This window comes from Actinopolyspora alba (assembly GCF_900112765.1).
GTDB lineage: Bacteria > Actinomycetota > Actinomycetes > Mycobacteriales > Pseudonocardiaceae > Actinopolyspora > Actinopolyspora alba.
This window is the reverse complement of the sequence record NZ_FOMZ01000007.1, coordinates 1-115,343: the sequence shown is the minus strand read 5'-3', so window position 1 is coordinate 115,343 and position 115,343 is coordinate 1. Positions and strand designations below refer to the sequence as shown.

The 115,343-nt window shown below is 67.9% G+C and carries 101 protein-coding genes and 1 rRNA gene (1 of these 102 running past the window's edge); 42 read left to right on the top strand and 60 right to left on the bottom strand.

Features of this window, described 5'->3' with window-relative positions; translation table 11 throughout:
- From BM150_RS11935 to nrdR, 3 genes are all read right to left on the bottom strand, one after another.
- Positions 1–895, bottom strand: the beginning of a protein-coding gene (locus BM150_RS11935) for a Xaa-Pro dipeptidyl-peptidase (protein ID WP_092927137.1). 908 nt of this gene lie to the left of the window's left edge; the window shows 895 of its 1,803 coding nt (coding positions 1–895); its start codon is at positions 893–895; the stop codon falls past the left edge of the window.
- 514 nt (positions 896–1,409) lie between these two features.
- Positions 1,410–4,253 (bottom strand): vitamin B12-dependent ribonucleotide reductase, encoded by a 2,844-nt coding sequence (locus tag BM150_RS11930; RefSeq protein WP_092927135.1) that lies wholly within the window; start codon positions 4,251–4,253, stop codon positions 1,410–1,412.
- 157 nt (positions 4,254–4,410) lie between these two features.
- Entirely contained in the window at positions 4,411–4,953 is a 543-nt protein-coding gene (nrdR, locus tag BM150_RS11925) for a transcriptional regulator NrdR (RefSeq protein WP_092927133.1), read from the bottom strand.
- A 1,122-nt stretch (positions 4,954–6,075) separates the two neighbouring features.
- Here nrdR and lexA point away from each other — a divergent pair.
- Both lexA and BM150_RS11915 read left to right on the top strand, forming a co-directional pair.
- Positions 6,076–6,807, top strand: a complete 732-nt coding sequence (gene lexA / locus BM150_RS11920; protein ID WP_092927508.1) for a transcriptional repressor LexA — start codon at positions 6,076–6,078, stop codon at positions 6,805–6,807.
- A gap of 648 nt (positions 6,808–7,455) precedes the next feature.
- The gene (locus tag BM150_RS11915) at positions 7,456–8,661 is read left to right on the top strand and encodes an MFS transporter (protein WP_092927131.1); all 1,206 of its coding nucleotides are present in this window, start codon (positions 7,456–7,458) and stop codon (positions 8,659–8,661) included.
- Between the two features lie 122 nt (positions 8,662–8,783).
- Here BM150_RS11915 and BM150_RS11910 read toward each other — a convergent pair whose 3' ends face one another.
- The 4 genes from BM150_RS11910 to miaA form a co-directional block, all read right to left on the bottom strand.
- Positions 8,784–9,836, bottom strand: a complete 1,053-nt coding sequence (locus tag BM150_RS11910; protein WP_217641600.1) for a hypothetical protein — start codon at positions 9,834–9,836, stop codon at positions 8,784–8,786.
- Entirely contained in the window at positions 9,833–11,203 is a 1,371-nt protein-coding gene (gene hflX / locus BM150_RS11905) for a GTPase HflX (protein WP_092927504.1), read from the bottom strand. Before hflX ends, BM150_RS11910 begins: the two co-directional genes overlap by 4 nt.
- A 323-nt stretch (positions 11,204–11,526) precedes the next feature.
- A complete protein-coding gene (dapF, locus tag BM150_RS11900; RefSeq protein WP_092927502.1) occupies positions 11,527–12,405 on the bottom strand; it encodes a diaminopimelate epimerase in 879 nt (292 codons plus the stop codon).
- A gap of 92 nt (positions 12,406–12,497) precedes the next feature.
- Positions 12,498–13,424 carry a tRNA (adenosine(37)-N6)-dimethylallyltransferase MiaA gene (gene miaA / locus BM150_RS11895; protein WP_092927129.1) on the bottom strand — a complete coding sequence of 309 codons (927 nt, stop codon included), beginning with the start codon at positions 13,422–13,424 and terminating at the stop codon, positions 12,498–12,500.
- Between the two features lie 418 nt (positions 13,425–13,842).
- Between miaA and BM150_RS11890 the strand changes: the two genes are divergently transcribed.
- Positions 13,843–15,165, top strand: a complete 1,323-nt coding sequence (locus BM150_RS11890) for a DUF349 domain-containing protein (RefSeq protein WP_092927127.1) — start codon at positions 13,843–13,845, stop codon at positions 15,163–15,165.
- A gap of 128 nt (positions 15,166–15,293) precedes the next feature.
- Here the strand turns inward: BM150_RS11890 and BM150_RS11885 are convergent, their stop codons facing one another.
- Positions 15,294–15,764 carry an Rv2732c family membrane protein gene (locus tag BM150_RS11885; RefSeq protein WP_245755445.1) on the bottom strand — a complete coding sequence of 157 codons (471 nt, stop codon included), beginning with the start codon at positions 15,762–15,764 and terminating at the stop codon, positions 15,294–15,296.
- A 47-nt stretch (positions 15,765–15,811) separates the two neighbouring features.
- Positions 15,812–17,296: a tRNA (N6-isopentenyl adenosine(37)-C2)-methylthiotransferase MiaB gene (gene miaB / locus BM150_RS11880; RefSeq protein WP_092927500.1), complete on the bottom strand. Its 1,485-nt coding sequence runs from the start codon at positions 17,294–17,296 to the stop codon at positions 15,812–15,814.
- A 526-nt stretch (positions 17,297–17,822) separates the two neighbouring features.
- Between miaB and BM150_RS11870 the strand changes: the two genes are divergently transcribed.
- The 4 genes from BM150_RS11870 to BM150_RS11855 all read left to right on the top strand — a co-directional run bounded on the left by BM150_RS11870 (position 17,823) and on the right by BM150_RS11855 (position 21,078).
- Positions 17,823–18,551 (top strand): amino acid ABC transporter ATP-binding protein, encoded by a 729-nt coding sequence (locus BM150_RS11870; protein WP_175496803.1) that lies wholly within the window; start codon positions 17,823–17,825, stop codon positions 18,549–18,551.
- A gap of 57 nt (positions 18,552–18,608) precedes the next feature.
- Positions 18,609–19,496 (top strand): glutamate ABC transporter substrate-binding protein, encoded by an 888-nt coding sequence (locus BM150_RS11865; protein WP_092927119.1) that lies wholly within the window; start codon positions 18,609–18,611, stop codon positions 19,494–19,496.
- Between the two features lie 68 nt (positions 19,497–19,564).
- Positions 19,565–20,215 (top strand): amino acid ABC transporter permease, encoded by a 651-nt coding sequence (locus BM150_RS11860; protein WP_092927117.1) that lies wholly within the window; start codon positions 19,565–19,567, stop codon positions 20,213–20,215.
- Positions 20,212–21,078, top strand: a complete 867-nt coding sequence (locus BM150_RS11855; RefSeq protein WP_092927115.1) for an amino acid ABC transporter permease — start codon at positions 20,212–20,214, stop codon at positions 21,076–21,078. The genes BM150_RS11860 and BM150_RS11855 overlap by 4 nt, the downstream gene beginning before the upstream one ends.
- 140 nt (positions 21,079–21,218) lie before the next feature.
- On the opposite strand, the gene BM150_RS11850 is transcribed toward BM150_RS11855, so the two are convergent.
- Entirely contained in the window at positions 21,219–21,875 is a 657-nt protein-coding gene (locus BM150_RS11850) for a transporter substrate-binding domain-containing protein (RefSeq protein ID WP_092927113.1), read from the bottom strand.
- Between the two features lie 194 nt (positions 21,876–22,069).
- Between BM150_RS11850 and edd the strand changes: the two genes are divergently transcribed.
- Complete coding sequence (gene edd, locus BM150_RS11845; protein WP_092927111.1) at positions 22,070–23,941, top strand: phosphogluconate dehydratase; 1,872 nt, start codon at positions 22,070–22,072, stop codon at positions 23,939–23,941.
- Positions 23,942–23,963: 22 nt separating this feature from the next.
- Positions 23,964–24,587 (top strand): bifunctional 4-hydroxy-2-oxoglutarate aldolase/2-dehydro-3-deoxy-phosphogluconate aldolase, encoded by a 624-nt coding sequence (eda, locus tag BM150_RS11840; protein ID WP_092927109.1) that lies wholly within the window; start codon positions 23,964–23,966, stop codon positions 24,585–24,587.
- 240 nt (positions 24,588–24,827) lie between these two features.
- Here the strand turns inward: eda and BM150_RS11835 are convergent, their stop codons facing one another.
- The 5 genes from BM150_RS11835 to recA form a co-directional block, all read right to left on the bottom strand.
- Positions 24,828–25,883, bottom strand: a complete 1,056-nt coding sequence (locus tag BM150_RS11835; protein ID WP_092927107.1) for an ABC transporter substrate-binding protein — start codon at positions 25,881–25,883, stop codon at positions 24,828–24,830.
- 89 nt (positions 25,884–25,972) lie between these two features.
- Positions 25,973–26,653, bottom strand: a complete 681-nt coding sequence (locus tag BM150_RS11830) for an HAD family hydrolase (protein ID WP_092927105.1) — start codon at positions 26,651–26,653, stop codon at positions 25,973–25,975.
- 208 nt (positions 26,654–26,861) lie between these two features.
- Positions 26,862–27,008, bottom strand: coding sequence for a hypothetical protein (locus tag BM150_RS24130; protein ID WP_175496793.1), 147 nt, complete (start codon positions 27,006–27,008; stop codon positions 26,862–26,864).
- 815 nt (positions 27,009–27,823) lie between these two features.
- Positions 27,824–28,489, bottom strand: coding sequence for a regulatory protein RecX (locus BM150_RS11820; protein WP_245755444.1), 666 nt, complete (start codon positions 28,487–28,489; stop codon positions 27,824–27,826).
- Between the two features lie 7 nt (positions 28,490–28,496).
- Complete coding sequence (gene recA, locus BM150_RS11815; RefSeq protein ID WP_092927101.1) at positions 28,497–29,573, bottom strand: recombinase RecA; 1,077 nt, start codon at positions 29,571–29,573, stop codon at positions 28,497–28,499.
- A gap of 373 nt (positions 29,574–29,946) precedes the next feature.
- On the opposite strand from recA, the gene BM150_RS11810 reads away from it, so the two are divergent.
- Entirely contained in the window at positions 29,947–30,669 is a 723-nt protein-coding gene (locus tag BM150_RS11810; RefSeq protein WP_092927099.1) for a DUF4383 domain-containing protein, read from the top strand.
- A 49-nt stretch (positions 30,670–30,718) separates the two neighbouring features.
- Here BM150_RS11810 and BM150_RS11805 read toward each other — a convergent pair whose 3' ends face one another.
- Complete coding sequence (locus BM150_RS11805) at positions 30,719–30,913, bottom strand: DUF3046 domain-containing protein (protein WP_092927097.1); 195 nt, start codon at positions 30,911–30,913, stop codon at positions 30,719–30,721.
- Between the two features lie 263 nt (positions 30,914–31,176).
- Here BM150_RS11805 and BM150_RS11800 point away from each other — a divergent pair, with 263 nt between their 5' ends.
- Both BM150_RS11800 and BM150_RS11795 read left to right on the top strand, forming a co-directional pair.
- Positions 31,177–35,796, top strand: coding sequence for an ATP-dependent helicase (locus tag BM150_RS11800; protein ID WP_092927095.1), 4,620 nt, complete (start codon positions 31,177–31,179; stop codon positions 35,794–35,796).
- Between the two features lie 97 nt (positions 35,797–35,893).
- Positions 35,894–36,466, top strand: coding sequence for a GNAT family N-acetyltransferase (locus BM150_RS11795; protein ID WP_092927093.1), 573 nt, complete (start codon positions 35,894–35,896; stop codon positions 36,464–36,466).
- A gap of 54 nt (positions 36,467–36,520) precedes the next feature.
- On the opposite strand, the gene BM150_RS11790 is transcribed toward BM150_RS11795, so the two are convergent.
- On the bottom strand, positions 36,521–38,203 hold the full coding sequence (locus BM150_RS11790) for a DUF885 domain-containing protein (protein WP_092927091.1): 1,683 nt from the start codon (positions 38,201–38,203) through the stop codon (positions 36,521–36,523).
- A 169-nt stretch (positions 38,204–38,372) separates the two neighbouring features.
- Here BM150_RS11790 and BM150_RS11785 point away from each other — a divergent pair, with 169 nt between their 5' ends.
- Together BM150_RS11785 and BM150_RS11780 are read left to right on the top strand one after the other, a co-directional pair.
- Positions 38,373–38,999, top strand: a complete 627-nt coding sequence (locus BM150_RS11785; protein ID WP_092927089.1) for a DUF3153 domain-containing protein — start codon at positions 38,373–38,375, stop codon at positions 38,997–38,999.
- Between the two features lie 164 nt (positions 39,000–39,163).
- Positions 39,164–40,285 carry a polyprenyl synthetase family protein gene (locus tag BM150_RS11780; protein WP_092927087.1) on the top strand — a complete coding sequence of 374 codons (1,122 nt, stop codon included), beginning with the start codon at positions 39,164–39,166 and terminating at the stop codon, positions 40,283–40,285.
- 157 nt (positions 40,286–40,442) lie between these two features.
- On the opposite strand, the gene BM150_RS11775 is transcribed toward BM150_RS11780, so the two are convergent.
- The gene (locus tag BM150_RS11775) at positions 40,443–40,808 is read right to left on the bottom strand and encodes an Rv2175c family DNA-binding protein (RefSeq protein WP_217641598.1); all 366 of its coding nucleotides are present in this window, start codon (positions 40,806–40,808) and stop codon (positions 40,443–40,445) included.
- 200 nt (positions 40,809–41,008) lie between these two features.
- Between BM150_RS11775 and pknB the strand changes: the two genes are divergently transcribed.
- Positions 41,009–43,051, top strand: a complete 2,043-nt coding sequence (pknB, locus tag BM150_RS11770; RefSeq protein WP_092927085.1) for a Stk1 family PASTA domain-containing Ser/Thr kinase — start codon at positions 41,009–41,011, stop codon at positions 43,049–43,051.
- A gap of 134 nt (positions 43,052–43,185) precedes the next feature.
- On the opposite strand, the gene BM150_RS11765 is transcribed toward pknB, so the two are convergent.
- The 4 genes from BM150_RS11765 to BM150_RS11750 form a co-directional block, all read right to left on the bottom strand.
- Complete coding sequence (locus tag BM150_RS11765) at positions 43,186–44,625, bottom strand: class II 3-deoxy-7-phosphoheptulonate synthase (protein WP_092927494.1); 1,440 nt, start codon at positions 44,623–44,625, stop codon at positions 43,186–43,188.
- 256 nt (positions 44,626–44,881) lie between these two features.
- The gene (locus tag BM150_RS11760; RefSeq protein ID WP_092927083.1) at positions 44,882–45,919 is read right to left on the bottom strand and encodes a 6-phosphofructokinase; all 1,038 of its coding nucleotides are present in this window, start codon (positions 45,917–45,919) and stop codon (positions 44,882–44,884) included.
- 252 nt (positions 45,920–46,171) lie between these two features.
- Positions 46,172–46,675, bottom strand: a complete 504-nt coding sequence (locus BM150_RS11755) for a polyadenylate-specific 3'-exoribonuclease AS (RefSeq protein WP_092927081.1) — start codon at positions 46,673–46,675, stop codon at positions 46,172–46,174.
- Positions 46,676–46,734: 59 nt separating this feature from the next.
- Complete coding sequence (locus BM150_RS11750) at positions 46,735–47,502, bottom strand: lysophospholipid acyltransferase family protein (protein ID WP_092927079.1); 768 nt, start codon at positions 47,500–47,502, stop codon at positions 46,735–46,737.
- Positions 47,503–47,929: 427 nt separating this feature from the next.
- Here BM150_RS11750 and BM150_RS11745 point away from each other — a divergent pair, with 427 nt between their 5' ends.
- Entirely contained in the window at positions 47,930–48,421 is a 492-nt protein-coding gene (locus BM150_RS11745; RefSeq protein ID WP_092927077.1) for a DUF308 domain-containing protein, read from the top strand.
- Between the two features lie 96 nt (positions 48,422–48,517).
- Here BM150_RS11745 and BM150_RS11740 read toward each other — a convergent pair whose 3' ends face one another.
- Genes BM150_RS11740 through BM150_RS11725 form a run of 4 tightly spaced genes read right to left on the bottom strand, consistent with a single transcriptional unit; the run spans position 48,518 to position 51,663 of the window.
- The gene (locus BM150_RS11740; RefSeq protein WP_092927075.1) at positions 48,518–49,087 is read right to left on the bottom strand and encodes a hypothetical protein; all 570 of its coding nucleotides are present in this window, start codon (positions 49,085–49,087) and stop codon (positions 48,518–48,520) included.
- Between the two features lie 6 nt (positions 49,088–49,093).
- Positions 49,094–50,320, bottom strand: coding sequence for an ArsA family ATPase (locus BM150_RS11735; protein ID WP_092927073.1), 1,227 nt, complete (start codon positions 50,318–50,320; stop codon positions 49,094–49,096).
- Between the two features lie 51 nt (positions 50,321–50,371).
- Positions 50,372–50,815 carry an SRPBCC family protein gene (locus BM150_RS11730; RefSeq protein ID WP_092927071.1) on the bottom strand — a complete coding sequence of 148 codons (444 nt, stop codon included), beginning with the start codon at positions 50,813–50,815 and terminating at the stop codon, positions 50,372–50,374.
- A gap of 59 nt (positions 50,816–50,874) precedes the next feature.
- A complete protein-coding gene (locus BM150_RS11725) occupies positions 50,875–51,663 on the bottom strand; it encodes a metallophosphoesterase family protein (protein WP_175496791.1) in 789 nt (262 codons plus the stop codon).
- Positions 51,664–51,899: 236 nt separating this feature from the next.
- Here BM150_RS11725 and BM150_RS11720 point away from each other — a divergent pair, with 236 nt between their 5' ends.
- Entirely contained in the window at positions 51,900–53,714 is a 1,815-nt protein-coding gene (locus BM150_RS11720; RefSeq protein ID WP_092927067.1) for an AMP-dependent synthetase/ligase, read from the top strand.
- A gap of 148 nt (positions 53,715–53,862) precedes the next feature.
- Here the strand turns inward: BM150_RS11720 and BM150_RS11715 are convergent, their stop codons facing one another.
- Both BM150_RS11715 and BM150_RS11710 read right to left on the bottom strand, forming a co-directional pair.
- On the bottom strand, positions 53,863–54,930 hold the full coding sequence (locus BM150_RS11715) for a C40 family peptidase (RefSeq protein WP_245755442.1): 1,068 nt from the start codon (positions 54,928–54,930) through the stop codon (positions 53,863–53,865).
- Positions 54,931–55,357: 427 nt separating this feature from the next.
- Entirely contained in the window at positions 55,358–56,752 is a 1,395-nt protein-coding gene (locus tag BM150_RS11710) for an NYN domain-containing protein (protein WP_175496790.1), read from the bottom strand.
- Positions 56,753–56,982: 230 nt separating this feature from the next.
- On the opposite strand from BM150_RS11710, the gene BM150_RS11705 reads away from it, so the two are divergent.
- Positions 56,983–58,698, top strand: coding sequence for a DEDD exonuclease domain-containing protein (locus tag BM150_RS11705; protein ID WP_092927063.1), 1,716 nt, complete (start codon positions 56,983–56,985; stop codon positions 58,696–58,698).
- Between the two features lie 7 nt (positions 58,699–58,705).
- Here BM150_RS11705 and BM150_RS11700 read toward each other — a convergent pair whose 3' ends face one another.
- From BM150_RS11700 to ctaE, 5 genes are all read right to left on the bottom strand, one after another.
- On the bottom strand, positions 58,706–59,137 hold the full coding sequence (locus tag BM150_RS11700; RefSeq protein ID WP_092927061.1) for a PPOX class F420-dependent oxidoreductase: 432 nt from the start codon (positions 59,135–59,137) through the stop codon (positions 58,706–58,708).
- Between the two features lie 139 nt (positions 59,138–59,276).
- Positions 59,277–60,971: a cytochrome bc1 complex cytochrome b subunit gene (gene qcrB, locus BM150_RS11695; protein ID WP_092927059.1), complete on the bottom strand. Its 1,695-nt coding sequence runs from the start codon at positions 60,969–60,971 to the stop codon at positions 59,277–59,279.
- Positions 60,968–62,152 carry a cytochrome bc1 complex Rieske iron-sulfur subunit gene (gene qcrA, locus BM150_RS11690; protein WP_092927057.1) on the bottom strand — a complete coding sequence of 395 codons (1,185 nt, stop codon included), beginning with the start codon at positions 62,150–62,152 and terminating at the stop codon, positions 60,968–60,970. The genes qcrB and qcrA overlap by 4 nt, the downstream gene beginning before the upstream one ends.
- 11 nt (positions 62,153–62,163) lie before the next feature.
- On the bottom strand, positions 62,164–62,970 hold the full coding sequence (gene qcrC, locus BM150_RS11685; protein ID WP_092927055.1) for a cytochrome bc1 complex diheme cytochrome c subunit: 807 nt from the start codon (positions 62,968–62,970) through the stop codon (positions 62,164–62,166).
- 115 nt (positions 62,971–63,085) lie between these two features.
- A complete protein-coding gene (ctaE, locus tag BM150_RS11680; protein WP_092927053.1) occupies positions 63,086–63,697 on the bottom strand; it encodes an aa3-type cytochrome oxidase subunit III in 612 nt (203 codons plus the stop codon).
- 85 nt (positions 63,698–63,782) lie between these two features.
- Here ctaE and BM150_RS11675 point away from each other — a divergent pair, with 85 nt between their 5' ends.
- The 4 genes from BM150_RS11675 to BM150_RS24125 all read left to right on the top strand — a co-directional run bounded on the left by BM150_RS11675 (position 63,783) and on the right by BM150_RS24125 (position 66,020).
- Positions 63,783–64,247, top strand: coding sequence for a hypothetical protein (locus BM150_RS11675; RefSeq protein WP_217641597.1), 465 nt, complete (start codon positions 63,783–63,785; stop codon positions 64,245–64,247).
- 108 nt (positions 64,248–64,355) lie between these two features.
- The gene (locus tag BM150_RS11670) at positions 64,356–64,766 is read left to right on the top strand and encodes a hypothetical protein (RefSeq protein WP_092927050.1); all 411 of its coding nucleotides are present in this window, start codon (positions 64,356–64,358) and stop codon (positions 64,764–64,766) included.
- A gap of 22 nt (positions 64,767–64,788) precedes the next feature.
- The gene (gene trpD / locus BM150_RS11665) at positions 64,789–65,841 is read left to right on the top strand and encodes an anthranilate phosphoribosyltransferase (protein ID WP_092927048.1); all 1,053 of its coding nucleotides are present in this window, start codon (positions 64,789–64,791) and stop codon (positions 65,839–65,841) included.
- Entirely contained in the window at positions 65,838–66,020 is a 183-nt protein-coding gene (locus BM150_RS24125; protein WP_092927046.1) for a hypothetical protein, read from the top strand. The genes trpD and BM150_RS24125 overlap by 4 nt, the downstream gene beginning before the upstream one ends.
- A gap of 610 nt (positions 66,021–66,630) precedes the next feature.
- Here the strand turns inward: BM150_RS24125 and BM150_RS11655 are convergent.
- The 3 genes from BM150_RS11655 to ctaC form a co-directional block, all read right to left on the bottom strand.
- Positions 66,631–66,912, bottom strand: coding sequence for an Lrp/AsnC family transcriptional regulator (locus BM150_RS11655; RefSeq protein ID WP_092927044.1), 282 nt, complete (start codon positions 66,910–66,912; stop codon positions 66,631–66,633).
- Positions 66,913–66,982: 70 nt separating this feature from the next.
- Positions 66,983–67,381, bottom strand: coding sequence for a cytochrome c oxidase subunit 4 (locus BM150_RS11650; protein WP_092628695.1), 399 nt, complete (start codon positions 67,379–67,381; stop codon positions 66,983–66,985).
- A 69-nt stretch (positions 67,382–67,450) separates the two neighbouring features.
- Complete coding sequence (ctaC, locus tag BM150_RS11645; RefSeq protein ID WP_092927042.1) at positions 67,451–68,392, bottom strand: aa3-type cytochrome oxidase subunit II; 942 nt, start codon at positions 68,390–68,392, stop codon at positions 67,451–67,453.
- Positions 68,393–68,757: 365 nt separating this feature from the next.
- On the opposite strand from ctaC, the gene asnB reads away from it, so the two are divergent.
- Entirely contained in the window at positions 68,758–70,686 is a 1,929-nt protein-coding gene (gene asnB / locus BM150_RS11640) for an asparagine synthase (glutamine-hydrolyzing) (RefSeq protein WP_092927040.1), read from the top strand.
- A gap of 318 nt (positions 70,687–71,004) precedes the next feature.
- Here the strand turns inward: asnB and BM150_RS11635 are convergent, their stop codons facing one another.
- Both BM150_RS11635 and BM150_RS11630 read right to left on the bottom strand, forming a co-directional pair.
- Complete coding sequence (locus tag BM150_RS11635; protein ID WP_092927038.1) at positions 71,005–72,432, bottom strand: FAD-binding oxidoreductase; 1,428 nt, start codon at positions 72,430–72,432, stop codon at positions 71,005–71,007.
- Between the two features lie 213 nt (positions 72,433–72,645).
- Positions 72,646–74,802, bottom strand: coding sequence for a glucan 1,4-alpha-glucosidase (locus BM150_RS11630; RefSeq protein ID WP_092927036.1), 2,157 nt, complete (start codon positions 74,800–74,802; stop codon positions 72,646–72,648).
- A 368-nt stretch (positions 74,803–75,170) separates the two neighbouring features.
- Here BM150_RS11630 and BM150_RS11625 point away from each other — a divergent pair, with 368 nt between their 5' ends.
- Positions 75,171–76,475, top strand: a complete 1,305-nt coding sequence (locus BM150_RS11625; protein ID WP_092927034.1) for a glutamate-5-semialdehyde dehydrogenase — start codon at positions 75,171–75,173, stop codon at positions 76,473–76,475.
- Between the two features lie 86 nt (positions 76,476–76,561).
- Here BM150_RS11625 and BM150_RS11620 read toward each other — a convergent pair whose 3' ends face one another.
- The gene (locus BM150_RS11620) at positions 76,562–76,927 is read right to left on the bottom strand and encodes a HesB/IscA family protein (protein ID WP_092927032.1); all 366 of its coding nucleotides are present in this window, start codon (positions 76,925–76,927) and stop codon (positions 76,562–76,564) included.
- Between the two features lie 298 nt (positions 76,928–77,225).
- Here BM150_RS11620 and BM150_RS11615 point away from each other — a divergent pair, with 298 nt between their 5' ends.
- From BM150_RS11615 to BM150_RS11600, 5 genes are all read left to right on the top strand, one after another.
- Entirely contained in the window at positions 77,226–77,864 is a 639-nt protein-coding gene (locus tag BM150_RS11615; protein ID WP_092927030.1) for a DUF3043 domain-containing protein, read from the top strand.
- Positions 77,865–77,921: 57 nt separating this feature from the next.
- Positions 77,922–78,908: an aldo/keto reductase family protein gene (locus BM150_RS11610; protein ID WP_092927028.1), complete on the top strand. Its 987-nt coding sequence runs from the start codon at positions 77,922–77,924 to the stop codon at positions 78,906–78,908.
- Positions 78,905–79,462, top strand: coding sequence for a bifunctional adenosylcobinamide kinase/adenosylcobinamide-phosphate guanylyltransferase (gene cobU, locus BM150_RS24495; RefSeq protein ID WP_217641596.1), 558 nt, complete (start codon positions 78,905–78,907; stop codon positions 79,460–79,462). Before BM150_RS11610 ends, cobU begins: the two co-directional genes overlap by 4 nt.
- 159 nt (positions 79,463–79,621) lie before the next feature.
- A complete protein-coding gene (gene cobT, locus BM150_RS24490; protein ID WP_217641595.1) occupies positions 79,622–80,749 on the top strand; it encodes a nicotinate-nucleotide--dimethylbenzimidazole phosphoribosyltransferase in 1,128 nt (375 codons plus the stop codon).
- A 5-nt stretch (positions 80,750–80,754) separates the two neighbouring features.
- Positions 80,755–81,498, top strand: coding sequence for an adenosylcobinamide-GDP ribazoletransferase (locus tag BM150_RS11600; protein ID WP_092927026.1), 744 nt, complete (start codon positions 80,755–80,757; stop codon positions 81,496–81,498).
- A gap of 284 nt (positions 81,499–81,782) precedes the next feature.
- On the opposite strand, the gene BM150_RS11595 is transcribed toward BM150_RS11600, so the two are convergent.
- The 4 genes from BM150_RS11595 to BM150_RS11580 form a co-directional block, all read right to left on the bottom strand.
- Positions 81,783–82,067 carry a MoaD/ThiS family protein gene (locus BM150_RS11595; RefSeq protein ID WP_092927024.1) on the bottom strand — a complete coding sequence of 95 codons (285 nt, stop codon included), beginning with the start codon at positions 82,065–82,067 and terminating at the stop codon, positions 81,783–81,785.
- Between the two features lie 47 nt (positions 82,068–82,114).
- Positions 82,115–83,200, bottom strand: coding sequence for a WD40/YVTN/BNR-like repeat-containing protein (locus tag BM150_RS11590; RefSeq protein WP_092927022.1), 1,086 nt, complete (start codon positions 83,198–83,200; stop codon positions 82,115–82,117).
- A gap of 96 nt (positions 83,201–83,296) precedes the next feature.
- Positions 83,297–84,400, bottom strand: coding sequence for a branched-chain amino acid aminotransferase (locus BM150_RS11585; RefSeq protein WP_092927020.1), 1,104 nt, complete (start codon positions 84,398–84,400; stop codon positions 83,297–83,299).
- 156 nt (positions 84,401–84,556) lie between these two features.
- A complete protein-coding gene (locus BM150_RS11580; protein ID WP_217641594.1) occupies positions 84,557–85,804 on the bottom strand; it encodes an APC family permease in 1,248 nt (415 codons plus the stop codon).
- 413 nt (positions 85,805–86,217) lie between these two features.
- Here BM150_RS11580 and BM150_RS11575 point away from each other — a divergent pair, with 413 nt between their 5' ends.
- Positions 86,218–87,711: a leucyl aminopeptidase gene (locus tag BM150_RS11575; RefSeq protein ID WP_092927016.1), complete on the top strand. Its 1,494-nt coding sequence runs from the start codon at positions 86,218–86,220 to the stop codon at positions 87,709–87,711.
- Between the two features lie 109 nt (positions 87,712–87,820).
- On the opposite strand, the gene BM150_RS11570 is transcribed toward BM150_RS11575, so the two are convergent.
- A complete protein-coding gene (locus BM150_RS11570) occupies positions 87,821–88,171 on the bottom strand; it encodes an oxidoreductase (RefSeq protein ID WP_092927014.1) in 351 nt (116 codons plus the stop codon).
- Positions 88,172–88,402: 231 nt separating this feature from the next.
- Between BM150_RS11570 and lpdA the strand changes: the two genes are divergently transcribed.
- From lpdA to lipB, 4 genes are all read left to right on the top strand, one after another.
- Positions 88,403–89,773 (top strand): dihydrolipoyl dehydrogenase, encoded by a 1,371-nt coding sequence (lpdA, locus tag BM150_RS11565; protein WP_092927488.1) that lies wholly within the window; start codon positions 88,403–88,405, stop codon positions 89,771–89,773.
- Between the two features lie 66 nt (positions 89,774–89,839).
- Positions 89,840–91,621, top strand: coding sequence for a 2-oxoglutarate dehydrogenase, E2 component, dihydrolipoamide succinyltransferase (gene sucB, locus BM150_RS11560; RefSeq protein ID WP_092927012.1), 1,782 nt, complete (start codon positions 89,840–89,842; stop codon positions 91,619–91,621).
- Positions 91,622–91,894: 273 nt separating this feature from the next.
- On the top strand, positions 91,895–92,779 hold the full coding sequence (locus BM150_RS11555; RefSeq protein ID WP_092927010.1) for a TIGR01777 family oxidoreductase: 885 nt from the start codon (positions 91,895–91,897) through the stop codon (positions 92,777–92,779).
- 110 nt (positions 92,780–92,889) lie between these two features.
- On the top strand, positions 92,890–93,636 hold the full coding sequence (lipB, locus tag BM150_RS11550; protein WP_092927008.1) for a lipoyl(octanoyl) transferase LipB: 747 nt from the start codon (positions 92,890–92,892) through the stop codon (positions 93,634–93,636).
- Positions 93,637–93,739: 103 nt separating this feature from the next.
- Here the strand turns inward: lipB and BM150_RS11545 are convergent, their stop codons facing one another.
- A complete protein-coding gene (locus BM150_RS11545) occupies positions 93,740–94,687 on the bottom strand; it encodes an LLM class F420-dependent oxidoreductase (RefSeq protein WP_092927006.1) in 948 nt (315 codons plus the stop codon).
- Between the two features lie 56 nt (positions 94,688–94,743).
- Positions 94,744–95,352 (bottom strand): TetR/AcrR family transcriptional regulator, encoded by a 609-nt coding sequence (locus BM150_RS11540; protein ID WP_092927004.1) that lies wholly within the window; start codon positions 95,350–95,352, stop codon positions 94,744–94,746.
- A 105-nt stretch (positions 95,353–95,457) separates the two neighbouring features.
- On the opposite strand from BM150_RS11540, the gene BM150_RS11535 reads away from it, so the two are divergent.
- The 3 genes from BM150_RS11535 (at position 95,458) to lipA (ending at position 98,070) form a co-directional block, all read left to right on the top strand.
- Entirely contained in the window at positions 95,458–95,949 is a 492-nt protein-coding gene (locus BM150_RS11535; RefSeq protein ID WP_092927002.1) for a hypothetical protein, read from the top strand.
- A 53-nt stretch (positions 95,950–96,002) separates the two neighbouring features.
- The gene (locus BM150_RS11530; RefSeq protein WP_092927000.1) at positions 96,003–96,938 is read left to right on the top strand and encodes an oxidoreductase; all 936 of its coding nucleotides are present in this window, start codon (positions 96,003–96,005) and stop codon (positions 96,936–96,938) included.
- A 130-nt stretch (positions 96,939–97,068) separates the two neighbouring features.
- Positions 97,069–98,070: a lipoyl synthase gene (gene lipA / locus BM150_RS11525; protein WP_092628812.1), complete on the top strand. Its 1,002-nt coding sequence runs from the start codon at positions 97,069–97,071 to the stop codon at positions 98,068–98,070.
- Positions 98,071–98,142: 72 nt separating this feature from the next.
- Here lipA and BM150_RS11520 read toward each other — a convergent pair whose 3' ends face one another.
- Positions 98,143–98,628 (bottom strand): hypothetical protein, encoded by a 486-nt coding sequence (locus BM150_RS11520; protein ID WP_092926998.1) that lies wholly within the window; start codon positions 98,626–98,628, stop codon positions 98,143–98,145.
- A 1-nt stretch (position 98,629) separates the two neighbouring features.
- Positions 98,630–99,856, bottom strand: coding sequence for a molybdopterin-dependent oxidoreductase (locus BM150_RS11515; RefSeq protein WP_092927486.1), 1,227 nt, complete (start codon positions 99,854–99,856; stop codon positions 98,630–98,632).
- 333 nt (positions 99,857–100,189) lie between these two features.
- Between BM150_RS11515 and BM150_RS11510 the strand changes: the two genes are divergently transcribed.
- Positions 100,190–100,915 (top strand): DUF4191 domain-containing protein, encoded by a 726-nt coding sequence (locus BM150_RS11510; protein ID WP_092926996.1) that lies wholly within the window; start codon positions 100,190–100,192, stop codon positions 100,913–100,915.
- Between the two features lie 239 nt (positions 100,916–101,154).
- Here BM150_RS11510 and BM150_RS11505 read toward each other — a convergent pair whose 3' ends face one another.
- Positions 101,155–101,610 carry an RDD family protein gene (locus tag BM150_RS11505; RefSeq protein WP_175496789.1) on the bottom strand — a complete coding sequence of 152 codons (456 nt, stop codon included), beginning with the start codon at positions 101,608–101,610 and terminating at the stop codon, positions 101,155–101,157.
- A gap of 193 nt (positions 101,611–101,803) precedes the next feature.
- On the opposite strand from BM150_RS11505, the gene glnA reads away from it, so the two are divergent.
- The gene (gene glnA / locus BM150_RS11500; protein ID WP_092926994.1) at positions 101,804–103,228 is read left to right on the top strand and encodes a type I glutamate--ammonia ligase; all 1,425 of its coding nucleotides are present in this window, start codon (positions 101,804–101,806) and stop codon (positions 103,226–103,228) included.
- Between the two features lie 36 nt (positions 103,229–103,264).
- Here the strand turns inward: glnA and BM150_RS11495 are convergent, their stop codons facing one another.
- Positions 103,265–103,702 carry a tyrosine-type recombinase/integrase gene (locus BM150_RS11495; protein WP_092926992.1) on the bottom strand — a complete coding sequence of 146 codons (438 nt, stop codon included), beginning with the start codon at positions 103,700–103,702 and terminating at the stop codon, positions 103,265–103,267.
- Between the two features lie 351 nt (positions 103,703–104,053).
- Here BM150_RS11495 and BM150_RS11490 point away from each other — a divergent pair, with 351 nt between their 5' ends.
- Complete coding sequence (locus BM150_RS11490) at positions 104,054–104,533, top strand: hypothetical protein (protein ID WP_092926990.1); 480 nt, start codon at positions 104,054–104,056, stop codon at positions 104,531–104,533.
- Positions 104,534–104,548: 15 nt separating this feature from the next.
- Positions 104,549–104,836, top strand: coding sequence for a hypothetical protein (locus tag BM150_RS11485; protein WP_092926988.1), 288 nt, complete (start codon positions 104,549–104,551; stop codon positions 104,834–104,836).
- A 271-nt stretch (positions 104,837–105,107) separates the two neighbouring features.
- On the opposite strand, the gene BM150_RS24120 is transcribed toward BM150_RS11485, so the two are convergent.
- The 5 genes from BM150_RS24120 to BM150_RS11465 all read right to left on the bottom strand — a co-directional run bounded on the left by BM150_RS24120 (position 105,108) and on the right by BM150_RS11465 (position 108,088).
- On the bottom strand, positions 105,108–105,257 hold the full coding sequence (locus BM150_RS24120; RefSeq protein ID WP_175496788.1) for a hypothetical protein: 150 nt from the start codon (positions 105,255–105,257) through the stop codon (positions 105,108–105,110).
- 74 nt (positions 105,258–105,331) lie between these two features.
- Entirely contained in the window at positions 105,332–105,559 is a 228-nt protein-coding gene (locus BM150_RS11480) for a hypothetical protein (protein WP_139219518.1), read from the bottom strand.
- Complete coding sequence (locus BM150_RS11475; protein ID WP_139219517.1) at positions 105,556–105,762, bottom strand: hypothetical protein; 207 nt, start codon at positions 105,760–105,762, stop codon at positions 105,556–105,558. The genes BM150_RS11480 and BM150_RS11475 overlap by 4 nt, the downstream gene beginning before the upstream one ends.
- Before the next feature lie 82 nt (positions 105,763–105,844).
- The gene (locus BM150_RS11470) at positions 105,845–107,023 is read right to left on the bottom strand and encodes a helix-turn-helix domain-containing protein (RefSeq protein WP_092926984.1); all 1,179 of its coding nucleotides are present in this window, start codon (positions 107,021–107,023) and stop codon (positions 105,845–105,847) included.
- A 465-nt stretch (positions 107,024–107,488) separates the two neighbouring features.
- Positions 107,489–108,088 carry a MerR family transcriptional regulator gene (locus tag BM150_RS11465; protein ID WP_217641592.1) on the bottom strand — a complete coding sequence of 200 codons (600 nt, stop codon included), beginning with the start codon at positions 108,086–108,088 and terminating at the stop codon, positions 107,489–107,491.
- A gap of 170 nt (positions 108,089–108,258) precedes the next feature.
- Between BM150_RS11465 and BM150_RS11460 the strand changes: the two genes are divergently transcribed.
- Entirely contained in the window at positions 108,259–108,768 is a 510-nt protein-coding gene (locus BM150_RS11460; RefSeq protein ID WP_092926982.1) for a DUF6194 family protein, read from the top strand.
- Positions 108,769–109,017: 249 nt separating this feature from the next.
- On the opposite strand, the gene BM150_RS11455 is transcribed toward BM150_RS11460, so the two are convergent.
- From BM150_RS11455 to rrf, 5 genes are all read right to left on the bottom strand, one after another.
- Positions 109,018–109,953: an NADP-dependent oxidoreductase gene (locus tag BM150_RS11455; protein WP_092926980.1), complete on the bottom strand. Its 936-nt coding sequence runs from the start codon at positions 109,951–109,953 to the stop codon at positions 109,018–109,020.
- Positions 109,954–110,105: 152 nt separating this feature from the next.
- Positions 110,106–113,186, bottom strand: coding sequence for a bifunctional [glutamine synthetase] adenylyltransferase/[glutamine synthetase]-adenylyl-L-tyrosine phosphorylase (locus BM150_RS11450; RefSeq protein ID WP_092926978.1), 3,081 nt, complete (start codon positions 113,184–113,186; stop codon positions 110,106–110,108).
- A gap of 167 nt (positions 113,187–113,353) precedes the next feature.
- Positions 113,354–114,106 (bottom strand): type 1 glutamine amidotransferase, encoded by a 753-nt coding sequence (locus tag BM150_RS11445; RefSeq protein ID WP_092926976.1) that lies wholly within the window; start codon positions 114,104–114,106, stop codon positions 113,354–113,356.
- Positions 114,107–114,138: 32 nt separating this feature from the next.
- Complete coding sequence (locus BM150_RS11440) at positions 114,139–114,984, bottom strand: GNAT family N-acetyltransferase (RefSeq protein WP_092926974.1); 846 nt, start codon at positions 114,982–114,984, stop codon at positions 114,139–114,141.
- 104 nt (positions 114,985–115,088) lie between these two features.
- A 5S ribosomal RNA gene (gene rrf, locus BM150_RS11435) occupies positions 115,089–115,206 on the bottom strand.
- Between the last annotated feature and the right edge of the window lie 137 nt (positions 115,207–115,343).

Below are 115,343 nucleotides of genomic sequence, written 5' to 3'. Positions count from 1 at the left end.
ACTCGTTGTAGTCACCGGTCAGCCGGTCCTGCTCACGGCGCAACCGGTCGATGACGGCCGAGCAGTCCCGGTCGTTGGTGTGCACGTACTCGGCGAGCACATCGGTGTCCTCACCCTGGTAACCGCCGGGCGCCACCACCGCCCCGTCCGCGCGGTAGTAGTCGTACCAGCTGGATATCGCGCCGATCGGCACGATCGTCTCCAGGCCCTCCACACCGGTCGTGGCCACCGCGTTGGGCAGTGTTCCGTTGTAGGAGACCCCCATCATGGCGACCTCACCGGTGGACCAGTCGGCCGTGACCTGCTCGCCCGAGGAATCGTGCGCGGGGGCCCGGCCGTTCAGCCAGTCGATGACCGACTTGGCCCCGATGGTCTCGTTGCGTCCACCGGAGGTCGGGCATCCTTCGGAGGCCCCGCTTCCCAGCGACTCGGCGTAGACGACCGCGTATCCCCGTTCCAGCAGGAACCGCTGGTAGGCCCATCCGATCTCGGACTCGGCAGACCTGGCGGAAGAGGCTCCGACTCCCGCGGCGCGTGCCGCGGCCCGATCCGGAACGTAGAGCTCACGATCGACATCGTGGTTGGTGACCGGGTTGCCGCCCGCGAAGTAGGGGCTGGCCCGGTAGACGACCGGAGCACGCATACCGTGCTCGGTCTCCTCCGGACGGACGACCTGCACGTGTACCCGGTCGTCACGCCCGTCGTCGTCACTGTCCACATCGGCCGTTACGAACAGGTCCTCACGCACGGCGTTCGAGGCGTCGAACACCGGTTGCGCCGCGCCGTGCTCGATCACCGGCTCCGGTGGTCGTGTGACCTCTCCCGCGTTCGCGGGGGTACCGGTCAGCGGCAGGACCACCAGGGCGGAGACAACGGCCGCTCGCGCTCGCCACATGCGAACTCCACGATCAGGTTGCAAGGTCAACCAGCAGCTTGCCACCCACCGAGGGAATGTCAATCACGAAGCGCGGCGGTTTTGCGCCAACGCGTGACCGAGGGTTCGGAGCGCTTTCGCCCGATCGCGGGGAAAGGGGGGTACCCGCCCGATCGGGAGTCCACGACGCCGGCGTCAGCGGGGCCAGGTGTATCCGAGCTGTCTCGCGTCCTCGGGAGAACCACCGCAGATCTCACCGATCTCCCGACGACGTCCGTGCCGTCGACCAATGGCCGCACCTCGACCGTCGCGCCGCCCTCCGGCGGATCGGGAACGATCACTCGCAGGGTAAGACAATTCGTTTCGTCGGTCACCGGTCAAGCGTGACGCCCGCCCCACGGTCGCCGCCACTGGTTTTCCCGACTGCCGTCCCGCCCCGGAGTTCGGACGAGGAATCGGGGAGCCGGTCGGCGAACCGGCTCCCCGAACTCACAAGGGACGGATTGTTCCGAAGCGGACTACCGCTGAGCGGCTGTCAGCTGCACCCGGAGGTGGCGCCGCAACCCTCGCAGAGGTAGCAGGAGCCCGACGGCCGCATCTTGGTGCCGCACGTCATGCACAGCGGAGCGTCAGCCGCCTTGCCCAGCTTCAGTTCCAACAACTCGGTGGAGCTGCCCGCATCGGAATCGTCGGAGTGGTTCTGCACCAGCGGCGTGGGCTGCTGGGAGTAGTCGACCGATTCGCGCATCGACTCCACCTGGTTGGTGGTCTCCGCCTCCGCCGCGCCGTTGACCTGCTCGGTACGCTCCTGAGCGGTGAAGATGCCCAGTTGCGCCCGCTTCTCGTAGGACAGGTGATCCAGCGCCAGCCTGCGGAACAGGTAGTCGAGCACGCTGCTGGCCATCCGCACGTCCGGATCGTCGGTCATCCCGGCGGGCTCGAAACGCACGTTCTGGAACTTGGATACGTAGAACTCCAGCGGAATCCCGTACTGCAGTCCGACCGAGATGGACATCGCGAACGCGTCCATCACACCGGCGAGCGTGGAGCCCTGCTTGCCGAGCTTGATGAAGATCTCACCGAGACCGTCGTCCGGGTAGGACCCGGCGTGCAGGTATCCCTCGGCCCCGCCGACCGTGAACGACACGGTCTGGCTGGGACGTTTCTTGGGCAGCCGCTTGCGGACCGGCCGGTACTCGATCTCCTTCTCGACCCGTTTCTCGGCCTGCTCCTTGCCCTCGTTCTGCCCCTTGCCTCCGTTGCCCGCGGACAGCGGCTGGCCGACCTTGCAGTTGTCCCGGTAGATGGCCAGGGCCTTCAGTCCCAGTCGCCATCCTTCGAAGTAGATCTCCTGCACGTCCTCGACCGTGGCGTGCTCCGGCATGTTGACGGTCTTGGAGATCGATCCGGACAGGAACGGCTGCACGGCTGCCATCATGCGCACGTGCCCCATGGGGGCGATGGAGCGCTGGCCCATCGCGCAGTCGAAGACGTCGTAGTGCTCCGGGCGCAGCCCGGGTGCGTCGACGACGTGACCGTGCTCGGAGATGTACTCGATGATCGCCTCGGCCTGCTCGTCCGGATATCCCAGCGCACGAAGCGCGCGGGGCACTGTCCGGTTGACGATCTGCATGGAGCCGCCGCCGACCAGCTTCTTGAACTTGACCAGCGCCAGATCCGGTTCGACACCGGTGGTGTCGCAATCCATCATCAGACCGATGGTGCCGGTGGGAGCCAGCACGGACGCCTGGGCGTTGCGCCAGCCGTTGCGCCCGCCGATCTCCAGCCCGCGCTGCCAGACCTGGGTCGCCAGGTCGTGCACGGCGACGTCGTTGTGGTGGTACGTCCGCACCAGATCGTTGGCGGCCGCGTGCTTACGCATCACACGCTGGTGTGACTCGGCGTTGCGGGCGTAGCCCGCGTACGGCCCGACCGCTCCGGCCAGCTCGGCGGAACGTTTGTACGCGGTACCGGTCATCAGCGAGGTGATCGAGGCGGCCAGCGCCCGCCCACCGTCGGAGTCGTAGGCGTGGCCGGTGGCCATCAACAACGCGCCCAGGTTGGCGTAACCGATGCCGAGCTGCCGGAAGTCACGGGTGGTCCGGCCGATCGATTCCGTGGGGAAGTCGGCGAAGCTGATCGAGATGTCCATCGCGGTGATCACGAGCTCGACCGTGCGCCGGAACAGATCCGCGTCGAAGGTGAGGTCCTCGCGGAGGAACTTCATGAGGTTCAGCGAGGCCAGGTTGCAGCTGGAGTTGTCCAGGTGCAGGTACTCCGAGCACGGGTTCGAGGCCGTGATACGGCCCGACTCCGGGCTGGTGTGCCAGTCGTTGATCGTGTCGTCGTACTGGATTCCCGGGTCCGCGCACTCCCAGGCGGCCCGAGCCATCCGGTTGAACAGATCCCTGGCCTGCACACTGTCGGTGATCGAGCCGTCGGTGCGGGCCCGCAGTCCGAACTGGCCGTCGCTTTCGACGGCGCGCATGAACTCGTCGCTCACCCGCACCGAGTTGTTGGCGTTCTGGTACTGCACCGAGACCATGTCGGAGCCGCCGAGGTCCACGTCGAATCCCGCGTCACGCAACGCGCGGATCTTGTGCTCCTCCTTGGACTTGGTCTCGACGAACTCCTCGACGTCGGGGTGGTCGACGTCGAGCACGACCATCTTCGCGGCACGACGAGTGGCACCGCCGGACTTTATGGTTCCGGCCGAGGCGTCGGCTCCCCGCATGAACGACACCGGTCCGGACGCGGTGCCGCCGGAGGAGAGCAGCTCCTTGGAGGAGCGGATGCGCGAGAGGTTCAGTCCCGCGCCCGATCCTCCCTTGAAGATGAGCCCCTCCTCCTTGTACCAGTCGAGGATCGACTCCATCGTGTCGTCCACCGAAAGGATGAAGCAGGCCGACACCTGCTGCTTCGAGGTGGTCCCCACGTTGAACCAGACCGGCGAGTTGAAGCTGAACACCTGGTGCAGCAGCATGTAGGTCAGCTCGTGCTCGAAAACCTCGGCATCCAGCTCGGTGGCGAAGTAGCCGTGCTCGACACCGTTGCGCGCGTAGGTCTTGACCACTCGGTCGATCAGTTCCCGCAGGCTGCTCTCCCGCTCCGGAGTGCCGAGCGCGCCGCGGAAGTACTTGCTGGTGACGATGTTGACCGCGTTCAGCGACCAGAAGTCGGGGAACTCGACGTCACGCTGCTCGAAGTTGACCGAGCCGTCACGCCAGTTGGTCATGACGACGTCGCGTCGTTCCCAGTTCACCTCGTCGTAGGGATGCACACCCTCGGTCGTGTAGACACGCTCCACCCGGATGCCCGCCTCACGGCTACCCGACTCCGACTCCCCTGCGGCGGTCGGGTTACCGACGGTTTCTGTCATGATTCGGGCCTCTCCCTTGTCGCTCGCTCTCCTACTGCCACCGTCCGGGCTCCCCGTCCGTCCCGGTGGTTTCTCACGCTGCGAGTTATCGCCCGAACGGGCGCCTCGCTCGCGTTTCGCACCGCCCTTTCGGCGGCGCGCCGCCCCCTTGCCCGGTTTAGGCATTCGCACTCGCCTCGTCCTGTTGACCGGCGGATTCGTTCCCCTCGCCGCCCGCGGGGGCACCCCCGGTTCCGGAGCTCTCCGGAGCCGGCTCCTCCACCCTGCGCAGTTCGGCTATCTCACGTTCGAAATCCTCCACCGAGGTGAACGAACGATAGACACTGGCGAACCGCAGGTAAGCGACCTCGTCCAACTCACGCAGCGGGCCGAGGATCCCCAGCCCCACCTCGTGACTGGGCACCTCCGGAACACCGAGCGACCTGATCGTCTCCTCGACCCGATGGGCGAGCTGCTGCAGGTCGTCCTCCGCCACAGGGCGCCCCTGACACGCGCGACGAACCCCACGCACGACCTTGTCCCTGCTGAAGGGCTCGGTCACCCCCGAACGTTTCACCACCGTGAGCACCAGCTCCTCGACAGTGGTGAACCTGCGTCCACAGCCCGCACAGGACCGCCTGCGCCGGATCGACTGCCCTTCCTCCACCTCACGGGAGTCGACGACACGCGAATCGTCACCTCGACAGAACGGACAACGCACTCGCCAGTCATCCCCTCGACACAGCCCAATGGTCCACGGGCGCGCACGACGCGACGCCCGGTACCCCGCGGACGGTTGACACCGCTGGGGGTGAACAGCCGCCGACAAGACGGCCACACCCAAGCTATGGATTAATCACAACGATGCAACTACTAGATGTTGTGGTTGAGCCTAATCCCGGACCGAATCATAAGCAACTCGGGAAGCGGGATGTCGACCACCCCCCGGACAGCGATCACAGCGGCGCTCCGGCCACTCGGGAACGGGCGCCACCCCGGAGCGCGCCGGCCGACTTCCGCCTCATCCGAGCGAAAGCGACAGTCCGACGAGCAAGACGAACGCACCCGCCCCCAGGGCCGCCGCGACGAGCAGGGCGACCTCGACGAGAGTCGAGCGCGGGGGACCGGAGAGCGACTCACCGCCGGGCGCACCGCCCCGGCGCCCGACAACGGAGCACGACGCTTCGGAGCGGGCAACCGGGCATCGCGAGCCGCCACCACAGCTCTCGTGGCCACGTGGCGGCTCAGTGCTCGCCGCGCGCGGGGCCGCGGGAGCGCGCGAGGACGCCGCGGCAAGATACCGCGCCCCGCGATCATCGGCAGCGCGGCGTCCGACCACCGTCCGGCATTCGCGCTCCTCGATCCGCCTGGCAACACGAAACACCGGCATCGCGACTCCCCGTACGAATCTTCGGTATCCACGGCCCGAGCACGGGAGCCCATCACCGGGAACCGCACGCCTTCCCCGATGGGACGACCGACCCGTCCGCGACACATCCGAGCGTGATCGAACACGAGTTCGATCGAACTGCTGTACGAACGGTGTAGCATCGAATCGGTCCGAGCGCGAGAGGTTCGCCGTGATCGACACCGGCGGACCGCTCGCACCCGGCCACCGCGAGGAGTGGACGACGGGAAGGGGACGTCCTCGCACACCTCGACCACGCCCGGCGACTCCATCCACCCGCACGGGGTCGCGACGACCGAGGAGCCGCCCGATCGACCGCGCCTTCGAGACGAGAACGCGACGAATTCACTCGAACTAGTGTTTGATCCGACTCCGCATGCCGTCTAATCTGGAGATGTGCGTGCACGCGCTAGCGGCGATGGACAGGAGGGCGTGGTGGACGGCTACGCTTCCGACCGGTTCGACGGCGGGACGTCCGGCGAAGCCGACACGACACCCCGGGCGACCGACTCCGGGAACAACGACGAGGCCACATCGGAGCCGAACGACGAGCTCACTTCGCGCCAGCGAAGCGTGCTGGACACGATCCGGCAGTGGATGCGGGACTACGGCTATCCGCCCAGTGTGCGCGAGATCGGCGACACCGTGGGGTTGACGTCCACTTCCTCGGTGGCATATCAGCTGCGTGTACTCGAAGGGCGCGGGTACCTGAAACGTGATCCGCACCGTCCCCGCACGGTCGGCGTGGTCACCAACGACGACTCGGAATCCCCGGCTTTCCCCGACGGATCGAACCCCGCTTACGTGCCGGTGGTGGGTCGTATCGCGGCGGGCGAGCCCATCCTCGCCGAGCAGTCCGTGGACGAGGTGTTCCCGCTACCACGGGAGGTCGTCGGAGAGGGCTCCCTCTTCCTGCTGAGCGTGGTGGGCGACTCCATGGTGGACCTGGCCATCACGGATGGTGACTGGGTGGCGGTCCGGCAGCAGCCGGACGCGGAGAACGGCGACGTCGTGGCCGCGATGCTCGACGGGGAAGCCACGGTGAAGACCTTCAAACGCACGGCGGAACACCTGTGGCTGATACCGCACAACGACGACTACGAACCGATCATCGCCGATCAGGCCACCGTGCTCGGCAAGGTGGTCGCTGTGCTGCGCAAGATGTGACCGGACTGGCCACGGTGAGCCCTGTCGACAGCTTCCCCCACTCGGCACCGTGAGAAGGTAACAGCGACTAGAGCCTTGGAATTGGTTTCACGATGTCATTGGCGCGGACGCTGAACCACCTTTTCGGACTTCCGGTCACCTTCACCGGCAGTACGACGTAACGCGAACACTTCACCCTTCCCGCACCGGGTAACAACACTCCTGCCGCGTTCGATGTCACCGCTCAACGCGGTTGTTTTGCGCAGAGATTGCGGTGCGGTGGATTCGCGGTTCCGTATTCCGCTTCAGCATACCGGACATGCGGTATACGGTGCTGCTTCGGCTCGACTTCGATCGGGCATCCCGGAAAGTGAATCGGCAAACCGGGCCTGTCGACCCGATATTCACCCCCTCCCCCGGGTGATCCGCCAAACTCACCTCCAAAGGTGAGACTGGAACACCCCTTCGGAAGCTCCGACCACCATTCGACCAACCAATTCTCAGTGACTCAAATCATAGGTTTATTCACTTTAAAAAACGCATGGTTGGTTTTTTAATTAGTCGGGCAGTGTTCCCCGACCTAGCGATTCACAGGCCGTAACCCTGTTCTCGACACCCATCGAGACGTTCCGCGGGGATTCTCGACAGCGATACGCAAGGAGGTTCACCGTGCCTCACCGGATACCACCCTGGTTGCTGGTGCTGTTTGCGGCACTACTGGCAACGGGCACCGACGAGTTCGTCATCGCGGGGGTTCTCCCCGAAGTGGCCGAAAGCCTGGATGTCACAGTGAGTGTGGCCGGGCAGCTGGTGACCGCTTTCGCAGTGGTCTACGCCCTGGGAGCCCCCACACTGGCCGTCGTGCTCGACAGGCTGCCGCGACGACTCGTCCTGGGCGGCGGGCTCGTGGTCTTCACGGTGGCCAACGCTGCCGCCGCTCTCGCGCCCGAGTACTGGACGCTGATGGCTTCTCGCATCGTCGCCGCGCTGGCAGCGGCGAGCGTCACCTCGGCCGCTTTCGCCACAGCGGCTTCCGGGGCACCCGAAGGCCGACAGGGCAGTTATCTGTCCGTGGTCACAGCGGGGATGACCGTGGCACTGTTCACCGGTGTTCCGCTGGGAACGCTGCTCGGCGGGCTCTACGGGTGGCGCGCCACGTTCTGGCTCATCGCGGCCGTGGGAGCACTCTCGGCGCTCGGTGTTTTCGCCACCGCTCCCAGGATCGCTGGCAGTCCCGCCGCACCACTGGCCGACCGGCTCAGTCCACTGCGCAGCCTACCGGTGGCACGGCTGGTGACCGTGACGTTCTTGTGCGGAACAGGCGGTCTGATGTTCTACAACTACATCGGTCCGTTCACCACCGCGACAGTGGGTGGCGGCGCTGATCTGCGCGCGGGAATGTTGCTCATCGTGGGACTGCTCGGTCTCGTGGGAGCGCTGTTCGGCGGCAGGGTCAGTGACGCCCTCGGCCCCCACCGCACGCTGAAACTGGTGGTCGGAGGCCACCTGGCCGCGCTGATCCTGGCCGGGCTGTTCGGCGTCTCCGGCGTGACGAGCGCGATCGTGCTGGGAGTTCTGGTGGCACTGTGGTCCACTTTCGCCTGGAGTCTCAACCCGCCGATGCAAGGAAGTGTGCTCGCGGCGGCACCACAGGCCGGCATGACGGCGATGGCTCTGAACATATCGGGGCTGTACCTGGGTACCGGTGTGGGCGGCGCCATCGGCGGTGTCGTCGTCAGCACCCTGGGAGCCAGTTACGTTCCCTTCGTAGGGGCGGTACTGATGCTCGTCGCCTTCTCGTTGACACCACGAGTGCGGCAGCACGCAACCGCGACACCTACGGAAGAAGCGGGATCCAGGACTCCGGTCAGCTGACCGGCTGTAAACAGCGGTCATTGGAAAGCCGGCTGAGCTGGTGATCATCGCTGTCGCCATCCGTGGCGACAGCTCCGATCAGCCGGAACCACTGGACGCTGCCCGGATACCGGATTCGCTCCTCACCGCGAACGCCGGGTGCGACGGCGCGCCCCACCCAGCACGACGAGCAGCAGCACGAGGGCTGTTCCCCCGAGGCCGAGCAGGACGCGCCGCCCCGACGGGGACCGCCACTCGGCGGGTGAGGTGGTGGGAGCCGCTGAAGTCGTGGGGGAAGCGGTGTCCCGGGCCGGTGCGGGGACGGCACCCACCGCGTTCGGCACACTCCGAATCGGCCCCAGCTTCTCGGTCGCCGACAGCAGATCACCGTCCGGTTCGAACGCGATGGCCTCCCCCTGCGCCTCGTTCGGCAACGGAACACGAACGGGCTCCCGTCGCAACGCTTCCGGCACACTGCCGTTCGGGGCCGGATAGAGATACGCGTCGGTGTAGGTGCGTACCGCCACCACCTCACGATCCGGTGAAACGGCACCACCGGTGACGACCACCGATCCGAACGAGGCTGGCAGGGGCCCGCCCGGTGTGTCGGTGGGGGACAACGACAGCGTCGTCACTCGCTCCAGCTCGACCGGCTCGGAACTGTCCAACGGCCCCGCCGGGCGGTACACCCCCGCCTCACCCAGCGGGTTCTTGGTGACGATGTAGACGTTTCCCTCCCCGCCCAGCAGCAGCGCCTCGGCGTCGTGCGGGCCGTCCGGGTACTTCATCCGGTAGAGCTCGGCCGCGCCGGAGGGATCGATCACGTGCAGCGCCACGGTGTCCCTGCGCGAGCTGTTGTCACCGGTGTCGGCCAACCACAGCGTGCCGTCGGCCCGCCGCCCGAGGTCCTCCACGTCGTAGGGATCCGTCCCGGCGGAGTGAACGCGGACCACCGAGCAGTCCGACGGGTCGAGTTCGTAGACGCGCACCCGACTACCGCCGTCTCCCACGGCGAACCAGTTCCGGTCCCCGACCGCCAGCCCCGACAACTCGGCGAGCCGCTCGTCCCCGGGCGTGCACCGAACCCGTGGTGCGGGTGGCGCACCGGTGCTCGGCTGCCCGGAGGCGTACCCACCGGTCAACGCGGAGCCGGCGGTCAGCAGCAGCACCGCGACGACGCGCCGGAACCGACTCATCCCGTCGTGGCGAACGGTTCGAGCGCGTTGGCCAGATCCGTCCGGACCTTGGCACGCAGTCTGGTTCCATCCGCGGTGTGCTCACGTGCGACGAGCTCACCCTCGGTGTGCACGCGGGAAACGAGCTCACCCCTGGTGTAGGGCACCAGCGCGTCCACGTAGACATCCGGTTGGGGCAGCCAGTCGGCGACAGCGCGCTTGAGCTCCTCGACCCCCGTTCCGGAACGGGCCGAGACGAAGATCGCCTCGGGAAGGAGCCTGCGCAGCTCGACGACCTTCGTGTTGTCCATGGCGTCGGCCTTGTTCACCACGACCAGCTCCGGCGGGACCGTACCGCCCTGCTCGGCACTGATCTCGGTGACGACCTCGCGTACCGCTCTGACCTGGTCCTGCGGCGCGGGATCGGTGCCGTCCACCACGTGCAACAGCAGATCAGCCCTGGTTACCTCTTCCAGCGTGGAACGGAACGCCTCGACCAGTTGGTGCGGCAGGTGCCGCACGAATCCCACGGTGTCGCTGAGGGTGTAGGGCCTGCCGTCCGGAGTGCGGGCACTGCGGGTGGCCGGGTCGAGCGTCGCGAACAGCGAGTCCTCCACCAGCAGCCCGTTGCCCGTGAGCGCGTTGAGCAGACTGGACTTGCCCGCGTTGGTGTAACCCGCGATGGTCACCCCGGGAACGGCGTTGGCGACACGGCGCGAGCGCTTGGTCTCACGGATGGTGCTCATCGAGGCGAGCTCCTTGCGGAGCTTGCTGATGCGCTTGTGGATCCGCCGACGGTCCGTCTCCATCTTGGTCTCACCGGGACCACGGGTACCCACACCACCGTTGCCGCCACCGGCACGCCCACCGGCCTGCCGGGACATCTTGTCACCCCAACCACGCAGCCGTGGCAGGTAGTACTGCAACTGGGCGAGCTCGACCTGGGCCTTGCCCTCCTTGGAACTGGCGTGCTGGGCGAAGATGTCCAGGATCAGGGCCGTGCGGTCCACGACCTTGATCTTGAGTTTCTCCTCCAGCTGCCTGAGCTGGCCCGGTGCGAGCTCGCCGTCGCAGATGACGGTGTCGGCTCCGGCCGCGAGTGCCATGTCCCGCAGTTCGCGCACCTTGCCCGCGCCGACGTAGGTCGCGGGGTCCGGGCGGTCCCTGCGCTGGACCACACCGTCCAGCACTTCCGAGCCGGCGGTTTCGGCAAGTCTGCCGAGTTCGGCGAGCGAGCTCTCCGCCTGTGCGGAGGTACCTTCCGTCCAGACGCCGACCAGTACGACCCGTTCGAGTCGCAACTGGCGGTACTCGACCTCGGTAATGTCGGACAGCTCGGTGGAAAGACCGGAAACGCGGCGCAGCGAAGCACGTTCCGCCCGCTCCATCTCGCCGATGGAGGGCTCACGGGAGTCCGTGGTCAGGTGTTCACCGGCCGTCCGTACGTCAGCGCCGTCCGCTCCGGTGTTCCACTCGGTCACTGCGGGGCGCTCATCGGTGTGATAACGGCTTGTCAAGTGATCCTTACTCAGTCACTAGGGGATATCCGGTTACGGCACGACCGATCCGAACGAACCGCGGGTGGGCAAGGCCCACGGTTACACCGCGGTCGGCCCTGACCCGGTCGGTCCTGCCGCTCGGGAGGCACCGCTCGGGGGGTGGTCGGTTCGGTCCTGCCACCCTGTATTGTGGCACGACCGTCCACCGGTTTTCACCGGTTCGTACCCGAAGTGACCAGTACGGGCTCGCCGATACGCCGCCACCAGTCGGCGTCGAGCTCCCCCCTGGCGAGGAGTTCCGCCGGCCCGGTCAGCGTAGTGGTCTCCGGAGTGACCTCGACTTCCACCGTTCCCCCCGGAACGTGCACCAGGCGGACACCGTTCTCGCCGCCGTCGGCGCGCAGCGCGGCCACGGCGGCGGCGACGGTCCCGGTACCGCACGAACGGGTCTCACCGACGCCTCGCTCGTACACCCGCATCCGCAGCTCCCGCTCGTCGAGCGGCTCCACCAGTTCGATGTTCACGCCGTGGGGGAACAGCTCCGGGTCGTAACCGGGCTGTACCGACAGGTCGAGGTCACCGATTCCGGACGTGACGCAGACCAGGTGCGGATTGCCCAGGTCGACCGCCAGCGCGGACATCGCATAACCCGCGACGGTGACGCTGGAGTGCCCGGTGACGGCAGCGCCGCCCATGTCCACGGTCACGCGTCCGTCCTCGCCCACGAGGACTCCGCGCAGCCCCGCACGCGTGCCCACCGGAACGTTCCCCGACGCGGCGAGCCCCGATTCGAGCAGGTAACGCGCGAAGACGCGCACCCCGTTGCCGCACATCTCCGCCACGGAACCATCGGCGTTGCGGTAGTCCATGAACCACGCGTCGGTGGGGACGTCGGCGGGGAGTTCCTCGCCCAGCAGACCGCCCGGAACGACCCGCAGCACGCCGTCGGCGCCCAGGCCGATCCTGCGGTCGCACAACGCGCGTACCCGTGCCGCCGTCAGGTCGAGTTCGCCCCGGGGGTCGGGCAGCACGACGAAGTCGTTCTCGGTTCCGTGCCCCTTGAGAAATTCCGGTCCCGCGTAAGACTGCACCGACACAGTCTATCCGCCGGGTGCGCACCCATCCGGGAGACACCGCGGAACCCGAATCTCGTTCGTCGGCGAAACGACTCGCCGACGGTCACTCATTCCGCACCGGCGCGGTCCAGGAGTCGGAAGACCTCCGGCACGGTGTCGGTCCGCGCCGCGTCGAACCAGTGGATGCGCTTGTCCCTGCGGAACCAGGAACGCTGCCGCCGCACGAACCGTCGGGTGGCTCGCGCGGTCTCGGCGGCTGCGGCCGTCATGTCCGCCGCCTCGTCCAGCTCGGCCAGCACCTGCTGGTACCCCAGCGCTCTGGAAGCGGTGCGGCCCTGCCGCAGCCCGCGATCCTCCAACGCACGAACCTCGTCGACCAGCCCCTCGTCGAACATCTCGGCGACTCGCGCGTTGACCCTGGTGTCGAGTTCGGGCACGGAACGGTCCAGCCCCACGAGCAGGGTGCCGTAACGAGGCGGGCCGGGTTCGGGGAGATTGGCGGAGAATCGACGTCCGGTGATCTCGATCACCTCCATCGCGCGAACCACTCGCCTGCCGTTGGAGGGCGATATCGACTCCGCCGCGGGTGGATCGAGCTCGGCGAGTTCGCGGTGCAGCGCTTCGGGGCCGATCAGGTTCAGCCGCTGTTGCCAGCGCTGCCGTACGACCGGATCGGTTCCGGGGAAGTTCAGCTCGTCCAGCACCGCCTGTGCGTAGAGCCCGGAACCGCCGACCAGGACCGGCGGGACCCCGGAGTCCAGCAGCCGTTCCACATCGGATCTGGCGTGCCGCTGATAAGCGGCCACCGAGGCCGTCTCGGTGACCTCGAGGACGTCGAGCTGATGGTGCGGGACGCCGCGTCGCCGCTCCGGCGGGAGCTTGGCGGTGCCGATGTCCATCCCGCGGTACAGCTGCATCGCGTCGACGTTGACTATCTCGCCGCCCAGCCGTTCGGCCAGTCGCAGCGCCAGTTCCGACTTGCCCGTGGCGGTGGGACCGAGAACGGCCACCGGGCGTGGCGTAGTGGCGGGCATCCCTCCAGCCTAGGGTGTGCTTCACGGCCGGAGCAGCGGCACACCCGACCCGTTTACCGCGCACGCGCGGCCGACACGCGGTAGTCACGAAAAAGCCTTCCTACCGCCAACAGGGTGGTGCCGTCCAATATCGTGGTAGAGGCACATTCATGACGGAAGCTGCCAGCGGGCGCTGTCGGCCCGTGCGGACCAGGGGTTTCTCCGACCGGTGTGCATTCCACCCGGTCCGCACCGGCAGTGTCGGCACCGGGAGCCGGGAGTTTCGGCCGTCTCGGGCTGGTCGACACGCGCCCGGGCTGTTTGAATGCGCCGACGGCGACACATCCGACGACGTGTCGCCGGGTGCTTCGGCCCCGTCCGACGACGGGGCGCTCGTGCTCCGCACGAGCACTGAGCGGGCAGAAGGAGGAAGCCGGCCATGACAGACCAGGACACGACGCCGAACACCGCCGACGCGTCGGCGGCCGCGGACTCGACAACGAGCGGTTCGGGACGTGGCGCCGCGCCCGCGGTACCGATCGCTTCCGGCGATCCGGCGCGCTGGGGCCGGGTCGACTCCGAGGGGGAGGTTTACGTACGAACCTCCGAGGGAGAACGGTTCGTCGGATCGTGGCAGGCGGGAGACGCCGGCGAAGGACTGGCTCATTTCGCTCGGAGGTTCGACGATCTCCGCACCGAGGCCGAGCTGCTGGAGACGCGGCTCTCCTCGGGTTCGGGAGATCCGAAACAGGCGTTGTCCAGCGCCAAACATCTGCGTGACGGGCTCCCCGAGGCCTCCGTGGTCGGCGATGTCGACTCGCTGGCCGCACGGCTGGAACACATCGTGACGCGCGCCGAGCACGCGGTGGAGCAGGCCAAGGCCGAGCGGGAGAAGGCACGCGCCGATGCGGTGGCGCGCAAGGAAGCGCTGGTCGAAGAGGCGGAACAGATCGGGGCGGAAGCCACCAACTGGAAAGCAGCTGGAGACAGGCTGCGTGCCATCTTCGAGGAGTGGAAGAGCGTCCGGGGCGTCGACCGCAAGACCGACGAGCAGCTCTGGAAGCGGTTCACCAAGGCCCGTGACGCCTTCAACCGCCGTCGGGGTTCGCACTTCGCGGAACTGGACCGGCAGCGCAACGCCGCCAAGGAACGCAAACAGGAGCTGGTCGACGAGGCCGAATCGCTGACCGAATCCACCGACTGGGGTCCCACCGCGGACCGCTACAAGCAGTTGATGAGCGAGTGGAAGTCGGTGGGGCGCGCCCCCAAGGACAGCGACGAAGCGTTGTGGAAGCGCTTCCGTGCCGCGCAGGACAAGTTCTTCTCCCGCCGTTCCGAGGCGTTCGCCGAGCGCGACGCCGAGTTCGCCGAGAACGCCAGGCTCAAGGAGGAGCTGCTGGCCGAGGCGGAGCGGATCGACGCCGACGCGGACCCGAACGCGGCCCAGACGCAGTTGCAGCGCATTCAACGACGCTGGGACGAGATCGGCAAGGTCCCCCGGGAACGCATCCGCGAGCTCGAGGGCAGGCTGCGCGCGGTCAACGACCGGGTGCGTTCGGCGGCCCAGCACGAGTGGCGTCGCACCGACCCGGAGGCCCAGGCCAGGGTCGAACAGTTCCGCGAGCGGGTGGAGCAGTACGAGCAGCAGGCCGCCAAGGCACGCTCGGCGGGCGACGAGAAACGTGCCAAGGAGGCCGAGCAGCAGGCGCGGCAGTGGCAGGAGTGGCTCACCGCCGCGCAGAACGCCCTGACGGACCGCTGAGCGTCGGGTGAACCGATCGGCGGGCGCAGCGTGGTCGACCGCGTTCCCGGCCCGGGAAGCGGACGACGCCGGTGCCCGCCGATCGGTGCCGCCGAGCGGTCACCGCGAGAAACCGCGCTCCACGTGGGTCAGGCGCGGGACCAGACGATCCGCAGCCACTGACTGGCCAGCACCCCCATCGCGATCACCGCGATGAACAGCCCGAACGAGGGACCCGGCTCTCCGGCCTCGGCCGTCTGCCTGGACCAGATGGCGATGACTCCCTCCACCGTGACCACGCAGCAGAACATCGCCGCCAGCCATGCGATCGCCCACCGACGCGTGGCCAGGGCCAGGGCCCCGAGCAGCACTCCCGCTATGGCGGAGTTGATGGAGAACAGCCGGGGCAGCAGCCCGATACCCAGCGCCGGATCCGCCTGTCCGGCCAGAACCTGCCACCCCGGAGCACCACCGACCCACGGCAGCACCGCGGTCAGCACGAGAACCAGCATGATCCCGGTGATTACCAGCGCCCGCGCCCCCGGATCGATCACACGGCCGATGTCCCGCTCGGCACGGGACAAATCGGCACGGAACCGCTGTTGGTCGCCCTGGTCCACTTGTTCGTCTCCATCCGAAAGCGGTCGCCCGGCACCGGAATTCTCGCTCAACATCCGCACCCCTGCTCGGCGGTGCTCTCGGTGCTCGCGTCGCTCGGAGCGCCGAACGAGGGCAGGCCGAGACCGACTCCCGAGGTCTTGGGGCGTTGTCCGGCCTCCCAGCGATCACCGGCCACGGTGCGACGGTGTCGGTGCACGCCACCGTCCGCGAGCAGATGGTGGGGCGCCGCCCTGCTGATCGTGGTGTGCACGAGATCACCGGGACGAAGCTCCCCGTCCGTCTCCCCTGCCGGCGCGAAGTGCACCAGCCGCCCGTCCCTGGCGCGGCCCGAGCGGCGCTCGGTGTGCGCGTTCTTGCGCCCCTCGCCCTCGGCGACCAGCAGCTCGACCTCGCTTCCCACCAGTTGTTGGTTGGCCTCCAGCGAGATCTCGTTCTGCAGCTCGATCAGTCGGTCGTAGCGCTGCTGCACGACCTCCTTGGGCAGCTGTCCGTCCATCTCGGCGGCGGGAGTGCCGGGGCGCTTGGAGTACTGGAAGGTGAAGGCGCTGGCGAATCGTGCCCTGCGCACCACGTCGAGCGTCGCCTCGAAGTCCTCCTCGGTCTCCCCGGGGAAACCGACGATGATGTCGGTGGTGATCGCCGCGTGCGGCATGGCCTCGCGCACCTTGTGCACGATGTTGAGGAAGCGCTCGGCGCGGTAGGAGCGGCGCATCGCCTTGAGCATGCGGTCGGAGCCGGACTGCAGCGGCATGTGCAGCTGGGGGCACACGTTGGGGGTTTCGGCCATCGCGTCGATGACGTCGTCGGTGAAGTCCCGGGGGTGCGGTGAGGTGAAACGCACCCGCTCCAGCCCCTCGATGTCGCCGCAGGAGCGCAGCAGCTTCCCGAAGGCGTAGCGGTCACCGAACTCGACGCCGTAGGCGTTGACGTTCTGCCCGAGCAGGGTGACCTCGAGAACCCCCTCGGAGGCGAGCGCGCCCACCTCGGCCAGCACGTCGCCGGGGCGGCGGTCCTTCTCCTTGCCGCGCAGCGAGGGAACGATGCAGAAGGTGCAGGTGTTGTTGCAGCCGACCGAGACCGAAACCCACCCGGAGTAGGCGGACTCGCGACGCGCGGGCAGCGTGGAGGGGAACTGGTCCAGCGATTCCAGGATCTCCACTTCGGCTTCCTGGTTGTGCCTGGCACGTTCGAGCAACGTCGGCAGCGATCCCAGGTTGTGCGTGCCGAAGACGACGTCCACCCAGGGGGCACGACGAACGATCTCGCCGCGATCCTTCTGCGCCAGGCATCCCCCCACCGCGATCTGCATGCCGGGGTTCTCCCGCTTGGCAGCACGCAACCGCCCGAGGTTTCCGTAGAGCCGGTTGTCGGCGTTCTCCCGCACCGCGCACGTGTTGAACACGACCAGGTCGGCGGTGTCGTCGCCCGCCTCACGCACGTAACCGGCCTCTTCCAGCACCCCGGACAACCGCTCGGAGTCGTGCACGTTCATCTGGCAGCCATACGTGCGCACTTCGAATGACTGAGGCACCCGCTTGTCCGTCACGCTCCCACCATATCCCCTGGTGGAAAGCACTCATTCGTGGTACGGGAACCGAGGGCGTCGACCGGGGCGACCCGAGGCCGCGGTCCAGGTCACCGGGTCCGCGCTCCTGCTCGTCGAACAGTGGTGGCGAGCTCGGAACGCGCTCCGCCCCCGTCCGCGGGAACCGCCGCGGCCCGCGACCGGGAACCGTATCGGCACCCGTGGATCGGCACCGGTGAAGCGGTACGGCCGCCGGAACCGACCGGCACCGAACTCACCGGGTGCACCCGTCCGTGCCGGACCGACCACCTCCCGACCACGGAGCACGGACACATTCCGTGTCGGGTCGACCCGTCGACGCGTTCGACGCCCGCACAACACCCCGAAAACGGTGAATGTAATCGAGTCGCAACATCAGTCGACCGATCGGTGCTGGACTCAACGGCTTCATGCGCCTTAGGTTGCCCTCATCGTGTCCGCCGTTTCCGACCGATCTGGAGATCGAATGACCGAAGTTTCCACGGATACGCCGATGATCCGGGTGTCCGCGGTCGACAAGTACTTCGGATCACTGCACGTGCTCAAGGACATCAACCTTGAAATCCCCCGTGGTCAGGTCGTGGTGGTTCTCGGACCCTCCGGTTCGGGCAAGTCCACCCTCTGCCGAGTACTCAATCGGCTGGAAACGATCGATTCGGGCGCTGTCGCCGTCGACGGAGTGCCGCTCCCCGAGGAGGGGCGCGCGCTCGCCGAGCTCAGGGCGGATGTCGGAATGGTGTTCCAGCAGTTCAACCTGTTCGCGCACAAGAGCATCATCGACAACGTCACGCTGGGACCGATCAAGGTCCGAAAGCTCGGCAAGGACGAGGCACGCGAAGAGGGCATGCGGCTGCTGCGCCGGGTGGGGATCGCCGACCAGGCGGAGAAGTACCCCGCGCAGCTCTCCGGCGGGCAACAACAGCGCGCGGCGATCGCACGGGCACTGGCCATGCGGCCCAAGGTGATGCTCTTCGACGAGCCGACCTCGGCACTCGACCCGGAGATGGTCAACGAGGTGCTCGAAGTGATGGCGGGGCTCGCCGAAGAGGGCATGACGATGCTGGTGGTCAGTCACGAGATGGGATTCGCCCGCCGCGCCGCACACCGGGTGCTGTTCATGGCCGACGGTGAGGTCGTCGAGGACACCTCCCCCGAGACCTTCTTCGACTCGCCCGAGTCGGAACGCGCCAAGGACTTCCTGGGCAAGATCCTCACTCACTAGATCCGGTTCGCACCCGGATGCCGATCGGTTCCACGACCACCACTGGAAGGGACACCCATGCGTAACGGCAAGCTGACCGCCGCGGCGATCGCGGCGTCGATGGGCCTGCTGCTCAGCGCCTGTGGCAGCGGTTCGAGCTCCGAGGAGGGCTTCTCCGCCCCCGTCGCCGAGAACCCCTCGTTCGAGCAGGGCACCACGATGGCCGAATACGCCGACTCCGGCGAGATCACCATCGGGACCAAGAAGGACCAGCCGCTGTTCGGGCTGGAGAACCTCAACGGCGAGATGCAGGGCTTCGACGTCGCCATCGGCGAGATCATCGCGGGCAAGCTCGGCATTCCGGCTGACAAGATCAACTGGAAGGAAACGCCGAGCAAGAACCGCGAGCTCTACATCGAGCAGGGCAAGGTCGACATGGTCGTGGCCACGTACACGATCAACGACAAACGCGCCGAGCGGGTCACCTTCGCCGGGCCGTACTACGAGGCCGGCCAGGACCTGATGGTCAAGCAGGACAACAACTCGATCACCGGCCCGGAGTCGCTGCGCGACAGCGACGCCAAGGTGTGCTCGGCCCGGGGCTCCACGCCTTCCGAGCGGATCCGCGAGTACATCGACCCCTCGCGGCTGGTGCTGTTCGACACCTACTCGAAGTGCGCGGACGCGCTGCGCAACGGCCAGGCGCAGGCGGTCACCACGGACAACTCGATCCTGATGGGCCTGGTCAGCGAGAGCGAGAACAAGTTCAAGGTGGTCGGCAACACCTTCAGCGAGGAGCCCTACGGCATCGGGATCGCCAAGGGCGACACCGACTTCTGCCAGTTCATCAACGAAAGCCTGCGTACCGCCGCCGAGAACGGCACCTACCAGGAGGCCTGGAACTCCACCGCGGGCAAGGTTTCGGAGAAGACACCGGAACTGCCCGAGCTGCAGTCCTGCGGCTGAGCCCAACCCGTCTGTGTGAGGGGGCACCGGCGATCCCGGTGCCCCCTTTCAGCTCGCTGGAGTGAACCGTGCAAGTCCTTATCGACAACTATCATCTGTATCTGCGGGGGCTGGGCACGACGCTGCAGATCTGCCTCTACGCGGGCCTGCTGACCCTTGTGGTGGGCACTTTCATCGCGGGTTGCCGCGTCGCCCCGCTCACCCCGCTGCGTGCGTTCGGCACCGCCTGGGTGACGGTGTTCCGGAACTGCCCGCTGGCCGTGGTGCTGTTCTTCATGGCGTTCGGCATCCCGGCACTGGGGATCAACGCCTCGTACTTCGTGTTCGGCACCATCGGGCTCGCGCTGTACACCTCGGCATTCGTCTGCGAGGCGATCCGCAGTGGCATCAACGCCGTCTCACCGGGCCAGGCGGAGGCCGCTCGCTCCGTGGGCCTCGGTTTCGGGCAGACCCTGCGGCTGGTGATCCTGCCGCAGGCGGTGCGCAGCATCGTCCCCCCGCTGGGCAGCGTGATGATCGCGATGATCAAGAACTCCGCGATCGCGGGGGCGTTCGGAATCGGTGGCGATCTCTACGCGGTGGGGATCCGGCAGTCCTCCGCCCAGGGTGAGGAGATCATCCCGGTACTGCTTGGTGTGGCGCTGGGCTATCTGATCATCACCATCCCGGCCGGACTGCTGCTGGGTTACGTGGAACGGAAGGTGGCGATCGCACGATGAGCGACTCCGTGCTCTACGAGGCTCCCGGACCACGTGCCAGGCTCCGCGCCCGATACGCGAGCGTGATCACCGGTCTCGTGCTGCTCGCCGTCTTCGGCTGGGTGATCTACCGACTGGCGCAGGGCGGTGAGTTCACCTACGAGAAGTGGGGTCCGCTGATCGACCCCACCAACGAGAGCTTCACCCCACTGTGGACCCTGCTCGGCAAGGGGTTGGGCAACACGCTGCTGGCGGCCGGTTGGTCCATCCTGTTCTCACTGGTGATCGGCACGGTCCTCGCGCTGACCAGGGTGACGGCAGCGGCTTGGTACCGCTGGGCCGTGGTCGGGGTGATCGAGCTGCTGCGCGGCACCCCGGTGGTCGTGCTGATCTTCTTCGCCTACCAGGCGCTGCCGGTGATGGGGCTGGACCTGCCGGTGATGTGGTCACTGGTCATCGGACTGACCGCGTACAACTGCGTGATCATCGCCGAGATCGTGCGTGCGGGGATCGACTCGCTGCCCAAGGGGCAGAGCGAGGCGGCCTACGCCGTGGGGATGCGCCGCGGCCAGGTCATGTTCAACGTGCTGCTGCCGCAGGCGTTCCGGGCCATGCTGCCCGCGCTGATCAGCCAGCTGGTGGTGGTTCTCAAGGACACCTCGCTCGGCTTCACGATCAGCTATCCCGAGTTCGTGCAGCGGGGTGAGACGGCCATCGAGAACCTCGGCAATCCCATCCAGCTGTACCTGTTCATCGCGTTGATCTTCATCGTCATCAACTACACGCTGAGCAAGCTCGCGGTGTACACCGAGCGCAGGTTGAGCCGTGGCCGCAAGTCGTCGGCGACCGCGGAGCCGGAAAGCGCCGCCACCACCGGGGACTGAGTCGATTCCGACCGGAGGACCGTGGGGCACGGCCGCGGCCGTGCCCCACCCTCGACAATCGCTCCCGAGCACCGGCGAGGTGGCGGAATCCGTCGGATCTACCGGCCCGTGCGAACCACGGGAGATCGCCGCCGAACGTTTCAGCCGGAGAGCTCGGGGACCCGAGCTTCGGGACGCCTGTCGCGCAGCGTCTCGTCCGCAGCCGCTGCCCAGCGCCCGTCGGCGATCGCGGCGTCGAGAACCGCACGCAACCGATCGCGGAACCTCGCGTCGCCCTCGGCGATTCCGACCAACCGTTCCACGGGCCGTGACTCGGGGCCGGTGACGACGTAGGGGGCCACCACGGTCACTCCGTCCGCCTTCCGGTCGAACCCGCCGAGCAGCACATCCACGCTGCCGCGTGCGAGGGCTCCGGTCCGCAGCGAGGCGGGCAGTCTGCGGAACGCGACGTCGGAGGCGGAATCCAGCCCCACCCCCTCGGCCAGCAGGCCGGCCATCCGGACGTCGAAACCGCGATATTCCCCGTCGGTTCGGCGCAGGAAGTCCGCCGAGTCGTTGGGCACGCCCACGAGCAGTTCGCCGCGTCGCCGGATCTCGGAGAGGGCGGGCGAGCCCGGCAGCCGCGCGCCCCCGCTCGGCGTCGTCGCCGAGGTCGCAGCCCCGGCGGACGACTCGGCACCGCGCTGCTCGGGCGGAAGCACGGCGGCTCCCCGCTCACCCTCGGTGCTCGCACAGGCCGAGAGCAACGACACGAGAACCAGTCCGAGCACCGCACGGGGTACCGCTCGTAGCCACATGCACGTAATCCTCGTCCCGCTCGTCACTCGGTGTCCACCTGCCTCGGAGAACATTGCTGTAGGCTCGTGGCCGACTGGATCGGTTGTGATACGTGGTTAACACCGGATAAGGTCCGCAACCGGTTCATACTAATCGAGGCGCCAATGTCGTCGCCCGCCCGTACCGCACCCCCGTACGCACCGGGAGGCGATGAGTGACACCGACAAGCGTGCATCCGGTAGTCCGCGAAGTTACCGAACGTATCGCCGAGCGCAGCTCCGCGACGCGCCGCGAATACCTGGAACGGATTCGCGCCGCGAAACGCACCGAACCCGCCAGGGCGAACATGGCCTGCAGCAACCTCGCCCACGGTTTCGCCGCCATCAGCGGCACCGATCGCGAGTCCGTGAAGGGACTCGTACGTCCGGGTGTGGCGATCGTTTCGGCGTACAACGACATGCTCTCCGCGCACAAGCCCTACGCCGAGTTCCCGGACTGGATCAAGGAGGCCGCCCGCCACGAGGGCGGCGTCGCACAGTTCGCGGGCGGCGTTCCCGCCATGTGCGACGGCATCACGCAGGGACGTGACGGGATGGAACTCTCCATGTTCTCCCGTGACGTGATCGCGATGGCGACCGGTGTGGCGCTGTCGCACGAGATGTTCGACTCCGCGCTGCTGCTGGGGATCTGCGACAAGATCGTGCCCGGCTTGCTGATCGGCGGACTTACCTTCGGGCACCTGCCGATCACACTGGTACCGGCCGGTCCGATGCCCTCCGGACTCCCCAACGGGGAGAAGAGCCGGATCAGGCAGCTGTTCGCCGAGGGCAAGGCCACTCGGGAGGAACTGCTGGAGGCGGAGTCCGCCTCCTACCACTCCCCCGGCACCTGCACGTTCTACGGCACGGCGAACTCCAACCAGCTCGTCGTGGAGATGATGGGGCTGCACCTGCCGGGCTCCACCTTCGTGCCTCCGGGCACACCGCTGCGCAGGGCACTGACCGAGGAAGCGGCCCGAAACGCGGTCCGGGCCGCGAAGTCCGAGGAAGCCCCCTCGATCGGGGAGATCATCGACGAGCGCGCCATCGTCAACGGTGTCGTCGCGCTGCTGGCCACCGGCGGTTCCACCAACCACACGATGCACCTGCCCGCGGTGGCCTCGGCCGCTGGGATCCAGCTGACCTGGGACGATTTCTCCGATCTTTCCTCGGTGGTGCCGCTGCTCGGCAGCGTCTACCCCAACGGTTCCGCCGACATCAACCACTTCACCGCGGCGGGAGGAGTGCAGACCCTGGTGTCCGAACTGCTCGAGGCGGGGCTGGTGCACCCGGACGTGCGAACCGTCGCCGGTGACGGGTTGGAGCGCTACCGCGAACAGCCCTTCCTGGAGGACGGGGAACTGGTCTGGCGGGAAGGCCCCGGGCGGAGTCTGGACACCAGCGTGTTGCGCGGCGTCTCCGAGCCGTTCGACACCGAGGGCGGCCTGCGAGTGCTGGAGGGCAACCTGGGGCGCTCGGTCATGAAGGTCTCGGCCGTCAAGCAGCAGCACCGTTCCGTGACGGCCCAGGCACGGATATTCGACGACCAGGAGCAGTTCAAGGCCGCGTTCCAGGCCGACGAACTCAACCGCGACGTCGTGGTGGTCGTGCGCAACCAGGGACCGCAGGCCAACGGGATGCCCGAGCTGCACGGGCTCAGCCCCGGCCTCGGCGTGCTGCAGGACCGGGGTCACCAGGTGGCGCTGGTCACCGACGGGCGCATGTCCGGTGCCTCCGGCAAGATCCCCTCCGCGATCCAGGTGACCCCCGAGGCCAGTGCGGGAGGTCGGCTGGCGAGACTCCGCGACGGTGACGTGCTCCGGGTCGACGGCGAACAGGGCACCCTGGAGGCGCTCGTTCCCGACGACGAGCTCGCCGCACGGGAGCCCGCCGCACCGGCGGCACTGCACCAGTTCGGCACGGGACGCGAACTGTTCGCCACCTTCCGGCAAGCGGTCGGCAGGGCAGACCAGGGTGCCAGCGTCTTCCCCACGCCGGAACAGCAGACGCAGGCACAACAGCAGTCCCGCGACGAAATCTCCGCCTGAGCCAGCACGAACGGATTCCACGATGCGAGCCGCAACCGACATCCTCGATATCAGCCCGGTCATCCCCGTCGTCGTACTCGACGACGCGGCCCACGCCGTCCCACTCGCCCAGGCGCTGCAGCGGGGCGGCATCCGCACCGTCGAAGTCACCCTCCGCACCCCGGTCGCGCTGGAGGCGATCGAGCGGATCAACGGCGAGGTCGAGGGCATCACGGTCGGGGCCGGGACGATCACCCAGCCGGGGCAGGCCAAGGAGGCGGCCCGGGCGGGAGCGGGTTACCTGGTGACGCCTGGCACCACCGACCGGCTGCTGGACGAGGTGGCCGACACCGAACTGCCCGCGCTGCCGGGAGTGAGCACCGTTTCGGAAGCGCTGCGACTGGCCGAACGCGGGATGCGGGCGCTGAAGTTCTTCCCGGCCGAGCCCGCTGGCGGGGTGCCGTACCTCAAGTCGCTGAGCAGCCCGCTACCCGAGCTGTCCTTCTGCCCGACCGGCGGAATCACCCCGGACAACGCCGGGCGTTACCTGGCGCTGCCCAACGTGCGCTGTGTCGGTGGCTCCTGGCTCGCCCCGAAGGAGGCGCTGGTCAAGGGCGACTGGGGCCACGTCGAGGCACTGGCACGTCAGGCGGTCGCGCTGGGCTGAGCCGGGAGGACCTCGTCGACGGGGGTGGCGTCGATTTCTCGCGAAGTTGACGCCACCCCGTGCGGCGGTGCGGCCCAGCGTGCGTCGATTTCTCGCGAAATGTACGACGGTGCGTGGGCGGGTGCTTCCCGAGGCCGACCGCTTCCCCGAGCATGGGGCGCTGCCCACCAGCGGGCCACGTTCCCCGCGGCTCCGCCGCACGCACCGGCCGTGTCCGTTCCGAGTCCGAACGAACCGGGATCACTTCACCGGCTGCACCTTGGTGCTCGGATCGCCGTCGATCGCCGCCGCCATGCGCGGCACCAGACCGTCGAGCGCTATGGGCAGGCTGAGCGGACTGGAGAAGGACACCGCCCCGTTGAGCGTGGTCTGGCGCTGCATGGTGATGTCCCGGCCCTGCTTGACGACGTCGAGCTGCTTGTAGACCTGCTTACGAGCGATGCTGTCCTCCGGGGCGCCGTAAACACCCAGCAGCAGCACGTCGGCTTCGAGCAGTCCGAGACGCTCCTTGCTGAGCTGCTTGGGCTCCCGGTTCTCACCGGAGAACAGTTTCTCGGTGGCGGAGGGAAGTCGGAGCCCCAGGGAACGCAACAGCCTGGGGGCGGGACCTTCGGCGTAGACCCATGCCTGCCCGCTGATCGATGTGGCCAGCAGCCCGGTGGCACCGTCGAACGCCGGATGCCGCGAACGGGCCGTTTCGAATTCACCCTCGATGTCGGTGACGAGTTGATCGGCCTTCCGGCTCTCGCCGAGAGCCTTACCGATGATCCTGGTCATGTCCTGCCAGGGCACACCGTAATCGGCGTACTCACCGGGCTGGGCCACCGTGGGGGCGATCGCGGAGAGCTTGTCGTACTCCTGCTTCTTCAGTCCGGAATTGACACCGATGATCACGTCCGGTTCCAGTGCCGCGATCCGTTCGAACTCCAGCTCCTGCCGCGCCAGCACCTCGGGCAGCTCGCGATCACCCAGTTTCTCCCGGGCCCAGGGCCACAGCGCGCCGTCCTGTCCACCAAACCACTCACGGGTGGCCACCGGGGCGATGCCGAGCGCGAGAACGGTGTCCTGATCGGTCAGTCCCACCGTGACCACACGCTCGGGACGCTCGGTGATCTCGGTGGTGCCGTGCTTGTGCTCGATGCTCACCGGGAAGGCGCCGGATCCGGAACCGGCCCCCGATCCGGAACCGCCGCCGTTGCCGGGAGCACAGGCCGTGAGCAGTAACAATCCCGCACCACCGAGCAGACCTCTGCGGCTGATCTCGGATCGGGTGGGGCCGAACTTGTCGCGTGGCATTGCGTACCTCAACTACCGAAGTCGATGTTTAGGTTAGCCTAAACAAAACGAAATGCCCGGTTCAAGACCACCCCACCCCGGGAGCGGACTCACCGCGCCATCGTCGGAGTGATTCGGGACACAGCGGCACGCAGCGAGTCCGCCACGGGACGCCCCGTGCTTTCCAGCGCCGCGCGCGACATGACGCCGGTACTCACCAACACGCACTCCGCCCCGACCTCCGCCGCAGCGCGGGCATCGTCGGTGACGTCGCCGATCACAACCGCTTCGGAGGGTTCCAGCCGCAACGAACGCAGGTGCGCGTCCAGATACGCGGCCTTGGAACCGCCGACCTCCGAATCGCGCAACCCGTCGATCCGACCGAACATCGAACTCAGCCCGAAACGCTCCACCAGCGGCACCAGCTCGTCGTGGAAGAACATGGACAACAACGACTGGCTGCCACCCCGTTCCCGCCATTCCCGCAGCGCGTGCGGCGCCTCGGGGTCGAGTTCGCAGGTGGGCAGCAGCCGCCGGTAGGAGTCGTGGTAGACGCGATCGATGGCACGCCAGTCCCGCTGGTCGATCTCGCGTCCGAGCACCCGCTCGTAGGAGTCGCGCAGCGGTCTGCCGAACACGGCGCGCCAGCCGGGGAGATCGACCGGTTCGGCGCCATAGGCCGCGCAGACCGCGTTGACCGAGGCCACCACGGCCTCGTTGTCCGCGAGCAGTGTGCCGTTCCAGTCCCAGACGATGTGCCGCGTCGGCGGCAGCTCACTCGATACGCTCACCGGCGGATCCTATCGTTGTTCACCGACCGCGTTCGTGCGTCGAAGTCCCCACCGCGAAGCGCTACAGCTAGCGGTTCGGCGGCTCCGCACGGCCGATCTCGCACTCGGTGACGGATCTGATGAGTCGTCGCGATAGCAGCGCGACACAGCGGGTGGCGAACGATCCAGCCGCGGGCCCGGCCGGGGTGAACCGCTGATGGAACCGCGCCTAGGTCAGTGCCCAGTTCGGATGAGGCCAGTGGGGTATGGGCCAGGTGACAGCCAGTGTCACGACGAAGATCATTGCCGAGGTGATCGGAGCCCAGAACCGCCCGAAGGCCCGTGACGGATCACCCTGGCCGGAAAAGGATTTCATGGCCGCTGTTTCAGTCGTGTCGGAAGCAGAACGGATGCACCGTGGTGGCTCCGGAATCGTGATAACCCGGAATCGTGACAACGGAGTCACCAAGTCACCACTTCAGCACATCGCGGGATGTGCGGATTCCTTGCGGTACCCCTTGGAAGTCACCACTACCGTGTAGTACGCGGAAGCTCCACGACACCTTCCCGTAGCCACGAAACTACCGTTGTGATAATTGCTGTACCTAGTAGAACCTATCTTTTCGTCGAACCCGTTGTTGACGTCCTTCCACACTTGGACCTCCAGCCACCCGACGACATTTCCGCAACCGGATCTTCCCCCTCTGCCACCGACCCAGGCGCCGTTCTGCGAAGGTTCCCACACTGTTAGTCGGCAGGCTTTCGTCGTGGCCTCGCCCTCCGAGGAGTCGGCCCAGGAAGGCGCCGAAGCCGCCAGGGATCCACCCACCATCGCCGCGGCCAGAAAGGCGGAAACGAAGAATTTGGAACGCAACGCGAATCTCCTCACGAAAGAAATTCCGAGTGACCACTGAGACACTCCGATGCGTGGATCACCAGCGGTCACTCGCCCTCACGCAAAAAGACACTAACAAAATCCGACTCAATTCGGACATACCCCGAAGGAGTGGTCCCGCTCCGGCTAACGCGTGAGAAAACGCGAAATATTTTCCCGAAAATCGGAGAACTCGGAAATTCGGGCGGATTCCTCCGGAACAACCGAATCCGGAAGGCTCACGCACCACGCTGAACCGCACCAACGACCTCGCGGAACGACGACTCCGGACCGGCGATCGCCCCAGGACGGCCGAATCACTCCTCCGGCTCGAACCACGGCTCGTCGTCCGACAAGGACGATCCCGCTTCGGTGGCCTCCAGTTCCTCCCGCACCACTCGGAAGGCCAACGCCTGACCGTACCCCTTCCGCGCGAGCATCCCCAGCAGGCGACGCATCCTGGCTCGCGGCTCGACACCGCTCATACCGCGCGATTTGCGCCGCACCAGTTCGCGGGCACGTTCCACCTCGGAGTCGGTGTCCACCTCGTGCAGCGCCTCGGCGGCTGTCTCCTCCTCGATCCCCTTCTCCCGGAGTTCCTCCCGGAGCGCACCACGCCCCAGTCCCCGCTGCCGGTGGCGACCGCGTACCCACTCCGCGGCGAAGGCGGCGTCGTCGACCAACCCGGCCGCCACGAACTTGTCGAGGACCTCCTCGGCCGTTTCCGGGGCCACCCCGCCACGCAGCAGGGCACGCAGCAGCTCCGCACGGCTGCGTGCCCGGATCGCGAGCAACCGGTAGACGGTATCGCGTGCCGTCCGCTCGTCAGCGGACTTACCGGTGGTGTCGCCCGAGTCCGCCGGGGTGTCGCCCGGGGCCGCTTCGGAAATCTCGGCGGACGAACTCGGATCCGAAGTCGACATCTCGTCGGGACGAGGCGCGGTGCCGTCCGCGACGGATTCGGTCTCGGCCAAGGAAGTCACTCCCCGATCAGAACTCGACGGGCGCGGGTTCGCTCTGCTGCTCGGCGGTGTCCGCACCGGCGCCGGAGCCGATCCCCATCTTCTCCTTGATCCGCTTCTCGATCTCGTTGGCCACGTCCGGGTTGTCCCGCAGGAACTTGCGCGCGTTCTCCTTGCCCTGGCCGAGCTGATCGCCCTCGTAGGTGTACCAGGCGCCGGACTTGCGCACGAAACCGTGCTCGACCCCCATGTCGATCAACGAGCCCTCACGGCTGATGCCGTGCCCGTAGATGATGTCGAACTCGGCCTGCTTGAACGGCGGGCTGACCTTGTTCTTGACCACCTTGACCCTGGTGCGGTTCCCGACCGCGTCGGAACCGTCCTTGAGCGTCTCGATGCGCCGCACGTCCAGCCGCACCGAGGCGTAGAACTTCAGCGCCTTGCCACCGGTGGTCGTCTCCGGCGAGCCGAACATGACGCCGACCTTCTCCCGGAGCTGGTTGATGAACACCGCTGTGGTCTGCGAGGTGTACAGCGCGGATGTCAGCTTGCGCAGCGCCTGACTCATCAACCGCGCCTGCAGACCCACGTGGCTGTCGCCCATCTCGCCCTCGATCTCGGCCTTGGGCACCAGCGCGGCGACCGAGTCGATGGCGATTATGTCCAGCGCACCGGAGCGGATCAGCATGTCGGCGATCTCCAACGCCTGCTCACCGGTGTCGGGCTGGGAAACCAGCAGCGAGTCGGTGTCCACACCGATCGCCTTGGCGTACTCGGGGTCCAGGGCGTGCTCGGCGTCGATGAACGCGGCCGTACCGCCACCCCGCTGGGCGTTGGCCACCGCGTGCAGGGCGACCGATGTCTTACCACTGCTCTCGGGGCCGTAGATCTCGACGACGCGTCCGCGCGGCAACCCACCGATGCCGAGCGCTACGTCCAGCGCGATCGAGCCGCTGGGGATCGCCTCCACCGCCGGGCGGTTGTCCTCGCCCAGCCGCATCACCGATCCCTTGCCGAACTGCTTGTCGATCTGGGCAATGGCCAGTTCAAGAGCCTTGTTCTTGTCGTTGCTCTTGTCGCCACCCTTGTCGGATGCTGCTGCCATCGGGGTCCACCTCGGTCGGTTCGAAGGTCGTGGTCTCAGGGCCGACGCTACGGGTCAGGGCCGACATTCCGGCTCCGGGTCCACGGATCCGTGGACAACCTGCCCGGCTGTGGACCCATTCTAACCGAACTAATGTTCGAGAGCTTGTCGACACGCCGCCACGGCCGCCGCGTCTCCCCTACTGATCAGGTGCGATCTGTCGCTCCCCCGGGGGACACTGGAGCCGTTCCACCGGGCACGCCCCAGGAGCTCGCACCGGCGACCCCGGCCAGAGACTCACGCCGAGGGCTTCCACCGCGAGCTCGCAACGGGCCCACCCGGGCAGGACGAACGACCACTACTGCCCGCGCGACGGGCGTCAGGAGGTGGCCGGATGCGCATCGATCGTTATCTGCCGCCGACACACTGGTTGAGCAAGGTCTACCGGGGTGGGGCCGCCGCCTTCGGCGGCGCGCTGATCGCCTTCGGCGTGCTCGGATTCACCAACAACCTCGGGTTCTTCTCGACCAGCGGTCAGCAGATCCTGGGGCTTTCCAGCAACGGGCTGCTTTCGCTGATCTCCGTCGTGGTGGGGGCGTCGCTGATCGCGGCGGCCGCGATCGGAGGACCGTTGGCATCCACGGTCACCACGACGATCGGCGCGTTGTTCCTGCTGTCCGGCCTGGCCAACCTGGCTGTGCTCGAAACCGGGTGGAACCTGCTCGCGTTCGAGATGCAGAACGTGGTGTTCAGCCTGATAGCGGGCATGCTGCTGTTGTTCCTCGGACTTTACGGCCGGGTCAGTGGCGGACTGCCCGAGGACAATCCGTTCGTGCGCTACCGACACCGGGAACCGCCCGAGGGCGAGGTACCCGAACAACGCGGCGCGGAGGAACAGCGGGCCGACGAGCTGAAACCACTGGCCGACGCGGAAGTCGCGCTGGGAGAGGGACACGCCACTCCGGAGCAGGAGCAGTTGGTTCGAGCGGAGGCGCTGCGCCTGGCCAGGGCGGAACGGCAACGCGCCTACGAGCACTACGCCCACATCCAGCAGGCGCTGCGGAGCGAACGGAAACCCTCCGGGACGGGAACGGGAGAGACCGGCTCCGGCGGCTGAGGAGCCTCCTCCATCCGAATACCCGAGCCCGCGCGAGTACCGAGCCCGATCAGCGCCTGCTGCTGGGCACCTCGAAGCTGTCGCAGAGTACCGACCAGACACGCTTGGGGTCCCAGCCCGCTTCCAGTGCCTGATTGACGGTGCGCTCACCCAACGCGGCCAGCACGTGGTCCCTGGCCAACGTGTCGGCCCGGACATCGCCGAACTCCTCGGCCATTCGCCGCCGCAAAACCGTGTAACGCATCCTGACCAGGCTACGTGCACCGCACGGATGAGGAGATCCGCGCCCGCCGGATAGGCTGGTGCCATGTCGCAGGCCGAATTGACCGGATTGTCCTCGGCGTGGGGGCAGGCGGCGCTGGCCGCCATGTTGCTGATCATAGTGATCCTGCTGCTGCGCAGGTTGTGGAACCAGCGGGGGCGCTGACGACGGAAGTGGTGCCCGCGCACCGAGCGAGTCGTTGTCCACCGAGCGCGCGTGTCGGACATTGACTTCAGCATGGAACCGTGACGGATCCACTGGAACGGTTCTCGCCGCCTACACGGGGGTGGTTCCGCGAGACGTTCGAGGCGCCCACCCCCTCGCAGGCGGAGGCATGGCGGGAGATCACCTCCGGACAGCACACCCTGGTGATCGCACCGACCGGTTCGGGCAAGACGCTGGCCGCGTTCCTGACCGCCCTGGACCGGCTGACCCACACCGCCGTGCCGGAGGACCCGAAACGGCGGTGTCGGGTGCTGTACGTCTCGCCGATGAAAGCACTCGTAGCGGATGTGCGCCGCAACCTGCGCACCCCGCTCACGGGAATCGAGCGGGAGGCCCACCGGCTGGGTGTGGAGATCACGGATGTCGGCGTGGCCACCCGCACCGGTGACACTCCCACCGACGAACGGCGAGCTTTCGGAAGGCGTCCGAGCGACATCCTGGTCACCACCCCGGAATCGCTTTTCCTGCTGCTGACCTCGACCGCTCGGGAGGCGTTGCGCGGAGTGGAGACGGTCATCGTGGACGAGGTGCACGCGATGGCCGGCGACAAGCGCGGCGCGCATCTGGCGGTGTCCCTGGACAGGTTGGACGAGTTGTCGCCCGGTCCGGCACAGCGGATCGGGCTCTCCGCGACGGTGCGCCCCGTCGACGAGGCGAGCGAGTTCCTGGCGGGGGGCAGACCGGTCCGGGTGGTCCGCCCGCCCGATCCGAAACAGGTCGACGTTTCGGTGCGGGCTCCGGTTGAGGACATGGCGCGCCCCGAGTCGGGGACCGCCGAAGTGGAGGGTGCGAGCGGACCTACCGCCTCCGTCTGGCCCGCGCTGCGGGAGCGGATCCTGGAACTGGTCCGCCGGCATCGATCCACGATCGTGTTCACCAATTCGCGACGGCTGGCCGAGCGGCTGACATCCGGGCTCAACGAGCTCGCCGCGGAGCGCGATCCGGACGGGGCGAGCACGGCACCCCGGGACGGACCGTGGTCGTTTCCCGCCGAGGCGGTCGGGGCCTCGGGCGTCACCAGCGGTGTGGCGGCGGTGGTGGCGCGTGCGCATCACGGTTCGATGTCCAAGCAGCAGCGCACTTCGGTGGAGGAGGAGCTCAAATCGGGCGAGCTGCCCTGCGTGGTGGCGACTTCGTCGCTGGAACTGGGCATCGACATGGGGGCCGTGGACCTGGTCGTACAGCTCGAGACACCACCCAGCGTGGCCTCGGGGACGCAACGGATCGGGCGGGGCGGTCATCGGGTCGGGGAGCCCTCGCGAGGAGTCGTTTTCCCCAAGTTCCGCGGTGACCTCGTCGGATGCGCTGTGGTGGCGGAACGGATGCGTTCGGGAGCGATCGAGGCGCTGTCGATACCTCGCAACCCGCTGGACGTACTGGCACAGCAGATCGTGGCCGCGGTGGCCATGGATGTCCGCGGGGTGGAAGAGCTCGCCACGCTGCTGCGACGGTCGGCACCGTTCGCCGAACTGCCCGACTCGGCGTTCCGATCGGTGCTGGACATGCTCGCGGGGCGCTATCCGAGCGAGGAGTTCGGCGAGCTGCGGGCCAGGATCGTGTGGGACAGGACCACCGACGAACTGCGTCCCCGTCCCGGCACGCGGCGACTGGCCGTGACCTCCGGTGGCACGATCCCGGACCGGGGACTGTTCACCGTGGTCACGCGGGCCGCCGACGCGGCGGGGGGTTCCGGCCGGAAGCGGGTCGGCGAACTGGACGAGGAGATGGTCCACGAGTCCCGGGTCGGGGACACTTTTCTGCTGGGAACCTCCTCGTGGCGGATCTCCGAGATCACTCACGACCAGGTGATCGTGACACCGGCTCCGGGGACCCCGGCGAGGATGCCGTTCTGGAAGGGGGACTCGACGGGCCGTCCCCTGGAGCTGGGGCGCGCGGTCGGTGGGTTTCTGCGCGAGATCTCCTCCGCCACTTCCGAAGGGGCCCGTGAGCGCACCCACGAGGCCGGGCTGGACCGCCCCGCCCGGGAGAACCTGCTGGCTTACCTGGCGGAGCAGCGGGCGGCTACCGGCCACGTACCGGACGATCACACGATCGTGGTGGAGCGGTTCAGGGACGAGCTCGGCGACTGGCGGATAGTGGTGCACTCCCCGTTCGGCGAGCGGGTCAACGCGCCGTGGGCACTGGCGCTCGGCACGCGGCTGCGCGAACGCGGAGGCGTGGACGTCCGACCGGTTTCCGCCGACGAGGGGATCGTGCTGCGCGTCAGCGACGCACTCGACGACTCCGGGGCCGAGGTGGTGCCGAACGCCGAGGATCTCGTGCTAGCGCCGGAGGAGGTGGAACAGCTGGTCACCGACTCGATAGCCGGTTCGGCACTGTTCGCCTCCCGGTTCAGGGAGTGCGCGGGGCGGGCGCTGCTGCTGCCCCGCCGGGACCCGGGACGCCGCGCTCCGCTGTGGCAGCAGCGCCAACGTGCCACCCGGCTGTTGGAGGTGGCCGCGCGCTACGAGCGCTTCCCGATCGTGCTGGAGGCGATGCGGGAGTGCCTGCGCGACGTCTACGACGTGGCCGGGCTGCGTGAGCTGATGTCGGAGATAGCCCGACACCGCATCCGGGTGGTCGAGGTGTCCACCACCGGCCCTTCCCCCTTCGCGCGGAGCCTGCTGTTCGGCTATGCCGGGATGTTCCTGTACGAGTCGGACGCTCCGCTCGCCGAACGCAGATCGGCGGCGCTGAGTCTGGACACCGCGCTGCTGGCCGAACTGCTCGGCTCGGAGGAGATGCGGCAGCTGCTGGACGCCGAGGTCGTCGTCGAGGTGGAGAACGGGCTGCAGCGGCTGGAGCGGCGAAGGCACGCCCGCGGCCCGGAGGACACGGCGGACATGCTTCGAGTGCTGGGGGACCTCACCGAGGACGAGGCCGCTGCACGGGGCATCCGGCGGGAGTGGCTCGCGGACCTGGCGCGACAGCAGCGCGCGCTGCTGGTGCACGTCGCGGGCGAAGCGAGGTGGATCGCCGTCGAGGACGCGGGCAGGGTCCGGGACGGGCTGGGCATCGCCCTGCCCGACCGTGTTCCCGAAGCGTTCACCGAACGGGTCGAGGATCCGCTGGGCGAACTGGTCTCACGGTTCGCGAGGTGCCGTGGACCGTTCCGTGCCGACGCGCTCGCGGAGCGGTTCGGGCTCGGTGCGGCTGTGGTCACGGAGATCCTGGAGCGACTGCGGAGCTCCGGCCGGTTGGTCCGCGGCGAACTGCGTCCGGTCGAGGCGGGCGGCGACGGCGGTGCGGAGTACTGCGACGCCGAGGTGCTGCGCAGGCTACGACGTGCTTCGCTGGCCAAGCTCCGCTCCGAGATCGAACCGGCCGAACCGGCGGCGCTGGGCAGGTTCCTGCCGGTCTGGCAGGGTGTGGTCCCGAACGGTGTCGGCTCGCGAGGTGTCGGCTCGCAGCGGGACGGTTCCGCGGCCGACGTGCTCGCGGTGGTCGAACAGCTGGCGGGAGTCCCGCTGACCGCTGGTTCGCTGGAATCGCTGGTCCTGCCCGCACGAGTTCCCGGCTACCGACCGGCCATGCTGGACGAACTCACCACCGGCGGCGAGGTGGTCTGGGTCGGAGCCGGCGCGTTGGCGCACGGCGACGGTTGGGTGGCGCTGGCGCCGTCCGACATCGCCGATCTGGTGCTACCGGACCGGGTGAGCAGCCACGAGAACTCGGACGCCCACGACGCCGTCCGGGAGGCCCTGGGGGACGGCGCGCTGTTCTTCCGACAGCTGGCCGACCGCGCCACCGAACTGCTCGACCGGCGCGGGGGCACGAGAACGAGCGAAGCCACGCTGATCTCGGCGCTGTGGGACCTGGTGTGGTCCGGTGAGGTCACCAACGACACCCTCGCGCCGCTGCGCGCCCTGCTGTCCGGCCGACACACCAACCGTCGTCCCCGACGCGTGCCACGGGGACGCTACGCCAGGCCGACTTCGGTCAGGGCGGTGTCCACGGCGGGATCCGGGCCGCCCAGCGTGACGGGCCGCTGGTCACTGGCGCCGACGCCCTCGGGGGAGACCACCCGCCGCGCGAGCGCGCGCACCGAGACCTTCCTGCAGCGCCACGGCGTGCTGACCCGCGGCTCGCTGGAGATCGAACGGGTGGCGGGTGGGTTCGGTGCCGTCTACCGGGTGCTGCGGGCCATGGAGGAGGCGGGCGGCTGCGGACGCGGCTACGTGGTGGCCGGGTTGGGCCCCGCGCAGTTCGCGGCCCCCGGGGCCGTCGACCGATTGCGCGACTTCGACGGCTCGACCCGACAGCAGGACCCGGATCGGGCGGTGCTGCTCGCCGCGACCGACCCGGCGCAGCCCTACGGTGCGGCGCTGCCCTGGCCGGAGGTGGCCGGGGACACCCGGCACCGGCCGGGGCGTAAAGCCGGTGCGCTGGTGGTGCTCGTCGACGGGGAGCCGGTGTTCTACATCGAGCGGGGCGGCAAGTCGTTGCTGTCGTTCACCGAACGGGAACGGCCACTGCGTGCCGCCGCGGGGCGGCTGGCCGAGGCGGTGACCGAGGGAGAACTGGAACAGCTGGTGTTCCGCCGTGCCGACGGGGAGAGCGCGATCGGCGGCGAGCTGGCGGGAATCCTCGTCGCGGCCGGGTTCCGGCCCACTCCGCAGGGACTGCGGCTGCGGAATTGAAGCGGCGGCGAGCCGCGCGCGCACAGCGCCACCACGGCGTCGCATCATCCCCCACCGGGAAGCGTAGTCGGCGGTGAATCCTCTAGGGTGCGAAGCTGTGACCGCTGCACCGTCTCCGCGTTGCGAACGAGTGGTGGAACTTTCCGCCGACGAGCTGCGTGCCAGGCTGCCCGAAGCCGTGCGGGTATACGTCACGGCCATGGGCTATCCCACCTGGGCCACGCAGCAGCGTATTCCGATCTGGTCGGCACACATGTCACGCGCCGGATGGCGCTGCGTGGTGGCGTTCAACGACCGGGACGAAGTGAGCGGCGTCGGTTACGGCTACTCGGGGGCCACCGGCCAGTGGTGGCACGAGCAGGTGCGTCGCGGGATGCTGGAACGCCTGCCCCAACAACGGGCACACAAGTGGCTGGACGACTACTTCGAGCTGACCGAGCTGCACGTCCACCCGGACACGCAGGGACACGGACTGGGGGAGAGCATCCTGCGCACCCTGCTGGCCTCCGCACCGGGCGCGAAGGTGCTGCTGTCCACCCCGGAGGGTCCCACCAGGGCGTGGCGACTCTACCGCCGGCTCGGTTTCGTCGACGTGCTGCGCGACTACCGATTCAGCGGTGACCCTCGCCCGTTCGCCGTACTGGGGCGCGACCTGCCGCTGGAGGCGTGACTTCCGAGGGCCTGCCGCGCCGGAGTCCGGCGCGGCAGGCCCTCGGAAACCGACTCACAGGTAGGAGAGCTGCTCCCGCAGCGTGTCCAACCCCATGGGCCCCATCTCCAGCGCGTCGCGGTGGAACCGCTTGAGGTCGAAGTCCTCGCCGTGGCGCTGTCGTGCCTCGTCCCGCGCGGACAGCCACAGCCGCTCACCGAGCTTGTAGGACGGGGCCTGCCCCGGCCACCCCAGATAACGGTCTATCTCGTCGCGCACGAGAGCGGTGTCGGTGATGGTGCGGGTGAGCATGAACTCCAGCCCGAGTTCGGGAGTCCAGGTCCGCCCCTCGTGGAAGCCGGTCCCCTCCGGAATGCGGAGCCGCAGGTGCATACCGATGTCCACGATCACGCGGGCCGCTCGGAACAACTGCTCGTTGAGCATCCCGAGCAGATTGCCGTCGTCCGCGAAGTAGCCCAGCTCACGCATCAGCCGCTCGGCGTACAGCGCCCACCCCTCACCGTGAGCGGAGACGAAGCAGCCCAATCGCTGGAACTTGTTCAGTCTCTCGGCCTGGTGCACCGCCGTTGCCACCTGCAGATGATGTCCCGGCACACCTTCGTGGTAAACGGTGGAAACCTCACGCCAGGTGGAGTACTCGTCCTTGTCCGGTGGAACGGACCACCACATCCGGCCGGGCCTGCTGAAGTCGTCGTTCGGCGGCGTGTAGTAGGCCCCCGTTCCACCACCGGGCGGGGCGATGAGGCACTCCAGGTTCAGCAACGGCTCGGGAATGTCGAACTGTGTCCGGCTCAGATCCCGCAACGCCTGATCGGACAACCGCTGCATCCACTGCGCGAGGGCACGCTGACCGTGCACCCGATAACGCGGATCGGCGTCCAGGGCCGCGGCCGCCTCCGCGAGAGTCGCCGAGGGCTTGATCCGATCGGCGACACGTTTCATGTCCGCCTCGATCGCCGCGAACTCCTGCCAACCCCACTCGTAAGCCTCGTGCAGGTCCAGCTTCGCGCCGGTGAAGTACCTCGACCAGAGACGGTAGCGTTCCTCCCCCACGGCGTCCTCGGCCGGAGCCTGCGGCAACAGCTCATCTCGCAGGAAGTCCGCGAGTCCGGCGTAGGCCTCCGATGCGACGTTGGCAGCGGCGTTGAGCTCGTCGCGCGATCCCGGGGAAAGGTTTTCGGCACGCGTGACCATGTCCCCGAAGAAGGACTTGCCGTCGATCCTGCCGGACCAGGTGTCGCACTGTTCCGCGACGCGCTTGACCTGTCGTGCCGCGGCGACGTCGCCGTTGGCGGCCGCTTCGGTCAGGCCCGCGGTCAGCCCCTTGACGGCCGCGGGCATGGCGGACATCCGTTTGGCGATGTCGTCCCAGTGCCCCTCGGTCTCGCCCGGCATCAGGTCGAAGACCTGCCGCAGCTCCTGGACCGGGCTCGCGATGACGTTCAGCGCCGACATGTCGGCACCGGCCTCGTGCAGTTCGACGTCCAGCCCGACCCGTTCGGTGAACACCGCCTTGGCGATCCGCTCCGACTCGTCGACGGGCTCGGCGGCCGCGATCTCCGCCAGGGCACGCCGAGCCAGGTCACCCCGCGCACGATGACCGTCCGGCGAGTAGTCGGGCAACTCCTGCTGCCCCACGGAAAACCCCAGCATGGTCGCGGCTATGGGATCGAGCGCCGCGAGCTCCTCCACGTAACGGTTGCTGATCTCGTGCACGCCCCGGGCCTCGGTTGACATGGCAGCACGCTACCTCGCCGAGCCGCGGCACCGAACACGGATCCGCCACCTCGGACGGCACACCACCGCGCGCAGCCGGTGAAAAACGCTGTGACGTGGCACGATCACAAAGGTGCGGGGTGTGCGGTGTTTCGGTAACGCGACTCGTTCCCGATGGGGCGCGTCGCTGATGATCATGCTTGTGGGCATCCTCGTCTCGGGGTGTCTGAACGCGACCGTGTCGCTGAGTATCAACGGCAAGGACAAGGTTTCCGGTGAGGTGATGGTCGCCGTCCCACCGACTTCGGACCGGCACGACTTCCGGCTGCGGGTACCGGAGGAGCTCTCCGACAAGGTCCGGCTGAGTTCGTACCGGGAGGGGGAGGCCCGTGGTTCCAAGCTGGAGTTCGACGAACTGAGCTTCGAGGAGGTGGAACGGCTGGCGGCCGAGCTTAACCGGGCGGGTTCGCGGTACAAGCTGTCGATCTCCAGATCCGGTTCACTCGTCGAGGTGAGGGGCTCGGTGGATCTGACTCCGCTGGCGGAAACCGATTCGGAGGTGCTGGTGGAGATCAGCGCGCCGGGCGAGGTGACCACTACCAACGGCGAGACGAACGCGGGGATGGTCAGCTGGCGACCCCAGCCCGGGGAGGTCACCGAGATGTCGGCGACCTTCCAGTTCACCGATGCCAGGAGCGCGGGTCTGTTCGGCTGGTCGTTGGTACTGGGAGGCGTGACGTTCGGAACGGCACTGCTGGTGGCGGTACTGGCACTCGTCACCCGCCAGCGCGCCCGCGCCGACTCCGGGAGACGCTGAGTAACAGGACGGAACTCGCCCGTGCGACCGATTCCCCGACGGGTGAGTCGGTGTCACCGGTTGGTGAGCGCTGGTGAGCGGCGACGTGCGCCGAGCCGGTGCGCAGCGCGACGCGGGCGCACCCCGTGGTGCGGACGCACCCGCTCGTCACGGAGGATTAGGACATGTCCCTGGAGAACCCACCGGCAGGAGACGAGACGACACCGGACGTGGATCACGATGTCGCGGAGCACGTACGCCGGGAACTGACCGACTACCTTCGCGTGCGGGTCCGGGAGTGTGCCGAGCTGGATCCCGCCATCTCCGAAGCCGCCGAGGAAGTGTCGGAATTCGTGCTGCGCGGCGGCAAACGGATCCGCCCCACCTTCGCGTGGTGGGGTTGGCGCGCGGCCGGAAACGAGGAGCGGGACCGGGACGCCGCGAGCATGCTGCGCGCGGCCAGCGCGCTGGAACTGATCCAGGCATGCGCGCTGATCCACGACGACCTCATCGACGGCTCGGCCACCAGGCGGGGCAGCCCGACCGTGCACGTGCGGTTCGCGGCGGCGCACCGGGAGAACGGCTACACGGGGACCCCGGAGCACTTCGGACTCGCGGCGGCCGTGTTGTTGGGCGACCTGGCGCTGAGTTGGGCCGATGACATGCTGCACGCCGCGGGGTTGCCCCAGGACGCGCTGCAACGAGCCTTGGAGCCGTGGCGATCGATGCGTACCGAGGTACTCGCGGGTCAGTACCTGGACATGCTCGGGCAGGCCCGCGCTGACGAGTCCCCGGATTCGGCACTGCGGATCGACCAGCTCAAATCCGCTTCCTACACTGTGGAACGTCCGTTGCAGTTCGGAGCGCGGGTGGGGTGCGCCGACCCGGCCACGGTGTCGACACTGCGCGCCTTCGGCGCGGACATCGGAATCGCGTTCCAACTGCGCGACGACCTGCTCGGCGTGTTCGGCGACCCCGAGATCACCGGTAAACCGGCGGGCGACGATCTGCGCGAGGGCAAGCGCACCGTGCTGGTGGCCGAGGGAATGCTGCGGGCCCGGCAGCAGCACGACGAGGCGGCCGCACGACTGCTGAGCTCCGCGCTGGGCGACTCCGAGCTGACCCGGCCCCGCGTGGAACTTGTCCAGGAGGCACTGACCCGACTCGGTGCGGTCGAAGCCGTGGAACGACGCATCGACGAGCTGACTGAGTCCGCGATGTCGGCACTGCACACCGACGAACTCGCGGAACCGGCCGCGACCCGGCTCAAGGAACTCGCGATCACGGTGACCGCCCGCAGCCGCTGACATAGGGGCCGCTGACATCGGAGCCACTGGCACGCACGCGGTCGAACCCCGGCCGGAGCTCTCCCCGGAGCCGGTGCTCACGCGAAGCGGACGCCCACGCGAAGCGGGTCATCCCGTCGCGGAAGTCCCGCACGGCCGGTTCGCACCGGCCCGTCGATCACAATGCCATGGCCTGCGCACGCCGTTTGACCTCGCGGCCACGGTCACCACGCAACGCGTCGATCGGGGTGCCGGGGAGCGTGTCGTCGGGGGTGAACAGCCACTCGAGAATCTCGTCCTCGGTGTAGCCGTTGTCCCGCAGCAACGTGATGGTGCCCGGAAGCCCCTTGACGACGGAGCCCATCGTCAGGAACGCCTCGGGAATCACCAACTCACGTTCCCGGCGCATCGCGACCAGCTGACCGTCACGGATCAGCTGGTGCACTCTGGTCAACGGATAACCGAGACGCTCCGCGACGGCGGAGATGGAAACCACGTCCACGTCGGTGGAAAGCACATCCGGAGCGGAAGGAACCGAACTCACACCACCCAGCTTGCCAGTACGCCGATCAGATTTCCACCTCGGTATGCCGCCCACGAGGACACCGCTATCTCGCCTACCATCGGTAGCGTGTTCGAGGGTGAGTTCGGGAGGATCCGCACGAGTTGCGACGTGATGACTTCCGTCCAGGCAACCGGGACCGAGCCGATCCGAACGGGCTCCGCCCGGGCGGAGGCGAGACGATGAGCCCGGTCGATCCGGGCAACGGTGCGGATCCGAACGGCAGGCCCGATCCGCGCAACGGGGCCCACGGGCCACTCGGGCACCTGTTGGAACGACGCTACCGTGTGGACGACGTGCTCGCCCACGGCGGCATGTCCACGGTTTACCGCGGCCTGGACACCAGGCTGGACCGGCCGGTGGCTCTGAAGGTGATGGACACCCGCTACGCCGGTGACCAGTCGTTCACCGAACGGTTCGAGCGCGAGGCGAGAGCGGCGGCGCGCCTGCACCACCCCAACATCGTCTCCGTCTACGACCAGGGCGTGGACAGGGGCGTACCCGGCGAGGACCGGCTCTACCTGGTAATGCGGCTGGTCGAGGGCGGCACGCTACGGGACCTGTTGCGTGCTCGGAGTTCACTGCCGCTGTCGGTGGCGCTGAGCGTGCTGGAGGCCGTGCTGGCCGCTCTCTCTGCGGCGCATCACGCGGGCATGGTGCACCGGGACATCAAGCCGGAGAACGTGCTGATCGGCCACGACGGCTCGGTGCAGGTGGCCGATTTCGGGCTGGTGCGAGCGGCCGCGGGCGCGGGCTCGACCAGCGGGGACGTAATTCTGGGCACCGTGGCCTACCTCGCTCCGGAGCAGGTGACCAGCGGGGCCGCGGACGCCCGGTCGGACGTGTACGCGGCTGGGATCGTGCTCTACGAACTGCTGACCGGACGTCCTCCCTACACCGGTGACACGGCACTCTCGGTGGCGTATCGACACGTCAACGACGATGTCCGCCCACCGAGCGAACTGGTTCCCGAGCTACCGCCCGCCGTGGACGAGCTGGTGCTGCGGTTCACCCGTCGTGACCCAGCGTGGCGTCCCGCGGACGGGGCGGCCGCGCTTCGCGAGTTGCGGCAGACCCGGGACGGGATCGGGCTGGCCGGTGTTCCGGTGCCGGTACCGCATCCCGGCAGTACCGAGTCGTCCGACCCCGACGGGCCACCCACCGAACAGATCCCTCCGGTACCACCCGCCGCTGTCGGCAACGGCACGACGAGCGACCCGGGGCCGCGGGGAACCCGCGCCTTGCGACGCCCGACCTCCGCACCAACGGCGGAAGCCTCCGAGACCACCAACGAGTTCGCCTCGGTACAGGACGACGACGATTCCCGGGAGGGTTCCCGCCGTCGAAGCCGCCTGGCGGCCGTGGTCGGAGTCGTGGTGCTGCTGGGCGCTCTGATCGCCGGGGGCGCCTGGCTGCTGGGCGGAAACTCGTACGTGCGGGTACCGGAACTGACCGGCTCATCCCTCTCCGAGGCGAAGGAAGCGCTGCGCGCCAACGAGTTGCGGGCCGACGTCTCGAAGACGTATCACAACACGGTCCCCGAGGACACCGTGATCAGTGCCGCCCCGCAGGGAGGAACCCGGATCCGCAGCGGTGACCAGGTGGAGTTGCGTGTCTCGCGGGGGCGCCCCACCGTTCCTGAGATCGAATCGGGCAGCCGGGTCAGCGCGGTGCAGAGCGAGCTCCGCAACGCGAAGTTGTCCCCGGAGCTGGACTCCTCGGTCAATCGCTACCACGACAGCGTACCGAAAGGTCGGGTGATCGGAGTCACGCCGGAACCGGGGAGCAGGGTGAAGACGAGCGGTTCGGTCACGATCATCGTCAGCAGGGGTCCCGCTCCCGAACCCGTTCCCGATGTGAAGGGCATGGGCCGCGACCAGGCGTTCACCGCACTCAGCGAGGCCGGGTTCGAGCCCTACGAGGCCGGGCGGGAGTTCGCCGAGGGAGTGGCGAACGGCCACGTGGTGCGGACCGACCCCTCGGCGGGCAGCGAAGTGCCGATGAGCGGTGAACCACGGGTCGGTGTGGTGCTCTCCAGCGCGGTCGAGGTGCCCGAGTTCAGGGGAAAGACCGTGGAACAGGCGCGGCAGCGGGCGGCGGAGGCCGGAGTGACGCTGCGGGTGGACTCGTTGTTCGGCAGGGACAACGGTCGGGTGGTGCGACAACAACCGAGCCCGGGAAGCACCGTCAAACGCGGATCGCAGGTCAAGGTCACGGCCTTCTGAGGGCTCGTCCGGCAGCGGAACCGGGTCGGGAACCGCTCCGAGCCCGGTTCCACGGGCTCGGAGCCGATCCTCCCGCCCCACCGACTCGACGGGGCGGGAGGGTGCCGAGGTGGCTCGGCACCCCACGAACGGCCTCAGTCGCGCAGCATCTCGGCGATCAAAAACGCCAGTTCCAGCGACTGCTGGGTGTTGAGCCGCGGATCGCACGCGGTCTCGTAACGTCCGGCCAGGTCGGTGTCCGAGATGTCCTGCGCGCCTCCGAGGCACTCGGTGACGTCCTCACCGGTGTGCTCGATGTGAATACCGCCGGGATGCGTTCCCAGCCGGTGATGCACCTCGAAGAAACCCTGCACCTCGTCGACCACCCGGTCGAAGTGACGGGTCTTGTAACCGGTGCTGGACTCGTGGGTGTTGCCGTGCATCGGGTCGCACTGCCAGATGACCTGGTGTCCCGAAGCGGTGACCTTCTCGACGATGGGTCCGAGCGTGTCGCGGACCTTGTCGTTGCCCATCCTGCTGATCAGGGTGAGCCTGCCGGGCTCGTTGTGCGGATCGAGCCGTTCGACGTACTCCACCGCCTGTTCCGGCGTGGTCGACGGTCCGATCTTGAGGCCGATCGGATTGGCGATCAGCTCGGCGAAGGCGATGTGCGCGCCCTCCGACTGCCGGGTCCGCTCCCCCACCCAGAGGAAGTGCCCGGAGAGGTCGAACAACCTCGGCTCCGGGCCACTGGTGTCCAGCCGCAGCATCGCGCGCTCGTAATCCAGCACCAGCGCCTCGTGGCTGGAGTAGAAGTCCACGCCGTGCAGGCTGGTGTCGTCCACGCCGCAGGCGGACATGAACCGAAGCGCACGATCGATCTCGGCGGCGATGGATTCGTAGCGCTCGCCCGCCGGGGAGTTGAGGACGAAGTCCTTGTTCCAGTCGTGCACCTGCTCCAACGCGGCCATACCACCGTTGGTCAGCGCGCGCGAGAGGTTCATCGTCGCGCTCGCGTTGGCGTAGGCACGGATCATCCGGGAGGGATCGTGCGCACGGGCCTGTTCGTTGGCCACCAGTGAGTTGACCATGTCGCCGCGGTAGGCGGGCAGCCCGAGGGAGTCGGTGTCCTTGGAACGCGGTTTGGAGTACTGTCCGGCCATCCGGCCGACCTTGACGACCGGGGTGCTCGCGCCATAGGTCAGCACCACGGCCATCTGCAACAAGGTGCGGATACCGGCGCGGATGTGCGGTTCGGTGTTGTCCGCGAAGGTCTCCGCGCAGTCCCCGCCCTGCAGCAGAAACGCTTCACCGCGCGCCACGGCGGCCAGATTGCTGCGCAGCTGCTCAACCTCGGAGGGGACGGTCACCGGCGGTACGCTCTCCAGTACCGAGCGCACGTTGCGCACTTGTTCCGGGTCCGGCCACCGCGGCTGCTGAGCTGCCGGGCGGGACAGTGCATCGTCGAGACGGGTACGCAGGTCGGCGGGTAGTGGCGGGAGTTCGGGAAGCGTGTCCACCGGCACGTCGACGGTCCAGGATTTGAGACCGTCCGAAGGCGCGCCCTGAGCTGCTGTTTCGGGGTCAACGGGCATATTGCCCAGCGTAGCGGTTCCGTCCCGCATGCTGTGATGCTGTCCCGAGTGCTGAACGGCACGCTCGATGCGAGCGGGCACACACCCGCCGACGGGTGGTTCGGGCGGGACCATCGGCGACCCCGCGGTGCCCGAACCGCTTTGCCGGTACGACTGCGTCTGTGCCGCTGCGGTCTGTGCCGCAGGGCGTCGCCCGGCCGGGCGACGCCCTAGCGATTGAGGCACGCTGCCACGGACTCTCGCGAGGCACCGCGCCTCAGCCGAACAGCGCCTGGGCCTCGGTGTAGCGGTGCAGCGGCACGGTCTTGAGCTGGGCGGTGGCCTCCGCCAGCGGAACACGCACGATCTCCGTACCGCGCAGCGCGACCATCGAGCCGAAGTCCCGATCGGTCAACGCGTCCATCGCGTGCAGCCCGAACCGGGTGGCCAGCACCCGGTCGTAGGCTGTGGGGGTCCCGCCGCGCTGGGTGTGGCCGAGCACCACGGCACGCGACTCGTTACCGGTCCGCTGCGAGATCTCCTCCGCGAGCCAGGTGCCGACACCGCCGAGCCGCACGTGTCCGAAGGCGTCCCGCTCGCCCCCCTGCAGCACCTCGGCACCGTCCTCGGGAATCGCCCCCTCCGCGACCACGATGATCGGGGCGTACTGCCGCTCGAACCGCCGGGTGACCCAGTCGCAGACCCAGTCGACGCTGAAGCGCTGCTCCGGACCGAGGATCACGTTCGCTCCCCCGGCCAGGCCGGAGTGCAGGGCTATCCACCCCGCGTGCCTTCCCATGACCTCCACCACCAACGCACGGTGGTGCGACTCGGCCGTGGTTCGCAGCCGGTCGATGGCCTCGGTGGCGATGTGCACGGCGGTGTCGAACCCGAACGTGTAGTCGGTGGCGTCCAGGTCGTTGTCGATGGTCTTGGGCACCCCAACCACCGGCACGCCCTCCTCGTGCAACCCGTTCGCGACGCCCAGCGTGTCCTCCCCGCCGATGGCGACGAGCGCGTCGATCCGCTGCTCCTCCATGGTTCGCTTTATCCGGGCGACACCGTCGGCCTCCTTGTAGGGATTGGTCCGGGATGAGCCCAGAATCGTGCCACCACGATCCAGGATCCGCTCGACCTCCTCGAGCCCGAGCGGCATGGTCAGCCCTTCCAGTGGTCCACGCCAGCCGCTGCGGAAACCGACGATCTCCTTGCCGTGCACCTCGATCCCTTTCCGGGTGACCGCACGGATCACAGCATTGAGACCGGGGCAGTCCCCACCACCGGTCAGCACCCCGATACGTTCGGCAGCCGACATCCCGCCTCCTCGAAACACGTCACGCCGTCGGCGTGATATTGATCTCAGCGGAAGAGCCTTTCACGGACTAAATCGGTGCAGCAAGTATCCGATCGGGCGCACCGGGTAACCAGCGGTGACGACACGCGGGGCCACCCGGGTCGAACCGATCCGGACCACGCGTGGTTCACGTCGATCGCCGCCGCCGGGCCTCACGAGAGCCACGTAAACCGAACACGGGCCCTGTCCCCGCACGCTTCCGAGCGGGTCACGCTACCGAGCCGGATGCCCCAGTTCCCGCATCCGCTGCTCGATCACCTGCCAGCGCCGCAGATTGTGCTTGGCGTCGGCCAGTGCGTCGTGGGCGTTGGTCGGCGGGGAGGGAAGCCTGGGCTTTCCGACGGCCTCCCACTGCTGGCGCAGGTCCCGGGTGAACTTGGGGATCTTCGGTGGCAGCGCAGGCATCGCCCCCCACAACTGCGCCAACGCGACGTGATCGTAGGCGGCGTACCAGGCCCACAGTTCGATGTCGGACCTGTGGGCGGTCAGAAACCCGTAGAGCTCGTCACGAATGGTGTCCCGGGAACGCCAGGCACCGGATCCCGGGGACGGCAGCTGCGGTAACACGTGCTGGCGCACCCACGGCCCGGCGCGTTCAGCCGCGAACTCGGTGGAGACGGCGTAGAACTCCCTGCCCGTCTCGTCTACCACACCGATCGACACCAGATCGATGGTGTGACCGTCCTCGATGAACTCGCAGTCGTAGAAAAACCGCACTGGAAAAGGGTATGCGTCCCCGAATCACCGGTGGAGACGCCCCGCGAATCCCGCGGGGTCTAACCGGCCTTCGAGTCCGGCATCCGCTTATCGGACTTCCCGGCCTCCTTGGCCGCCTGCCGCTCGCGCTTGCTGATCACGCGCCCGCTCTCGGCGATGTCGTCCTTGGCCCGGTCGGCGTAGATGTCCACGTACTCCTGCCCGGAAAGTTCCATCAGCGAGTACATGATCTCGTCGGTGATGGAACGCTCCGCGAACCGGTCACCGGCCAGGCCCTCGTACCGGGAGAAGTCGAGTGGCTGACCGACCCGGACCCGCACGCTGTAGGGGCGCCACATCTTGGAGCCGATCGGATTGACCTTCTCGGTTCCGATGGTCACGACCGGAATCACGGGCACATCGGCTTCCAGCGCCATGCGCGCCACACCGGTCTTGCCCTTGTAGAGGCGGCCGTCCGGGGAACGTGTGCCCTCCGGGTACAGCCCCAGCAACTGCCCCTCGCGCAGCAGGCGGATACCGGTGTCCAGCGCGGCCTGGGCCGCCGCGCCACTGGAGCGGTCGAGCGGAACCTGTCCGACGCCGCTGAAGAAGATTCGCTTCAACGCGCCGGTGAGCCCCTTGCCGGTGAAGTACTCGCGTTTGGCGAGGAAGGTCACCCGGCGAGGCAGCATCAACGGCATCAGGAAGGAGTCGGCCACCGCGAGGTGGTTGCTGACCAGAATCGCCCCACCGGACTCCGGAACATGGTGTGCGCCCTCGATTTTGGGACGGCACCACAACCTCATGAGGGGACCGAGAAGAACGTACTTCATCACCCAGTACAGCACCGCGTCGCTGCCTCCCTCACGGCCGGATTACGTTGTCAGGGTACGGAGCCGCCATGCACCACACAATCGCGGGGCGGCATTCACGATCTGGGGACCACGAGGACACGATCACATCAAGGAACCGCCGCACCACGGCGGAACGTACGCGCGGGCGAGCATGGCAGAGTGTGATTGTGCATGAACACGCGAACGAAGTGGGCGGCCGAATCCCGGAAGGATCAGCGGCGTCGGTTCGGGGCACACCCCGAACACGACCTTGCCCACTCGGCGTCGAACAGCGACCCTGGGGGCGAGCGGCGCACTCCGGCGGTGCGGCGTTCGATCGAATCGTTGCAAGCACAGGCGCACCGAACGATCGGAGCACCGCGGGGGCGGTACCGATCGCCGACGAGTCCACCATCCACCGCCAGCGCGTCAGGGAATGCGTATGAACACGCGCCATGAGAACGCAGACGGCCCCGAAGACATCGACAAGGCTTTCGCGGAAATCGTGGCCGAGTTGGAGCGCGATTCCTCACTGCCGCAGTGGCCCGGCGAGTCCGGAACCGCCTCCCCGACGACTTCAGGGGGCACCGCGACCACGGGGGATCCGAGTACCGAACCACCCTCCGAAGCCGACGCGGACAGTGGTCCCCGCGACTGGGCTCCCACTGAGGCGGAGGAGGACGAGGGGCACTACGAGCCTCCGGAACCACCTCCGCTGCCCAAACCCGGAGCGAGCACCGTGGGCGGTGTCGTGCTCATCGTGCTGGGTCTGCTGACGCTGTTCGTGCCCTTCGCGGCGAGCTCGCTGGGACCGCTGACGCTGCCGGTCGGACTGATCGCGATCAGCTGCGGCATCGGCTGGTTGCTGCTGCGGCTGCGGCAGGGCTCCCCGGACGACGAGGACTCCGGCTGGGACGACGGGGCGCAGGTCTGACCGAGGTTTCCCCGTTCGGCCCCACGACCGCTGGGGGGGCGGTTCGCTCGTCGCCGGTACGGCCGTCCGGAGCGGTTGACCGGAGGACACCGCCCCCTAGCTCGCCGAGTCCCGGCCACGGGCGGACTTCCCGCCGAGTACGTCGCCACGCACGCGGTTGACGGTGATCGGTCGAACCCGCGGCTCGTCCGTCGGCCGTTCGGCGGCCTCGCCCGTTCCGTGCCGGTGCACCGCGTCGGTCGCGCCGGTTTCCCGGCTCGGGGCGGTCCCCTCGTTCGAGCCGGTTTCCCGGCCGGGGGCGGTGAACGCTTGACGCAACGAGGTCAACAGCAGGAGGAGCCACTCGTGCAGCCCACCCGCCGGACGTTTCGCGTTCGCCTCGCGCAGCACCGCCGTGAGGGTGCAGAACGGACAGCCCACCGTCCCTCGCGCGGAGTCACCGGCTGCGGAATCACCGGCTGCGGAATCACCGGCTGCGGACTGGTCGAAAGCGGACTCATCCGTGGCGAACTCACCACCGGCGGGCCGGGTCGGGTGCTCGACGCGGGAAAGCGTCAGCAGGAGTTCCTCCGCCCGCGCCGCGAGGGCGGGCAGCAACGAACGCAACTCCTCGGCGAGCCGCTCGTGCTCGCCCTCGGTCCGTGAACCGGTGTGTTCCTCGTGCAAAACCGATCACCGCATCCATTGCGCCGGGTCTGGCCGAAAGGTCACGGTCACACCGTCGTCGCCCGCGTCCGCCTCCACCGCCACGCAGCGCCGCAACACCGAGGGCAGCGTGATCAGCCTTCGGTGTCCGTCCACGGTCACGGCCAGTTCGTCGCCGATCCGGGCGAGGTCGAGCTCCGCCTCTCCGCGCAGGGGCATGGCGATACGCAGGTCGTAGCGAGCTTCCGAGTCGCTTCCGCTCCCGTCGAGCTCGATCACCGGGGTGCGCTCGGCTCCCGACGTCGGGTCGGTTTCGCCGTAGATCTCGTCACCCAGGCGCAGCAGTGAATCGCCCCCGCGGGGCTCCACCGCGCGGTGCTCGACGGTGTGCAGCGGCAGCCCCAGTTGTGCCAGCTCACGCAGCACCTCACGCTGCTGCCCGGCGCGGGTGCGCAGCCACGCCGCCGCCGCGCCACGGGCGGAGCCGGGATCCGGCGCCACGCGGTTGGCGAGCACACCGTCGACGTGAATCTGCTGCAGTGCGAGCGAGGTGAGGATACGACGGGTCTCGGCCGCCACCAACGATTCCGGTGTCGCGACCAACCGGACACTGGTCGCCGGGGAGACGAGCAGTTCGGCCAGCGAGTTCAACCGCTCGGCGAGTCCACCGAGGGCCTCGGCGGCGGCGTCCCAGCGCTCGGTGAGATCACTGCCCGCCATCCCCGCGAGCATGCCGCGCACGACCCGACGGTGGGTGGGGAACAACCGCTCCAGATACCCGGACAGCGCTTCCGGCATGGTCAACAGGCGCAGGGTGTCCGCGGTGGGGCCGCAGTCCACGACGACGGTGTCCCACGGGCCGTCGGTGGCCATGCGCCGCACCTCGGTGAGCGCGAGCAGGTCCTCCACCGCGGGCAGCCTGGTGAGTTCGGCGGCGTCGACTTCGGAAACACCCGCGCCGGCGAGCACGGTGTGCAGATGTTCCCGCAGCTCGGACCAGGCTCGGTCGAGCAGTCCGCGAGTTCGTATCTCGGCGGCGTGCAGCCGGACCGGGTCGGACTCGGAGTCGTCCGACAGCCGCAGTGGCCGAGGTGCGTCGTCGAGTTCCGTGTCCAGACAGTCGGCGAGCGAATGGGCGGGATCCGTCGAGATCACCAGAACCTCGCGTCCGTGCGCGGCGGCACGCGCGGCGGTGGCCGCCGCGAGCGTGGTCTTGCCGACCCCACCCTTTCCGGTGAACATCAGAATTCGCAACTCAGGGCCTCGCCAACCGAGCTCGGGCGTGCGGCACGCGCCGGCGGGAAACTATTCGACGGACTCCACCCGACGCTTGAGCTCCTTCAGCGCTGTATCCATGATCATTTTTTCCGCCTTGCGCTTGAACATCCCGATCATGGGGATGGACAGGTCCACCGCGAGACTGTAGGTCACCTCGGTGCTTGCCGGCTCCAGCGGCCGCAGCGTGTAACTACCGCGCTGCGCCTTCTGGACCTGCCCCTCGACCAGGTCCCAGCTCACCGACAGGCCGTCGGCACTCCACTGGTAGGCGAGCTTGTAGGTGTCCTTGACCACACCGGCGTCCAGTACGAAGCGAACCCGCTCGGCGACCCCCTCGTCCGTCCGTGAGAGCACCTCTGTCTCCTTGACCGCCTCCGCCCACTCGGGGTAGGCGCCGAAGTCGGCGATCACGGCCATGATCTCAGTGGCCGGGGCCTCGATCACGATGGACTGGGTGGACTGGTCGACCATGCCGCGCAGATTACATGTCGGCCGTGCGGGCACCGGCACTGGCGGGAGAGGTGAAAGGTTCACCACCGCAGCACATAGGGCTGTCCCCGCTGCTTGAAGTGCCCCACGTTGACGCACTCGGTGGGGCCGACACGCGTGCGCGTGGCCAGTGGCTGGTGCACGTGACCGAACAGCGACCAGCGGGGCCGGTCGTGGCGGATCCGCCGCAACGCGCCGGAGGAGCCGTGCTCCGGTCTGCGCGCCACCACGTCGTAAACCAGTTCGGGGATCCGTGGCGGCACGTGGGTGCAGAGCACGTCGACCGGACCCATCCGGTCCAGCACCTCGTCGAACTCCGCCTCGGTACGCAGGTTCGGCACCCACGGCAGATCGCGCCGCAGCGTGCCGCCCGGTGGCAGCAGGGCACCACCCGCGAATCCGAACCGCAACCCGCCGATCTCGACGCTCTCACCGTCGAACGCCCGGACGCCGTCCCCGGTGAACTCGGGCCAGAGGGTCGGATCGTCCACGTTTCCCGCCGTGGCGTAGGTCGGAGCCGTCATCGCGGCGAACAGCTCGGCGTACTGCTGGCGGACCGCCTGGCGCACCACGGTGGCCGGTTCGGAAAGGCTCTCCCACAGCGAGCGCAGATAAGCACCGATCTCCGGTCCCCGGTTGTTCCGACGCAACCACGCGAAGTGCCCGACCTTCTCCCGCCCGAACACGGCACCGAGTATGCCCTTGTCATGGTCGAGATAGTCCACGAAATCGATCAGGTCACCGAGTACGATCAGCGCGTCGGCACCCTCTCCGGCCCGTTTGAGGTCCTCGACGTTTCCGTGCACATCCGAGACCACATGCACCCGCAAGTTGTCTCCGTTCGCCGCTGAGTCCGCTACCCGACCAACCTAACCGCCCGAGGTGTGCTCGAACGAACCAACCCGGGACGAACCGGACGCGCGCGGCGCGACGCTTGCGGCAACAATGCGGGATACGACACATTCCGGCCTCCCGGCACAATGTCGAGGGCACGGGGGGCTACCGCCCAGTAGCGCTCGGGGTTAGGTTGTCCATCACAATTTGGCGTGCTTTCGGAGGATGTAACGTGCGAGAGTTCAGCGCCCCCGCCACTGTCACGGTGGCCGCCGAGGAGAACCTCACCGACATGGTGTGGGCCAACGCCGAGCGATTCGGCGACGCGGTCGGCTTCCGTCGCAGGGTGGACGGCACCTGGGTGGATGTGACCACGGCCGAGTTCGCCGCGCAGGTGCTCGCGGTGTCCAAGGGGCTCATCGCGGCGGGTCTGCGACAGGGCGACCGAGTGGGCTTGATGTCACGAACGCGGTACGAATGGACCCTGTTCGACTTCGCGATCTGGTCGGCCGGTTGTGTGACCGTGCCCATCTACGAGACCTCCTCGGCGGACCAGATCGAGTGGATACTGAGCGATTCCGAGGCTCGCGCCCTGATCGTTGAGACGCCCGAGCACCGCGCCGAGGTGAACACGATCATCGGCAACGTCACGGGTGTGGAACACGTCTGGCAGATCGACGGGCCGGTCGAGGAGGACCGCTCCACGGCGGTGGCCGAGCTCACCTCCTCCGGCGCGGAGATCGAGGACGAACGAGTCCACGAGCGCAGGCGCTCCGTCGGCGCCGAGGACACCGCCACCCTGATCTACACCTCGGGCACGACCGGCAGGCCGAAGGGCTGCGTGCTGACGCACCGCAACATGCTCGCCGAGGTCCGCGGGGACCTCGACGCGTTCCCGCAGCTGATGCGGCCCGGGAACTCGATGTTGATGTTCCTGCCGATGGCGCACGTGCTCGCCAGGGCGATCTCCATATCCAGCGTCTACGCCCGGCTGACCCTGGGGCACACCAGCGACGTGAAGGATCTGGTCAACGACCTGGGCTCGTTCCGGCCGACCTTCGTGCTGGCGGTGCCGCGGGTCTTCGAGAAGGTCTACAACACTGCCAAGCAGAAGGCGCACAGCGAGGGCAAGGGCAAGATCTTCGACGCTGCCGAGGCCACCGCGGTGGCCTACAGTCGCGCCAAGGCCGAATCCAGCGGAGGCCCGGGGCTGGCGCTGCGGGCCAAGCACTTCGTGTTCGACAAGCTGGTCTACAGCAAGCTGCGTGCCTCGCTGGGAGGCCGCTGCGTCGCCGCGGTCTCGGGAGGTGCCCCGCTCGGCGAGCGGCTGACTCACTTCTACTTCGGTGTGGGAGTCCCGATCCTGGAGGGCTACGGCCTGACCGAGACCACCGCGGCGGCGGCGGTCAACGTGGAGGAGGACTACCGGATCGGCACGGTCGGCAAGCCCATCGCCGGAACCACGATCCGCATCGCCGAGGACGGTGAGGTGCTGGTCAAGGGCGACGTGGTCTTCCGGCGCTACTGGAACAACGAGGCGGCCACCGAGAACTCCCTCGAGGACGGCTGGTTCCACACCGGGGATCTCGGCTCGCTGGACAAGGACGGGTTCCTGCGCATCACCGGCCGCAAGAAGGAGATCATCGTCACCGCGGGCGGCAAGAACGTGGCACCGGCCGTGCTGGAGGACCACATCCGCGCCCACCCGCTGATCAGTCAGTGCATGGTGGTGGGTGACCAGAAACCGTTCATCGGTGTGCTGGTGACGCTGGATCCGGAGTTCCTGCCCTCCTGGCTGGCCGAGCGGGGGCGTCCCACGGACACCCCGGCGAGCGATCTCGCCGAGGACCCCGAGATGCGTGCCGAGGTACAGCGGGCTGTCGACGAGGCCAACCAGGCGGTTTCCAAGGCGGAGCGGATCAAGCAGTTCCGGATCCTGCCGAGGGACTTCGCCGAGGACCGGGGAGAGATGACCCCGAGCTTGAAGGTCAAGCGCAACAAGGTCGCCGAGAACTACGCGTCGGAGATAGCCGCCATCTACTCCTGATTGAAGTTCTCCGACCGGGTTGACGGGTCGCTCGTTCGAACGAAAAAGCGGGGCGGGGCACATCATCGGTGCCCCGCCCCGCTTCGTCCGTACCCGCCCGGCTTCGTCCGTCGCCGAAGGGGCGGCTTCCGGGTGAACGCGCCTCGGATCAGCCCACCACGCGACGCATCCGGTTGATCGGGGCGATGTCGCCGTAGGGAACCACCTTGACCACCTGGCCGCTGGTGGGCGCGTGCACGGCCTTTCCGTTGCCCACGTACATGGAGACGTGGCTGACCGGGCTGTAGTAGAAGATGAGATCGCCCGGCCGCAGCTGTGAGGCGGAGATCGGCTGCCCCACCTGCGCCTGGGCGCTGCTGGAACGCGGCAGATCCACCCCTGCCTGGGCGTAGGCCCAGTACATCAGGCCCGAGCAGTCGAACTGACTGGGTCCCTCGGCCCCGTACACGTAGGGCGATCCCTGCTTGCCCAGTGCCGCCTGCACGGCACCCGAGGCCGAACCGGCACCACCCGCGTACTCGTAGTTCGTCTGCCCGCCACCGGTGTAGGCCTGCTCCTCCTCGGCGGTCAGCGATTCGAGCTGCTCCTCGACCTCGGCGATCCGATCCTCCATCGCCGCCTTCTTCTCGGCGATCTCGTCCTGGAGCTTCTTCGCCTCGGCCTCGGCCTTGGCCGCTTGGTCCTTGGCCTGCTGGGCACGCTTCTTGGCGGCCTCGGCCCGCTGGGTGGCCTCGGAGAGCTCCGAGACCGCGTTCTGCTTGTCGCGGGCGAGTTCATCCAGGATGGACGCCCGGTCGAGGAAGGCGTCCGGCGACTCGCTCGACAGCAGCGCGGAGATCTGGTTCATCCTGGAGCCCTGGTAGACGGACTTGGTCAGTTCGTCCACCTTGCCGCGGAAGCGCTCCTCCTTGGCGTGGGCCTGCTGGAGGGTCTTCTTCGCTTCGGCGGCCTTTTTCTCGGCCTTCTCCAGATCGGCCAGGCGAGCCTCGTGGTCGTCCTTGGCCCGCTTGTACTTCTCGGTGAGCTTCTCCGCCTTGTGGGAGAGGTCCTGCAGCTGCTGGAGCGCCTCGGAACTGTTTTCGGGAAGTTCGGGGTCCGCCATGGCGGGTGCGGAGCTCACGGTGACGGCGGTGGCAACCGCCGTGGCCGTCAGTGCTCCCCGCATCGAGCGTTTGAGTGCGTGCGAGGCCACGTCGCGCATTGCTCCTTCGTCCACTCGGTCGCCTTCCGGGAGAACACTTCCACGGCGGACGCTGGAATCCATCGGCGACGGCGGGCACGCGAGAACGACGTGCCGGCGCACCACCACGGTGCGGGCCGTTCGAGCCGACGGCGCGTCCGGGAGGGTTCCCGGGCCGGCTCCCCCGACGAGCCGATCAGGCGACAACTCCGCGGAGCCGCCCGGTTTGGGCAACTGATCGCCGCGAAGTCTCGGTTAGGTTACGAGAGGTCGCCCGCACAGTCCAGAGCGGGGGGCGTAATACGACAGAATGTGATCGATTCATCTGACCGAGTGAGATTTTGCGCCACTGAACTTCCGGGCGGCGTCAATTTCTCGCGAAATCGCCGCGCCGCCGATGCCAGCGGCACCCACTCACCATCCGGCTGACCGCTCCGGTAAGAGGAATCACCATCGTGCGAGGTCAGAGTGGATTGACGCGCTCCAGGAGCGTGGCGGACGCCACGGCGTAAGCTCCCCTCCTACGCACCGAGGTGACCACTTCACGATCGGAGGTGGCCACCACGATCTGCCGTCCGGCGGGTTCGGCGTCGACCAGATCGCGAATCACGTCATCGGCCTGGACCTCGGGCTCGCTGAACAGCACCCGCACCCCGCGCGGCCCCGTCCTGGGGACCGAGACGACGTTGGCACCGTCGAAGACGACGGTCACCTCGGCGCCCGATCTGGCCGCCAGCACGGCCAGCTGGTGCGCCAACCGGTCACGCTGCTCGGCCAGCGGGATGTCCGGATAACCGGTCTTGGTGACGTTGTAACCGTCCACGACGAGGTGCACCGCGGGCAGCGCCAGCAACCGGTCCAGCGCGGTGGCATCCGGCACGTCCGCCGTGACGGCGGTGTGGGCCCGAACCCCACCCACGGTTTCCGCGGGCAGGGGGCCGCCACCGGCTTGTCCTCGTCTGGTGGGGCCGAGCTCACGCCGCAGACCGGCGATCGATCCCTCCAACGTGTCCAGCAACAACGCCAACCTGACCTCGTCCCCTCGCCTGGCCTCACGGGCGGACTGCTGCGCGGTCGCGGCCTCGCGGTCGAAACGCTCGGCCCTGGCACGCTCGTCGGCCGCCCTGGCCCGGTCCCGGTCCCGCTCCGCGGCGAGGTCGGCCAGTTCGCGGTCCTTCTCCTCGACCACCCGCTCCAGTTCGGCGGTGAGCCGCGCCACCTCGTCCTTCTGCTCCTTCAGCCGAACGCCCTGCTGGCGCAGTCGGTTGCGCAGCCGGTCGGCATCGGAGCTGTTGTGCTGTTCGGCCGAGCGCGCGAGCCGGTTGGCCTCGTCGAGCTCACCGCGCAGCCGCTCGTTGTCGGTCTCGAGTCTCTCCGCACGCGACACCGCGGCGTCGTGCCGCTCGCGCAGCTTCCCGTGCTCCACGCGGTGACCGATGAGCTCGACGTAGTGAGCAGCGGTGACGCTGTTGAGCAGTACGGCCGCCGTGGCCGCCCCCAGCGGGTCCGCCTGCTGCTGCAGCAGCGCCGCCGGCTGTTTCCTGCGGCACCAGTCCACTACCGCCGCGCGGAACACCGACGAGTCCCGCATCGCCACCAGCAGATCCGACTGTCCGAGTTTGGCGCGCTTCGCGGCGGCGAACCGCATGACGGGACGCAACCGCATCGGAACGTCACCGGGGCGCATGCCACCCAGTGCGGCAGCGGCCAGCTCGGCTATCCGGCCCCGCAACGGCCCGGGGAGTTCGTCCCAGTCGACGGACGGCTCCTCGTGACTCACGGTGAGGTCACTCGCCGTCTCGGGACCCTCGTTGGCTGCTTGGGGGTCGACGTTGTCGCCCGATGTCGGCGGTATCACTCTTCCAGGCTAAGTGCTGCCCGTGTGGATGCCCGCATCCGGCGGTTTCCCGTGTCGTGTTGCGCTGCTGCCGAGGTTCTCGGCACGCACTCCGGATTCCCCACTCGGCGGGAACGGAACGCGGCCACAACGCTCCACCACTTCCGGGCCCGGAAAACCACGCCGGTCCTCGAACTCCGGGAACGGCCTGCCCACCGGCTCCCGCACTGGAGGGCATACCGTCGTAGTCGATGAGCCGGTTGCCGCAGGACCCGCAGCTGTCCTTCGACGAGCTGGGACAGCCGCTGCGGGACGTCAGTTTCGTGGTACTGGACCTGGAGACCACGGGCGGTCGCGGTTCCTCGGACCAGATCACCGAGATCGCGGCGGTCAAGGTACGTGGTGGGGAAACCGTCGGCGAGTTCTCCACCCTGGTCAATCCCGGGCGGCCGATCCCGCCCGGCATCGTGTCCATCACCGGCATCACCGACGAGATGGTCGCCGACGCACCCGCTGTCACCTCGGTGCTTCCCTCCTTTCTGGAGTTCTGCGCGGGAAGCACACTGGTGGCACACAACGCGAGCTTCGACACCGGATTCCTCCGGGCCGCGTGCGAACGCGCTGAACTGCACTGGCCCAAACCACCGGTGGTGTGCACGGTCCGGTTGTCCCGTCGGATGCTCTCCCGCGAGGAGACACCGAATCACAAGCTCGCGACGCTCGCCCGCGTGCTCGGCGCGCGAACCGCGCCGCGACACCGCGCACTGGACGACGCACGGGCCACCGTGGACGTGTTGCACGCCCTGCTGGAGCGGGTCGGCACACACCACGTGTACTCCCTCGAGGACCTGCTCGACTACCTGCCGGAAGTGACCCCGCCGCAACGGCGCAACCGCACGCTGGCCGAGGGGCTGCCGGACACACCCGGCGTTTACCTCTTCCGCGGCCCGAACGAGGAGGTGCTCTACATCGGCACCGCCACGAACCTGCGCAGACGGGTGCGCCAGTACTTCACGGCGGGAGAACGACGCGCTCGGATCCGCGAAATGGTCGCGCTGGCACACCGGGTCGAACACGTGGAGTGCGCGCACGCGCTGGAAGCCGAGGTTCGGGAGCTGCGGCTGCTGGAAGCGCATCAGCCGCGCTACAACCGGCGGTCCAAGTTCCCACGAGCGGTCTGGTGGGTCTCGCTGACCGACGAGGTGTTCCCCCGGCTGACCATCACCCGAAAACCGAGGCCCGCCGCACTGGGTCCGTTCCGCGGCAGGAACACGGCCAGGAACGCGGTGGAGGCGCTGCAGGACGCCACACGGTTGCGCGGCTGCACCGACCGCATTCCGGTGTCGGGTTCCCGACAGCACCCCTGCGCCGCCTACGAGATGGGGCGCTGCGGGGCACCGTGCGTCGGCCACGAGGGGGTGGCCGAGTACGAAGCACACGTGGTGCCGGTACGGGAGGTGCTGTCCGGCAGCGGCGACTCCGCGCTGCGACGGCTGCGGGCGACGATCGGGGAACTCGCCGCGGCACAGCGCTTCGAGGACGCGGCGACGCATCGGGACAGGTTGGTCGAGCTCGTCCGGACCCTGGACCGCGGGCAGCGGCTGGCCGCGCTGGCGGCGATACCGGAACTCGTGGCGGCACGGCCGGACGGCTCCGGTGGCTGGCTGTTCGCGGTGGTGCGGCACGGCAGGCTGGCCTCGGCCGGAACGGCTCCGCGCGGGACCGCACCCATGCCGGTCGTGGACCGGCTCCAGGCCGCGGCGCAGACCGTGTTGCCGGGGCCGGGCCCGCTGCGCGACGCCCCGGTGGACGAGCTGGGGGCGGTGTACCGCTGGCTCACCGCCGAGGACTCCCGCATGGTGCGCTGCGAGATCCCCTGGGCCGAACCCGCCGGTGCCGCGGGAAGCTGGCGTGAGTGGGCGAAAGCGGCAGCGGGTGCACGTACCCCCTACGAAGGTGCGGACTGACCCGAACTCAGGAGTCCTGTTCGGACAGATCACCGCTGGTGACCACTCGCGTCGGACGCAGGGACACCGCCAGCTGGCCGGGCCCCGCGATCTTGCCCGCCACTCGCTCCACTTTGCCCTCGGCCACGTAACGGGCGGCGACCGCGGTGGCGACCCGGAGTACCTCACCGTGTTCCGCCGTGGTCTCGGCGGTGCCCTGAACCTGCACGAAGGTACGGCCGCTCTGCTCGTCGACGCACATCGTCAGCCGCGGATCCCGCGCTATGGCCGTCCCCTTGGCACTGTCGGCGGCGGTGTTGAACACGATCCGGTCGCCGTCCACGGCGAACCACACCGGCACCACCAGCGGCCTGCCGTCGGCACCCAGGTAACCGACCTTGCCGGTACGTCCCCCTTCGTCGAGGAAGGAACGAACCCTGCCCGAAGTGATCGTCGTCATGATTCCCACGGTAGTGCCACGGCACGACTCGGGCACGCCGCACGGCGGCGGGTTCGGACAAGAGGGTCCGGACGAGAAACGTCCCGGGGGTGCGGGAACCACCCCCGGGACGGGTACTCACGGATTCAACGCCGCGAGCTCACTCCTCCGGTTCGCGAGCCTTGCCACCGACGAGCTCGCCCCGCTCGGATTCCTCCGACTCCACGGACTCCACGGACTCCTCCTCCGAGGTGACCGCGTGCTCCTTGGCCCGAGCGTGCTCCAGCGCGGCGGTCTCGACCGAGGGGTCCGGCTTGAGCCAACCGCCCTCGACGGGCTTGCCCGCGGCACCGAGCTTGTTCATCTTCTTCGGCACCGGCGCACCCTGGTACTCCAGCTCCTCCGGGTGGCCGTGGTCGTCCACCGGACCGAGCGGCTGGTGCACCTCGACGAACTCACCGTGCGGCAGCCGCTTGATGATGCCGGTCTCGATGCCGTGCTCCAGCACCTGGCGGTCGGACTTCTGCAGCCCGATACAGATGCGGTAGGTGATGAAGTAGGCGATGGGTGGAGCGACCAACAGCCCGATCCTGCCGATCCAGGTCATCGCGTTCAACGAGATGTCGAACATGAACGCGATGATGTCGTTGGCACCCGAGATCATCAGGACCGAGAAGAACGTCAGCGCCATCATGCCCAGGCTGGTGCGCACCGGAACGTCACGCGGACGCTGCAACAGGTTGTGGTGCGCCTCGTCCCCGCTGAGCTTGCGCTCGATGAGCGGGTAGGCGAGCGCCACGGTGAATATCATCCCCATGAACAGCACAGTCGGGAAGAACACCGCGGGGATCGTGTACTCGCCCCACAGGTAGACCTCCCAGGCCGGCCACAGTCGACTGGAACCGTCGGTCCAGATCATGTACCAGTCGGGCTGCGAAGCCGCCGAGACCTGCGAGGCGTTGTACGGACCCAGGTGCCAGATCGGGTTGATCTGGAAAACGCCGCCCATGATGGCGGTCACACCGGTGACGACGGCGAAGAAGCTGCCCGCCTTGGTCGCGAACACCGGCAGGATCCGCACGCCGACGACGTTGGTCTCCTTGCGGCGCACGCCGGGGAACTGGGTGTGCTTCTGGTACCAGACCAGCGCCAGGTGCACCGCGATCAACCCGAGGATGATCCCGGGCAGCAGGAAGATGTGCATCATGTAGAAGCGCGGGATCAGCTCGGTACCGGGGAACTCCCCGCCGAACAGGATCCAGTGGATCCAGGTACCGACGACGGGGATGGACATGGTGATCCCCGAGGCGATCCGCACACCGGTGCCGGACAGCAGGTCGTCCGGCAGCGAGTAGCCGGTGAAGCCCTCGAACATGCCGAGGATGAACAGCAGGATGCCGATCATCCAGTTGGTCTCCCTGGGACGCCGGAAAGCGCCGGTGAAGAAGATCCGCAGCATGTGGGCCACGATCGAGGCCATGAACAGCAGCGCTGCCCAGTGGTGCACCTGCCTGGCGAACATCCCGCCACGCACCTCGAAGGAGATGTCCAGTGCGCTGGCGAACGCGCGGGACATCTCGATGCCGCGCAGGTTGGTGTAGGCCCCCTGGTACTGCACCTCGGCCATCGACGGGTCGAAGAAGAACGCCAGGTAGGTACCGGTCAGCAGCAGCAGGACGAAGGTGTAGAGCGCCACCTCGCCGAGCAGGAACGACCAGTGCGTCGGGAAGACCTTGTTGATCTGCCGACGAAGGCCCGGCGCTACCTGGAACCGTTTGTCGACCTCGTCGGCCTGCTGACCGGCGGCACGCTGCAACGCACCTTCCGACTTGGTCGGGGTAGTGATCGAACTCATGAATTCCGCTCCCAGTAAGCCGGGCCGATCGGCTCGATGAAGTCGCTTCGCGCCACGAAGTACCCTTCCTCGTCCACGGTGATCGGCAGCTGCGGCAGCGCCCGTGTCGCCGGCCCGAAAACAGGCTTGGCGTAGCTGTTGGCCACGTCGAACTGCGACTGGTGGCAGGGGCAGAGCAACCGGCCGGTCTGCGCCTCGTACAACGAGGTGGGGCAGCCCAGGTGGGTACAGATCTTCGAGTAGGCGTAGTAGTCGCCGTAGTTGAAGTCTTCCTGGCCCTTGCGCTCCACCGGTGAGTCACCCGGCCGCAACCGGATCAACATGGTCGGATTGTCGGAACGACGCAACGCGTGCAACAGCGCTTCCTCATTGTGCCGTTCGGACTCGCGGAACGGAAAGACCGTCTCGAAACCGCCCGGCGAGAGGTCCTGCGGTCGCACCAGCGAGATGTCGTGCGGATCGCCGGTGTTGCGCCGCAGGTAGACCTTCTCGCCGTTGGTCTGCAACCAGCCGGTGTGTTGCAGCGAGTCCGCACCGGTCTCCGCCCAGGGATTCTTGACCATGCCGCCGAGCACGAGCACCCCGGTTCCCAGCCCGAAGGCCCCCGCGCCGAAACCAGCGGTCCGCTTGATCATGGAACGACGTGCGATGGTGCTGCGGTTTCCCGCGTCCGCGAGCTCCGCGACGGTGGTCTGCCGGTCCAGTTCGGAGGAACCGTGCCCGTCGTGTCGCTGCTGCACAGCCGTCTCGTGCGGCATGAACTTCTTGGAGTACAGGATGGCGCCGATACCCACCGCCAGGATCGACAACCCGAGGAAGAAACCGATCAACGGGTTGTACAGCGAGTACAGGAAGTGTCCCCGCTCGTCGACCAGCGGATTGACGTAGCGCCACGGCCAGAAGATGAACACGCCGATGAAGGCCAGTGCCGACAGTCCGGCCAGGGAGAACCAGGCCGCCACCGCGCGCTCGGCGCGCCGCTCGGCGCGGGTCCCCTTGACCGGCCACGGGTCCGGGTACTCGACGAGCTCGACGTCGTCCTGGGCCAGTCCGAGCCGGACCTTCTCGTCCCTGCTCATCTCCGCGAGTTCGGCGTCCGTCGGGTTGGCGCCCTCGTTCCCGACCGCTCGCTCGCCGGAGGTGTGTTCCTCGTCGTGCTGTCCGCTGCTGTGTTCGCTCATATCCCGCTCACTCATGCCCTGGCTCCGATCCACAGCGTGAGGCCGACGAGACTACCCAGCCCGATGACCCAGGCCACGACCGTCTCCGGGCCGGGCCCGTAACCGCCGAGCGCGTTGCCGCCGGGGTTGTTGTTGCCGTCGGTCACCGACTTCACGTAGGCGATGATGTCCTTCTTCTCGTCGGGTGTGAGCTGGCGCTCGGAGAACTTGGGCATGTTCTCCGGGCCGGTCTCCATCGCCTCGTAGATCTGCTGCTCGGACGCGGGATCCAGGTTCGGGGCGTACTTGCCCGACGAAAGCGCGATACCGCGTCCGGTGAAGTTGTGACAGGAAGCGCAGTTCAGCCGGAACAACTCCGCACCACGTGCGGGGTCGTCCCCCTGGAGCTGCTCGCCCGTTTCCGCCGGCTGCTCGGGTCCACCGCCGACGGCCTGCGCGTACGCGGCCAGTGCCTGGATCTCCTTCTCGGAGTACTTCGGAGGCTTGCGCTGCGCCTGTGCCTCCTGCCGCATCAGCGGCATCCGACCACTGGAGACCTGGAAGTGCACGGCCGCACCACCGACACCGATCAGGCTGGGGCCCCGATCCTCAACGCCCTGCAGGTTCTCGCCGTGGCAAGTGATGCAGGCATTGTTGTAGAGCTCCTTACCCTGCCTGATCAGTGCCGGGTCCTCGGCCGCGGTGGCGGTCTGCGGCTCGGGGAGCAGCAGGCTGTACAGGCCGCCCGCAGCCACCAAGGCGATCCCGAGCGCCAGCACACCCGAAAGCCGTCGCCGGAACTTGGAACCCGCGCGGTTGCGTTTCTTGTTGGTGGTCATGAGTGCGCAAAACCCTTGCTGTCATGTTCGGGGTGGTTCAGCGGCAACAACATCACGCTTGACTTCTCGCCTAGCTGCCTACCCATGGCTCTGTCGCGACATACTCGCCGCCGCGTCACGGCACCAGGTAGATGACCATGAACAGGCCGATCCACACGATGTCGACGAAGTGCCAGTAGTACGACACGACGATCGATGCCACCGCCTGGGCCGGTGTGAACTTGCTCATCCTGGTACGGATCATCAGGATCACGAAGGCGACCAGTCCGCCGATCACGTGCAGACCGTGGAAGCCCGTGGTCATGTAGAACACCGTGCCGAACGCCGAGCTGGCCATCGTGGTGTGGTGCTCGGTGATCAGCGTGTGGTACTCACCCGCCTGGCCCAGCACGAAGATGGTGCCCATGGCGAGCGTGAGCATGTACCAGCGGCGAAGGCCGTAGACGTCACCGCGCTCCGCCGCGAACACACCCCACTGGCAGGTGAACGAGGAGGCCACCAGAATCACAGTGAAGGGTAGGGCGTAGGCCACGTTGAGTTCGGAGGGCGGCGGCGGCCAGGGTCCCTCGTTCTGGGCCTTCACCGTGAAGAACATGGCGAAGAGCCCGGCGAAGAACATCAGCTCGCTGGCCAACCAAACGATGGTGCCCACGCTGACCATGTTCGGTCGGTTCAGCGAGTGCACGCGTTGACTGATTGAGGGCGCTGCCGTTGTCACGCGACGCATTATGTCGCGGACGATTTCGGGACGCCCGGTCGGGTCCGTCGCAACCCCGTTCGCCTACTACGAGATCGACGGGAGGTTACCCCGCGTGAGCATTCGCGGTGGTCTGTCGCGACTGTTGCGCACGTGGCGCGGCAGTCGGGAACCGGCATGGCCCACTCCGGACGATCCGGAGCTGACGGTGGTGGTGGAAGCGACCGACGAGACGGAGTCGGCCTCCACGGTATTGGCCCGTTCACCTGCGTGGATCCCGGAATTTCCCGTTGTGCTGCGCTACCGGATCGCGGTCGGCTCCGCCGCCGCGCCCGAACTCCGCGAGCCCCTCGAGGCCGAGGGTTGGCTACTGCGCACCGAAACGACGACGCGAGGTTCGGGCGACGCGTCCGCCTCGGAATCCACGATGCTCGTCGCGCAGTGTGTTCGCCGGATAGACGCGATGACGTGCGCCAGAGAGAGCTCCCGGATGGTGGGACTGGCGCAGCGACACGGCGGGCACCTGGCCGGATGGCAGGCGTTGCAGCCGCCGAACGAGAGTGATCGATCACGTCAGTGAGGTGTATTACCCTCCGGAGCGGCGTTACGGATACGATACGAGCACTCGTGACTACCCGACACGAACCGCCCCGTCCGTGCGGGCCGCACCGGCAGCCAAGGAGTGCCCATGAGCACATCGACGAGCAACGTCCTCGTGTTCAGCCACCGCCAGGAAGTCCGTGAGGCGATCATCACAGCCATCGGGCGTCGCCCCTCCCCCGATATCCGAAGCGTGCACTACATTGAGGCATCGACGGTGGCCGAAGTGATCGGCGAGGTGGACGCGGGCAACGTGGATCTCCTGATTCTCGACGGTGAGGCGCAGCCCACCGGAGGTATGGGAGTGTCGCGGCAGCTGAAGAACGAGCTCACCTCCTGCCCGCCGACGGTGGTCACCGTACGACGCAAGGACGACCGGTGGCTGGCGACCTGGTCCCAGGCGGACGCGGTACTGGTCCACCCGCTCGACCCGTTGACGGCGGCAGAGTCGGTGGCCGAGGTGCTGCGCGCCCACGCCCTGCCCACCGCCGGCGGCTGATACGGACTTTCGAGGACGCCACGTGCAGACAGCGACAACGACCTGGCCCGACCTGCTGAACCGGCTCGTCTCCCGCGAGGACCTCTCGGTCGCCGAGACCTCCTGGGCCATGGACCAGGTCATGACCGGCGAAGCCACTCCAGCCAGGGTCGCGGCGTTCGCGGTCGCGCTGCGCGCCAAGGGTGAGAGCTCTTCCGAGATCATCGGAATGGCCGACACGATGCTCTCGCACGCACGGCAGCTCGACCTCTCCACTCGTGCCGTCGACGTGGTGGGCACCGGCGGCGATCGTGCGGGCACGGTGAACATCTCCACGATGACCTCGATCGTGCTGGCCGCGTGCGGCAGCACGGTCGTAAAGCACGGTAACCGCGCGGCCTCGTCGAAGTGCGGCACCGCCGACGTGCTCGAAGAGCTCGGTGTGGCGATCGACCTGCCTCCCGAGGGCGTCGAGCGATGTGTGACGGAGCTGGGGATCGGATTCTGCTTCGCGGGGCTGTTCCACCCCGCTTTCAAGCACACCTCCGCTCCCCGCCGGGAAATCGGCATTCCCACCGCGTTCAACGTGCTCGGCCCGCTGACCAATCCGGCCCGCCCCACCAGTGGTCTGATCGGGTGCGCGGACCGCGGACTGGCACCGGTCATGGCCGAGGTGTTCGCCCGACGCGGCCACTCGGTACTGCTGGTCAGCGGGGACGACGGGATGGACGAGATCACCACGACGACGACCAGCACGGCCTGGATCATCGGCGAGGGCACCGTCCGGGATGCGCGGATCGACCCCACCGCGTTGGGTCTGTCGTTGACCGAGCCCGAACAGCTGCAGGGGGGTGACGCGACGGTGAACGCCGGAGTGGTCCGTGACCTGCTGAACGGCACCCGAGGCCCGGTCCGGGACGCGGTACTGCTGAACACCGCGGGGGCCATCGCCGCCTACGAGGGGCCCATCACCGATCTGAACGGAAAGCTGGCCGAGGGAATCGAGCGCGCCGCCGAGGCCATCGACTCCGGCGCCGCCGCACGGCTGCTCGGCTCCTGGAGGGAACTCTCCGGAAAACTGCGGGAGCACGGGTGAGCGCGAACGAATCCGTGCCCCGGCAGCACTACCCCGACGAGACCGGCTGCTCCGATCGGCTGGTCGTGGCGCAGCTGAGCGATCCACACCTGGACGGCGGCGAGCACAGCACCGCCCGCTTCGAGCGGGTGCTGGACCACTTGCGAAAGCTGCGCGGGGCGCTCGACGCGATGGGATAACCGGTGACGTAGCCGACAACGGTGCCGCGGCGGAGTACCGGCGGGCCACCGAACTGTTCGAGCTGCCCTTTCCGGTGTTCAGCTGCCCGGGCAACCACGACGATCGGGCCGCCTACCGTGAGTCGCTGCTCGGTGAACCCGGCGCCACGACACCGATCAACCGGGCACACCGCGCGGGCGGAGCGCTGTGGGGATCGTGTCGGGGCTGAAACTGCCCTGGGAGGACGAGAGGGTGTTGGACCAGGGGGTACCCGCCGGGGATGGCGTTCCACGTCCTCGAGAACGGCACCCTGACCACGCACTACCGCTATCTCACCTGACCGGGGCACCGGCCGGACCGAACACTCGACCAGTCGCGAGCCCAGCCGTCCGAGTTCGGAACTCGCACACCGAACTGTCCGGCGTTCCCGGCACCGGACACCCGACCCTTCACAGGCCGAGCCCCATCACTCACACGACTCGCACCGGGGCGGGTTCTCTCGTGGTGCTCTCGCGAGGAAGGCCCGACGTTGTGTAGGTGCCTACCCGATGTCGGACCTCCCCGCAGCGAGAGCCCGCGAGAGGTTCCGCCAAGGAACCGACTTGGCAAACCGACCGGAAGAACCCGGTTTCAGGAATCCAGGCCGATGGAGAAGGCGTCCTCGGAGTCCTGCTTCGAGTACGAGCGGAACGCGATGTGGGTGTCGGTGTCCACCACTCCGTCGACCTTGTTGATCGCGCCCGGCACGATCTCGGCGATCCGCTCGTGCTCGGACGCACGGATCACGGCGATCAGGTCCACGTCGCCCGCGCAGGAGTAGACCTCGGTGACACCGTCGATGTCGGCGATCTCCTGCGCGGCCTCCGTCAGACGATCAGCGGCGGTTTGGATCAACACGAACGCGGTAATCACGGTTGCGGACCTCCTGCGGCGGCAGCTCGGCTCCCTCGCGTCGGCCGGACGCGCGGGAGCGTACTCGGGCTCACTCGTGGTTGGGGCCGGTGTGGTACTCGAAGACGAGCCCGGAGACGGTGATCAGTACCGCGCCCGCGCTGAGCACGATCATCCAGACGTGGCCGAAGGCCAGGGCCACACCGGTCAGGGCCGAGGCCGCGGCCAGCCCGAAGGGCCAGTAGCTGCCGGGACTGAAGAACCCGAGGTCACCGGCACCGTCACTGATCTCGGCCTCCTCACGGTCCTCCGGACGCAACTCGATGCGGCGAGCGACGAACTGGAAGTAGCTGCCGATCAGCAGTGACAGCGCACCGACCAGGATCAGCGCCACCGTCCCCACCGGTTCCTTGGCCCAGAGCCCGTAGACCAGAGCCGACAGGAAGAAGAAGAAGGTAATGATGTTGAAGATCTTGGCTTCGACCCTCATGGAGTCCTCACTCTCACCCCGTACGCCGCGTCCGGCGCACTCGTGTGACCTGGTTTCCCGTCGACACCGTCAGTTGCCCGCGCCGACGGCCTGACCATCCTGCTGCGGAGTCGAGCTCTGCCGATCCGGATCGAACGGGATGGTCGTCACCGAGTTCGGGTTGCAGAGCTCACCGCAGTCCATCTCGGTCAACGCCTCGGCCGTGGTGTAGGGCTGGCCCGTGCTCGGGTTCACCTGCGTACGCAGGTCCATGAAGCGCTCGAACTTGTCCGGTGAGAGCGCACGCACCTCGAAGTTCATCATCGAGTGGTAGGTACCGCACAGTTCGGCGCAGCGTCCGACGAACGACCCCTCACGGTCGATCGTGTTCTGGAAGACGTTGTCCTGGTTGTTCTTGTCCGGGTGCGGGAAAGTGTCCCGCTTGAAGTGGAACTTGGGGACGAAGAACGAGTGGATGACGTCCTTGGAGCTGAGCCGGTACTCGACGTTGGAGTCGGTCGGCAGCACCAACAGCGGCGTCCAGTTGGTCGTGCCGACGGTGTTGACCGCTTCACCGTCCGGGGTGGTGTACCCCGGGTAGCGGAACTCCCAGTTCCACTGGAACGAGATCACGTCAACGGCGACGTCCGGTTCCTCCTCTGCCTGCACCTCCTGCTGCGTCGTGGCAGTGAAGTAGAACAGCACGACGACCATCACGAAGGGGATGACCGTGTATATGATCTCGAGCGGGTTGTTGTACTGGAACTGACGAGGCAGCTCGTCACTCTTCTTGCGGTGGAATGCCACCGTCCAGAAGATCAGTCCCCACACGAGCACACCAACCGCGAGAGCCGCGATCACCGACCAGGTCCAGAGCTGGCGCATCGACTCGGCGTCACTGGTGACACCGGTGGGCCAGCCGAACCGCAGGACCTGGTCAGGGGAGCAGCCCGTGGCCACGACACACACCAAGCCGACCAGTCCACCGACCTTGACCAGCCGTGGCACTCGGGTCCCGTCCTTCAGGGCCACTGCGCGACGCCTCCTCCATGTGAAACTCACCGGCACGGCGCTGGCGTTGATCCCCGCCTCGCGTTCGGGGCGGAAGATCGGCCGCCGGAATACTGTAGCGACCCTAGCCCAGTAGTAGCCGCGATACTGCTCCGGGGTCACGACACCGCCCGAATCATGGTCGTGCCCGTGACCGAAGATCACCAGTCAGTCATCCGGCCGTACGACGCGCGGTGAACACCGGGCGCCGTCGACCGGAGCACCGGCACAATGAACCCGTGCGTGCGGTTCGCCCGCAGGCGCACGGCATACTGTAGAACCGGATCACCCCCTATTGGGCTTGAGCGAAACCCGACAACCCGCGACACGAGAGGTGCGCGAGACGCGTGTGCGGCCTGCTTGGACTGGTTTGTCCCACCGAAGAGAACGCAAGCAACGCAACGAACGCGGTGGCCAACGCGCTGCCGTGTCAGCGGCACCGAGGACCGGACGAGAGTGACACGTGGCAGGGCGGCGAGGTCGTCTTCGGTTTCAACCGCCTGTCGGTCATCGACGTCGAGCATTCGCACCAGCCGCTGAGCTGGGGGCCGCCGGAATCACCGGGCAGGTACACGATCCTGTTCAACGGTGAGATCTACAACTACCTGGAACTGCGGGCCGAGCTGACCGAGCAGTACGGCGCCGCGTTCAACACCGACGGGGACAGCGAGACGATCATCGTCGCCTACCACTACCTCGGGACTTCGATGGTGGGTCGGCTGCGCGGGATGTTCGCGTTCCTGATCTGGGACAACGACCGGCACGTGGTGTTCGGCGCCAGGGATCCCTTCGGGATCAAGCCGATGTACTACGCGACCGGCCCCAACGGGGTCGGTTTCGCCAGTGAGAAGAAGAGCCTGCTGCACCTCGCGGCGACGCTGGGGATCAACGAGGACGTCGACCGGCGTTCGCTGCAGCACTACCTGCTGCTGCAGTACGTGCCGGAGCCGGAATCGCTGCACCGTTCGATCAGGCGGATCGAGTCGGGTACCTCGTTCACCGTGGCCCCGGGTGGGCAGCTGGTCACCGAGCGGTACTTCTCCCCCAACTTCACCTCGCGTGAGATTCACAACGACGGCGAGGCCAATCGGCTGCACAACGAGATCGTCGACGTGATGCGCGACTCGGTGGCCAAGCACATGCGTGCCGACGTCACCGTCGGTGCCTTCCTCTCCGGCGGAATCGACTCGACGGCGATCGCCGCGCTGGCCAAGGAGCACAATCCGGACCTGATCACGTTCACCACCGGGTTCGAGCGGCAGGGCTACTCGGAAGTGGACGTGGCCGCGGAATCGGCGGCGGCCATCGGGGTGAAGCACGTCGTGCGTACGGTCTCCGCGGAGGAGATGATGCGGACGCTGCCGCTGATCATCTGGTACCTGGACGATCCGGTGGCGGACCCCGCGCTGGTTCCGCTGTGGTTCATCGCCAGGGAGGCGCGCAAGCACGTCAAGGTCGTGCTCTCCGGAGAGGGCGCCGACGAACTGTTCGGCGGGTACTCGATCTACCGGGAACCGCTCTCGTTGGCCCCGTTCGAGCGGGTCCCCGGATCCGTGCGCAAGGTGATGGGTCGGGTCTCGACCGCGATTCCGGAGGGGGTCCGCGGCAAGGACCTGCTCCGGCGGGGCGCGCTGCCGTTGGAGGAACGCTACTACGGCAACGCCCGGATCTTCCGCGACGACGAGTTGCGGAACCTGCTGCCGGACTACGACCCGCACGTTTCGCACACCGACGTGACGGCGGCGGCCTACCGGACCTCGCAGGGCTGGGACCCGGTGACCCGGATGCAGCACGTGGACCTGTTCACCTGGTTGCGGGGGGACATCCTCGTCAAGGCCGACAAGGTAACCATGGCCAATTCCCTGGAGCTGCGGGTTCCGTTCCTCGACAACGAGGTGTTCCGCACGGCGAGCACGATCCCGCTGGAACAGAAGATCACCAAGGACACCACCAAGTACGCGCTGCGCCGTGCGCTGGCCAAGGTGGTTCCCGGCCACGTGCTCAACCGGCGCAAGCTCGGTTTCCCCGTCCCGATCCGACACTGGTTGCGAGACGAGATGCACGACTGGGCACGCGACATCATCAAGGAGTCCCAGACCGACGCCCTGCTGAACAAACCGGCGGTGCTGCAGCTGCTGGAGGAGCACCGTTCCGGAGTGCTGGACCACAGTCGCAGGCTGTGGGCGCTGCTGGTGTTCATGATCTGGCACGGGATATTCGTGGAGAACCGGCTCACGCCCCAGGTGCCGGAGCCCCACTACCCCGTGAAGCTTTAGTAAATCTCTGGCGGCCCGGTTTTCCTAGCCGATCCCGTGGCGGAACCTCTGGCACGGCTCTCGCCGCGGGGAGGCCCGACATCGGGTAGCGACCTGCACGACGTCGGGCCTTCCTCGCGAGAGCCGCACCGGAGAACCCGCGGCGGTGCCACTGCGAGGGTGGTCGGAGTGCGGCCTACGAGGCTGGTCGGTTCGGCACCGCGTCTTAGCGGCGCGTCGATTTCTCGAGAAATCGACGCCCGTAGGGGCGCACCGCCGCAGTGGTGGCCCGTCGATTTCTCGAGAAATCGACGCGGGCGGGCAGTCGAGTGGCGGTGCTCAGCCGCCGGTCGGGGTCGGCGTCGCGGTGCTCCGGTCCGGCGCGGCGGCGGGAAGAATGTCGTGCCAGCGGTTGAAGACGTTGTCCGGGTCGTACTCCGCCTTGACCCGTGCGAGTCGCCGGTAATTGTCGTCGCCGTAACCGGCCACCACCCGGTCGTGCCCCTCATCACCGATGAAGTTGAGGTAGACCGCTCCGGTGGTCCATGGCCGCATGTCCTCGCGGAGCTCGCGGACCCAGCGGATGGCTCGCTCATCGGTGGCGGCGTCCGACCACAACCCGAGCGGGTGCACCACCCACGGAACCGCACGGTCGGACATCGCCGCGCCCACCCCGTTGGCCGACACCGCGCCACCCCACGGCAACAACGCGTGCTGTGCCGGGGACGGCACCGGCATGTCGTACGCCCGGGCGCAGAACCGGTCAAGCGCCTCGTCGGGCAGCTCGGCCATGTGCTCGGCCGACCAGTAGTTGCGGTAACCGGGTGGATCGTCCAGCAGTGACTGCAGCTCGGCGTACTCGATGTCGGTGATCAGCTGTCCGGCGGGGCGCAGCCCCAGCAACGGTCGGATCAGCTCGCGCAGCTCCGACTCGTTGCCCGCGAAAGTGACCAGGACGGCACAGCACAGCGTGTCGACGAGTTCGGCAGGAACGAAATCCTCCGGCGGCCCGGTCAGGTAGATCAGCCCACCACTGATCTCGTCCGGTGCTCCCGCGATGAAATCACGATACTCGCCCGCCACGATGCGCCCCCGTTCCGCGGGCCAGAGCAACAACGCCATCGAGAATTCCGGAATCTCGTGCAACCGGAACGTCAACGAGGTGGCGATCCCGAAATTGCCTCCCCCACCGTGCAGTGCCCAGAACAGTTCCGGATTCCGTTCCGCGTCGGCTGTCACCCGCTCTCCCGAAGCGGTGACGAGCTCGATCGACACCAGGCTGTCGCAGGCCAGTCCCCATTTCCGTTCCATCCAGCCGGAACCGCCGCCGAGGGTCAGTCCGGCCACTCCGGTCGTGGAGACCCGGCCTCCGGTGGTCGCGAGCTTGTAGGGGCGTCCCGCCCCGTCGAACTCTCCCCAGAGCGTGCCGCCGCCCACCGTGGCCAACCGAGTCCGCGGATCCACCGTCACCCGGTTGAACCGGCGCATGTCGATGACCAGCCCACCGTCGACGAGACCGGCACCGGCGACGCTGTGCCCGCCGCCGCGCACCGCGACTTCGAGGTCCTGTTCCCCGGCGAAGTCCAGGGCCCGACGGATGTCGTCGATGTCGGCGCAGGCCGCGATCGCCGCGGGCCGGGATTCGATCATCGCGTTGAAGATCTCGCGCTGCCTCTCGTAGTCCGCGTCGCGCGGTGTGTGAATCACACCGTGGAAACCGCCGCGGAGCCGATCGACGGTCGCCGGGTCCACATCCCGTACTGCCATGTCCGGTCACCTCGGATCCCGGGTAGCTACGTCGGGGACGCGGGCGGGTCGCACCGAGCCGCCCGTTGCACGGACATTAGGGAGTGCGGGCGGGTGGGGACAGAGCACGAAGTCCATAGCACCCGGCAGGGCCCCGGCTTCGACCGCCACCGCGCGGTGCCCCGGAGCTCCACCGGGGCACCGCGTTCTCACGGTCGGTCGTCACCGCACCGTTCAATCGGTGTAGCGCCGGGCCACCACGTCCGGTGTCTCCAGATTCCTGCCCGCGTCCATGTTGTTCGCCAGCTGGACGAACTGGCTCATGGACCACGCGAGCGGAGTGGCCGATCCGGTTCCCTCACCGAAAACGAAACCGTTCTCGGACGGCCTGTCCCAGACCTGTTCGGGAATGAGGTAGCCCTCGTTGGCCATCCTGGCCATCGTCTCCAGATGAGTACCGGCCGAATCGCCGGAGGCGATCTCGTACTCACCGCGTTCGCCCGTCAGCAACGGCCAGAGCCTGCCGATGCCCGTTCCGGTGTAGGGCTCACCGCCCGCGGCCTCGCCGTAGCCGTCGTGGTTGTAGCGGTACCAGCCGGGTCCGTTCGGAGTCCGGACCCGCAGCCGGTCGTCGGTTTCGGGCAGCGAGTCGAGCACCGTCGGATCGTCGGCGGGCTTGACGCCGAGCCGCACCAGTTCCAGGAATCCCGCGTCGACCACGGCACGCTCGTCGTGGCATCCGCCCCCGTTGTTCAGACACAGCTGGTGGCCGTTGTTCGGATCACCGTCGTCGTCCACGCGCTGGTAGTACTCGCCGTCACCGTGCGGGCCGGTCGTGGTGAAGGTCCAGTCCGCCACCTTGCGCTGCCATTCGTCGGCGGTGGCGAGATACCGTCGTGCCGCCTGCCGGTCACCGTGCTGTCGGGCGATGTCGGCCGCGGTGACCAGGCCCGCGATCTCGGCCGCGATGGTCGAGGGCGAGTAGCCGCTTTCCTCCTCCCAACGCTCCTGCGGGGTGGCGGGACCGTTCTCGACGATGAAGTCGGCGGACTTCCGGAGCTTGGCCCACTCCGCGTCGCCGGTCCGGCCCAACTGCTGCGCCAGCACGATGGGATAGGCGACTTCGTCCAGCTGCAGACTCGGCCAGTGCGGTTCACCGTCGAGCCAGGTGTTCTGCGGGAACGAACCGTCCTCCCGCCACTGCACGTTCAGCAGGTAGTCGAGCGCTCGGTTGGCGGCGGCGCGATCGCCCAGCGCCATCGCGGCCGTCGCGGTGTGGTACAGATCACGCGACCACACCAGGTGGTACCCGCCGGTGCAGCAGCTGTCGGCGTTCTTGGCACCACCCCACGGAATCGAGGTCGACGCCACGAAAGCACCTCGGTAGGTCTTGTCCTCCTGGGACTTCAGCGTCATGGCGGCGACGTTGTACTGGGTGATCAGCCCGCGCGAGGCGACGGAGCGGGGGACGGGGTCGATCGAGGCGAGGTAACGGTGCCAGCCCGCGTCGTACTCGTGCCTGGCCGCGCCGTAACCACTCGCCAGTGCGCCGTGCGCAGCGGTCTTCGCCGCCCCCCTGTCCTCGCCGAAACCGAGCGCGAGCGTGAATGTGGTGTCGGTCTCGACAGGAACGCGAGCCGTCTGCACGAGATTGCCGGTTTCGCCCGCCCGGTCGTAGCGATTGTCGAGCCGGTGGTCGGCCTCGAGGTCGCGGTAGCCGTCGCTGGACGTACCGCTGTAACCGCTCGTGGCGGCGCTGAAGCCGTTCGAAGCGGCCAACGCGCTGGCCACCTCGCCGTCACTGGCGACCAGGGTCCCACCGGAAGTGGCTCCGCTGTCGCCCATCCCGCTGCCGTTGAGCGAGGGGTTGTACAGCGCGTAGAGCCGCAGCGGCCCGCCTTCCAGCACCTCGAAACGCGTCCGGACCAGCAGCACCGAACGCCGCGGATCGGTTATGTAGGTTTTGGTGATGCGATACCTGCCGTCGCGGTCGGTGTTGACCTGCCGGTACCGCAGCGACCGCGAGTCGGGCAGCAGGATCCGGCTCGTGGTGGCGTCGCGCTCCAGCTCGGTGAAGCTCCGCCCGTCACTGACGACGTACTGCATGTCCTGCACGTTCGGCACGTCCAGGCGCGGGTAGTAGACCTCGTTGAGTATCCCCTGCCCCAAGGTGTGCCAGACCTTCGACTCCAGCGTGGTGGAAGTACCGACACCTCGTTTGGCACCCGTGGTCCACGCGGAGGATATGCCCGGAGCGCCCGGCGCGGTCGCGGAAACCGCTCCGGCCGGTACACCCGCCCCGAGGGCGGTCACCAGGGCGAGCACAGCGGCGGAGAGCGCAGCCGAGCGGCTGGCCCGCCTCCTCGTTCCCCGCTTCGGCGGTAAACCCATCATCGTTTCCTCTCCAGTGCTCGAAAGGTCGGCGAAACACTTCCCGGGCACCGCACAACGCCCGGCCGACGATTCGTCCGGGACGGTGTTCTACATACGCAACAGCACTTGCGCAATCGATAAAGAAGAGTCCCCTGGAAAACGACGTCTTTCAGCTGTTCAGAATTTCGGGACCGACATCCGAGAAATCCCCGGAAGAACCGGAACCGCCAAAAGGAAACACCGAGAGGGGTTCGCGCTTTTCCGCGATACTCCGGAAAGGGCACTCCGAGTGCCGCCGCGAACCACCGGATCACGTGAGGTAGTCGCCTCACCACGCTCCCACTGCCGGATGTGAATCTTCTATCCTGGGCGGTGTGAGCACCACTATGCCGGAAAAGTCACCCACGGGTTCCGCCGCCGGAGCGGACACCGGCCGGGAGGAGATCCTGGCCGCGGCGCGCGGTGCCCGCGAGGCCGCCGCCGAGTTCGCCGCCGCGACCCGGGACACCAAGGACACCCTGCTGAACGCGATGGCCGACGCGTTGGCACGCCGCTCCGGGGAGGTTCTCGACGCCAACGAGCTCGACCTCAACGCGGCACGCGACTCCGGGATGCCGGAGGCGATGCTGGATCGCCTGAAGCTGACCGAATCACGGGTGGCCGAGGTCGCTTCCGGGCTGCGTACGGTGGCTGGGCTGCCGGATCCTATCGGGGAGACGGTGCGCGGCAACATGCTGCCGAACGGGCTGGAGCTGCGACAGGTGCGGGTGCCGCTCGGGGTGGTCGGCATCGTCTACGAGGGGCGTCCGAACGTCACCGTGGACGCGGCCGGACTGACCCTGAAGTCGGGTAACGCCGTGCTGCTGCGCGGCTCATCCTCGGCGGTACGTTCCAACACCGCGCTGGTGTCGATCCTGCGGGACGTGCTGGTCGAATCCGGCTTCTCCCCGAACCTTGTGACGCTGTTGCCGTGTGCGGACCGTTCCTCGGTGGGGCACCTGGTCACCGCGCGCGGTCTCGTGGACCTGGTGATCCCACGCGGCGGTGCCGGGCTGATCAACGCGGTGGTCGAGGAGGCGACGGTGCCGGTCATCGAGACCGGCGTGGGTAACTGTCACGTCTACGTGGACCGCGCCGCCGACGCGGAAAAGACACGGCAGGTGGTCCGCAACGCCAAGACGCGCCGGGTCAGCGTGTGCAACGCGGCGGAGACGCTGCTGGTGCACCGGGAGGTCGCCGAGACGCTGCTTCCGGGGCTGGCCCGGGAACTGGCCGAGACCGGGGTGACGCTGCACGCGGACGAGCGTGCTGCCGAGGCGATCGGGAACGCGGCACCGGTCACTCCCGCCACCGAGCAGGACTGGGACACCGAGTACCTGTCGATGGACCTGGCGGTGGCGGTGGTCGATTCCCCGGACGAGGCGATGGCGCACATCGCACGACACGGCACGGGGCACACCGAGGCCATCGTCAGCGAGGACGTCTCAACCGTCCGCCGGTTCACCACGCGGGTCGACTCAGCCGCGGTCGTGGTCAACGCGTCCACCGCTTTCACCGACGGCGGCCAGTTCGGCATGGGAGCCGAGATCGGGATCTCGACGCAGAAGCTGCACGCCCGCGGCCCGATGGCGCTGCCGGAACTGACCACCACGAAGTGGCTCGTCTGGGGTGACGGACACACCCGCCCCTGAACAGTGACGTGCGACGCACGAAAAACGGGGATGGTGTGACGAGATCCCTCGCCGCACCATCCCCGGAAAAAGCCGATCGCGTCCGCTCAGTGGAACGAGTCACCGCAGGCGCACGAGCCGCCGGCGTTCGGGTTGTCGATCGTGAAGCCCTGCTTCTCGATCGAATCCACGAAGTCGATCACGGCGCCCTGCAGGTAGGGGGCGCTCATCCTGTCGACGACCACGTCCAGGCCGTTGAAGTCGCGCACCGCGTCCCCGTCGAGCGTGCGCTCGTCGAAGAACAGCTGGTAGCGCAGTCCGGCACACCCACCCGGCTGGACCGCGATGCGAAGGTGCATGTCATCGCGTCCCTCCTGGTCCAGCAGGGTCTTGGCCTTGCTGGCCGCCGGGTCGGTCAACGTGACGCCATGAGCGGGCGCTTCGGTCTCCACGGTTGTTTCCTGGGCGGTCATGGCTCTCCCTTGCGGTTAGCGGCTGCTGGCAGGTTCCCGCGACTCCAACGGTCACGGTAAGTGCGAGTATTCCCGCGGTCCAACCCGCGCACGCCGATTGTGACACCCGCGGGTAGCACCGCACATGATACGCACGGAAAACGGTGCGCGTCGCGAACGAGACCAGGCCCCGGCACGGGAGCCGCGCCGCGCGGGCCGCTGCCGGAGCGGCCCACCGCGACACGAGCGATTTCCACGATCGGCTCCCAACCGCGGAGTCGGTATTCGTGACAGGGACGGTGTCGCTTACGCTGGTGGTGTGAAGTTCCTCCGTCGCAACACCGCCGAGCAAACCGCCACCGTCGACAGCGACGAGCACGGTGGCGAGGCGACGCGGGAGAACGCGAACGATTCGAGCCAGGCCAAGGGTAGGCCGACCCCGAAACGTCGCGAGTCCGAGAGCAAACGTCGGGGCCCGGTTCCGCCGCCGCCACGGACCCAGCGCGAGGCGTTCAAGCGGATGCGTCGCAACAAGCCGGAGCGGCGCAAGGCCGCGGCCGAACGGCGCGAACGGATGATGGCGGGTGACGACCGTTACCTCATGCCGCGCGACCGCGGACCGGTCCGAGCACACGTTCGCGACATCGTGGACTCCCGCAGGCACCTGATGGGGCTGTTCATGCCGCTGGTGCTGGTGATATTCCTGGCCACGCTGGTGCAGATCCAGATGGTCGTCCAGATCGCCACGGTGTTCTGCCTGGCGCTGCTGATAACGATGATCTTCGAGGGCACCATGCTCGGCCGGATCGTCACGAAACAGGTGCGCGCCAAGTTCCCCGACGCCAAGGACAAGGGGATCAGCATGGGGTGGTACGCCTTCACCCGTGCGATGCAGCTGCGCAAACTGCGTGTTCCCCGCCCCCGGGTCACTCCGAAGGACATCAACGAGGTCCGGTGAGCACGGCTCGGTCACAGTGCTGGGCGCACACCGGGATGTGGATCTAGGCTGGATGTCATGGAGTTTCGTCGGCTCGGCCGCAGCGGCCTGAACATCAGCGAGATCGCTTACGGAAACTGGCTCACCCACGGTTCGCAGGTCGAGGAGGAACAGGCGCAGGCGTGCGTGCTGACCGCTCTCGACGAGGGGATCACCACCTTCGACACGGCCGACGTCTACGCGGCCACCCGGGCCGAGGCGGTGCTCGGGCGCGCGCTGTCGGGGGTGCGCCGGGAGAGCATCGAGCTGTTCACCAAGGTCTACTTCCCCACCGGGCAGGGGCCCAACGACCGCGGTCTGGGCCGCAAGCACATCATGGAGTCCTGTGAGGCCTCGCTGCGCAGGCTGCAGACCGACTACGTGGATCTCTACCAGGCGCACCGGTTCGACCGGACCGTTCCGCTGGAAGAGACCATGACCGCGTTCGCCGATCTGGTGCGTCAGGGCAAGGCGCTCTACATCGGCGTTTCGGAGTGGAACGCCGAGCAGATCAGCCGGGCCGCCGAGCTGGCACGGGAACTGCGCGTACCGCTGGTGTCCAACCAGCCGCAGTACTCGATGCTGTGGCGGGTGATCGAGTCCCAGGTGATCCCGACCTCGGAGCGGGAGGGCCTCGGCCAGATCGTGTGGTCGCCGATCGCGCAGGGCGCGCTGACCGGCAAGTACCTGCCCGGGCAGGAGGCTCCCACCGGTTCGAGGGCGACCGACGAGGCGGGCGGCGCGAACATGATCTCGCGTTGGATGCGGGACGAGGTGCTGGAACCGGTGCAGCAGCTCAAGCCGATCGCCGAGGACCTGGGGCTGTCCATGGCCCAGCTGGCCGTGGCCTGGGTGCTGCAGAACTCGAACGTCTCCGCCGCGATCATCGGCGCGTCCCGCCCGGAGCAGGTCACCGACAACGTGCGGGCGGCAGGGGTGAAGCTCGACCAGGACGTGCTCGACAAGATCGACGAGGTCATCGGGCACGTGGCGGAGACCGACCCCCGCCACACCACCACGCCGTGAACGGATCCGAGCACCGCACGCTGGTACTGGGCGGAGCGCGCTCCGGCAAGTCCGCCCATGCCGAGGGGCTGCTGCCGCGGGAGGGTGCCGCCACCTACGTCGCCACCGCACGGCGGGATCCCCGCGACGAGGAGTGGAACCGGCGTATCGCCGACCACGTCGCGCGCCGTCCGGCGAACTGGAAAACCGTGGAGGCTCCGCGTCCGGACGACCTGATCGACCTGCTGGACAACGCCCGAGCGGCGGATCCACCGATCCTCGTCGACGATCTGGCGACCTGGTTGACGGGCGCGCTGGACGACGCGGGTGCGTGGGAGCGTGACACCTCGGCGCTGACGACCGTGCGAGGACAGCGTGACGAACTGACACGCGCGAGCGAATCGTGTTCGGCACGGCTGGTGCTCGTCTCGGCCGAGGTCGGTCTGGGTGTGGTCCCGGAGAGCAGGGCGGGTCGGCTGTTCCGGGACGAGCTGGGTGCGCTCAACGCCGGGCTCGCCGAAGTCTGCGACAGCGTGCTGCTGCTGGTCGCGGGACTACCACTGCGACTACGTTGAGTGGCTGACCTACGCTGAATCCCCGGAGTCGGTCACCGCGAGCACACCCCGACGTGGGAGCTCGGCGGCGGTGCGTAGCCGAGCGCGGTGTTGCCAAGCACGACTCCGGCCGAACGACTACGGAGGTAAGGCTTGTCCACGGTGCCCGACCCACAACCGATGCACACCCCATCGGCAGAACCGGCGGACGGCACGGACCGGCCGGGTATCGAATTCGGCGTGGTCCGGCCACCCGACGAACAGGCGCACCGGCAGGCGGTGGCGCGGCACGACGGGCTCACCAAACCCGCCGGGTCACTCGGCAGGCTGGAGGAACTGGGCGTCTGGGTTGCGGCCAGGCAGGGCACCTGCCCACCCAGGCCGTTCGACCGGCCCCGCGTGGTGGTTTTCGCGGGGGACCACGGGATCGCCACCAACGGCGTCTCGGCCTACCCCAGCGAGGTCACCGCACAGATGGTCGAGAACATCCTCGCCGGCGGGGCCGCCGTGAACGCGCTGGCCGCCAACGCCGGAGCGGGGGTACGCGTCGTCGACATGGCCGTGAACGGCGAGACGAACCGGACGATCTCGGCGCACAAGGTCCGCGAGTCGTCCGGTTCGCTCAACGTCGAGGACGCACTCACCGCCCAGCAGGCACACGACGCGGTCGCAGCGGGCAGGGCACTGGCCGACGAGGAGGTCGACAGCGGAGCCGATCTGCTGATCGCCGGTGACATGGGTATCGGGAACACCACCCCCGCCGCCACCCTCATCGCGGCCCTGACCGAGAACGAGCCGGTGGCGGTGGTCGGACGTGGCACCGGGATCGACGACGCGGCGTGGATGCGCAAGACCGCGGCCATCCGGGATGCGCTGCGCCGCGCGCGCAAAGTGGTGGACGATCCGTTGGCGCTGCTGCGCACGGCGGGTGGTGCCGACATCGCCGCCATGGCCGGCTTCCTCGCGCAGGCGTCGGTGCGCCGTACTCCCGTGATCCTCGACGGCGTGGTGGTCGGCTCCGCGGCGATGGTCGCCGAGGAGCTCGCCCCGGGAGCGGCGCAGTGGTGGATGGCGGGACATCGTTCGGTCGAACCAGGGGCGACCCTGGTGCTGGAGCACCTGGACCTGCGGCCGGTGCTGGATCTCGACATGCGACTGGGCGAGGGTTCCGGAGCCGTCTCGGCCCTGCCGGTGGTCAACGCCGCGATCAGGGTGCTGGCCGAGATGGCGAGCTTCGCCGAAGCGGGTATAGCGGGCCCCACCTCCGACGAGGCGGCGGGAGTCTCCCCGACCGACGCCGCGGACTGAGCGGCGTGCAAGGGCTTCGACTGGCGTTCGCCTGGTTGAGCGTACTGCCGGTGCGGGTCGACACCGTCGACGAGCGCACCGGCAGGCGTGCCATCTCGTTCGCTCCGCTGGTGGGAGCCGCTCTCGGGGTGTTCGCCGCTCTCCTGCTCTGGGCATTGCTCGCACTGGGAGCTCCCGCACTGGTGGCGGGACTGCTCACCGTGGCCTCGCTGGCACTGGCCACCAGGGGGATGCACATCGACGGGCTGGCCGACACCGTGGACGGGTTGGGCTGCTACGGCGCCGCCGAACGAGCGCTTTCGGTGATGCGCGACGGCAGCACCGGCCCGTTCGCGGTGGCCGGACTCGTGCTGACGATCGGAGTGCAGGCTACGGGATTCGCCGCGGCCGCCTCACACGGCGAGTGGGGAGTCGTCGTACTCGCCTGCGCCGGCGGGAGGGCCGCTTTTCCGCTGTGCTGTCGCAGGGGGATCCCGGCGGCGCGACAAGAGGGCATGGGTGCGCTGGTGGCGGGCACGCAACCCCGCGGCACCGTGTTCGCCTGGTGGGCGGCACTGCTGCTCGCCGGTGGTTTCGCCACGCCGGGAACGTGGTGGGTCGGTCTCGCCGCCGTGGTACTGACCTTCGGCTCGCTGTGGGTGCTGAGCAGGCACGTGCTACGCAGGTTCGGCGGAGTTACCGGCGACGTGCTCGGCGCCTGCTGCGAACTGGGGACCACCCTCCTGCTAGCCATATGCGCCCTCGGCTGAGCTCTTAGGGTTGGCAACTCGGTTGTCGTAGTTGGTCGAGAAGCGGAACCTCTCGCACGGCTCTCGCTGCGGCGAGGCCCGACATCGGGTAGTTACTACACAACGTCGGGGCCGTCCTCACGAGGCACTCCCCGGAGAACCCGCGGCGGTGCGGGCTGCGAGGGTGGTGAGGGGCTCGGCTCCGGAACCCGCTCCCCGCGATTTCGTGGGAAATTGACGGAGCTGGGGCCACACCGCCGCACGGGGATGTCAATTTCTCGCGAAATCGCCGCCCCGCAACGCAGCTATCCGCCCGCGACGGAGGGCACGATCCGGACCTCGACACCGTCGCCGAGCTCGGTGGCGACGCCGTCCAGCGCGCGGCACTCCGTGCCGTCGACGTAGAAGTTGACGTAGCGGCGCAACGTTCGGGTCTCGTCCCGCAGTCTGCGTTCCAGGGCGGGGTGGGTGACGGCCAGCTCGTCGAGCAGCTGTCGCAGCGTGGCCTCCTCTTCGAGGGACAGCCGCAGGGTGCCCGCCCCATCGACCGTGGAACGAAGCATCTGCGGGATTACCAGGGTGATTCGCATGATCGTCTCCCGATGGCAGTGGACGGGCAGCGGTTCGCGGCTGGTGGTCAGACCACGGCAGCGCGCAGCGACAGCACGTCCGGCAGGTGTTCGGCGATCCGGCTCCAGCTCTCCCCCCGGTCGGAACTCGCGTAGACCTCACCGGACCGGGATCCGAAGTACACTCCGGCGGGATCACCGTCGTCGAGACAGAGCGCGTCACGCATGACGGCGGACCAGAACCCCTGCCGGGGGAGTCCTTCACCCAGGCCTTCCCAGGACGCACCGGCGTCCCTGCTGCGGTAGATCCGGCAGTCTCCCTCCGGTGGGAACCGGTGCGCATCGGCGACCAGTGGGAAGGTGTAGACCGTGTCGGGGTCGGCGGGATCCACAGCGACGGGGAAACCGAAGTCGACGGGTAGCCCCTCGGCGATGGACTCCCAGGTGTCGGCACCGTCGTCGCTGCGGTAGACGCCGTGGTGGTTCTGCAGGTAGATCCGCTCGGGCGCGGCGGTGTTCCGGGCCATCCGGTGTACGCACTGCCCGAATTCCGGGTATTCGTTCTCCGGCATGAAGTAGGCGCGGACGCCGTGGTTGGCGGGGGTCCACTCGGCACCGCCGTCGGTGGTGCGGTAAACGCCGCCGGTGGACATACCCACCAGGATCCGGTTCGGTTGCCGGGGATCGGGCAGGATCGTGTGCACCGCCTGTCCCCCGAACCCCGGGAACCACTCGGCGCGATGCGGGTGGTCCCAGAGCCCGCGCACGAGTTCGTAGTTGCTGCCGCCGTCCTCGGAGCGGAACAACGCGGACGGCTCCGTCCCCGCGTACACCACTCCGGGCTCGCCGGAAGGTCCGGGCACGATCTGCCACACGCGCCGCAACGAGGTCTCGGTGTCGGTGGGAAAAGCCACCGGGGCGTGCTCGGGCTCCTGCCAGCTGTGTCCCAGATCGTCACTGGTCACCAGGGTGGGACCGAAGTGCGGACTCTCGGTACCGGCCAACACCCGCGGTTTGCCCCTGGTGTCGATGGCCACCGAGTAGACCTCGGTCATCGGCAACCAGGGGCCGGTGAGTCGCCAACGCCCATCCTTCCGGCGCGCCAGCCACAGCCCCTTCCGGGTACCGATCACGAGCAATACGGACGAGGACACGACTGCCTCCCGTGGATGTGAGTGGGCTCTCACCGGGAAGGTACGCCGGACCCCCGACAATCGCCGTGTCGCGGTAACCGGATCGAAAGGAGGTGATCAGGCCAGCTTCGTCATCCAGCCCTCGGGATCGGGAAGTTCGCCGTACTGGATGCCGGTCAGCTGCTCACGGAGCTTCATGGTCAGCTCCCCGGGGCCGCCGTCCCCGATCGTGAATTCGCCGCCGCTGTGCCTGACCTTGCCCACCGGGGTGATGACGGCGGCGGTCCCGCAGGCGAACACCTCGGTGATCTCGCCGGAGAGGGCCTTCTGCTCCCATTCGTCGGTGGTGATGCGGCGTTCCTCGACTTCGAGCCCGAGCCGCTCGCCCATTCGCAGCAACGAGGACCTGGTGATGCCGGGCAGCAGGCTGCCGGTCAGTTCCGGGGTGACCAACCGTGCCTCCGCACCCGAACCGAGCACGAAGAACAGGTTCATGCCGCCCATCTCCTCGACGGCACGCCGTTCCACGGCATCCAGCCAGACGACCTGGTCGCAGCCCTGTTCGGCGGCCTGGGCCTGCGCCACGAACGAGGCGGCGTAGTTGCCCGCGAACTTCGCGGCTCCGGTGCCCCCCGGGCTGGCGCGGACGTACTCCCTGCTGAGCCACACGGTGACCGGCTTGACGCCGCTCGCGAAGTAGGAGCCGGCGGGCGAGGCGATCAGCATGTACAGATAGCTGCTCGCCGGGCGGTTGACGCCCAGGGTTCGCTCGGTGGAGATCATGAACGGCCGCAGGTACAGCGAGCTCTCGCCCTCCGTCGGCACCCACTGGTTGTCGACCGAGACCAGCTCACGCAGCGAGTCGAGGAAGATCTCCTCGGGCAGTTCCGGCATGGCCAGCCTGCGTGCCGAGTCCTGGAAGCGGGCGGCATTGGCCCACGGGCGGAACGAGGCGATCGAGCCGTCGGGCTGGTGGTAGGCCTTCAGCCCCTCGAAGATGGCCTGTCCGTAGTGCAGCACCGTAGTGGCGGGATCCAACTCGACGGGGTGATAGGGCTCCAGCCTGGCGTCGTGCCAACCCTGCTCGGTGCTCCACCGTGCGGTGACCATGTGATCGGTGAAGTAATTCCCGAACCCGGGATCGGCGAGTACCTTCGAACGATGTTCCGCACTCGCGGGTCGCGGGGTCTCGGTCCGGGTGAAAACGACGGGTTGGCTCATGAACGTACCGTATCGCGCGCCCGAGAGCAGTGGAAACCTGACCGGTAACGATTGGGCGACCGAGTATCAGCGTCACTTATGGTCGGTCGTACGACAGTCGTAAACACCTCGCGGGAAGCGTCGTGAGAGCTCGTTGGGCGTTGGGTGTTCGCGGAGTTACCGGACGTCGTGTTCCTCGGGAGGGCGCTCGTGGCGCGAGCTCCGCTCCGAACCCCGCCACCGCCGAACCGAACCCGCCACCACCGGCACCAGAACCACCACCGCCAGCGTGACCGCCATCGCGGGCACGGGCATGCTCATGGCCAGAATCACCGACAGGCCCATCCCCAGGCAGGCCGTCCGCCTGGGCAGTTTCCCGCCGTCGAGCAACAGAACTCGCGCCGCCGCGTTGACCAGCGCGTAATGGACCAGCAGACAGCACGCGGCGATCGCGACGGCCTGTTCCGGCCCGAGGAGCGACGTCAGCGACGCGGCCACCACGGCCAACGCCAGATCGAACGGGTAGGGGGTGCCCGCGGGACCGGCACGACGCGCCAGTACCGGCAGCTCACCGTCGGAGACCAGAGCCGCACCGGTGGAGCGCGCCGACTCCAGCACCGCGAGCAGCACCGGCAACATGGCCAGCGCGGCCGCCGTCCCCACTACCGAGGTCAGCGCTGCCGCGTCGGCCGCACGCAACGCGTCGAGCAGCGGTGCCGGCGACAGCGCCAGCCGCGCGGAACCGAGCTGGTACGACACCGCCCCCAGCACCACCGCCAGCACCACACCGGCGACGAGCAGCACAGCGGGCAGGGCACGGTCCAGCACGGCCGCCGGATACCGATCCGCCCTGTCCGCGGCGGCGGTCAGCCGCTCGAAACCGACGAGGCCGAAGAACAGCACTCCCGCCGCTCCGGAGACCGCCAACGGCCCCTGGGGTGAGATCGACGGGGAGTCCACCGGAGTGATCGCCAGGCACGCGGCGGTCACCACGCCGAGCACCGCGATCGTCAGCGCCAGCCAGAGCCAACCGGCCACCCCCCTGATCCGAAGTCCGGCGGTGGCGGCGAGTACCGCGAGCAGCGGGAGCGAGACCGCGGCCAACGGCTGTGGGGTCGGTAGATAGCGGGCGGCCGCGCCCGCTACGGCCGTCAGCGCCGCGACATGACCGAACAGTCCCGTACCGGCGGCGATTCGGCCGGGAACCACTCCCAGCTTGTCCCGCACACACGCGTATCCGGCACCTGTCGGCCCGTAGGACTCGGCCTGGTGTCTCGTGGCGCTCGCGGCGCACCAGGCGGTGACGACCGCCACCGGCACGGCGAACGGCGTCCACGGTCCCGCGATCGACACGGCCGGTGCCACGCCGAGGAACACCCCGGCACCCAGCATGGCACCGAGCGCGAGCGGAACCGCTCGCCTCACGACTGTCGAACCAACCGAGGGGCCCGATCGTTCGGCCAAGCAAACCATCCTCGTAGTAATGAGACCTCGTCCTCGCCCCGAGGAACGTCCCGCCGGTCCCCTGCCGCTAATCCCCGATCAGGTGCGGGCCGCACCGCACGGCAAGAGAGCCTCGACGCGCACGTCACCACCGGGCAACGCACTGACGGCATCGACCGCTCACCGAAACGGTACTCGGCGACGAAACCGTGAAGTCGGGGACTCGAGGCGAAACCATGCGCCGTGAGTGATCCCCCGACGACACGGCGACACGAACACGGGCTGGTACGCGCACCGGCGGAGGCACCGTTCTACAGTGCCCGCGGAAGCGATATGCGGTGGGCAGGTGCTGGAAGCATCGGCCCGACGGCACACAACTCCGGGAGGAGCCACAGGTGACAACCCCCAAACTCGCCCTGGTCGACGGCGCCGCGGCGAAGCTGACGGTGGAAACCCTCGTCATCGGAACCGTGGAAGGCACGGACGGCCTCGAACTCGCACCGGGAACGAACGAGATCGCCGCGGCGTTCGACGGCAACCTGACCGAGACGCTGACCCTGCTGGGCGCCACCGGCAAGGCCGAGGAGGTCGTCAAACTCGCGGCGAGTGGGTCGTTGCGGGCGGAAGTCCTGCTCGCTGTCGGACTCGGCAAGCGCGATCCGAACGAGGAGATCCCGAGCGAGTCGGTGCGCCGCGCGGCGGGCGCGGCGGCGCGCGCGATGACCGGGGTCTCGCACGCGGCCACCACGCTGTCCGAACTGGACGTTTCAGCGGCGGTGCAGGGAACGGTGATGGGTTCCTACGCGTTCACCAGGTACAAGTCCTCGCCAGGTGACGACCCGGTGAGCAAAGTGGACCTCGTGGTACCCGAGGCCAAGGACGACTCCGCGAAATCCGCGCTGAAGGGCGCCACGGTGATCGGTGAGGCGGTCAACACCGCCCGGGATCTGATCAACACCCCGCCGAACGATCTTCCGCCTGCCGCGATGGCGGAGCGCGCCTCCGAACTGGGCCGTTCGGCCGGGCTGGACGTCGAAGTGCTCGATGCCGACGACCTGCGCAAACACGGCTACGGCGGCATCCTGGGCGTCGGCGAGGGATCCTCCCGGCCACCGCGGTTGGTCCGGATGCGGCACAAGGGGCAGAAGGGTGCCCGGAAGGTGGCGCTGGTCGGCAAGGGCGTGACCTTCGACACCGGCGGCATCTCACTCAAACCCGCCGCGGGCATGGACGAGATGACCTCGGACATGTCCGGTGCGGCCGCGGTCATCGCGACCATGGTGCTGGCGGCCAAACTCAACTACCCGCTCGACATCACCGCCACCGTTCCGATGGCGGAGAACATGCCGTCCGGCACCGCTTACCGGCCGGGTGACGTGTTGAGCATGTACGGCGGCAAGACCGTCGAGGTTCTCAACACCGACGCCGAGGGCAGGCTGATCCTGGCGGACGCGATCACCCGCGCCTGCGAGGACGAGCCCGAGTACCTGGTCGAGGCATCGACCCTGACCGGTGCGCAGCTGGTCGCGTTGGGCAAGCGGACACCGGGTGTCATGGGAAGCGAGGGTTTCCGGGACCGCGTGGCCGAACTGTCCAGGGCGACCGGGGAAGCCGGTTGGGCCATGCCGTTGCCGGACGAGTTGCGGGCCGACCTCGACTCGAAGCTGGCCGACATCGCCAATGTCACCGGTCAGCGCTGGGCGGGCATGCTGGTGGCCGGACGTTTCCTCAGCGAGTTCGTGGCGGAGGACGTCGCCTGGGCACACATCGACGTGGCCGGTCCGGCGTACAACTCGAACTCCCCGTGGGGCTACACCCCCAAGGGAGGCACCGGCGTTCCGGTGCGGACGATGGCCGCGGTGCTGGCGGACATCGCCGAACGAAGCTGAGAGCCCGCAGCGGAGCTTGCCCAGCCGGTCGGGTAGCCGGCACGTGAGTCGGCGCCTTGGGAGCGTCGGGCCGGCTCTCGAGTAGCGACACGCGGGTACCGCCGTGGGATCACTTCTCGAGCCCGCGGCGGTACTCGCGGCGGCGCAGCACGCGCTGCCTGCGCTGGTAGTCGCGCATCCGCTGCGGATAACCGACCTTGTTGACCTCGTAGAACGGGACACCAAGTCGATGCGTGAAACGGATCGCGGCGTCCCGTCCCTCGATCCGACGCCGCGTCCACTCCCCGTCGTGGGCGACGAAGACGATCGTCGTCTCGGTGACCGGAGTCGGTGGTTCCAGGAACCCCTCGACACCGCGACGCTGAGCAGCCCACTGCCGGAGGTGTTCGGTGTCCTGGTTCCGCTCGGGGCGGGTGCGTCGCGACCGACCACGACGGCGTAGACGCTCGAACAGGCCCACGGTTCTCCCTCCTTGACCGGTTACCACGATATTGCCAGTCGGGGCATAAAAACCACCTTTCGTGACGTTGCACCCGGTAGCGAATGTGATCTTCGCGCCATTTGTCCCGGGAACACGGGCAGCCCGTCTCGCGCCCGTGACTCGCGTGGTGACAAGATGGCTTTCGGTGCCGGAGCTCCGCGCGGGCTCCGGTAACGAGTTGAAGAAATGATGCCTGTCGAGGAGTGCGAAGTGACCGACACGTCCGCCGATCTAGTCATTCTCGGTGGCGGCTCCGGCGGCTACGCCTGCGCTTTCCGCGCGGCGGAGCTGGGCCTTTCCGTCACCCTCATCGAAAAGGACAAGCTCGGTGGGACCTGTCTGCACCGAGGGTGCATCCCCACCAAAGCGCTGTTGCACGCCGCGGAGGTCGCGGACTCGGCCCGCGAGAGCGAGCAGTTCGGCGTGAAGGCCTCCCTCGAGGGCATCGACATCGATGGCGTCAACTCGTACAAGGACGGCATCGTCACCAAACTGCACAAGGGGCTGCAGGGGCTCGCCAAGGCCCACAAGATCAACTACGTTGAGGGCGCGGGCACCCTCGTCGACGCCAACACGGTGGAGGTCGACGGCACCCGCTACACCGGCACCAACGTGGTGCTCGCCACCGGTTCCTACTCCAAGACGCTGCCCGGTCTGGAGTTCGGCGGTCGGATCATCGCCAGCGAACAGGCACTCAATCTCGACTACGTACCGGAGAAGGTCGTCGTGCTCGGCGGCGGCGTCATCGGTGTGGAGTTCGCCAGCGTGTGGCGCTCCTTCGGTGCGGAGGTCAACATCGTCGAGGCGCTGCCCCACCTGGTGCCGAACGAGGACGAGTACTGCTCCAAGCAGCTCGAACGCGCCTTCCGCAAGCGGGGGATCAAGTTCTCCACCGGCGTGAAGTTCACCGGCGCGGAGCAGAGCGAGTCCGGCGTGACCGTCAGCCTGGAGAACGGCGAGACCATCGACGCCGATCTGCTGCTGGTCGCTGTGGGACGCGGACCCAACACGGCGGGGCACGGCTACGAAGAGGCGGGCGTGTCCCTGGAGCGCGGTTTCGTGCGCACCGACGAGCGGTTGCGCACCAACCTCCCCGGCGTCTACGCGGTGGGCGACATCGTCCCCGGGCTGCAGTTGGCGCACCGCGGGTTCCAGCAGGGTGTGTTCATCGCCGAGGACATCGCGGGGCTGAACCCGCCGGTCATCGACGAGGCAGGCATCCCGCGAGTGACCTACAGCAACCCCGAGGTCGCCTCGGTCGGACTGACCGAGAGCGCCGCCCGGGAGCAGTACGACAAGGTGGAGACCTTCACCTACGACCTCGCGGGCAACGGCAAGAGCCAGATCCTCAAGACGGCGGGAGCCGCCAAGATCGTTCGTGCCGCGGACGGGCCGGTGCTGGGGCTGCACCTGATCGGTGACCGGGTGGGCGAACTGATCAGCGAAGCCCAGCTCATCTACAACTGGGAGGCCCTGCCGGAGGACGTCGCTCCGCTGGTGCACGCCCACCCGACCCAGTCCGAGGCGCTCGGCGAAGCGCATCTCGCCCTGGCGGGCAAACCGCTCCACGTACACGGCTGACGCATTCCGCTCAACCGGTCACGTCAGAGCCCATCACACGCCACGAGTACGAGGAGTCAGCAACAGATGGCCTTCTCCGTCCAGATGCCGGCACTCGGTGAGAGCGTCAGCGAAGGCACCATCACCCGGTGGCTCAAGCAGGTCGGCGACACCGTCGAGGTCGACGAACCCCTGCTGGAAGTCTCCACCGACAAGGTCGACACCGAGATCCCCTCCCCCGCCGCCGGGGTGGTACAGCAACTCATCGCCAGCGAGGACGACACCGTCGAGGTCGGCGGCGAACTCGCGCTGATCGGCGACAGCGGTGAGCGGGCCGCACCGCAGCAACCGGCCGCGAGCGAACAGCCCTCGCAGGCACCGGCGGAACCGGCAGCCGCACCACAGCCCGCGCCGGAACCCGCCCCCGAGCCGGAGCCCGCGGCACAGCCCCGGGCGTCCGCGACCCAGGGCACCGACGTGCACATGCCCGCCCTGGGTGAAAGCGTCAGCGAAGGCACCATCACCCGGTGGCTCAAGCAGGTCGGCGACACCGTCGAGGTCGACGAACCCCTGCTGGAAGTCTCCACCGACAAGGTCGACACCGAGATCCCCTCCCCCGTGGCAGGCACGATCCTGGAACTGTCGGCCGGTGAGGACGACACCGTCGAGGTCGGTGCCAAACTCGCGGTGGTCGGCGACCAGTCGGCGGAACCGGCAGCCGCGCCACAACCCGCCCCGGAACCACAACCCGCGGCGCCCCCCGCCGCTCCCGAGCCGGCCCCGGAACCGCCGCGAGAGGAAGCCGCACCGCAGCCCGCGCCGAGCGCTCCGGCGGCCCAGTCGGCTTCGGCCCAGTCGGCTCCGGCACAAGCCGCTCCGGCCCAGCAGGGCGCTGAGGGGTCGGCGCCGTACGTGACTCCGCTGGTGCGCAAGCTGGCGAACGAGCACGGTATCGACCTGCACTCGTTGCGGGGAACCGGCGTCGGCGGACGCATCCGCAAGCAGGACGTGCAGGCCGCCATCACGCAGCGGTCGGCGGGCGCGGCCACCGGCTCGCGTCCCGACGGGCAGCCCGCGGAAGCGGCCACCGCCGAACCGGCCGCTTCGGCCACGGGGCAGGAGGAGCCCTCCGCCGAGGCGAGGGCGCTTCGCGGCACCACCCAGAAGATGTCGCGGCTGCGGCAGGTGCTCGCCCAGCGGATGGTGGACTCGCTGCAGACCGCGGCCCAGCTGACCACCGTCATCGAGGTCGACGTCACCCGCATCGCACGACTGCGCCAGCGCGCCAAGGACGACTTCGAGGCGTCGGAGGGCGTCAAGCTCTCCTTCCTGCCGTTCTTCGCCAAGGCCACGGTGGAGGCGCTCAAGCTGCACCCCAAGCTCAACGCCTCGATCGACGAGCAGGCCAACGAGATCACCTACCACGGTGCCGAGCACCTGGCGATCGCCGTGGACACCGACCGGGGGCTGCTGAGCCCGGTCATCCACGACGCCGGTGACCTCAATCTCGGCGGGCTCGCCCGCAAGATCGCCGACGTGGCCGATCGCACCCGCGACAACAAGGTCAAACCCGACGAGCTGTCCGGCGGCACGTTCACGCTGACCAACACCGGCAGCCGGGGGGCCCTGTTCGACACGCCGATCCTGAACCCGCCGCAGGTGGGAATGCTGGGTACCGGCACGGTCGTCAAACGTCCCGTGGTCGTCTCCGACGAAGCGGGCGGTGACACCATCGCCATTCGCTCGATGGTCTACCTCGCGCTGTCCTACGACCACCGCCTCGTCGACGGTGCCGACGCCGCTCGTTTCCTCAACACCGTCAAGCAGCGGCTGGAGGAGGGCTCCTTCGACGCCGACCTCGGGGTGTGAGTTCGCCGGTCGACCACAACCGGTGAGGCGGCGGGGCCGCCTGACTTTCCGGGGCCGCCTGACTTTCCGGGGCCGCTTGACTTTCCGGGGCCGCTTGACTTTCCGGGGCCGTCCACTCTCGGTGGGCGGCCCCGGTTCTCGTGGCCGGTGACCAAGCACGAACCGTCCCGAGTCCCGTAGCGACGATCCCGCGGAACGCGGCGCAGCGAAACGCTACCCACTCGATCGGGCGACGGTCTCGCACTGTGGCGATCATTGCGACAAGATCGGGGCATGCGTGTGGTTATCGCCGGATCCTCCGGCCTGCTCGGAACCCATCTGGTGCCGGCGCTCCGGCACGCCCGCCACGAAGTGATTCGCCTGGTCAGACGCGCCGCACAGGCCCCGGACGAACGCGGCTGGGACCCCGAGTCCGGTGAGATCGAGGCGGGCGCCCTGGACGGCGCCGACGCGGTGATCAATCTCTGCGGCGCCCCGCTCGCGGGCAAGCGGTGGACCGCCGAACGCAAGCGGGAGCTGCTGCGTTCCCGCACCAGGCCCACCGCCGTACTCGCCGAGGCCATCGGGGAAAGCGGCGTCCCCGCCCTGATCAACGCTTCCGGGGTGGATTTCTACGGCGACACCGGCGGCAGGCTGATCACCGAAGCGGCCGGTCCCGGCAACGGTTTCCTCGCCGATCTGTGTCAGCGCTGGGAAGCAGCGGCCGACGCCGCCCGTCCCGCCCGGGTGGTGCGGTTGCGTACCGGCCCGGTGCTCTCCCCGTCCGGCGGACTGCTCGGCCAGCTCAAACCGCTGTTCTCGCTGATGCTCGGCGGCAGGCTCGGTGACGGCACCCAGTACATGCCCTGGATATCGCTGGACGACGAGATAGCCGCCATCCGGTTCGTACTGGAGAACCGGGAGATCTCGGGACCGGTCAACATGACCGGGCCCGAACCGGTGACCAACGCGGAGTTCACCAGAGCGCTGGGCGAGGCGCTCGGCCGCCCGGCACCGTGGGTCGTTCCCGGTTTCGCCATGCGAGGGGTGCTCGGTGAGCTCGCCCAGGAACTCGCACTGACCGGACAGCGTGCGGTGCCCGCTGTGCTGGAGGAACACGGCTTCACCTTCCAGCACCCGACGGTTCGTTCCGCGCTCGGAGCGGCGGTGTCGGCCTGACCGGCTACCGCACCACGGTCGACGATTTCGCGAAACGTACGGGCCGCGGTGCCGCGACGAGCACGAAGCGCGATATCGCGGTCGAAACCGACAGCGGTAGGGTGGCGCCCGTGAGTCACGGTGAGAACTCGTGCCGGGCCTCGGATCAGCCGATCGAGAGACTCGAGCTGGGCACGATCGACTATCTGACGGCTTGGCAACGTCAGCAGGAACTGGCCACGGCCCGCGCGGCGGGAACCGGACCGGACACGCTGCTGCTGCTGGAACACCCTTCCGTGTACACGGCGGGCAAGCGAACCGAACCGGAGGACCGCCCGCGGGACGGCACGCCGGTGATCGACGTCGATCGCGGTGGCAAGATCACCTGGCACGGCCCCGGCCAACTGGTCGGCTATCCGATCGTGCGGCTGTCCGATCCGATCGACGTGGTCGACTACGTGCGCAGGCTGGAGCAGGCACTGATCCGGGTGTGCGAGCAGTTCGGGCTGCGAACCGGCCGGGTGGAGGGGCGCAGCGGCGTGTGGCTCGCCGCTGACGGCGATCGGCCCGAACGCAAGATCGCGGCGATCGGCATCCGGGTGCAGGGTGGGGTGACCATGCACGGCCTGGAGTTGAACTGTGATTCCGACATGGCCGAGTTCGACCGGATCGTCCCCTGCGGAATCAGCGATGCCGGGGTCACCTCGCTGTCGGCCGAACTGGGCAGGGACGTCACGGTGGCCGAAGCGCTGCCGCTGGTGAAGCAGGCCGTCCCGGAGGCCCTGGACGGTGCCCTTCCGGTCACCGACCGCGACGTCAGGAAGCAGTCGGAGGCCCCGGCGGGCGTGACGTTCGCGCTGGATCCGGAGCTGCGCTGACCGACGCCACCCCGGCCGAGCACTCGTGGCGTGGTGGGCGAGCGGCTCACCCACCACGCCGTCGTCCCTCCCCGCGACCGGGCTGCGGGACGGGAGGGTCCGATCAGTCGAGCCGATTCGCGACCTCGGCGGCGACCAGTTCGATGTGATCCAGGTCCGACAGATCCAGCACCTGCAGGTACAGCCTGGTGATGCCGGTGTTCCGTCGCCACTGGCCGATTTTGTCGGCCACCTCCTCGGGAGTACCGGCGAGGCCGTTGGCGCGGAGCTCGACCGGGTCACGACCGATCGCCTCGGCACGCCGGGCCAGCTGGGCCTCGTCCTTGCCGACGCAGAGGACGAGCGCGGCGGAACGCACGATCTCGTCGGGATTCCTGCCGATGGCGGTGCACGCCCGCCCCACCCTGTCGAACTGTGCCGCCGCGGTCTCCTGGTCGACGAACGGCAGGTTGAACTCGTCGGCGAACCTCGCCGCCAGTTCCGGGGTCCGCTTCTTGCCCGCACCTCCGATCAGCACCGGAGGACGTGGCTGTTGCACCGGCTTGGGCAACGCGGGCGAGTCATCGAGCCGGTAGTACGTTCCCGAGTAGTCGAAGGTCTCACCCGAGGGCGTGGACCACAGCCCCGTGACGATCTCCAGCTGCTCGGCGTAACGCTGGAAACGCTCCCGCAGCGAGGGAAACGGGATGCCGTAGGCGGTGTGCTCCTCCTCGTACCAACCGCTGCCGATTCCGAACTCGATGCGCCCACCCGACATCTGATCGGCCTGGGCCACCGAGACGGCCAACGGGCCGGGAAGGCGGAACGTCGCCGCGCTCATCAGCGTCCCCAGTCGCAACCGGGAGGTCTCCCGCGCGAGCCCTGCCAGGGTCAGCCACGCGTCCGTCGGCCCAGGCAGACCGCTCGAATCGCCCATCCGCAGGTAGTGGTCGGAGCGGAAGAAGGCATCGTAACCCGCCGACTCGGTGGTGCGGGCGACGCGGAGCAGATCGTCGTAGGTGGCGCCCTGCTGGGGCTCGGTGAAGATTCTGAGTTTGAATTCCTCGGTCACGTCCCGAGGCTAACCGGCCCGTGCGAGTTCGGGAGTCACACGGGCGGGGGTGGCGGTCAACCGTCGCGCAGACCACGCAGCAGCCGTTCCAGCGCCTCCCCCACCTCGACGCTGGTCCGATTGGGATCATCCGATCCGGCGATGGTGGCGGCCCCGGAGGAAAGCCCACCGAAGATCACCCGGGCGAGCACGTCCACCGACACCGACTCCTCGATACGGCCGGTGTGCACCAGCCGCTGGACGCTTCCGCGCACCAGGCCGAACGTGTAGCGCTCGCCGAGGTCGTACCAACGCTGGTAGCCCAGCACCACCGGCCCCTCCTGGGCGACGATGCGCTGGAAGGAAGGCTCCAGGCAGACCCGCAGGAACGCCTCCAGCCCGGCACGCAGTTCCTCCCACGGATCGCGTTCACCGGGCATCACGTCGGCCAGCCGGGCGACGACACCGATCTCGACCTCCTCGAAGGCGGCCTCGAACAGCGCACGCTTGCCCCCGAAGTGGTGGTAGAGGGCTCCCTTCGTCACGCGGGCACGTCCGGTGATCTCGTCCAACGACGCCCGGGCGTATCCGCGTTCGGTGAACAGCTCCACGGCGGAATCCACCAGCGCGGCACGGGTGGATTCCGAGTACTCGACCCGGCGTGGTTGCTCTGTCGCCCTACTCACATCGCTTCACCATACCGTCGGTACGTACGGGCTGATAACGTCACCACAAGCGACATACCGTTGGTATGCCACACACCACAGGTACGGCCAACTTGCGAGGTAGGCATGTCCTGGCAGCGGTTCCACCGCAGGCAACAAGCGATCGGATTCCTGCTGGAGCGACTGGCGCGAACCCCGGACCGGCTTCCGGACCCGCGAAGTCACGACGAACTGTCGGACGTGTTCGCCGACAGGCAGCGACTGCTGTGCGCGCTGCAGCACAAATGGACGCAGCAGCTGACCGGCCGACTCGACACGCGACTGAGCGAGTGCGACGGCAGTAGCGGTGACAGGCTGGAGGCCGCTCGGCTGGCATGGCAGGACACCGCGGCCGAGAACCCCGTGCTGCGCGCGGCGCTGGACCGGCACGCCACTGCCCCGAAGGGCGAACTGCGGGAAGCCGTGGAACGGGAGCGACGCCTGCTGGCGCTCACAGCTGGCGTGGCCGAGCACTCCGAGCCGGATGCCGAGATAAGCCGCTCCGGAGCGGCGTTGTCGCGCCTGCTGCACGCCGCTGAGCACGCCGAACCGCACACCCCGGCACCGGTCACGGTCTGAGACCCCAAACGCGAGAGTTGTTCGAAACCTCGGCGGGATATAGAAATGCGGCCATGACCAAATGGGACGAGACCGCCGTACCGGACCAGTCGGGGCGGACGGTGCTGATCACCGGCGCCAACTCTGGGCTGGGACTGCGAAGCGCACAGGTGCTGGCCTCCCGGGGAGCATGGGTGCTGCTCGGCTGCCGGGATCCCGAACGCGGCAAGCAGGCCGCGGAACGAATCGAGGGATCGGCGCACGTGCGCCCCGAGGTCGTCGAACTCGACCTGGCCGATCTGAGCTCGGTTCGCGAGGCGGCTTCGCGGGTCAGGGAACGCACCGGTGACCGTCTCGAAGTGCTGATGAACAACGCGGGCGTGATGGCGACGCCCTTCCGCCACACCGCGGACGGTTTCGAGCTGCAGTTCGGGACCAACCACCTCGGGCACGCCGCGTTGACCTGGCTGCTGATGCCCGCCTTGCGCGGTGGAGGGCACTCCCGGGTGGTGACGCTTTCCAGCCTCGCGCACCACGGCAACGGCCTGGACACCGAGGATCCGAACTTCCGGCGCCGCCGCTACTCGCCGCTGCGGGCCTACGCCCAGTCGAAACTGGCGAACCTGTTGTTCACCAGGGAACTCGACTCCAGACTCCGATCGGCCGGGCTCGACATCACCAGCGCCGCGGCCCACCCCGGTATGACCGACACGGAACTGGCCCCCAACTCGGCACGGCACCGCGCGCTCCCCGGCGTCGTCAGTGCCGCGGTGAGCAAGGGCAACACACTGATCACCCAACGGGTGGAACTCGGAGCACTGCCACAGCTGTACGCGGCCACCGCGCCGAACGTGGCAGGCGGTGACTACTTCGGGCCGGCGCGACTGGCCGAGGTCCGTGGCCATCCCAAGCGGGCCCGGCTCAATCCGGCCGCGCGGAACGACACCAGCGCGGGACGGCTGTGGGAGAGCACCGCGGAGCTGACCGGGATCTCGCCCGAACCGTTCTGATCGAAGTTCTCCGGGCGGGTCGTCGAGCTACCCGCTCGGCGGAACCTCCCGCACGCTGTTTCGGTGAAGAGCGGGATCGGGTGAGTTCGGTCATTGTCGAGCACCGGTGGTCGGGGCGTAGCCTGTGGTCGTGACTGTGGCGCCGGAGGGGCGGAAGTTGTTGCGGCTCGAAGCCCGCAACAGTCAGACGCCGATCGAGAAGAAGCCGTCCTGGATCAAAACGCGCGCTCGCATGGGTCCGGAGTACCAGGAACTCAAGGGGCTGGTGCGGCGCGAGGGCCTCAACACCGTCTGCGAGGAGGCGGGTTGTCCCAATATCTTCGAGTGTTGGGAGGACCGGGAGGCCACGTTCCTCATCGGCGGTGACCAGTGCACCCGCCGGTGCGACTTCTGCCAGATCGACACGGGCAAACCCGCCGAGCTCGACACCACCGAACCGCGCAAGGTCGCCGAGTCGGTGCAGGCCATGGGGCTGCGCTATTCGACGGTGACCGGTGTGGCCCGCGACGACCTCGACGACGGCGGCGCGTGGCTGTACGCGGAGACGGTGCGCCAGATCCACGAGCTCAACCCCGGTACGGGTGTCGAACTGCTGATCCCCGACTTCAACGCCGAGCCGGACCAGCTCGCCGAGGTGTTCGGGTCGCGCCCCGAGGTGCTCGCGCACAACATCGAGACCGTGCCGAGCGTGTTCAAGCGGATGCGCCCCGCGTTCCGGTACGACCGCTCGCTGAAGGTCCTCACCCTCGCGCGTGAGGCGGGTCTGGTGACCAAGTCGAACCTGATCCTCGGCATGGGCGAGACGCCCGAGGAGGTCGAGCCCACCCTGCGGGACCTGCACGAGGCGGGTTGCGACATCATCACCATCACGCAGTACCTGCGCCCCAGCCCCCGGCACCACCCGGTGGACCGCTGGGTCAAGCCCGAGGAGTTCGTCGAGCACACCAAGGCGGCGGAGCGCATCGGTTTCCCGGGCGTCATGGCGGGTCCGCTGGTCCGCTCCAGCTACCGGGCGGGGCGGCTGTACGCCAAGGCTACCGAGCACCGCGGCATGCCGCTGCCGGAGAACCTCGCGCACCTGGCGCAGGCGGGAACCGCCGCCCAGGAGGCGAGCAACCTGCTCTCCCGCTGAACCGCTCCCCCGGAGCGCGTGGGCTCTCCCACGCGTTCCGGGGGACGGCATCGGCGAATCGTGGCTGGTGGATCAATTCCCGTCCCGGCCGACGCCGAGGTGCCGGGAGCGCATGACGCGAACCAGGTACCACAGCGCGGAAAGCGCGAACATCGCGGCGGTGAGCAGTAACCAGCGTCCCAGGAAGGGCTGCTGGGTCTGTCCGGTCGCCGCGTAGTAGGTGAACTCCCCCTGCCTGATGATGCCGGGCAGGAACACCAGCAGCAGCAACGCGGACCCGAGCACCGGCACGCGTACGTGGTTGACCCAGCCCACTGCCGTCCTCCCGCGACGGGCACCGGCGCGGAGCAGCCGATCCGCCCCCGCGTAGACGGGGAACAGCACCAGGTCGTGCAGCACCACCGCGGCGAGGAACCAGACCAACATCCGAGTGAAGCTCGAATCGGGCACGAGCAGCACCACCACGTAGGCGGTCAGCGCGAAAGCCCCCAGCACCAGCAGCGGCTGGTGCGGAGCGGCACCGTAGGCCCGCGAGAACCGGCGGAGCAACACACGCATCTCAATCGCTCCCGAATTCGATGTCACGCACCCATTTGGTGTTGTGCACCCCAGGCAGCGCGGGCACTATCACTCTGGCCGGGTAACCGTGGTCCAGGGCGAGGTCGACGTCGTTGACCCGCAGCGCCAACAACGCGTCGGGATCGAGCACCTGGTTGGACTGCAGCGTGGCCGCCCGGAACGCACCGACGGTCTCGATCGAACTCACCCTGGCCCAGGTCGGCTCGGGAACCCCGGCCAGCACGGCCAGCTCACGCAGCCGTACCCCGGTCCAGCGTTGGGTCGTGGCCCACCCCTCCACACAGGCGATCGGCAGTGTCGCGGTGTGCTGCGGCATTCCCAGCAACTCCCCTCGGAAGAACCGGCTGGTCCCGTTCCGGGAGCGCAGCACCAGCCGCCAGCTCTCCTCCGTATCGGCGGGATCTATCCCAGCGGCCTCGGCAGTGCGGTTGACCTGGAAATCGTTGGGACCGGAACCGTAGCTTCTGCCGCGGGGCAACAACAGGGCCGCCCGACGAGCGGGGCCTCCCACCACCTGACCGATGCTGAGCACCCCCAGCAGCAGGGATCCGGCTCCCACCAGACCGAGCGCACCACGGCGGCTCATGGTGGGCGCGGCGGGCTCGGCTGCCACCAGGCCGGTGCTGTCCAACGGTTCGGGGCGGGTTTCGGCCCGCGTGGTTCGCAGTACGGAACGAGGCGAACGTGATCGCAGCGCGGCGAGCATGCGGGGGATCTTGAGCGCCACGTGCACGACGAATCCCGCGATGAACACCCAGGCGCCGAAGTAGTGCGCGGTGTAGAAGCTGAAGCCGAACACGTAGTCGTACTGGATGTTGAGGACACCGGTGACGATCTCGAAGAGGACGCCCCCGACCAACAGCAGCAGCGCGAGGCGTTCCAGGACCTTGGCCGGGGAGCGGGCAGGGGGCCATTCGAGCAGTTTCGGCACCACCGACCAGAGTTTCGCCAGCACAACCGGGATGAGCACCAACCCGAGAATCACGTGCGTCCCCTGGTTGAGCACGTACAACCAGGCCGGGCTGGTGGGCCAGTCGAAGGCGGGCAGCCGCAACCAACCGACCTCACGGGGAAACGCCTGGCCGAACTGCGGACCATAGGCGATGTAGGAAAGCAACCCGGTGATGGTCACCAGCGGTAGCGTCACCAGCAGCACGGCCCCGAACACCGAGGTCAGCCAGGGCCCGCGTAGCGGACTGCGCCACATCCGGCTCCGACGGACCCCGGAGGGACGGAGTCGGGCCAGCAACCGCCACGCACCGGCCGGAGCACCGAACGGGAGTTCCTCCCACGGATCGCGACGTGTCTCCTCGCGCGGAGCGAGCCGGGCGCTCCCGAGCTCCGGCGGTGGGGACGCGCCGACGGCCCGGTAAGAGGCGTCCAGTTGGAACACGGCAGCCCGGCACACCTGCAGCACCTCCGTGAGCGACGGTTCTGGCGGGCAGTGTACGACGGCGATGCCTCCCTCCGGCGCTTTTCGCGACGGGAAACGCCCGGACCGTATGGACGCGTCCGAGGGCCCGCGCCGTATCCTGGAGCTATGGCCAAGCAGGACCGAGCCGCGAAGAAAGAAGCGGCCAAACAGAGACGACAGGCGTCGAGCGGTCGTTTTAAACAGCTGTTCGAGGCGTTCAAGATGCAACGCCGCGAGGACCGGCTGCTGGTACCGCTGATGCTGGCGGTACTGCTCGGTGCGGCGGTCGTCGCGTTCCTGCTCGGCCTCGTCTGGGGGTTGCAGTGGTTCGCCCTACCCGTGGGTGTGGCCCTCGGCGCGTTGGGCGCGGTGATCGTGTTCGGCAGGCGCGTGCAGCGCAACGTCTACAGCAAGGCCAGCGGCCAACCGGGCGCGGCGGGCTGGGCGCTGGAGAACATGCGCGGCAAGTGGGAACTGACCCAGGGCATCACCGGCAACAGCCAGCTGGACGCGGTGCACCGGCTCGTGGGCAAGCCCGGAATCGTCCTCGTCGGCGAGGGGGAACCGCATCGGGTCAAGAGCCTGATGGCCCAGGAGAAGAAACGCATCTCGCGGCTGGTCGGCGAGACACCGATCTACGAGATCATGGTCGGTGACGGGCAGGAGCAGGTTCCGCTGCGGAAACTGCAGTCCAACATCATGAAGCTGCCCCGCAACATCAACGCCGGGCAGATCGACTCGTTGGAGAAGCAGCTCGAGGCGCTGGGCAACAGGGCCAATCCGATGCCGAAGGGTCCCGCGCCGCAGGGCGCGAAGATGCGCAACATGCAACGCGCGAGCCGCAGGAAGTAACCGAGTACGGCAGAGCGCGGCGCGTGCCGCGCTTTCCGCCTCCGCTTTTCCACCCGATGAAGGGCGGATTACCCGACTCCTCCGAACGAGTGAAGCGATCCGTCGCGGTGTTACACGGCGGTTGTCGGGCACCCGGATTCGGGCACCCGCCGGTCGTCACGGCAACGTCGAAGCAGCGCGAGAGCGCGAACCGTCCGGGACCAACGGGGCCAGCGGCCCGTCCAGTGTCCCGTCCGAGGTCAGCGGCGCAGCACCACGGTGCCGCTTAGCCGGTCGTGCCAGGAACGGCCGTCGAGGTTCCACAGCACGGCGGGCACGATCACAGCGGTCAGCACGCAGCGAAGCAGCGCACGTGGCAGCCCCACGGTCGGGGTGGCGTCGACACGTGCCACCCAGATCCCCGTCACGGCCATGCCCGGCGTGAATCCGAAGAACGCGACCGGCAACACCGTGATCAGCGCCCACGAGACCAGACTCCAGTTACCGGGCAGCTCCGGGGCCGTGAACAGCCCGGCCACGAGCGCCGCTAGCACGATGTCCACCAGAAACCCCAGTGCTCGCCGTCCCGTGGGCGCCACCGAGCCGGATCCCTGCTCGGGCAGCCCCAGACGTTCGCCCCGCCAGTGTTGCTCCGGTTGTCCCGACTCCCGCACGGATGCGGGGCCGGAGAGCCAGGAACCGAGTATTCTACCCACGTGACCAGCATACGGGGGCGTTCGACCGCTCCGAACCGACGCCCGCTCCGCCCCGGGGACAACGGACCGTTTCGTTAACGTCGGCGAAACACGCGGGTGACGACCGGGCAACACCGCCCCCCTAGCCTCGTTCACGAGCCGGCGACGAGGAATGGCCGGTGAGCGGCACCAATGCGTGAAGGAGCCATCGAGGGTGTTCAAGAATCCAGACGAGGTCCTACGCTTCATCTCCGACGAGGGCGTGAAGTTCGTCGATGTCCGGTTCTGCGACCTGCCGGGCGTCATGCAGCACTTCACCGTTCCCGCTTCGGCGTTCGACCACGACACCTTCACCGAGGGTCTGGCCTTCGATGGTTCGTCGGTGCGTGGTTTCCAGTCGATCCACGAGTCGGACATGCTGCTGCTGCCCGACCCGTACACGGCTCGTATCGACCCGTTCCGGATCGAGAAGACGCTGATCCTCAACTTCTTCGTGCACGACCCGTTCACGTTGGAGCCCTACAGCCGTGACCCGCGCAACATCGCCCGCAAGGCGGAGCAGTACCTGAACGAGTCCGGCATCGCCGACACGGCCTTCTTCGCCTCCGAGGCCGAGTTCTACATCTTCGACTCGGTGCGCTACTCCGAGGACGCGAACTCCTCGTTCCACGAGGTCGACTCGATCGAGGGCTGGTGGAACACCGGCCGCGCCGAGGACGGCGGAAACCTGGGTTACAAGACCCGCTACAAGGGCGGCTACTTCCCGGTCTCGCCGTACGACCACTACGCCGACCTGCGCGACGAGATGAGCACCGAGCTCGCCAAGGCCGGGTTCGAGGTGGAGCGGGCCCACCACGAGGTGGGAACCGGCGGCCAGGCAGAGATCAACTACAAGTTCAACACGATGCTGCACGCCGCCGACGACCTGCAGCTGTTCAAGTACATCATCAAGAACACCGCTTGGCGGCACGGCAAGACCGTGACCTTCATGCCGAAGCCGCTGTTCGGTGACAACGGCTCCGGTATGCACTGCCACATGTCGCTGTGGCAGGGCGGCTCGCCGCTGTTCCACGACGAGTCCGGATACGCGGGACTGTCGGACACCGCGCGGTACTACATCGGCGGCATCCTGCACCACGCCCCGAGCCTGCTGGCGCTGACCAACCCGACGGTGAACTCCTACCACCGTCTGGTGCCCGGCTTCGAGGCGCCGGTGAACCTGGTCTACTCGCAGCGGAACCGCTCGGCCTGCATGCGCATCCCGATCACCGGGACGAACCCGAAGGCCAAGCGCGTAGAGTTCCGCTGCCCCGACCCGTCCGGTAACCCCTACCTCGGCTTCGCCTCGATGCTGATGGCGGGCCTGGACGGCATCCGCAACAAGATCGAGCCCGCGGACCCGATCGACAAGGACCTCTACGAGCTGCCGCCGGAAGAGGCCAAGAACGTGCCGCAGGTTCCCTCCAGCCTCAGCGACGCGGTGGACAACCTCGAGTCCGACCACGAGTACCTGCTGGAAGGCGGCGTGTTCACCGAGGACCTGCTGGAGAACTTCATCTCGCTCAAGCGGGAGAACGAGATCGACCCGATCCGGCTGCGTCCGCACCCGCACGAGTTCGCGATGTACTTCGACGTGTGATCGACTGAACGGGCTTGACCTGGTTTTTCCATCAAGTCAAGATCCGTGAGTCCGCACGGAGTCCGCGAAATCTCCGAACTCGGCCGACATCACAGCTTCCACAGCGGTCCGTGTGGATTCCTCGGTGTCCGGCCCCGAGTGTCCGTAAGCGTCCAGCGTCGTCTTCGCCGAAGCGTGGCGAAGACGACGCTGGACTGTTCTCACGTCCGCGCCCGAGCTGATCAGTAGACTCGCGAAGTAATGACGGAGATCCTGAAACCGGAAATCCCCCGGTAAGCACGCGACATGCTTGCGGACACGGCGGACTTCCCGTTCGATCTTCCACGGCCCCACCTGCTCACCTTCTCCGGCCGTCAGGACCGTCTCGCCAGGCCAGCGCCGTACTTGCTCGGAGAGGACCTTCACGAGTGTGTCCGCGATCGGCACCGTCGTGCGCGACATCTCCGTTTTCAACTCTTCCTCCGGATACTGCACGGCGGGCGAGTTTCGCCCCAAGAGCACGGCTCTGGACACAGCAACCGCAGCGGAACGAGGCGAACACACCCGAGGTCCCTCAGCGGTAGCACATAACGAACGAAGTAGCCGAGCTCTACCGCACAGCCCCGTCGACCGTCCAGCACTGACGAACGATCGGCTACGGATCGCACGGAATCAAAGCCGATAAGCGCGTCTTGTACTCACCAGTCGAAATCGAACGGTTCGATGCGGAACTATGCGCGAACAGCGGTGATGCCGCGTGAGTTCGACACAGTACAGCCATGAAAAGCGGTGCCGCCCCCTGTGCCCCAACAAGGATTCGGCACCGCCTACGAGAAAGGTCCTGCTATGACCTCACAGGAAGTGAGTAACCCCGAAAACACCAGCAATGAGCAAGCCGAGTTGATGAAGCACGGCGAGCGCGTCGCCGATGGCGCGGCCGTGGGGTCGGCGGTCTACGGCACCGCGGACGCTCGGTGCACCGGCAGCGTGTACGTCGGTGACCGGGTGCTGTCCGGCCTCACTCCGGGGCAGCTCCGGGAGCTTGCCGCGCAGGCTGCCACCTCGGCCGATGCCGCCGGGGCAGACAGGCACTCGGTGATACTCCAGAACGACCCGGAGATACGACAGCTTTACCGGGAGAGCACCACGCTCTGTGGAAGCGAAGCCAACGTCGAACTGCTCCAGGACCCGGACCTCGGCCCGGTGGGGTACATCGACGTGAACCGCCGCGAAGCGCTCACAAGTCTCAGCGTCGACGAGATGCTGTCGCTGTCCGCGCACTTGGCTCAGATGGCGCTGGTCGCTCACCGGGAGGTGAACCGGTGAGTACGACCGAAGTCGATGCGGCAACTGCCCGGGCCGTGGCGTTCGCTCCGGCTCCGGGCCGGTCCCGGTAGAGCCTGGCAGCCCGGTGCCCGTTCCGCGGCAACCCACCTGCACAGCGTCCACCGGTGGGCAAGCGCACCCGTGGTCAAGGCCGCTCGGTGCTGCCCCTGGCGTGCCTACCGGGTGCGGGTGACCACGGTGGATCTCACGGAGATATGCCCGAAGCCTGAGATCACCGTCTCGGTGGGACTGTTGCTGGCGCTGGCCCGGGAAGCCGAGTTCAGCCGCATGTCGCGCCAGTGACAGGAGGCCGTGTGGGCCGAGAACTGGCACCGGTGGCGGCATCTCCACATTCGTCGAGAAGAGCCACCCCCGCCAGCCGCATACACAACCTCCCCGAACAGCACACCTAGACGACTTCGTGACCCGACTGCGATTCGAGATGCACGAACGCCGCCGCCATCGCGTGCCCCCACCACCCCCGGCATGAGTCAGGGAACGCCCCGGCCCCATCACACCAACCGGGGCGCAATCGTCGCTCTATGGCCCACTCAGCGATCCGTGAGAGCCGCTGTCACAGCCGCCGCAGCCCCTCCAACACGCGGGCCAGAGTGCCCGAGTCACGCGACCAGCCGGACACGACCGGCCCGCTGCCGGTGGCGTGCCGATCACCGCCCGGCCGGGACATGGTGGGCGGCCCCGGCGCCGCGAGATCACCGGACAACACGGGCACGTGCCCCGACAGCCGGCAGGGGCGGAAACCATGCCGGCCAAGATAGGGCCGGCCCCTTCGCACAGTCACGACTCCGGGTCCACGATCGTGGGCGGCTCCCCTTCGTCCGCATCCGTGTCGGTGGGAGCGTCGCGGTACTCACGCAGCGCGGCCGCGAGTTCGTCCAACGCCTCGGCCAGCCCCTGCCGATCGGCCGCCGGAAGCCGCTTGCCGCCGAGCTTGTAGGCCGCCTCGTCCACCATCCACTGACAACGCCGCAGCAACGTCGCCAACTGCGTATGCGGCTGACTCACCGGACACCACCCCCGCCCGGCAACTGGCCCAACAGCCTCGTCAACGTGTCGCGCAGCTGGCGCACCTGCTCGGCACTCCACCGGGTGCGGTTGTAGACGGTGGGAGTGATGATCGTCAGCCGACCACCCTCGACCGACAGCTGTAGTGATTCGGTGCCGTCGTGCTCAACGGTATTGCACCGCACCAACACGGGCTCTCGCATAGCGTCACCTCCAGTAATCGAAGCGACGCTATGGAGATTGAAGGACGCGGCTTTGACACAGTGGCAAACCCACTCGAATGGGTTACACGTGAAGTCCTGCTCGGTAGGCCATACCACGAAGTTCGCGTCCCACCGCGTCGCGATTGGTCTTGAGCAGTAGCTCAGCGAGGGTGGAACGAGTGAACGGGTGTTTGTGTACTCGTGGGGGCGAGATTCGTTCCGCCGTGCGAAGAGCCCGCACCGCCGTTTCTCGTTGCTTTGGTATCCGTGCCAGCGCACGACCGTAATCGCCCCAGTACGCTGCTTTCCTGGTCGGAGACGGGATCATTCTCGGATCTACGCTCGCGCCCAGACGGGCGGCCTCGATGAATTCACCGCATTCCAGGGCAACGGCCATGCGCCACACGGCGACATTCGAAGGACCGAAACCGAACCACAGCGCGTTGGCCTCCCCCGTCCGTTCGGCAAGTTCAGCCGCATGTTCCAACGGCGGGGTACGTTCGTTCGTTCGCCCAGCCGCGGCAGCCAACAGGGAGTTGGTAAAGGCCAACATCCCGGACAACTGCATGTCTTCCGAAGTCGCCGTTCCCGGTGAAACAGCCTTGAGCGTGTCGGTGGCCAGGTCGAACGCCCCGGCCGCCATGAGCCCGTGCGATACCCCGAAGCCCGCTACGCCGAGCATGAGCGGCTCGTCCAAGTGGTGTGCCGCCTGTTGCGCGAGTTGGGCCGCCTGCCAGCCGAGATCGAGGGAAGCACCAACGTCCCGCAACCAGGCCTGCGTTCCCTGAACGTGCAACAGGACCAAAGAGCGCAATACCGCGCCATCATGCTTGCCAGCACGCAGGGTTTCGTGAGTATCTCGAATCAACCCCGGCAGCTCTTGTCCTACCTCTGCGTGTCGGCATGCCTGCTGAGCGCTGAGCAACGCGGCCAGCCGATCGTTCAACCCCGCCACGGGCCATACTTGGCCGCGTGGTTCGCCGATGCTCGCGCCGAGAAGGGCGAGTCGCACTTCGTTGAGTTGCCCATCCTCGTTCGCCTCACCCGCGCCGCCGAGTGTGGACTCGGTGAGTTCGGTGGGGGCGACTTCCAGAGCTTCGGCAAGAGAAGTGATCAGAGACCGGCGGTCGAGGGCACGTTCACCGGACTCCAGCCGAGACAAGTAACTAGCACTGATACCCGCCAATCCGGCGACCACGGACAAGGACTTGCCGCGCACGTGCCGGATCTGGCGCAGCTTGCGACCGATATCCGACTCCACATGTGCAAGGCTACCCAGCAGACGGCCCGGAGTTAATCGTGATCACCGGAGATTGGGACTCATTGTCCGGTGATTCGTCGACCATGCGGGGGTTCTTCTCCGAACCCCCGGCCCGTCGAGCGGGGGCAAAACCTCCGCGAAGAGGTACGCACCGAGGATAGCGGGAACGCGATCAGGTGGCGAGATCCGTCGATTGATCCTTAATGGACAGTCCGCGAATAGTCCGCGAAACGATCGAAATCACTCAACGTCAGCCAACACAGAGCGACGCATCACACCAGGTCAGAACATGCATAGCCCAAAAGCGGGCCAGCTCGAAAGCTCCTGGTCTCAGTTCGCGATGTACTTCGACGTGTGATCGACCGACGCACCGCGTGACACGAGGGGGCCCGCCGCGGCGGGTCCCCTCTGTCGTGTGCTGTTCCGCTCGCCGCCTGTTCGGCGCGGAAGTCGTACCATGGAGGGCTAGCCGTTCCGGATGATTTCCGTGAGATCGGTGCCTGCTGTGAGAAGGGCGAGTGTGCGCTGCGCGATGACGTCGATCCTGGCTTGTAGTGCCGCGATCGGGTCGTCGATCTCGTGGAGCTCTCGGATGTCGTGCATGGTTTTGCGGATATCGGGGATCCGGTAACCCGCTGCGCGTAGCGCGGCGGTGATGCGAGCCTCTCGGATCGCGGACAAGGGATATCGGCGAACGCTGCGACTGGTCACGCGTTCCGGGGACACCAATCCGGCTTGTTCCCAGAACCGCAGCGTCGATGTGCGGACGCCGAGGGCCGTGGCCAGTTCCGCGATCGTCATGGTGTCCGCCGCACCGGTTTCGGAGTCGTACACGGCTTCGTCGCGTATCGACAGCAGCGCTCGTTGGGCTTCGAGGGCGTCCTCCCGCGCACGGACGAGCTTGCCGTGCAAAGAACTGATCAGCGCCACCGCCTCGTCGGTGGGAAGGGTTGGCACTCGCCGAAGAACATCTCTCGCCTCCACCGGGCCAATGGCGACGGCCAGGTTGCGGTAGGTGCGCAGCGCGAGCAGATGGACGCTGGAGAACTCACGGTATCCGTTCACAGCTCGAGGGACAGCCGGGATGACTCCCAGCCGTTCGAGCTCGCGGACCTGCTGAGGCGAGTAGCCCGCGGCCGCGGCAACGGCGGAGGTGTTGAGACTCCCCCGGCGCCCCCCAGAAGCATTCACAGCGGTCGAACCCTCCACAAGCACTTCAATGCCACGCTCGAACCATGAGTATGCACCACATCCTCAGCGCGGTCCGCGAATTCGAAGGACTCCTCGAGCTCGCACCCGGTGCGGGAAGCGAGTTTCCCGAGATCGCCTGGGGCGATCACTTCTTCTACTACTCACCGGACGGGCGAATCCCGCGGCACCACCAGCCGTTCGCCACGATCGTCACGAAGGACTATCCCGGCGAGCCGTCGTCGAACCTGGGGGCAGCGGACCGATACCGCGTGAATGTCGATGTCGGCCGGTCGACATTCACCGAGCTCACCGGCGAAACCCCCCGCGACTTCGACTCGAGCGACAAGAAATCGCGAGAATTCGGTGAATCGGACGTGTTCATGCCCCATCCCGTGTACGGTGCTCGCGGCTGGGTGGCTGTCGTGAACCCGGCGGAACGGACCATGGCCACCCTGGTTGATCTCCTGCACGGCGCGTACGAAAAACAACGGCGCCACGTCGACCGCCGAGCGCCCGAGAGCGAGCACAATCACAGCAGCGGACCGGAGCAGTGAGACACCGCGTGAGCCGCTGCCACGGGATCGGGGAACGGCTCGGCATCCGTGACGTCGAGCGCTGGTGCTCGGCCTGCCGCTGAACGCGTGCGGCAGGCACCGAACAAGCACCATCATCACCGGGCTCGGCCCAGCAGCCCACCCACGGAGGACAACCGAGAGGTGGGAGTACATCGACGTCGGGCGCGGCGCGGGCTTCACGAGCACGGCACCGCGCCCGACGCACTCTCACGGGTGGGTGGCCTCGGTTCAGTCGACGGTGAGCACCAGCTTGCCCCGCACGTGGCCCTGCTCCAGCAGTTCGTGCGCCTGGGCGGCGTCGCGCAGCGGGAAGGTGCGCTGCACCTCCACCCGCAGCTGACCGCGATCTATCAGCTTGCTCAACCAGGTCAGGTCCTCGGTGTCCGGCCGGACGAACACGTAGTGCCCGCCCTGCTGCAGCACGGTCTCGGGATCCTCCACCGAAGCGTGCCGCGAGCTGTCCCGCAGGATCTCCGGGGTTTCGCGCAGCGCGGTTCCACCGGCCATGTCCACCGCGGTGTCGACCTTGCCGTCACCACCGACGAGCTCGGCGACGCGCCCCTGCAGCCCCGGTCCGTAGGTGACCGGCTCGGCTCCCAGCTCGCGCAGGAAGTCGTGATTGCGTTCCGAGGCGGTACCGATCACCCGGGACGCCCCCAGCGCGAACGCGATCTGCACCGCGAGGTGCCCGACACCGCCTGCCGCGGCGTGCACCAGCACGGAATCGTCGGTGCCGGTCTCCACCGCCTGCAGCATCTGCAGCGCGGTGAGTCCGGCCAGCGGTAGTCCCGCCGCCTGCGTGAAGTCCGCCGCGCCCGGTTTGTGGGCCAGGGTGCGCACCGGAGCGGCGACCAGCTCGGCATAGGTGCCGTGCTGCACGTGGTCCTCGCGCACGTAGCCCACGACCTCGTCACCGGGTTTGTACTCGGTTACGGCGGGCCCGACGGCACGGACCACGCCCGCGAGGTCCCAACCGGAGATCAACGGCGTGTGGTGCGGGAAGAGACCGCGCAGGTAACCGCGGCGGATCTTCCAGTCCACCGGGTTCACTCCCGCCGCCCTGGTCTCGACGAGCACTCGGTCGGGACCGACCAGCGGATCGTCCAACTCCTGGTACGAAAGAACGTCGGGTTCGCCGAATTCGGTGAGCGCGATAGCCTTCATGCTCTCTGCAACGACGTTTCGTCGCGATCTTATTCCGGCATTCGGAGCAGCGCGTCCGATCCGCTGGTCGAGCTTTCCACCCGCCCGGTCGACGGTGACGAGAACCGGTGGGAGACAGCAACCTGTCGGGCTCCCGCCCCCGGAAACCCCGGTCAACTCAGCACGTCCTCGTAGAAGACCCGCTCGACCACGCTCCTGGCACGCCGGGTCGCGCGCAGGTAGTCGTCCATCACCTGACCGGAGTCCGAGCCGCTCGGATAGCCCAACGCCGCAGCGACCGCGTTGAGCTCCCTGGAGTGTTTGGGAAGCTGATCACTTCCCTTTCCCCGAACCAGCATCACGGCGTTACGCGCCCGCATGGCCAGCGTCCACGCGCTCTCCAGGGTCGCCACGTCCTCTTCGGTCAGCAGTCCGGCACCGGCAGCTGCGCGCAACCCACCGACCGTCGAGGTGGTGCGCAGTTCGGGGAACTCGTGGGCGAAACGCAGCTGCAACAGTTGCAGCGTCCACTCCACATCGGCCAGTCCGCCACGCCCCAGCTTGGTGTGGGTGGTCGGATCGGCACCGCGCGGCAACCGCTCGGCATCGACCCGCGCCTTGATACGTCGAATCTCACGTACCCTGCCCGCGTCCAGTCCACCTTCCGGATATCGGATCGGGTCCACGGCGGAGCGGAACCTCTCCCCCAGCTCGGGATCCCCCGCCACCGGACGCGCCCGCAACAACGCCTGGGCTTCCCAGATCTGAGCCCACCTCCGGTAGTAGTTCAGATAGGAGTCCAGCGTCCGGACCAGCGGTCCCGACCTTCCTTCCGGTCGTAGATCGGTGTCCACCTCCAACGGCGGGTCCTGACTCGGCTTGCCCAACAGCCTGCGCACCTGCTCGACCACAGCGGTCGCGAACCGCACGGCGGTACTGTCGTCCGCTCCCTCGACCGGCTCGCAGACGAACATCACGTCGGCGTCGGAACCGTAGCCGAGTTCGGCACCTCCCAGCCTGCCCATCCCGATCACGGCGATCCTGGCGGGCCGTGCGGCACCGGCGACCCCACCGTTGGGAGCCGACCACTCCGACCTGGCCGCCACGTCACGGACAGCGGCGTCCAACGTGGCCTGCAACACCGCCACCCACACCGTCGAGAGCGCGGCGAACACGTCGTGCGGCTGGATCACCCCGAGCAGATCTCCCGCCGCCACACGCAGCAACTCGTGTCTGCGCAACGAACGTGCCGCCGAGGCAGCCCGCTCCGGTTCGCTGTGCCGCGCCACCGCGCTGCACAGCGAACCGGCCACCTCCGCCGGATCCCGTTCGGACAGTTCCGCGGTGTCGGCCAACAGCCGAAGCACTTCGGGAGCGCGTACCAGCAACTCGGGAACCAGTTTCGAGGTTCCCAGCAGGAAGGCGAGCCGTTCGGCGACCACTGCCTCGTCCCGCAACAACCGCAGATACCAGGGGGTGTCCGCGAGCGCCTCGGAAACGTTGCGGTATGCCAACAGCCCGCCGTCCGGATCGGGAGTTCGTCCCAGCAGGTCCAGCAGCACCGGCAGCAGGGTGCCCTGGATGCTGGCACGACGCGTCATCCCCGAGGTCAGCGCCGCGATGTGGCGCAACGCCCCCTCCGGGGAGGTGTAGCCCAACGCTGCCAACCGATCAACCGCTGCCCCGGTGGTCAACCGCAACGCCTCGGTGGGCACCTTCGCGACCGACTCCAGCAACGGCCGGTAGAACAACTTCTCGTGCAACCTGCGCACCCGGTTGCCCTGTTTGCGGTACTCACCGAGCAGCACGTCGGCCGCTTCCTGGCTGCCCTGCGAACGCATCCCCAGCGCGCGCGCCAGGTGGTGGAGCGTGGCCCGCTCCGTCGAGGGCGGGAACAGGTGGGTGCGTCGCAACCTGCGCAGCTGCAACCGGTGTTCCACTCCACGCAGAAAGGCGTAGGAATCGGCCATCGCACCGGCGTCGCTGCGGGCCACGTACCCACGTTCGCCCAACGAGCGAAGCGCCGTCATGGTGGACCGAGACCGGATGTGCTCGTCCCCTCTGCCGTGCACCAGCTGCAACAGCTGCACCGCGAACTCCACGTCGCGCAGTCCGCCCCTGCCGAGCTTGAGTTCGCGATCGGTCTGCTCGACGGGGACGTGCTGTTCGACGCGTTGCCGCATGGAGCGCACGTCGGTGACGAAGTCCTCCCGCTCCGCGGCCGTCCAGATCAACGGCCGGACCGCCTCCGAGTAGCGCTCGCCCAGCTCGGTGTCGCCCGCCACCGGGCGCGCCTTGAGCAACGCCTGGAACTCCCAGGTGCGGGCCCAGCGACGGTAGTAGCTCAGATGTCCTTCCAGCGTGCGCACCAGCGCCCCGGCCTTGCCCTCCGGCCGGAGGGCGGCATCCACGTCGAAGAAGGCGGCCCCGGCGACGCGCATGAGGGTGCTCGCCAGCCGTGTGGCCGGTGCGACGTCCTCCTCCGAAGCGGCCACGAACACGACGTCGACATCGCTGACGTAGTTCAGTTCCCTGCCGCCGCACTTGCCCATCGCGATCACCGAGAGGCGCGGTGTGTACTGCCCGGAAAGCTCGGAGGCGGCCACCGCCCATGCCGCGCGCAACGCGGCGACCGCCGCGTCGGAGAGCCTGCCCGTGATCTCCTCGTACGAGGGAGCGGTGATGCTCGGATCGACGGATCCGGCCAGGTCGGCGGCGGCGATCTCCAGCAGCAGTCCGCGGTAGGCGGCGCGAAGCGGGGTCACCGCGGTACTGCTGTCCACCGTGGCCACCGGAAGCTCCGGGATTCCGCTTTCCGGTGAGGAAGTGGTCATCGCTCCGACGCTGTGCAACAGCTCGGCGCTGAATTCCCGAACACCGCGCTGCCGGATGTCGTCACCCGCCAGGCGACGCCAGTCGGCGGGGTGCGCGACCAGGTGGTCGGCCAGCGCGCTCGAGTAGCCGATGGTGGCGAGGAGCCTGGCTCGCAGTTCCGACTCGGTGGACAGCCGACGCTCGAGTTCCGTCCATTCCGCTTCGGACGACTCACGCAGCCGATCCACGGAGTGCAGGGCGAGATCGGGATCAGGCGTGCGGGAGAGGGTCTCCAGCACCGGTTCCGTCTCGGGCAGCGGGCCGTTGTCCCCCCACCAACCCGCCGCGCGGAGCTGGGTCTCGGCTCGTTCGACGTCGCTGAATCCGTACCGCGCGGGGGACGGCACCGCCCCGGAGCGCTGCCAGTTGGCTTGGGCCATGTCCGTACCGTAATCCGAAGCGACGGTCGGCGGGGATCCCGTCGTGACCGTTGTTGCACACCGGATCGCGAATCGGCTTCGTGCTCCAGCGGAACCGTGCCCGGCAGGGCGGCGGGACGACAGTGCGTGACGGCAGCGCGTTCCGGGATCCCGCTGGAGGAGTTCGATCAGGCCAGTGGCAGGGAACGGGTGGTGGTTCGTTCCTCCGGGGGAGTGGCGGCGAGCTCGTAGAACCGCCGCGCCACCGGCTGCCAGGTCTCCGCGAGATCGGCGTGGAATTCACGGAGATGCTCGGCGTCGAACTGGCCGCCGCGGGCCGCTGCCGCCAACTCCGGATCCGCTTCGGCCAGGCCACGTACCACTTCGGGGGTGGTCTCGACGTGGAACTGGAAACCGTAGGCCCGCGACCCGACTCGAAACGCCTGGTTCTCACCCTTGGGGGAGGCCGCCAGCAGCTGAGCGGTCGGAGGGAGGGTACTGATCTCGTCCCGGTGAAACTGGAACACATCCGGGGTGAGTGGCAGCGGGCCGACGAGCACGTCCTCGGCCGCGGTGTCCCGCTTCGCCACCAGCAACGTCCCTGCTTCAGGGCCGTCGCGGCGGGTGGCGATTCGACCACCGGTCGCCATCGCCAGCAGCTGTGCTCCGAGGCCGAGCGCCAGCACCGGGATCCCGGCCGACGTGGCGGTGCTGAGCAGTTTCCGCACCGAACTCAGCCAGGGGTGTTCGAGATCGGCTCCGGCGTTCGTCTCACCGCCGAGTACCACCAGCCCGGCGTAGTCCCCCGCCGTCTCCGGGATTTCCTCCCGATGCGGATCGCGCACCTCCAGCTCGGCCCCTAGTTCGACGAACCAGTCCCCCAGCATGCCGAGCGGGAGGTTTTCGGACGGTTGCACCACGAGAATCCGCACTCCGGTCATAGCTGCCAGGATACGAACGGGAGCGATCCGAGTCACAGCCGGTGCAGCACGATCTCGTCGGTGTCGTGCACCGGCCGGAAACCGATGCGCCGGTATACGGAGTTCGAAGTGGGATTGGCCAGGTCCGCGAACAGTACGACCCGCTCCGCGCCCGCCGCGACGGCTCGCCGGGCAGCCGCCAACGTGACAGCCGCTCCGTATCCGTTACGGCGGAACCGCGCGGGGGTGTAGACGTGTCCGATCCGGGACATCCCGTACTTCGGCGTGCTGTGGAAGGCCATCGCCACCGGGCGGCCACCGGCGGACCAGAGCACCGGAACCCGGCCGCTGTCCAAGAAGGACCGCAGTTCCCGCTCCGATGCGTCGGTACCGACTCCGACGTCCCCGGCGTCACGGGCGTATTCCGCTCGCCAGTTCGCCAGCCAGGGAAGATCGGAGTGGAAGAAAGCACGTTCTTCACCCCCTACTTCGGTGGGGAATTCCGGGGTGTGCAATTCGTAGAGTCGCTGTCGTATCCGGAGTTCGCGGGTCGCTCCGGTAGCGCGACACCATTCAGCCGCCAACCGATCGACCTGTTCGGTGGGGCCGAGCAGGGCTCCGGGCTCCGGATCGTGTTCGCACAGCGCGGCAACGAGTTCCGCGGCGTCCGCTTCGGGTAGTGCACCGACATGCGCGGGGAAAGGTGGTGTGCGGAGATAAGCACCCAGCACGGTTCGATCCTCGTGCAGGGTGAGCAGTACGGGAGCGGTGCCTGCTTCGTAACTGCGTGCCGCGGCCAGAACCGTCACGGGAATGGTGTGCCGTACGGGATCGGCCCGGTAGAACCGTTCGGCGGTTTCCCGGAAGGAAGCGAACGAGTCGTGGCGTTCGACGTGCATACCGGCATGATCTTCAGTATCCGGTCCCCGGGCAATCGGGTTTTCGGGGTTGGGTATGAGTCCGGCCCCACCCTGGTGGGGGTGGGGCCGGTCTTGGGGGGTTGGGTCGGCGGTGTCCGTGTCTCCCACACCCGTGGGGGTGCAGTACCTGGGGCGCTGGAGGGCTTAGCTGCCGGGTTCGGGATGGATGCCGGGCGTGTCTCCTCCGCTGTGGCCACCGACCCAAAGAACCTTGGGGGGCTGTTGGGGGTGTCAGCCGCTGTGTTCAGTTGAAAAGCGTGTCGGGGTGGTGGTTGGGTTGGGAGCCGTATAGTGGTGGCGATGTCTCACGCTTGCGTGTCACATGGTGTGTGTGGGCG

Excerpts from the sequence above, each read along its gene's own strand:
- BM150_RS11850 (WP_092927113.1), bottom strand. The coding sequence starts at position 21,875 with ATGTGGCTACGAGCGGTACCCCGTGCGGTGCTCGGACTGGTTCTCGTG.
- BM150_RS11555 (WP_092927010.1), top strand. The coding sequence starts at position 91,895 with ATGCGTGTGGTTATCGCCGGATCCTCCGGCCTGCTCGGAACCCATCTG.
- miaA (WP_092927129.1), bottom strand. The coding sequence starts at position 13,424 with ATGCCCGCCACTACGCCACGCCCGGTGGCCGTTCTCGGTCCCACCGCC.
- BM150_RS11865 (WP_092927119.1), top strand. The coding sequence starts at position 18,609 with ATGCGTAACGGCAAGCTGACCGCCGCGGCGATCGCGGCGTCGATGGGC.
- BM150_RS11855 (WP_092927115.1), top strand. The coding sequence starts at position 20,212 with ATGAGCGACTCCGTGCTCTACGAGGCTCCCGGACCACGTGCCAGGCTC.
- BM150_RS11585 (WP_092927020.1), bottom strand. The coding sequence starts at position 84,400 with ATGAGCCAACCCGTCGTTTTCACCCGGACCGAGACCCCGCGACCCGCG.
- BM150_RS11510 (WP_092926996.1), top strand. The coding sequence starts at position 100,190 with ATGGCCAAGCAGGACCGAGCCGCGAAGAAAGAAGCGGCCAAACAGAGA.
- BM150_RS11765 (WP_092927494.1), bottom strand. The coding sequence starts at position 44,625 with ATGCCCGTTGACCCCGAAACAGCAGCTCAGGGCGCGCCTTCGGACGGT.
- BM150_RS11635 (WP_092927038.1), bottom strand. The coding sequence starts at position 72,432 with ATGGCAGTACGGGATGTGGACCCGGCGACCGTCGATCGGCTCCGCGGC.
- BM150_RS11930 (WP_092927135.1), bottom strand. The coding sequence starts at position 4,253 with ATGACAGAAACCGTCGGTAACCCGACCGCCGCAGGGGAGTCGGAGTCG.
- BM150_RS11890 (WP_092927127.1), top strand. The coding sequence starts at position 13,843 with ATGACAGACCAGGACACGACGCCGAACACCGCCGACGCGTCGGCGGCC.
- BM150_RS11630 (WP_092927036.1), bottom strand. The coding sequence starts at position 74,802 with ATGGGTTTACCGCCGAAGCGGGGAACGAGGAGGCGGGCCAGCCGCTCG.
- cobT (WP_217641595.1), top strand. The coding sequence starts at position 79,622 with ATGCACACCCCATCGGCAGAACCGGCGGACGGCACGGACCGGCCGGGT.
- hflX (WP_092927504.1), bottom strand. The coding sequence starts at position 11,203 with ATGGAGCGGGCGGAACGTGCTTCGCTGCGCCGCGTTTCCGGTCTTTCC.
- BM150_RS11620 (WP_092927032.1), bottom strand. The coding sequence starts at position 76,927 with ATGACCGCCCAGGAAACAACCGTGGAGACCGAAGCGCCCGCTCATGGC.
- BM150_RS11670 (WP_092927050.1), top strand. The coding sequence starts at position 64,356 with ATGAGCACATCGACGAGCAACGTCCTCGTGTTCAGCCACCGCCAGGAA.
- BM150_RS11910 (WP_217641600.1), bottom strand. The coding sequence starts at position 9,836 with ATGAGTCGGTTCCGGCGCGTCGTCGCGGTGCTGCTGCTGACCGCCGGC.
- BM150_RS11475 (WP_139219517.1), bottom strand. The coding sequence starts at position 105,762 with ATGCGAGAGCCCGTGTTGGTGCGGTGCAATACCGTTGAGCACGACGGC.
- BM150_RS11485 (WP_092926988.1), top strand. The coding sequence starts at position 104,549 with ATGCGGCAACTGCCCGGGCCGTGGCGTTCGCTCCGGCTCCGGGCCGGT.
- BM150_RS11790 (WP_092927091.1), bottom strand. The coding sequence starts at position 38,203 with ATGTCAACCGAGGCCCGGGGCGTGCACGAGATCAGCAACCGTTACGTG.
- BM150_RS11805 (WP_092927097.1), bottom strand. The coding sequence starts at position 30,913 with ATGCGTTACACGGTTTTGCGGCGGCGAATGGCCGAGGAGTTCGGCGAT.
- pknB (WP_092927085.1), top strand. The coding sequence starts at position 41,009 with ATGAGCCCGGTCGATCCGGGCAACGGTGCGGATCCGAACGGCAGGCCC.
- BM150_RS11445 (WP_092926976.1), bottom strand. The coding sequence starts at position 114,106 with ATGACCGGAGTGCGGATTCTCGTGGTGCAACCGTCCGAAAACCTCCCG.
- BM150_RS11535 (WP_092927002.1), top strand. The coding sequence starts at position 95,458 with ATGTCCTGGCAGCGGTTCCACCGCAGGCAACAAGCGATCGGATTCCTG.
- BM150_RS11455 (WP_092926980.1), bottom strand. The coding sequence starts at position 109,953 with ATGAAGGCTATCGCGCTCACCGAATTCGGCGAACCCGACGTTCTTTCG.
- BM150_RS11520 (WP_092926998.1), bottom strand. The coding sequence starts at position 98,628 with ATGCGTGTGTTGCTCCGCCGGTTCTCGCGGGCCTACGGTGCCGCTCCG.
- BM150_RS11450 (WP_092926978.1), bottom strand. The coding sequence starts at position 113,186 with ATGGCCCAAGCCAACTGGCAGCGCTCCGGGGCGGTGCCGTCCCCCGCG.
- BM150_RS11870 (WP_175496803.1), top strand. The coding sequence starts at position 17,823 with ATGATCCGGGTGTCCGCGGTCGACAAGTACTTCGGATCACTGCACGTG.
- BM150_RS11515 (WP_092927486.1), bottom strand. The coding sequence starts at position 99,856 with ATGTGGCGCAGTCCGCTACGCGGGCCCTGGCTGACCTCGGTGTTCGGG.
- ctaE (WP_092927053.1), bottom strand. The coding sequence starts at position 63,697 with ATGCGTCGCGTGACAACGGCAGCGCCCTCAATCAGTCAACGCGTGCAC.
- BM150_RS11730 (WP_092927071.1), bottom strand. The coding sequence starts at position 50,815 with ATGGTCGACCAGTCCACCCAGTCCATCGTGATCGAGGCCCCGGCCACT.
- eda (WP_092927109.1), top strand. The coding sequence starts at position 23,964 with ATGCGAGCCGCAACCGACATCCTCGATATCAGCCCGGTCATCCCCGTC.
- BM150_RS11700 (WP_092927061.1), bottom strand. The coding sequence starts at position 59,137 with ATGACGACGATCACTTCGGGCAGGGTTCGTTCCTTCCTCGACGAAGGG.
- BM150_RS11440 (WP_092926974.1), bottom strand. The coding sequence starts at position 114,984 with ATGCACGTCGAACGCCACGACTCGTTCGCTTCCTTCCGGGAAACCGCC.
- sucB (WP_092927012.1), top strand. The coding sequence starts at position 89,840 with ATGGCCTTCTCCGTCCAGATGCCGGCACTCGGTGAGAGCGTCAGCGAA.
- qcrB (WP_092927059.1), bottom strand. The coding sequence starts at position 60,971 with ATGAGTTCGATCACTACCCCGACCAAGTCGGAAGGTGCGTTGCAGCGT.
- qcrA (WP_092927057.1), bottom strand. The coding sequence starts at position 62,152 with ATGAGCGAACACAGCAGCGGACAGCACGACGAGGAACACACCTCCGGC.
- qcrC (WP_092927055.1), bottom strand. The coding sequence starts at position 62,970 with ATGACCACCAACAAGAAACGCAACCGCGCGGGTTCCAAGTTCCGGCGA.
- BM150_RS11595 (WP_092927024.1), bottom strand. The coding sequence starts at position 82,067 with ATGCGAATCACCCTGGTAATCCCGCAGATGCTTCGTTCCACGGTCGAT.
- BM150_RS11610 (WP_092927028.1), top strand. The coding sequence starts at position 77,922 with ATGGAGTTTCGTCGGCTCGGCCGCAGCGGCCTGAACATCAGCGAGATC.
- BM150_RS11650 (WP_092628695.1), bottom strand. The coding sequence starts at position 67,381 with ATGAGGGTCGAAGCCAAGATCTTCAACATCATTACCTTCTTCTTCTTC.
- BM150_RS11530 (WP_092927000.1), top strand. The coding sequence starts at position 96,003 with ATGACCAAATGGGACGAGACCGCCGTACCGGACCAGTCGGGGCGGACG.
- BM150_RS11705 (WP_092927063.1), top strand. The coding sequence starts at position 56,983 with ATGAGCCGGTTGCCGCAGGACCCGCAGCTGTCCTTCGACGAGCTGGGA.
- BM150_RS11835 (WP_092927107.1), bottom strand. The coding sequence starts at position 25,883 with ATGCCACGCGACAAGTTCGGCCCCACCCGATCCGAGATCAGCCGCAGA.
- BM150_RS11625 (WP_092927034.1), top strand. The coding sequence starts at position 75,171 with ATGCCGGAAAAGTCACCCACGGGTTCCGCCGCCGGAGCGGACACCGGC.
- BM150_RS11780 (WP_092927087.1), top strand. The coding sequence starts at position 39,164 with ATGTCCCTGGAGAACCCACCGGCAGGAGACGAGACGACACCGGACGTG.
- BM150_RS11490 (WP_092926990.1), top strand. The coding sequence starts at position 104,054 with ATGACCTCACAGGAAGTGAGTAACCCCGAAAACACCAGCAATGAGCAA.
- BM150_RS24130 (WP_175496793.1), bottom strand. The coding sequence starts at position 27,008 with ATGAAATCCTTTTCCGGCCAGGGTGATCCGTCACGGGCCTTCGGGCGG.
- BM150_RS11460 (WP_092926982.1), top strand. The coding sequence starts at position 108,259 with ATGAGTATGCACCACATCCTCAGCGCGGTCCGCGAATTCGAAGGACTC.
- BM150_RS11785 (WP_092927089.1), top strand. The coding sequence starts at position 38,373 with ATGATCATGCTTGTGGGCATCCTCGTCTCGGGGTGTCTGAACGCGACC.
- BM150_RS11745 (WP_092927077.1), top strand. The coding sequence starts at position 47,930 with ATGAACACGCGCCATGAGAACGCAGACGGCCCCGAAGACATCGACAAG.
- recA (WP_092927101.1), bottom strand. The coding sequence starts at position 29,573 with ATGGCAGCAGCATCCGACAAGGGTGGCGACAAGAGCAACGACAAGAAC.
- BM150_RS11760 (WP_092927083.1), bottom strand. The coding sequence starts at position 45,919 with ATGTCGGCTGCCGAACGTATCGGGGTGCTGACCGGTGGTGGGGACTGC.
- BM150_RS11810 (WP_092927099.1), top strand. The coding sequence starts at position 29,947 with ATGCGCATCGATCGTTATCTGCCGCCGACACACTGGTTGAGCAAGGTC.